At 69.5% G+C, this 115,343-nt stretch carries 85 protein-coding genes and 5 pseudogenes (2 of these 90 only partly in view); 56 read left to right on the top strand and 34 right to left on the bottom strand.

Annotation, left to right across the window (positions count from 1 at the left end):
• Positions 1–363, bottom strand: partial view of a cupin domain-containing protein gene (locus K1J60_RS09305; RefSeq protein ID WP_220645782.1) — the 5' portion only. Its footprint begins 792 nt before the window's first position; the window shows 363 of its 1,155 coding nt (coding positions 1–363); the start codon lies at positions 361–363; its stop codon lies off the left edge, out of view.
• Between the two features lie 77 nt (positions 364–440).
• Here K1J60_RS09305 and K1J60_RS09300 point away from each other — a divergent pair, with 77 nt between their 5' ends.
• The 4 genes from K1J60_RS09300 (at position 441) to K1J60_RS09285 (ending at position 3,714) form a co-directional block, all read left to right on the top strand.
• Entirely contained in the window at positions 441–1,223 is a 783-nt protein-coding gene (locus tag K1J60_RS09300) for an IclR family transcriptional regulator (protein ID WP_220645781.1), read from the top strand.
• 493 nt (positions 1,224–1,716) lie between these two features.
• Complete coding sequence (locus tag K1J60_RS09295; RefSeq protein WP_259407644.1) at positions 1,717–2,271, top strand: hypothetical protein; 555 nt, start codon at positions 1,717–1,719, stop codon at positions 2,269–2,271.
• A 235-nt stretch (positions 2,272–2,506) separates the two neighbouring features.
• Positions 2,507–3,421, top strand: a complete 915-nt coding sequence (locus K1J60_RS09290) for a HipA family kinase (RefSeq protein ID WP_220645779.1) — start codon at positions 2,507–2,509, stop codon at positions 3,419–3,421.
• Positions 3,418–3,714 carry a SelT/SelW/SelH family protein gene (locus K1J60_RS09285; RefSeq protein ID WP_220645778.1) on the top strand — a complete coding sequence of 99 codons (297 nt, stop codon included), beginning with the start codon at positions 3,418–3,420 and terminating at the stop codon, positions 3,712–3,714. The genes K1J60_RS09290 and K1J60_RS09285 overlap by 4 nt, the downstream gene beginning before the upstream one ends.
• Positions 3,715–3,724: 10 nt before the next feature.
• Here the strand turns inward: K1J60_RS09285 and aceB are convergent, their stop codons facing one another.
• Together aceB and K1J60_RS09275 are read right to left on the bottom strand one after the other, a co-directional pair.
• A complete protein-coding gene (aceB, locus tag K1J60_RS09280; RefSeq protein WP_220645777.1) occupies positions 3,725–5,359 on the bottom strand; it encodes a malate synthase A in 1,635 nt (544 codons plus the stop codon).
• A gap of 187 nt (positions 5,360–5,546) precedes the next feature.
• Complete coding sequence (locus K1J60_RS09275) at positions 5,547–6,188, bottom strand: nucleotidyltransferase family protein (protein ID WP_259407643.1); 642 nt, start codon at positions 6,186–6,188, stop codon at positions 5,547–5,549.
• Positions 6,189–6,425: 237 nt separating this feature from the next.
• Here K1J60_RS09275 and K1J60_RS09270 point away from each other — a divergent pair, with 237 nt between their 5' ends.
• Positions 6,426–6,740: a DUF5955 family protein gene (locus tag K1J60_RS09270; protein ID WP_045556476.1), complete on the top strand. Its 315-nt coding sequence runs from the start codon at positions 6,426–6,428 to the stop codon at positions 6,738–6,740.
• 156 nt (positions 6,741–6,896) lie between these two features.
• Here the strand turns inward: K1J60_RS09270 and K1J60_RS09265 are convergent, their stop codons facing one another.
• Entirely contained in the window at positions 6,897–7,700 is an 804-nt protein-coding gene (locus tag K1J60_RS09265) for an IclR family transcriptional regulator (RefSeq protein ID WP_220645775.1), read from the bottom strand.
• A 273-nt stretch (positions 7,701–7,973) separates the two neighbouring features.
• On the opposite strand from K1J60_RS09265, the gene allB reads away from it, so the two are divergent.
• Positions 7,974–9,311 (top strand): allantoinase AllB, encoded by a 1,338-nt coding sequence (allB, locus tag K1J60_RS09260; protein ID WP_220645774.1) that lies wholly within the window; start codon positions 7,974–7,976, stop codon positions 9,309–9,311.
• Positions 9,312–9,361: 50 nt separating this feature from the next.
• Positions 9,362–10,519: an allantoicase gene (gene alc / locus K1J60_RS09255; protein ID WP_220645773.1), complete on the top strand. Its 1,158-nt coding sequence runs from the start codon at positions 9,362–9,364 to the stop codon at positions 10,517–10,519.
• 262 nt (positions 10,520–10,781) lie between these two features.
• On the opposite strand, the gene K1J60_RS09250 is transcribed toward alc, so the two are convergent.
• Positions 10,782–10,985 (bottom strand): hypothetical protein, encoded by a 204-nt coding sequence (locus K1J60_RS09250; protein WP_220645772.1) that lies wholly within the window; start codon positions 10,983–10,985, stop codon positions 10,782–10,784.
• A 179-nt stretch (positions 10,986–11,164) separates the two neighbouring features.
• Here K1J60_RS09250 and K1J60_RS09245 point away from each other — a divergent pair, with 179 nt between their 5' ends.
• Together K1J60_RS09245 and K1J60_RS09240 are read left to right on the top strand one after the other, a co-directional pair.
• A complete protein-coding gene (locus tag K1J60_RS09245) occupies positions 11,165–12,418 on the top strand; it encodes a sensor histidine kinase (RefSeq protein WP_259407642.1) in 1,254 nt (417 codons plus the stop codon).
• 250 nt (positions 12,419–12,668) lie between these two features.
• Positions 12,669–13,514 (top strand): hypothetical protein, encoded by an 846-nt coding sequence (locus tag K1J60_RS09240; protein ID WP_220645770.1) that lies wholly within the window; start codon positions 12,669–12,671, stop codon positions 13,512–13,514.
• 19 nt (positions 13,515–13,533) lie between these two features.
• Here K1J60_RS09240 and K1J60_RS09235 read toward each other — a convergent pair whose 3' ends face one another.
• Entirely contained in the window at positions 13,534–14,562 is a 1,029-nt protein-coding gene (locus K1J60_RS09235) for an aldo/keto reductase (RefSeq protein ID WP_220645769.1), read from the bottom strand.
• Positions 14,563–14,685: 123 nt separating this feature from the next.
• On the opposite strand from K1J60_RS09235, the gene K1J60_RS09230 reads away from it, so the two are divergent.
• Entirely contained in the window at positions 14,686–15,360 is a 675-nt protein-coding gene (locus tag K1J60_RS09230; protein ID WP_220645768.1) for a response regulator, read from the top strand.
• 35 nt (positions 15,361–15,395) lie between these two features.
• Positions 15,396–16,586, top strand: coding sequence for a cytochrome P450 family protein (locus K1J60_RS09225; RefSeq protein WP_220645767.1), 1,191 nt, complete (start codon positions 15,396–15,398; stop codon positions 16,584–16,586).
• Between the two features lie 126 nt (positions 16,587–16,712).
• Here the strand turns inward: K1J60_RS09225 and K1J60_RS09220 are convergent, their stop codons facing one another.
• Positions 16,713–17,723: a Gfo/Idh/MocA family protein gene (locus K1J60_RS09220; RefSeq protein WP_220645766.1), complete on the bottom strand. Its 1,011-nt coding sequence runs from the start codon at positions 17,721–17,723 to the stop codon at positions 16,713–16,715.
• A gap of 129 nt (positions 17,724–17,852) precedes the next feature.
• Between K1J60_RS09220 and K1J60_RS09215 the strand changes: the two genes are divergently transcribed.
• The 11 genes and pseudogenes from K1J60_RS09215 (at position 17,853) to K1J60_RS09160 (ending at position 34,585) form a co-directional block, all read left to right on the top strand.
• A complete protein-coding gene (locus K1J60_RS09215) occupies positions 17,853–18,590 on the top strand; it encodes a GntR family transcriptional regulator (protein ID WP_220651379.1) in 738 nt (245 codons plus the stop codon).
• Positions 18,591–18,725: 135 nt separating this feature from the next.
• Positions 18,726–19,871: an ROK family glucokinase gene (locus K1J60_RS09210; protein WP_033529888.1), complete on the top strand. Its 1,146-nt coding sequence runs from the start codon at positions 18,726–18,728 to the stop codon at positions 19,869–19,871.
• Entirely contained in the window at positions 19,868–20,449 is a 582-nt protein-coding gene (locus K1J60_RS09205; protein ID WP_220645765.1) for a sugar kinase, read from the top strand. The genes K1J60_RS09210 and K1J60_RS09205 overlap by 4 nt, the downstream gene beginning before the upstream one ends.
• 159 nt (positions 20,450–20,608) lie before the next feature.
• Positions 20,609–23,446, top strand: coding sequence for a DEAD/DEAH box helicase (locus tag K1J60_RS09200; RefSeq protein WP_220651378.1), 2,838 nt, complete (start codon positions 20,609–20,611; stop codon positions 23,444–23,446).
• Between the two features lie 755 nt (positions 23,447–24,201).
• On the top strand, positions 24,202–26,166 hold the full coding sequence (locus K1J60_RS09195) for an SWIM zinc finger family protein (protein WP_259407640.1): 1,965 nt from the start codon (positions 24,202–24,204) through the stop codon (positions 26,164–26,166).
• An 807-nt stretch (positions 26,167–26,973) separates the two neighbouring features.
• Entirely contained in the window at positions 26,974–28,266 is a 1,293-nt protein-coding gene (locus K1J60_RS09190; protein WP_220645764.1) for a hypothetical protein, read from the top strand.
• The gene (locus tag K1J60_RS09185) at positions 28,263–29,666 is read left to right on the top strand and encodes an argonaute/piwi family protein (protein ID WP_220645763.1); all 1,404 of its coding nucleotides are present in this window, start codon (positions 28,263–28,265) and stop codon (positions 29,664–29,666) included. Before K1J60_RS09190 ends, K1J60_RS09185 begins: the two co-directional genes overlap by 4 nt.
• Before the next feature lie 1,046 nt (positions 29,667–30,712).
• Positions 30,713–31,600: a DUF5655 domain-containing protein gene (locus K1J60_RS09175; RefSeq protein ID WP_259407639.1), complete on the top strand. Its 888-nt coding sequence runs from the start codon at positions 30,713–30,715 to the stop codon at positions 31,598–31,600.
• 494 nt (positions 31,601–32,094) lie between these two features.
• A pseudogene (locus K1J60_RS09170) lies at positions 32,095–32,714 on the top strand (bifunctional 4-hydroxy-2-oxoglutarate aldolase/2-dehydro-3-deoxy-phosphogluconate aldolase).
• 32 nt (positions 32,715–32,746) lie between these two features.
• Positions 32,747–33,667, top strand: coding sequence for a sugar kinase (locus K1J60_RS09165; RefSeq protein ID WP_259408248.1), 921 nt, complete (start codon positions 32,747–32,749; stop codon positions 33,665–33,667).
• 15 nt (positions 33,668–33,682) lie between these two features.
• Complete coding sequence (locus K1J60_RS09160; RefSeq protein ID WP_220645761.1) at positions 33,683–34,585, top strand: SMP-30/gluconolactonase/LRE family protein; 903 nt, start codon at positions 33,683–33,685, stop codon at positions 34,583–34,585.
• A 169-nt stretch (positions 34,586–34,754) separates the two neighbouring features.
• Here the strand turns inward: K1J60_RS09160 and K1J60_RS09155 are convergent, their stop codons facing one another.
• Positions 34,755–37,043 (bottom strand): ATP-binding protein, encoded by a 2,289-nt coding sequence (locus K1J60_RS09155; protein WP_259407638.1) that lies wholly within the window; start codon positions 37,041–37,043, stop codon positions 34,755–34,757.
• A 758-nt stretch (positions 37,044–37,801) separates the two neighbouring features.
• On the opposite strand from K1J60_RS09155, the gene K1J60_RS09150 reads away from it, so the two are divergent.
• Entirely contained in the window at positions 37,802–40,078 is a 2,277-nt protein-coding gene (locus K1J60_RS09150) for an ATP-binding protein (RefSeq protein ID WP_259407637.1), read from the top strand.
• Between the two features lie 380 nt (positions 40,079–40,458).
• A complete protein-coding gene (locus tag K1J60_RS09145) occupies positions 40,459–42,384 on the top strand; it encodes a pectinesterase family protein (protein WP_220645760.1) in 1,926 nt (641 codons plus the stop codon).
• A gap of 161 nt (positions 42,385–42,545) precedes the next feature.
• Here the strand turns inward: K1J60_RS09145 and K1J60_RS09140 are convergent.
• Positions 42,546–43,918: pseudogene (locus K1J60_RS09140) on the bottom strand (IS1380 family transposase).
• 1,537 nt (positions 43,919–45,455) lie between these two features.
• On the opposite strand from K1J60_RS09140, the gene K1J60_RS09135 reads away from it, so the two are divergent.
• The 6 genes and pseudogenes from K1J60_RS09135 to K1J60_RS09110 form a co-directional block, all read left to right on the top strand.
• Positions 45,456–46,421, top strand: a complete 966-nt coding sequence (locus K1J60_RS09135; protein WP_220645759.1) for a zinc-binding dehydrogenase — start codon at positions 45,456–45,458, stop codon at positions 46,419–46,421.
• Positions 46,422–46,557: 136 nt separating this feature from the next.
• Positions 46,558–46,752, top strand: a pseudogene (locus K1J60_RS47105) (hypothetical protein); the annotation flags it as partial.
• A 396-nt stretch (positions 46,753–47,148) separates the two neighbouring features.
• A complete protein-coding gene (locus K1J60_RS09125) occupies positions 47,149–47,739 on the top strand; it encodes a TetR/AcrR family transcriptional regulator (RefSeq protein ID WP_220645758.1) in 591 nt (196 codons plus the stop codon).
• 386 nt (positions 47,740–48,125) lie between these two features.
• On the top strand, positions 48,126–48,281 hold the full coding sequence (locus K1J60_RS09120; protein WP_220645757.1) for a hypothetical protein: 156 nt from the start codon (positions 48,126–48,128) through the stop codon (positions 48,279–48,281).
• Positions 48,282–48,480: 199 nt separating this feature from the next.
• Positions 48,481–49,209: a carboxylesterase family protein gene (locus K1J60_RS09115; protein WP_259407636.1), complete on the top strand. Its 729-nt coding sequence runs from the start codon at positions 48,481–48,483 to the stop codon at positions 49,207–49,209.
• 65 nt (positions 49,210–49,274) lie between these two features.
• Positions 49,275–49,803: pseudogene (locus K1J60_RS09110) on the top strand (cation transporter); the annotation flags it as partial.
• A gap of 91 nt (positions 49,804–49,894) precedes the next feature.
• Here K1J60_RS09110 and K1J60_RS09105 read toward each other — a convergent pair.
• Positions 49,895–50,971, bottom strand: coding sequence for a helix-turn-helix domain-containing protein (locus K1J60_RS09105; RefSeq protein WP_220645756.1), 1,077 nt, complete (start codon positions 50,969–50,971; stop codon positions 49,895–49,897).
• A 132-nt stretch (positions 50,972–51,103) separates the two neighbouring features.
• Here K1J60_RS09105 and K1J60_RS09100 point away from each other — a divergent pair, with 132 nt between their 5' ends.
• The gene (locus K1J60_RS09100; RefSeq protein ID WP_220645755.1) at positions 51,104–52,075 is read left to right on the top strand and encodes an alpha/beta hydrolase; all 972 of its coding nucleotides are present in this window, start codon (positions 51,104–51,106) and stop codon (positions 52,073–52,075) included.
• A 121-nt stretch (positions 52,076–52,196) separates the two neighbouring features.
• Positions 52,197–52,658 (top strand): nuclear transport factor 2 family protein, encoded by a 462-nt coding sequence (locus K1J60_RS09095; protein ID WP_220645754.1) that lies wholly within the window; start codon positions 52,197–52,199, stop codon positions 52,656–52,658.
• Positions 52,659–53,302: 644 nt separating this feature from the next.
• Here the strand turns inward: K1J60_RS09095 and K1J60_RS09090 are convergent.
• The 8 genes from K1J60_RS09090 to K1J60_RS09055 all read right to left on the bottom strand — a co-directional run bounded on the left by K1J60_RS09090 (position 53,303) and on the right by K1J60_RS09055 (position 62,480).
• A complete protein-coding gene (locus K1J60_RS09090) occupies positions 53,303–55,450 on the bottom strand; it encodes an alpha-galactosidase (RefSeq protein WP_259407635.1) in 2,148 nt (715 codons plus the stop codon).
• A 446-nt stretch (positions 55,451–55,896) separates the two neighbouring features.
• On the bottom strand, positions 55,897–56,847 hold the full coding sequence (locus K1J60_RS09085) for an alpha/beta hydrolase (protein ID WP_220645753.1): 951 nt from the start codon (positions 56,845–56,847) through the stop codon (positions 55,897–55,899).
• A gap of 146 nt (positions 56,848–56,993) precedes the next feature.
• Positions 56,994–57,761: a glucose 1-dehydrogenase gene (locus K1J60_RS09080; RefSeq protein WP_220645752.1), complete on the bottom strand. Its 768-nt coding sequence runs from the start codon at positions 57,759–57,761 to the stop codon at positions 56,994–56,996.
• Between the two features lie 232 nt (positions 57,762–57,993).
• Positions 57,994–58,761: an SDR family oxidoreductase gene (locus K1J60_RS09075; RefSeq protein ID WP_220645751.1), complete on the bottom strand. Its 768-nt coding sequence runs from the start codon at positions 58,759–58,761 to the stop codon at positions 57,994–57,996.
• A 62-nt stretch (positions 58,762–58,823) separates the two neighbouring features.
• Positions 58,824–60,080, bottom strand: a complete 1,257-nt coding sequence (locus K1J60_RS09070) for an MFS transporter (RefSeq protein ID WP_220645750.1) — start codon at positions 60,078–60,080, stop codon at positions 58,824–58,826.
• Positions 60,081–60,162: 82 nt separating this feature from the next.
• Positions 60,163–60,702, bottom strand: a complete 540-nt coding sequence (locus K1J60_RS09065) for a cyclophilin-like fold protein (RefSeq protein ID WP_220645749.1) — start codon at positions 60,700–60,702, stop codon at positions 60,163–60,165.
• 19 nt (positions 60,703–60,721) lie between these two features.
• Positions 60,722–61,387 (bottom strand): SDR family NAD(P)-dependent oxidoreductase, encoded by a 666-nt coding sequence (locus tag K1J60_RS09060; protein WP_220645748.1) that lies wholly within the window; start codon positions 61,385–61,387, stop codon positions 60,722–60,724.
• Positions 61,388–61,463: 76 nt separating this feature from the next.
• Positions 61,464–62,480, bottom strand: a complete 1,017-nt coding sequence (locus K1J60_RS09055) for a zinc-dependent alcohol dehydrogenase family protein (protein WP_220645747.1) — start codon at positions 62,478–62,480, stop codon at positions 61,464–61,466.
• A gap of 171 nt (positions 62,481–62,651) precedes the next feature.
• Between K1J60_RS09055 and K1J60_RS09050 the strand changes: the two genes are divergently transcribed.
• Both K1J60_RS09050 and K1J60_RS09045 read left to right on the top strand, forming a co-directional pair.
• A complete protein-coding gene (locus tag K1J60_RS09050; protein WP_220645746.1) occupies positions 62,652–63,536 on the top strand; it encodes a helix-turn-helix domain-containing protein in 885 nt (294 codons plus the stop codon).
• The gene (locus K1J60_RS09045) at positions 63,533–64,402 is read left to right on the top strand and encodes a helix-turn-helix domain-containing protein (protein ID WP_220645745.1); all 870 of its coding nucleotides are present in this window, start codon (positions 63,533–63,535) and stop codon (positions 64,400–64,402) included. The genes K1J60_RS09050 and K1J60_RS09045 overlap by 4 nt, the downstream gene beginning before the upstream one ends.
• An 804-nt stretch (positions 64,403–65,206) precedes the next feature.
• Here K1J60_RS09045 and K1J60_RS09040 read toward each other — a convergent pair.
• Positions 65,207–66,844, bottom strand: coding sequence for a carboxylesterase/lipase family protein (locus tag K1J60_RS09040; protein WP_220645744.1), 1,638 nt, complete (start codon positions 66,842–66,844; stop codon positions 65,207–65,209).
• A 1,038-nt stretch (positions 66,845–67,882) separates the two neighbouring features.
• On the opposite strand from K1J60_RS09040, the gene K1J60_RS09035 reads away from it, so the two are divergent.
• Positions 67,883–68,191 (top strand): hypothetical protein, encoded by a 309-nt coding sequence (locus tag K1J60_RS09035; protein ID WP_220645743.1) that lies wholly within the window; start codon positions 67,883–67,885, stop codon positions 68,189–68,191.
• Here K1J60_RS09035 and K1J60_RS09030 read toward each other — a convergent pair.
• From K1J60_RS09030 to K1J60_RS09015, 4 genes are all read right to left on the bottom strand, one after another.
• Entirely contained in the window at positions 68,164–69,303 is a 1,140-nt protein-coding gene (locus K1J60_RS09030; RefSeq protein ID WP_220645742.1) for an XdhC family protein, read from the bottom strand. The genes K1J60_RS09035 and K1J60_RS09030 overlap by 28 nt on opposite strands.
• Before the next feature lie 180 nt (positions 69,304–69,483).
• Complete coding sequence (locus K1J60_RS09025; RefSeq protein WP_220645741.1) at positions 69,484–71,679, bottom strand: xanthine dehydrogenase family protein molybdopterin-binding subunit; 2,196 nt, start codon at positions 71,677–71,679, stop codon at positions 69,484–69,486.
• Complete coding sequence (locus K1J60_RS09020; protein ID WP_220645740.1) at positions 71,676–72,656, bottom strand: FAD binding domain-containing protein; 981 nt, start codon at positions 72,654–72,656, stop codon at positions 71,676–71,678. The genes K1J60_RS09025 and K1J60_RS09020 overlap by 4 nt, the downstream gene beginning before the upstream one ends.
• A gap of 13 nt (positions 72,657–72,669) precedes the next feature.
• The gene (locus K1J60_RS09015) at positions 72,670–73,317 is read right to left on the bottom strand and encodes a (2Fe-2S)-binding protein (RefSeq protein ID WP_220645739.1); all 648 of its coding nucleotides are present in this window, start codon (positions 73,315–73,317) and stop codon (positions 72,670–72,672) included.
• Between the two features lie 690 nt (positions 73,318–74,007).
• Here K1J60_RS09015 and K1J60_RS09010 point away from each other — a divergent pair.
• Positions 74,008–75,036, top strand: a complete 1,029-nt coding sequence (locus K1J60_RS09010) for an LLM class F420-dependent oxidoreductase (protein ID WP_220645738.1) — start codon at positions 74,008–74,010, stop codon at positions 75,034–75,036.
• 373 nt (positions 75,037–75,409) lie between these two features.
• On the opposite strand, the gene K1J60_RS09005 is transcribed toward K1J60_RS09010, so the two are convergent.
• The gene (locus K1J60_RS09005) at positions 75,410–76,240 is read right to left on the bottom strand and encodes an alpha/beta fold hydrolase (protein ID WP_220645737.1); all 831 of its coding nucleotides are present in this window, start codon (positions 76,238–76,240) and stop codon (positions 75,410–75,412) included.
• A gap of 810 nt (positions 76,241–77,050) precedes the next feature.
• Here K1J60_RS09005 and K1J60_RS09000 point away from each other — a divergent pair.
• Complete coding sequence (locus K1J60_RS09000; RefSeq protein WP_220645736.1) at positions 77,051–79,564, top strand: alpha-L-rhamnosidase-related protein; 2,514 nt, start codon at positions 77,051–77,053, stop codon at positions 79,562–79,564.
• A 438-nt stretch (positions 79,565–80,002) separates the two neighbouring features.
• Here K1J60_RS09000 and K1J60_RS08995 read toward each other — a convergent pair whose 3' ends face one another.
• The 6 genes and pseudogenes from K1J60_RS08995 to K1J60_RS08975 all read right to left on the bottom strand — a co-directional run bounded on the left by K1J60_RS08995 (position 80,003) and on the right by K1J60_RS08975 (position 87,467).
• Positions 80,003–81,475, bottom strand: coding sequence for an aldehyde dehydrogenase (locus K1J60_RS08995; RefSeq protein WP_220645735.1), 1,473 nt, complete (start codon positions 81,473–81,475; stop codon positions 80,003–80,005).
• Positions 81,476–81,977: 502 nt separating this feature from the next.
• Positions 81,978–82,171, bottom strand: a pseudogene (locus tag K1J60_RS45720) (IS5/IS1182 family transposase); the annotation flags it as partial.
• A 211-nt stretch (positions 82,172–82,382) separates the two neighbouring features.
• Entirely contained in the window at positions 82,383–83,255 is an 873-nt protein-coding gene (locus K1J60_RS08990; protein ID WP_220645734.1) for an aldo/keto reductase, read from the bottom strand.
• Between the two features lie 99 nt (positions 83,256–83,354).
• On the bottom strand, positions 83,355–84,125 hold the full coding sequence (istB, locus tag K1J60_RS08985; protein ID WP_220645733.1) for an IS21-like element helper ATPase IstB: 771 nt from the start codon (positions 84,123–84,125) through the stop codon (positions 83,355–83,357).
• Positions 84,122–85,540 carry an IS21 family transposase gene (istA, locus tag K1J60_RS08980; protein WP_220645732.1) on the bottom strand — a complete coding sequence of 473 codons (1,419 nt, stop codon included), beginning with the start codon at positions 85,538–85,540 and terminating at the stop codon, positions 84,122–84,124. The genes istB and istA overlap by 4 nt, the downstream gene beginning before the upstream one ends.
• Before the next feature lie 445 nt (positions 85,541–85,985).
• Positions 85,986–87,467: a 3-hydroxyacyl-CoA dehydrogenase gene (locus tag K1J60_RS08975; RefSeq protein ID WP_220645731.1), complete on the bottom strand. Its 1,482-nt coding sequence runs from the start codon at positions 87,465–87,467 to the stop codon at positions 85,986–85,988.
• 190 nt (positions 87,468–87,657) lie between these two features.
• Here K1J60_RS08975 and K1J60_RS08970 point away from each other — a divergent pair, with 190 nt between their 5' ends.
• From K1J60_RS08970 to K1J60_RS08935, 8 genes are all read left to right on the top strand, one after another.
• Positions 87,658–88,434 carry an enoyl-CoA hydratase-related protein gene (locus K1J60_RS08970; protein ID WP_220645730.1) on the top strand — a complete coding sequence of 259 codons (777 nt, stop codon included), beginning with the start codon at positions 87,658–87,660 and terminating at the stop codon, positions 88,432–88,434.
• A complete protein-coding gene (locus K1J60_RS08965; protein ID WP_220645729.1) occupies positions 88,431–89,390 on the top strand; it encodes an acyl-CoA dehydrogenase family protein in 960 nt (319 codons plus the stop codon). The genes K1J60_RS08970 and K1J60_RS08965 overlap by 4 nt, the downstream gene beginning before the upstream one ends.
• Before the next feature lie 52 nt (positions 89,391–89,442).
• The gene (locus K1J60_RS08960; protein ID WP_220645728.1) at positions 89,443–90,645 is read left to right on the top strand and encodes a CaiB/BaiF CoA transferase family protein; all 1,203 of its coding nucleotides are present in this window, start codon (positions 89,443–89,445) and stop codon (positions 90,643–90,645) included.
• Positions 90,633–91,409 carry an enoyl-CoA hydratase/isomerase family protein gene (locus K1J60_RS08955; RefSeq protein WP_220645727.1) on the top strand — a complete coding sequence of 259 codons (777 nt, stop codon included), beginning with the start codon at positions 90,633–90,635 and terminating at the stop codon, positions 91,407–91,409. Before K1J60_RS08960 ends, K1J60_RS08955 begins: the two co-directional genes overlap by 13 nt.
• Positions 91,410–91,423: 14 nt before the next feature.
• The gene (locus K1J60_RS08950; protein WP_259408247.1) at positions 91,424–92,581 is read left to right on the top strand and encodes an acyl-CoA dehydrogenase family protein; all 1,158 of its coding nucleotides are present in this window, start codon (positions 91,424–91,426) and stop codon (positions 92,579–92,581) included.
• 58 nt (positions 92,582–92,639) lie between these two features.
• A complete protein-coding gene (locus tag K1J60_RS08945) occupies positions 92,640–94,103 on the top strand; it encodes an aldehyde dehydrogenase (RefSeq protein ID WP_220645725.1) in 1,464 nt (487 codons plus the stop codon).
• 117 nt (positions 94,104–94,220) lie between these two features.
• Entirely contained in the window at positions 94,221–95,414 is a 1,194-nt protein-coding gene (locus K1J60_RS08940; RefSeq protein ID WP_220645724.1) for an acyl-CoA dehydrogenase family protein, read from the top strand.
• A gap of 196 nt (positions 95,415–95,610) precedes the next feature.
• Positions 95,611–96,351, top strand: a complete 741-nt coding sequence (locus K1J60_RS08935) for a FadR/GntR family transcriptional regulator (protein ID WP_220645723.1) — start codon at positions 95,611–95,613, stop codon at positions 96,349–96,351.
• A 119-nt stretch (positions 96,352–96,470) separates the two neighbouring features.
• On the opposite strand, the gene K1J60_RS08930 is transcribed toward K1J60_RS08935, so the two are convergent.
• Together K1J60_RS08930 and K1J60_RS08925 are read right to left on the bottom strand one after the other, a co-directional pair.
• On the bottom strand, positions 96,471–97,340 hold the full coding sequence (locus tag K1J60_RS08930; RefSeq protein WP_220645722.1) for an NAD(P)-dependent oxidoreductase: 870 nt from the start codon (positions 97,338–97,340) through the stop codon (positions 96,471–96,473).
• Positions 97,341–97,450: 110 nt separating this feature from the next.
• Entirely contained in the window at positions 97,451–98,935 is a 1,485-nt protein-coding gene (locus tag K1J60_RS08925; RefSeq protein WP_220645721.1) for an aldehyde dehydrogenase, read from the bottom strand.
• A 543-nt stretch (positions 98,936–99,478) separates the two neighbouring features.
• Between K1J60_RS08925 and K1J60_RS08920 the strand changes: the two genes are divergently transcribed.
• A complete protein-coding gene (locus tag K1J60_RS08920) occupies positions 99,479–101,902 on the top strand; it encodes a SpoIIE family protein phosphatase (protein WP_259407634.1) in 2,424 nt (807 codons plus the stop codon).
• A gap of 127 nt (positions 101,903–102,029) precedes the next feature.
• On the opposite strand, the gene K1J60_RS08915 is transcribed toward K1J60_RS08920, so the two are convergent.
• Positions 102,030–103,067 (bottom strand): zinc-dependent alcohol dehydrogenase family protein, encoded by a 1,038-nt coding sequence (locus K1J60_RS08915; protein WP_220651369.1) that lies wholly within the window; start codon positions 103,065–103,067, stop codon positions 102,030–102,032.
• A gap of 582 nt (positions 103,068–103,649) precedes the next feature.
• Here K1J60_RS08915 and K1J60_RS08910 point away from each other — a divergent pair.
• The 10 genes from K1J60_RS08910 (at position 103,650) to K1J60_RS08865 (ending at position 112,933) form a co-directional block, all read left to right on the top strand.
• Entirely contained in the window at positions 103,650–104,393 is a 744-nt protein-coding gene (locus tag K1J60_RS08910) for an SDR family NAD(P)-dependent oxidoreductase (protein ID WP_220645720.1), read from the top strand.
• Positions 104,394–104,417: 24 nt separating this feature from the next.
• On the top strand, positions 104,418–105,632 hold the full coding sequence (locus tag K1J60_RS08905; protein WP_220645719.1) for an acetyl-CoA C-acetyltransferase: 1,215 nt from the start codon (positions 104,418–104,420) through the stop codon (positions 105,630–105,632).
• Positions 105,629–106,591: an NAD-dependent epimerase/dehydratase family protein gene (locus tag K1J60_RS08900; RefSeq protein ID WP_220645718.1), complete on the top strand. Its 963-nt coding sequence runs from the start codon at positions 105,629–105,631 to the stop codon at positions 106,589–106,591. Before K1J60_RS08905 ends, K1J60_RS08900 begins: the two co-directional genes overlap by 4 nt.
• Positions 106,592–106,621: 30 nt before the next feature.
• Positions 106,622–107,461, top strand: a complete 840-nt coding sequence (locus tag K1J60_RS08895; protein WP_220645717.1) for an aspartate/glutamate racemase family protein — start codon at positions 106,622–106,624, stop codon at positions 107,459–107,461.
• Positions 107,458–107,817 carry a carboxymuconolactone decarboxylase family protein gene (locus K1J60_RS08890; protein WP_220645716.1) on the top strand — a complete coding sequence of 120 codons (360 nt, stop codon included), beginning with the start codon at positions 107,458–107,460 and terminating at the stop codon, positions 107,815–107,817. The genes K1J60_RS08895 and K1J60_RS08890 overlap by 4 nt, the downstream gene beginning before the upstream one ends.
• A gap of 68 nt (positions 107,818–107,885) precedes the next feature.
• Complete coding sequence (locus tag K1J60_RS08885; RefSeq protein WP_220645715.1) at positions 107,886–108,635, top strand: SDR family NAD(P)-dependent oxidoreductase; 750 nt, start codon at positions 107,886–107,888, stop codon at positions 108,633–108,635.
• A 73-nt stretch (positions 108,636–108,708) separates the two neighbouring features.
• Complete coding sequence (locus tag K1J60_RS08880; RefSeq protein ID WP_220645714.1) at positions 108,709–109,488, top strand: SDR family oxidoreductase; 780 nt, start codon at positions 108,709–108,711, stop codon at positions 109,486–109,488.
• A 4-nt stretch (positions 109,489–109,492) separates the two neighbouring features.
• Positions 109,493–111,112: a class I adenylate-forming enzyme family protein gene (locus K1J60_RS08875; RefSeq protein ID WP_220645713.1), complete on the top strand. Its 1,620-nt coding sequence runs from the start codon at positions 109,493–109,495 to the stop codon at positions 111,110–111,112.
• Complete coding sequence (locus tag K1J60_RS08870; protein ID WP_220645712.1) at positions 111,105–111,908, top strand: enoyl-CoA hydratase/isomerase family protein; 804 nt, start codon at positions 111,105–111,107, stop codon at positions 111,906–111,908. Before K1J60_RS08875 ends, K1J60_RS08870 begins: the two co-directional genes overlap by 8 nt.
• A 191-nt stretch (positions 111,909–112,099) precedes the next feature.
• Positions 112,100–112,933 (top strand): intradiol ring-cleavage dioxygenase, encoded by an 834-nt coding sequence (locus K1J60_RS08865; RefSeq protein WP_220645711.1) that lies wholly within the window; start codon positions 112,100–112,102, stop codon positions 112,931–112,933.
• 833 nt (positions 112,934–113,766) lie between these two features.
• Here K1J60_RS08865 and K1J60_RS08860 read toward each other — a convergent pair.
• A protein-coding gene (locus K1J60_RS08860) for a (Fe-S)-binding protein (RefSeq protein WP_220645710.1) crosses the window boundary here: on the bottom strand, positions 113,767–115,343 show its 3' portion. The gene runs 718 nt beyond the window's last position; only the last 1,577 of its 2,295 coding nucleotides appear in the window; its start codon lies beyond the right edge, outside the window; it ends in the stop codon at positions 113,767–113,769.

The raw sequence follows: 115,343 nt of genomic DNA, 5'->3' as shown, positions 1-115,343 counted from the left end.
CGCGTCCTCGCCCGGCATCAGGTACTGGATGGCGGCCCACAACGTCGAGGTGGCGTACGGTCTGCCGCCCAGGCTCGGGTTGGCGAGGGCTATCGCGCGCCGTTCGCCGCCCCGGCCGACCGGTACCAGGTCGCCGGAGCGGCCGGCCAGATCGAGCAGGGTGCTCCACTCCCACCGGTGGGGCCGAGCCCTGGAGCGCGGGTGCTCGGGCATCAGGTCCCCGATCCGGGTCCACAGCGGCACCAGCAGGGCCTTCTCGAAACCGCGGTAGAGGTCTTCGAGCGCGGGAGTCACCGACGGCTGGTCCGGCCCTTCCTCGGCGGTCAGTGAGACGGGGGAGACCCCGTCGCGGGGTTCGGTCATACGGAGACCGTGCTCCGCGCGACGCCTCCCGGAACAGTGGATTCTGTTCAGCAGAACAGCGTGGGAAGGTGGTCCGTATGGCCAAGTCGATGAAGAGCCCGCCGCCGTACGGAGTGACGAGCGTGGACCACGCCCTGCAACTGGCGGTCATTCTGCAGGTCGAAGGGCCCCTCACGGTCTCGGAGGCCGCCGGCCGGATCGGGGTGGCCCGCTCCAGCGCCCATCGTCTGCTGTCCACGCTCGTCTACCGCGACTTCGCGGTCCAGGACGAGGACCGCAGCTACCGGGTGGGCCCGGTCCTGGAGATCGCGGCCCAGTCGCACTCGAACGCCTCGGCCCTCCGGGCGGCGGCCCTCGGCCCCCTGCGCACCCTGGTCGACACCCTCGACGAGACCGCGAACCTGAGCATCCGCACCGGGCGCACCGCGAGGTTCATCGCCTCGGTCGAATGCTCACAGGCGCTGCGGGTGGGAAGCCGCGAAGGCATGGTGTTCCCCGCGCACCTGGTGACCGGGGGCCTGATCATGCTGGCGGCTCTCACCGACGAGGAACTGGACGCGCTGTACGCGAGCGCTCCCGCGCATCCGGCCGAGGAACGCCCCGACCCGGCCGAGCTGCGCGGCGAACTCCGCGCGGTCCGGCGCAGCGGCGTGGCCCTCAACCTGGAGCGCTCCGAACGCGGCCTGGTCGCGCTCGGCCGCGCCGTGACCGACGCCCACGGTGACACGGTCGCCGCGGTGTCGGTGTCCATGCCGAGCGTGCGCTACGAGCCCGAACGTGTGCGGGAGATCGTCGCGGCCCTGACCACCGCGGCGGAGAGCATCCGCGCCGCACTCCGATCCCCGACGCCTCCGGTGTGAGCCGCACCGGCCCGGCGGTGAGGGCGCCTGTGCCGAGGCCCTTTTCGTGCGACTGATTTCAGTCACACCTCTGTCGCCTGGCCGAATCCAGTGCCAAGCTGTGAGCCGGTGATCCCCACGCCCCCGTTGGGGATCACCACCCCTGGCCCCGCCTGCGCCTTTCCGCCTGGGCGGGGCCGCGCCGTCCCTCCCGGCCCTCCCCACGGGAGGGCCGACGGCTGCGCGGATGCCGACGTCGCCGTCCGAAGGTCCGGTCGCCGCCGCGACCGGCCTTGTGGCGGGCATCACATCGCCACCTTCGTCTGCCCGATTCGCCCGTGTGTCGACCTTTCACCCCCGCTCGCAGAACGGGCAGAGCGGTAAATCCACGGGCAACATTTCCGTGCGGTTCGCTTGCTCGGGCTGCCGCGCATGATTGGTTTCCTCTCTGTCGGCGCAGCCACTTGAGAAGGAGCGCCAGTCAGAGAAAACGGGGAAAAAAATGAATACGGCCATGAAGCGAGCCCTCGGCTCGACGGCGACGAGCGCCGCGCTTGTCATCGGCAGTCTCGCCATGATTCCGGCGATGTCCACTCCCGCCGCTGCGGCCTGTCAGCCCTCCACCTGCTACAAGGTGGTGAAGTACGGCTCGCCCACCTACAAGGCGACGGGCCCCACGAGCAGCAAGTACAACAGCAGCTCCGCCAAGGCCGCTCTGTCGATCTCGGTGACCAGGAGCACCACGCGCTCGTCGACCCGGAAGGCCGAGGCCGACGGCAGCGTGAGCTGGGGCATCGCCAAGGTCGAGGCCAAGACCGGCTACGAGGTGACGAAGAGCGTCACCAAGGGCGTCAAGGTGACCAACAAGATGGTCGTCGACCCCAAGAAGCGCGGGTACACGCGACCCATGGTCGAATACCGCAAGTTCCTCATCGAGAAGTGGCGTGAGGGCGGCGACGGCAAGCAGTACTTCGTCGGGAACGTGGGGACACTGACCGGAATCACTTCCTCGATGCACTGGGTGGAATGCCAGACCAAGAGCGAGAACGGCTGCACGCCGAAGCCGTGATTGTTCCGCGCGTCGAAGTCTGAATGATTCCGGTGCGTCCATACCGGAATTAATGCCGGGCGGGCGGCGGCATTTCTTGCCGCTCGCCCGGAACGAACGTCGGCAAAAAAATGGGGAGCGGCGCGGAGATTCCGTTACCATGTCCACTTCGTGCCGGAGGCCGGAAGAAGCAGGGCCGCGCCGGGAGGGAGCGTGCCGTGGAAGACGACGCAACTGAGCTGTGGGGCCCTGGAAGATGTTGAGAGAGGTCACCGCGACCCGCTATGTCGCCCCCCTGCGGGCCGGCGGCTCTGTCCCCGGTGTCGTCGAGGCCGATGACCTGGGCACCTACGTCGTCAAGTTCACCGGCTCGGCGCAGGGCCGCAAGGCGTTGGTCGCCGAGGTGATCGTCGGGGAGCTGGCGCGGGCGCTCGGCCTGCGCTTCCCGGAGCTGGTCCTCGCGCACTTCGACCCGGCGATCGCCGAAAGCGAGCCGCACCAGGAGGTGCGGGAACTGCACGCCGCGAGCGCCGGCCTCAACCTCGGCATGGACTATCTGCCGGGCGCCGCCGACTTCACCCCGGACGTCGCGAACGAGTTCCCCGTCGACCCGCTCGAAGCCGGGCGGATCATCTGGCTCGACGCCCTCACGGTCAACGTCGACCGCACCGTGCACAGTTCGAACCTCATGATCTGGCCCACGTTCGGCATCGCGCCCCCGCGCCTCTGGCTGATCGACCACGGCGCGGCCCTCGTCTTCCACCACCGATGGGACGCCTCGGACCCGACGAAGGCGTACGACTTCCGTCACCACGCCCTCGGCCACTACGCCCCCGACGTGCGCGCGGCCGATGCCGAGCTCGCGCCGAAGGTGACCGAGGACCTGCTGCGGCGGATCGTCGCGGAGGTCCCGGACGGCTGGCTGCCCGTCGAGGACGGCTTCACCTCGCCCGACGAGGTCCGCGACGCCTATGTGCGCTACCTCCACGCGCGCGTGCGCGCCTCCGCCGCCTGGCTCCCCACCGACTTCCCCACCCGGGAGGAACTCGCCGCCGAGGAGGTCCTCCGCGCGGCGAAGACACAACGAGGCCGACCGAACTGGCTGAAACGGGTCCCCGACCTGCACGGCAAACCGGCGGCGGAACAGGATTGGTCGGTGCACCTGGGATGACGCAGACACAGCGTGTCGAGATCGAGTACTGCACCCAGTGCCGTTGGCTGCCCCGTGCCGCGTGGCTGGCCCAGGAGCTGCTGACGACCTTCGAGACCGAACTGACCGAGCTGTCCCTCAAACCCGGCAAGGGTGGCGTCTTCGTCGTCCGCGTCAACGACGAGGTCGTCTGGGACCGCCGTGACCAGGGCTTTCCCGAGCCCACCGCCGTCAAGCAGGCCGTACGCGACCGAGTGGCCCCGGGACGGTCCCTGGGCCACTCGGACAGCTCGCACAAGGCGGGGCCGGAGTAGGCCGGCCGGGTCAGCCCTTGAGCTGCTCGTACGCCGGCAGGGTGAGGAAGTCGACGTAGTCCTCGTCGAGGGCGACCTCCAACAGGAGGTCGTGGGCCTGCTGCCAGTGACCGGCGGCGAAAGCCTCCTCGCCCAACTCCGCCCGCAGGTTGGCGAGTTCCTGGGCGGCGACCTCGCGGGCCAGCTCCGGGGTCGCCTTCACCGTGTCTCCGTCGTGCTCGAACTCGACACCCGCGTTGATCCACTGCCAGATCTGGGAGCGGGAGATCTCGGCGGTGGCCGCGTCCTCCATCAGGTTGAAGATGGCGACGGCGCCGAGACCCCGCAGCCAGGCCTCGATGTAACGGATGCCGACCTGGACGGCGTTGACGAGTCCGGCGTACGTCGGCCTGGCGTCGAGGGAGTCGACGGCGATCAGATCGGCGGCCTTGACGTCGACGTCCTCGCGGAGGCGGTCCTTCTGGTTCGGCTTGTCGCCGAGGACGGCGTCGAAGGAGGCCATGGCGATCGGGACCAGGTCGGGGTGGGCCACCCAGGAGCCGTCGAAGCCGTCGTTCGCCTCGCGGTCCTTGTCGGCCTTGACCTTCTCGAACGCGACCTTGTTGACTTCCTCGTCGCGCCGTGACGGGATGAACGCGGCCATGCCGCCGATCGCGTGCGCGCCGCGCTTGTGGCAGGTGCGGACGAGGAGTTCGGTGTACGCCCGCATGAACGGGGCGGTCATCGTCACCGCGTTGCGGTCCGGGAGGACGAACTTGGCCCCGCCGTCACGGAAGTTCTTCACGATGGAGAAGAGATAGTCCCAGCGGCCCGCGTTCAGCCCCGACGCGTGGTCGCGGAGTTCGTAGAGGATCTCCTCCATCTCGTACGCGGCCGTGATCGTCTCGATGAGGACGGTGGCGCGGACGGTGCCCTGCGGGATGCCGACGTGGTCCTGCGCGAAGACGAACACCTCGTTCCAGAGGCGGGCCTCCAGGTGCGACTCCGTCTTCGGGAGGTAGAAGTACGGGCCCTTGCCGAGGTCCAGCAGCCGCTGGGCGTTGTGGAAGAAGTACAGGCCGAAGTCGACCAGCGCGCCGGGCACCGCGGTGCCGTCGGCGTCCACGAGATGGCGCTCGTCGAGGTGCCAGCCGCGCGGGCGCATGACGACCGTCGCCAGCTCCTCGTTCGGGCGCAGCGCGTAGGACTTGCCGGTGCGCTCGTCGGTGAAGTCGATGTTCCGCGTGTAGGCGTCGGCCATGTTCACCTGGCCGAGGACCACGTTCTCCCAGGTGGGCGCCGAGGCGTCCTCGAAGTCCGCGAGCCAGATCCTCGCCCCCGAGTTCAGCGCGTTGATCGTCATCTTGCGGTCGGTGGGGCCGGTGATCTCGACACGGCGGTCGTCCAGGGCGGCCGGGGAGGGGGCCACCTTCCAGGAGTCGTCGGCGCGGATCGCGGCGGTCTCCGGGAGGAAGTCGAGCGTGGAGGTACGGGCGATCTCGGCGCGCCGCTCCGCGCGGCGGGCCAGCAGCTCGTCACGCCGGGGGGTGAACCGGCGGTGCAGCTCCGCCACGAAGGCGAGGGCCGCGGGGGTGAGGACCTCGTCCTGACGGGGCAGGGGCTCGGCGTCGACGATGGCCAGCGGGGACGGCGCTGGTGCGGACATGAGCTGTCACTTCCTTCAGCGGGCGTGGCACCGGGTGTCAGTCGACCCGGGTCGGGCTGTGGTCGCCCCTGGATGAGTAGGGCGCTTCTGGGCAGTGGATACTAGTTTCCTCATGGTGGAAGTTCAATGTTTTGTTGATGTCGAGATTCTCCGCATCGAGGCAGGGTGGCGCTGAGTGTCACCCCGTTCACTCAAGGTGGACCAGGTCGGCCTCGGTGTCGATGTCGTAGGGCCGCGCCACGTCCCCGCACTCGACGAGCGTGATCGTGTCGTCGTGCGCCCGCAGATAGGCGCGCGCGCCTCGGTCGCCGGTGGCGGTCGCGGCGATGCCGGGCCAGTGGTCGGCGCCGAACAGGACGGGATGGCCCCGCACACCGTCGTACGCGGCCGCCGCGAGCGATCCGGTCGATCGGTGGGCGGCGAGGACCCGGGCCACCGCCTCCGGCCCGATGCCCGGCTGGTCCACCAGCGACACCAGGGCGGCTTTCGCGCCCGTCCCCGTCAGTGAGTCCAGTCCGGCCCGCAGCGACGAGCCCATGCCCTCGGCCCAGTCCGGGTTGTCGACCAGGACGCAGTCGGCCAGTTCGGCGCGGGCGCGTACGGTCGCGGACTCGGCGCCGAGGACCACGTGGATCCGCGTGCAGCCGGCCGCCCGCAGTACGCCGACCGCGTGTTCGACCAGGGGGCGGCCGCGGTGGCTGAGCAGGGCTTTGGGGCGGCCGCCGAGGCGCCGTCCGCCGCCGGCGGCCAGCAGCAGTCCTGCGACCTCGCTCGCGTCGGGCGGATGGGCCGCGTCAGGCGTCTTCTTCCGGGGCTGGTGGTGCGTCATGTCCCCCTGCATACCCGACCGGGCGGGGTGTCCCGTGCAGCCCCACGGGCCGGGTGACGTCTTTGCGATGCCCGGGGACTGAATTTCGGTCCCCGTGGTGGCGCTCGCCACACTGATTGGCGTTTACTGGCCCGCGCCACCCCACGGCGCCCGACCGACGCCATGGGGTGGACGGCCGTGCCCGGGGCGCGCGGCCACGACTCGTGCACAAGGGCGTGGGCGAGGGGGGAGAGGGCTGTGTTGCGGAGCTTGGGGCAGAGGCCAGTGACCGGCAGTGACGAGGATCCGAGAGTGGCGGAGCTGAGCTCGGCCGTGTCCCGGCTGCGTCGTGAACTGGCCGCGCATCCCGCGGAGTTCCCCGACCGGGGCATAGCGGAGGACGAGCTGGCCGCGCTCGCGGCGATGGCCGTCACCGGGATGCCGGAGGTGCCGCGGTTGCGGCGGTCGCTGTTGCTGATCGCGGGTTCGATCGGGTCCGTGAGCGCGCTGGCGAAAGGGCTGGCGGACGTCCGTACGGCGGTCGAATTGTTCGGGGAGCCCCCGAGGCGCTGAAGGAATCGGCCGACCCGCGGGTGTGATTCACCCGAGGTGATTCGCCGGGGGTGGTTCATCGGTCGTCCATGGGGTCGCGACCCCGAGAGGCGCGACCCCGTGAATTCCGCCTTGCGTCGCCCCGAGTTCCCCGATTTCGCGCGTTCGTCCGGTGCGTCAGCCGCCCGTGCCCGAACTCGCGAGGGCCTCCGACAGTTCCACCGCCACCTGCTGCAGCACCGGCACGATCCGCTCGGTCGCCGCCTCGGTGACGCGCCCGGCCGGGCCGGAGATCGAAATGGCCGCGGCGGTGGGGGAGTTGGGGACGGAGACGGCGAGGCAGCGGACGCCGATCTCCTGCTCGTTGTCGTCGACGGCGTACCCGAGGCGGCGGACGTCCGCCAGGGCGCTCAGGAAGCCCTCGGGTGTGGTGATCGTCTTGTCCGTGGCGGCCGGCATGCCCGTACGGGCCAGCAGCGCGCGCACCTCGTCGGCCGGGAAGTCGGCGAGGAGCGCCTTGCCGACGCCGGTGGAGTGGGGGAGTACGCGGCGGCCCACCTCGGTGAACATCCGCATCGAGTGCTTGGACGGCACCTGGGCGACGTAGACGATCTCGTCGCCGTCCAGCAGGGCCATGTTCGCCGTCTCGCCGGTCTCCTCGACGAGCCGCGCGAGGTACGGTCGCGCCCAGGTGCCGAGCAGTCGGGACGCGGACTCGCCGAGGCGGATCAGGCGCGGGCCGAGGGCGTAGCGCCGGTTGGACTGCTGGCGTACGTAGCCGCAGACGACCAGCGTCCGCATCAGCCGGTGGATGGTCGGCAGGGGCAGTCCGCTGCTCACGGACAGCTCGCTGAGGCCCACCTCGCCGCCGGCGTCCGCCATCCGCTCCAGCAGGTCGAAGGCGCGCTCGAGGGACTGGACACCACCGGAGGACGACTTGGCGGAGTCGGTCGTGTGGGCGCTGGCGCTGGACGTCGGCACGGGCGCGGTCCTTTCGAGATGGCGGGCGAGGTCGCAGCCTACCGGGCGGTTCGTTGACTACTCGCTCGTACGTCACTAAGTTCTGCTGATCGGAATAATAATTCCGTCTTATGGAAACATCCAGTATGGGCGCACCGGAGGCAGAGTGGAGGGTGTGCTCTTGACGGAGCGGTAGGAGGGGTGAAAACTCCTTCAACAGAACGTTGAATTCCGTTACGTGGAAGTAAATACCGTTACGCGGAAGTGAAGAGCGGTACGGCGAGAGGGGTCCCGGTGTCCGAGGCTGAACTGGTGTTGCGCTCGACGCGCGTCATCACCCCCGACGGATCGCGCCCCGCCGCGGTCGCCGTCGCCGACGGCAGGATCACGGCCGTACTCCCGTACGACGCCGCCGTACCGTCCGGCGCGCGTCTGGAGGACCTCGGCGACGACGTCCTGCTGCCCGGCCTCGTCGACACCCACGTCCACGTGAACGACCCCGGGCGCACCCACTGGGAGGGCTTCTGGACCGCCACCCGCGCGGCGGCGGCCGGAGGCATCACCACCCTCGTCGACATGCCCCTCAACTCCCTCCCGCCGACCACCACGGTCGACCACCTCCGCACGAAGCGCGAGGTCGCAGCCGACAAGGCCCACGTCGACGTCGGGTTCTGGGGCGGCGCCCTGCCCGACAACGTCAAGGACCTGCGGCCGCTGCACGACAGCGGGGTCTTCGGCTTCAAGGCGTTCCTGTCGCCGTCCGGTGTCGACGAGTTCCCGCACCTCGACCAGGACGGCCTCGCCCGCTCCCTCGCCGAGATCGCGGGCTTCGGCGGACTGCTGATCGTGCACGCCGAGGACCCCCACCACCTCGACGCGGCTCCCCAGCGGGGCGGCCCCAGGTACGCCGACTTCCTCGCCTCCCGCCCGCGTGACGCCGAGGACACCGCCATCGCGGCCCTCGTGGCCCAGGCCCGGCGGCTCGACGCGCGTGTCCACGTGCTCCACCTCTCCTCCAGCGACGCCCTCCCACTGATCGCCGAGGCCAAGCGGGAGGGCGTGCGGATCACCGTCGAGACCTGCCCGCACTACCTCACCCTCACCGCCGAGGAAGTCCCGGACGGGGCGAGCGAGTTCAAGTGCTGCCCGCCCATCCGGGAGTCCGCCAACCAGGACCTCCTGTGGCAGGCCCTCGCGGACGGCACGATCGACTGTGTGGTCACCGACCACTCCCCTTCGACCGCCGACCTCAAGACCGACGACTTCGCCACCGCCTGGGGCGGCATCTCCGGCCTGCAACTGAGCCTCGCGGCCGTCTGGACGGAGGCCCGCAGGCGCGGCCACGGCCTGGAGGACGTGGTCCGCTGGATGTCCACCCGCACGGCGGCCCTCGTCGGGCTGGACCGGAAGGGGGCCATCGAGCCGGGCCGCGACGCCGACTTCGCCGTCCTCGCCCCCGACGAGACCTTCACCGTCGACCCGGCCGCACTCCAGCACCGCAACCACGTCACCGCGTACGCGGGGAAGACCCTGTACGGCGTGGTCCGGTCCACCTGGCTGCGCGGCCGACGCATCGTCGCGGACGGCGAGTTCACCGCACCGAAGGGACAACTCCTCACCCGCATCCCCTGATCACCGCGCACCCGCGGCGGCCCGACAACCGAAAGGCAGACCTGATCATCGTGACGGCGCAGCACCACTTCCCGCCCGCCCGCTTCACCGGCGACGCGAAGCCCTACGTCGGCGGCGACCCGTACGCGGACTACCGCACCGCCGACTTCCCCTTCACCCAGTACGCCGACCTCGCCGACCGCAGGCTCGGCGCCGGTGTGATCGCCGCCAACGACGAGTTCTTCGCCCACCGTGAGAATTTGCTGGTGCCCGAGCGCGCCGAGTTCGACCCCGAGCACTTCGGGCACAAGGGCAAGGTCATGGACGGCTGGGAGACACGCCGCCGCCGGGGTGCCTCGGCCGACCACCCCTGGCCGACGGCCGAGGACCACGACTGGGCGCTGATCCGCCTCGGCGCGCCCGGCGTGATCCGGGGGATCGTCGTCGACACGGCCCACTTCCGCGGCAACTACCCGCAGGCGGTGTCCGTCGAGGGCGCCTGCGTGGCCGGTTCCCCGTCGCCGGAGGACCTGCTCGCCGACGACGTGAAGTGGACGACGCTCGTCCCGCGCACCCCGGTCGGCGGCCACGCCGCCAACGGCTTCGCCGTCTCCGTCGAGCAGCGCTTCACCCACCTCCGCCTGAACCAGCACCCCGACGGCGGTGTCGCCCGCCTCCGGGTGCACGGCGAGGTCGTGCCGGACCCGGCCTGGCTCGCCGCTCTCGGCACCTTCGACGTGGTCGCCCTGGAGAACGGCGGCCGGGCCGAGGACGCCTCCAACCTCTTCTACTCGCCGGCCACCAACACCATCCAGCCCGGCCGCGCCCGGGTGATGCACGAGTGCTGGGAGACACGGCGCCGCCGCGACCAGGGCAACGACTGGATCCGCTACCGCCTCGCCGCCCAGTGCGAGATCCGCGCCCTGGAGATCGACACGGCGTACCTCAAGGGCAACGCGGCCGGCTGGGCCACGGTCTCGGTGAAGGACGCGAAGGACGGAGGGGACGGAGGGGACGGAGAGGACGGCGGGTGGACGGAAGTCCTCCCCCGCACCCGCCTCCAGCCCGACACCAACCACCGCTTCGTCCTCACGGCCCCGGTCGTGGCCACCCACGCGCGCGTCGACATCTACCCCGACGGCGGCATCTCCCGCCTCCGCCTCTTCGGCTCCCTGACGGAACAGGGCAGCCTCGACTTGTCGACCCGCCACCAGGAACTGGGCGGCTAGCCAGGGTTCTCCAGAGGCGCGGGGAACCGCGCGAGAGGCCCCGACGCTCCGTCAGGTACGTATCCACGCGAGCCACCCCCTCACCCCCCGGACAACCGCCGGGCCTGAGGGGCGCCCCTCAGGGCGGAGAAGAAGCTGAAGAAGGCCCAGCGCGAGCTGTCCCGCAAACGGAAGGATCCAGGAACCGGGCCAAGGCCCGCCGCAAGGTCGCCCGCGCGCACGCCGAGGCGGGTGCCGGCCGTTCTGGACGCTCCCGGGACGGTCAGCCGGACCTACGGCTCTCCGCCGCCGCGAACAGGGCGATCGCCAGCACGATCAGCGCGATGCTCACATAGATCTCGTAGCCGTCCAGGGCGCTCCACCGCTGCGTCACCCCCCACTTCAGCTTGCCGGTGAGTTCGTACACCAGACCGCCGGTGCCCTGCACCAGGGCGATGAACCCGAGAAACTCCAACAGTTGCTTCATGGTGAGGATCCTCGCCGGGTGGTCCTCCCGCGTTCATCGGCCGCGGGGCGAGGGCCGTGCGACGGGAGTACCGATCCGTCGCGCGGCGGGCAGCCGAAGGTCGACGGCGCCACGACTTTGGTCGCGATCCCCGCCGGAGGGGAGGTGGCGGCGGCCGGCTCTGCATAGATTTGTCGACCGTGAGTGCTGACAAGCAGGTACCGGAGCCCCCGACCTTCCCGGGGCGGAGCTGGCTCCTGCCGTCGGCCCTCCTCGACTCCGACGACGCCCCAGGCAATGGCCGCCCCGGACGGCCGCCCCGGCGCACCGCACGGGACTGGGCCGTCGACTTCACCTGCTTCCTGCTGGCCGTGTTCATCGGCCTCCTGGGCGTGGACACCGTCAGGAACGAGCCCGACCTGCCGCAGTCCCTCGCCGTCGTCGACCAGGTGCTGGGCGCGCTCGCCTGCGCCGCCGTCTGGCTGCGCAGACGCCGGCCGGTCGGCCTCGCCGTGGCGATGGTCCCCGTCTGCTTCGTGTCGACCACCGCGGGCGGCGCCGGCCTGGTCGCCTTCTTCACCCTCACCGTGCACCGGCCCTTCCGCTACGTGGCCTGGATCGGCGGCGCGTCCCTCCTGCTGACCCCACTGTTCTTCTGGCTGCGCCCCGACCCCGACATCGCCTACCCCTGGGCGCTCTTCGCCGCCGTGCTCCTCACCGCCGCGACCGTCGGCTGGGGCATGTTCGTGCGCTCCAAACGGCAGCTCATGCTGAGCTTCCGCGACCGCGCCCGACGCGCCGAGACCGAGGCGGCACTCCGCGCCGAACAGGCGCAACGGCTCGCCCGGGAGGCCATCGCGCGCGAGATGCACGACGTCCTGGCGCATCGCCTGACGCTGCTGAGCGTGCACGCGGGCGCACTGGAGTTCCGGCCCGACGCACCACGGGCCGAGATCGTCCGCGCGGCGGGCGTCATCCGGGAGAGCGCCCACGAGGCGCTGCAGGACCTGCGGGAGATCATCGGGGTACTCCGGGCGGGCGAGCCCGAGGACGCGGGGCGCCCCCAGCCGACCCTGGCGGCGCTCGACACCCTCGTCTCCGAGTGCCGGGAGGCCGGGATGAAGGTCGTCCTCGACCAGCACGTCACCGACCGCGCCGCCGTCCCCACCTCCGTCGGCCGCACCACCTACCGCATCGCCCAGGAGTGCCTGACCAACGCTCGCAAGCACGCCCCCGGCGCCGAGGTCACCGTCACCGTCACGGGCGCCCCGGGCGACGGACTCACCGTCTGCGTACGCAATCCCGCGCCCCCGGGAGAGGTCCCGCCGGTACCCGGCTCCGGCCAGGGCCTCATCGGCCTCACCGAACGCGCCGCGCTGGCCGGGGGCCGCCTGGACCACGGCTCCGAGGAGGGCGGCGGGTTCGCGGTGCGGGCCTGGCTGCCCTGGGACTGACCCCGGGCACCGTCTTCGACCGGAACACCGTTATCGGCGTGCGCCACGCCATCTCGTCCCCCATGATGGCCAGTTGAAGCACGCCTGGTGCGTCTCGGGAGGGGACAGCGCAGTGAGTTTCGGGGGACGCGATCCGTATCAGCCACCCTGGCCGCCCCCGGACGGAGGACCGTACCCGCCGCCTCCCCCTCACGTCCCGCCGTATTCCCCCTACGGGCCACCGCCCCCCTATGTCCCGCCGCCCACCCTCGTGCGGCGGATGCGGGAGGACGAATGGCCGCCGCTCAGGGAGTTCCTCAGCGGGCTCCGGCTGCACGGCTGCCTCTGGGCGATGGCCGCGATGTGCGCGTGGCCGATGGTGGTCGGTCTGCTCGTGGGCTACCCACTGGCCCGCTCGGCCCGCCGCCCGGCCCGGCGGATCTTCCCCTCCCGCTCCCGCCACCGCCCCCTGGACGACGACGTGACGCGGGTACAGCGCAGGCGCGCCTGGACGGCCACCCTCATGTCGGTGCTGATCCTGGCGGTGTACGGCAAGCCCGAGGACGTCGACCAGGCGCAGCAGCAGTTCATGATGCGGCTGACCGTCACCCCCTGGCTGCTGCTCCTGAGCGCGCCGGTGGTCGTCGCGGCCCTGTTCCGCTGGTCGTCGCCGGACGCGCGCCGGGCCATGCGCGCCCCCCTGCGCACCTCCGGGAAATCGGCCCTGTGGTACGTCGGCGCCTTCACGGCGGTCCCGCTCCTCGGCGGGGCGGTCTACTACACACGCACCCATCTGGAGAGGGACATGAGCCTGTGGGCGCCCCTCGCCCTGCTCGTCCCCCTGCTCTGGGTGCTGCTCTTCATCGTCTTCGCCACCGGGCCCGCCGTACGCAGCGCCTTCAACACCGTCGATGTGCACCCCGCGCTCCCCGCGCTGCTCACCGGCGCCCTGGTGTGGGAGTTCTCCGCCATCAACCTGGCCGTCGGCGGACTGCCGCCCGGCCCGCCCCTGGTCCAGTTCGCCGCCCTCATCGGCGGACCGGCCTCGGTGACAGCCGTCGCCTGGTGGGAGATACGCCGGCTGCGCGTCCGCCACGGCGTACGACTGCGCGCCTGACGGACGGCCCCGGCCCGGGTCAGGCCGTCCGCGGCACCACGCGCTGCCCCACCGACCCGTACACCCACGCCGACGCCTCGTCGATGAAGTCCCCGGGGAAGCCCAGGCGGAAGTCGGTGGTCTCCTCCAGCCGGACCAGGATCTCCTCCGGGAGGACCAGCCGGGCGGCGCCCAGGTTGTCCATCAGCTGTTCGACGCGGCGGGCGCCCAGCACGGGGTGCACGGCGGGGGAGTGGGCCATGGTCCAGGCGATCGCCACCTGGGCCGGGGTGGCGCCGAGTTCGTCCGCGGCGCTCTGCACGGCCTCCGCCACCGCGCGCTCGCGCGCGCCGATCGCCTCCGCGGACAGCCGGGTCGCGGTGCCCGGCGCCACCCCGCCCGGGCGGGTGTACTTGCCCGACAGCACGCCGTTCTGCAGCGGGCTCCACGCCGCGACCGACATGCCGAACGCCTCCGCCATCGGCAGCAGCTCCCGCTCGATGTCCCGGTTGAGCAGGCTGTACGGCACCTGCAGCGCCGACAGCGGCGACCAACCGCGCCATTCGGCCAGGGTGTTGGCGCGCGCCACCACCCACGCCGGGGCGTCCGAGATGCCGACGTACAGCACCTTCCCGGACCGTACGGCGTCGTCGAGGGCGCGCATCGTCTCCTCGACCGGGGTGTTGCGGTCCCAGATGTGCACCCAGTAGAGGTCGATGTAGTCCGTCCCGAGGCGCCGCAGACTCGTCTCCAGCGACAGCGCGAGGTTCTTGCGGTGGTTGCCCGCGGCGTTGGGGTCGGCACCGTCCCGGGACACGGTGTACTTGGTGGACAGCACGAACCGGTCGCGCCGCCCCTTGAGCAGCTCGCCGACGATCCGTTCGCTCTCCCCGCCCCGGTAGTTGACCGCCGTGTCGATCACATTGCCGCCGGCCTCCGCGTACACGTCGAGGATCCGCGCGCACTCCTGCGCGGGCGCCCCCACCCCGCCCTGCTCCCCGAACGTCATGGCGCCCAGGAACAGCTCGGAGACACGCAGCCCCGTGCGGCCCAGGAGTCGGTAACGCACCCGAAACCTCCGTCAGTTGAATGCCGTACCGGCCGACACTAACGGGTCGGCCGCGGCGCCGCGGCGGTCCGGGCGAAGCGCCCTACGGTAGTGCTCCATGACCGACATCCGAACGGTGGGCCGATGACCGCGATCCGACTGCTCCTCGTCGACGACGATCCCCTCGTGCGCAGAGGCCTCTCGCTCATGCTGGGCGGCGCCGACGACATCGAGATCGTGGGCGAGGGCGCCGACGGCCACGAGGTGGAGGCCCTCGTCGACCGTACGCGCCCCGACGTCGTCCTCATGGACATCCGGATGCCGACCGTCGACGGTCTCGCCGCCACCGAGCGGCTCCGCGCCCGCCCGGAGGCGCCCGAGGTCGTCGTCCTCACCACCTTCCACGCCGACGACCAGGTGCTGCGGGCCCTACGGGCCGGCGCGGCCGGCTTCGTCCTGAAGGACACCTCGCCCGCCGAGATCGTCGAGGCGGTACGGCGGGTCGCGGCCGGTGACCCCGTGCTCTCGCCCGCCGTCACCCGCCGGCTCATGGCGCACGCCGCGGGCAGCACCGCCGACACCCGCCGCGCCACCGCCCGTTCCCGGGTCGCCGCCCTCAACGACCGGGAACGCGAGGTTGCCGTCGCCGTCGGCCGCGGCGCCTCCAACGCCGAGATCGCCGCCGAACTCTTCATGAGTGTCGCCACCGTCAAGACCCATGTCTCCCGCGTCCTCGCCAGGCTCGACCTCAACAACCGTGTGCAGATAGCCCTGTTGACCTACGACGCGGGGTTGCTGGAGGACGACGGGCACGCGTGAGCGACTCGGGGCGTTGGACGGGTGAAGGGGGAGTCATGGGGCATGAGCATGTGATCGATCTCGGGGAGTACGGACCGGGGTTCACCGAGAACCCCCATCCCGTCTACGCCGAACTGCGGGCGCGCGGCCCCGTCCACCGGGTCCGGCTGCCCCAGCACGACGCGCACCACGAGGTCTGGCTCGTCGTCGGACACGAGGAGGCGAGGGCGGCGCTCGCCGACCCCCGGCTGTCGAAGGACGGCTCGAAGGTCGGGGTGACCTTCCTCGACGAGGAGCTGATCGGCAAGTATCTGCTGGCCGCCGACCCGCCCCGGCACACCCGGTTGCGGGGACTGATCACCCGGGAGTTCACCGGGCGCCGGGTCGAGCGGCTGCGGCCGAGGATCCAGGAGATCACCGACTCGCTGCTGGACGAGATGGTGCCGCGCGGCCGCGCCGACCTGGTCGAAACGTTCGCGTACCCGCTGCCCCTCACCGTCATCTGCGAACTGCTCGGCGTGCCCGAGCTCGACCGGGCGGCCTTCCGCAAGCTGTCGACGGAGGCGGTGGCACCCACCAGCGGGGAGAGCGAGCATGAGACCTTCGTCCAACTCGCCGCCTACCTGGAGGAGTTGGTCGAGGACAAGCGATGCTCGCCGCCCGCCGACGACCTGCTGAGCGCGCTGATCCGGACGACCGACGAGGACGGCGACCGCCTGTCACCCGCCGAGCTGCGCGGCATGGCCTACATCCTGCTGATCGCCGGCCACGAGACCACCGTCAACCTCATCACCGGCGCCGTCCACGCGCTGCTCACCCATCCCGGGCAACTCGCCGAGGTGCGGGCCGACATGAGCCTCGTGGACGCGGTCGTGGAGGAGACCCTGCGGCACGAGGGCCCGGTGGAGAACGCGACGTTCCGTTTCGCCGCCGAGGCGCTGGAGATAGGCGGCACGGTCATCCCGGCGGGCGACTCGGTGCTGATCGGCCTGTCCGCCGCCGACCGCGACGGTGCCCGCTATCCCGACCCCGACCGCTTCGACATCCACCGTGACACCCGCGGCCACCTCGCCTTCGGCCATGGCATCCACTTCTGCCTGGGTGCGCCCCTAGCGCGTCTGGAGGCCGGTGTAGCCCTCCGGGCCCTGCTGCGGCGCTGCCCGGATCTCGCGTTGGACGGTCCGCCGGGGGAGTGGCTGCCGGGCATGCTGATACGAGGGGTGCGGAGCCTGCCGCTGCGGTGGTGAGGCGTTTTCCCGCCCCGCCGCCCCTGTGCGGCCGAGTGGGGCTTCTCGCGCGGTTCCCCGCGCCCCGGAAGGGGCCTTCGGCCCTTCCGTGAGAACCCCACCGGACCCGCAGCCGCGACTGAACGCCTACTCCCGGCCGCCCGGGATCTCTCCCAGGTTGACCGGACGGTGCTCCAGCCGGGACAGCTCGCACGCCTCGGCCACGCGCAGCGCCTGCAGAGCCTCACGGCCGTCGCACGGGTTCGCCCGCTCCCCGCGCACCACCTCGACGAACGCGGCGATCTCGGCCTCGTACGCGGCGGCGAACCGCTCCAGGAAGCCGGTCCACGGCTTGTCCGCCGGCGGCGGCCCGCTCGGCTCCGTGGACGCGAGCGGCGTACGGTCGTCCAGGCCGACCACCACCGTGTCCAGCTCCCCGGCCAGCTCCAGCCGTACGTCGTACCCGGCGCCGTTCACCCGCGCCGCGGTGGCCGTCACGAGCGTGCCGTCCTCCAGGGTGAGCAGCGCCGCCGCCGTGTCGAAATCGTGCGCCTCCCGGAACATCGGATGCCCGGCGTCCGACCCGGTGGCGTACACGGAGGCGACCTCGCGCCCGGTCACCCACCGCACGATGTCGAAGTCGTGGATCAGGGTGTCCCGGTAGATGCCTCCCGAGATCGGCAGGTACCCGGCGGGCGGCGGCGTCTGATCGGCCGTCAGCGCCCGTACGGTGTGCAGCCGCCCGAGCCGGCCCGCCCGGACCGCCTCCCGCGCCCTGACATAGCCCGAGTCGAAACGCCGCTGGAAACCCATCTGCAGCACCGTCCCGGCCGCGTCGACCTCGGTCAGCGCGCTTAACGTGCCCGGCAGGTCCACCGCGACGGGTTTCTCGCAGAACACCGGCAGACCCGAGCGTGCTGCCCGACCGATCAGTTCGCCGTGGGCGGACGTCGCGGCCGTTATCACCACGGCGTCCACACCCCAGGTGAAGATCTCGTCCACGCCCGGCGCCGCCGTCTCGCCGAGGCGATCCGCGAGGTCATGGGCCCGAGCCGGGTCGACGTCGGTGATGATCAGAGAGCCGACATCACGGTGGCGGCTGAGGGTGGTCGCGTGGAACGTCCCGATACGACCCGCCCCGATGAGTCCGATGCGCATGGGAAACAAAGTGGGGGCGTACCTGCCGCCGTGTCAATGGTTTGTCCGGACAACCGAACTACGCGGCTTCCCGTCTCCCAGCACCGGGGCTACGCTCGGCCCGTGCCGAAACCAGAAGTGGATCCGACCGTGTCGCTCCAGCTCAGCGTCGACCGCAGCAGCCCGGTCCCGCTCTACTTCCAGCTGTCCCAGCAGCTGGAGGCCGCGATCGAGCACGGCGAGCTGACCCCGGGCAGTCTGCTGGGCAACGAGATCGAGCTGGCCGCCCGCCTGGGCCTGTCCCGCCCGACCGTCCGCCAGGCGATCCAGTCCCTGGTCGACAAGGGCCTGCTCGTACGCCGCCGCGGCGTGGGCACCCAGGTCGTCCACAGCCAGGTCAAACGCCCCCTGGAACTCAGCAGCCTCTACGACGACCTGGAGGCCGCCGGCCAGCGCCCGGCCACCCGCGTCCTGGTCAACGCCACCGTCACCGCCTCCGCCGAGGTCGCCGCCGCCCTGGCCGTCGCCGAGGGCAGCGAAGTCCACCGCATCGAGCGACTCCGTCTGGCCCATGGGGAACCCATGGCCTACCTCTGCAACTACCTCCCCACCGACCTGCTCGACCTCGACTCCCCGCAACTCGAAGCCACCGGCCTCTACCGCCTCATGCGGACCGCCGGCATCACCCTCCACAGCGCCCGCCAGACCATCGGCGCGAGAACGGCGACCCCGGACGAGGCCGACCGCCTGGGAGAACCGGAGAACGCCCCGCTGCTCACCATGCAGCGCACCACCTTCGACGACACGGGCAGAGCGGTCGAGTACGGCACCCACATCTACCGGGCCTCGCGCTACTCGTTCGACTTCCAGCTCCTGGTCCGCTCATAGAAAGAGGGCACCCCCGCTTTCGAGGGGCGCGGGGAGCCGCGCGAGAAGCCCCACCGGACCCGCGCCCGAAAAACAACCCATGGCACCCCCGCCCCCACGGCGCACCGAGCGGAGCGCTAGGGCAGAATCGGCCCGATGAGCACTTACCGCGACTTCACCCACCGCGGCTCCGCGCGGGCCACCGTCCTGCGGACCGTGGGAACGCGCGAGCGCCGCTCCCATCTGACGGCGCCCCGCGTCCCCACCGTCGGCATCGACATCGGCGGCACGAAGGTGATGGCGGGCGTCGTGGACGCCGACGGCAACATCCTGGAGAAGCTCCGCACCGAGACCCCGGACAAGTCGAAGAGCCCCCAGGTCGTCGAGGACACCATCACGGAACTGGTCCTGGACCTGTCGGACCGGCACGATGTGCACGCCGTCGGCATCGGTGCCGCCGGCTGGGTGGACGCGGAGCGCAACCGCGTGCTGTTCGCGCCGCACCTGTCCTGGCGCAACGAACCCCTGCGCGACCGTCTCGCCGGCCGGCTCGCGGTGCCCGTCCTGGTCGACAACGACGCCAACGCCGCCGCCTGGGCCGAGTGGCGCTTCGGCGCCGGCCGTGACGAGGACCACCTGGTCATGATCACGCTCGGTACCGGCATCGGCGGGGCGATCCTGGAGGACGGCCAGGTCAAGCGCGGCAAGTTCGGCGTCGCGGGCGAGTTCGGCCATATGCAGGTCGTGCCCGGCGGCCACCGCTGCCCGTGCGGCAACCGCGGCTGCTGGGAGCAGTACAGCTCGGGGAACGCCCTGGTCAGAGAGGCCCGCGAACTCGCGGCGGCCGACTCCCCGGTGGCGTACGGGATCATCGAGCACGTCAAGGGCAACATCGCCGACATCACCGGGCCGATGATCACCGAGCTGGCCCGCGAGGGCGACGCGATGTGCATCGAGCTGCTCCAGGACATCGGCCAGTGGCTCGGCGTCGGCATCGCCAACCTGGCCGCCGCCCTCGACCCGTCCTGCTTCGTGATCGGCGGCGGCGTCTCGGCCGCCGACGACCTGCTGATCGGCCCCGCCCGGGACGCCTTCCGCCGCCACCTCACCGGCCGCGGCTACCGCCCCGAGGCCCGCATCGCGCGCGCCCAGCTCGGGCCCGAGGCCGGCATGGTGGGCGCCGCCGACCTCGCCAGACTCGTCGCCCGCCGCTTCCGCCGCGCCAACCGGCGCCGGGTCGAGCGGTACGAGCGCTACGCGCGGTACGTGGAGGCCCGTCGCACCACCCAGGACACCGCGTGACCGCCGCGGTGCCCCACCAGGGCTCCTCCCCGGAGGAACCGGGGCTGCCCGCCGAGGACCGCCGCCACATGATCCGCCGCCGGGCGATCACCCTGGCGATCATCGTGCTGCTCATCGGCGTTCCGGCCGGCTATCTGGTGATCTCCGCCAACCAGAGCCGCGACAGCGGCAAGGACAAGGAGAAGAAGTACTCGGCGACCGGCCTCACCGCCCACTGGCCCTCCCGGGTGCAGCAACGCCTCTACCAGGTGCCGATCCCGCCGTACTCCAAGCACGTCGCGTACTACGAGACGAACAACTGGAAGACCAGCCGCCTCTACGTGCAGTTCTACACGAGCAACGAGGGCCTGGAGAGCTTCCTCAACCAGATCGGCGCCGGCACCGGCGACCTGGTCGAGGACCGGGCCGCGATCAACTCCCGCGACCGGGGGATCGTCGGCTGGGACTTCACCGGCCCCGGCCCCTGGTACGGCCTCGTCAACGACCAGAAGAACCCCGCGCCCACCCACGACATCGTCGTGAACCGGTCCAACCCGGACCATCCGATGGTGTACGTGGTGTCGCGAACCGTGCCCTGACCTGCCCGGACACCGACGTGGACGGACCTTCGCCCGCTCGCCGCGGCCGATTGTCAGACCCCGCCCGTAGAGTCGGAGACAGCTGATCGAGTCGAAGGCGGCGATCGGAGCCGGACCGGAGACGGCTCATCCGACGGGGGACGGGAGGTGACCGGACGCATGTGGGACATGGCTGTTCCCGAGACGGACACGGACGTCCCCGCGCGGACGTCCGTCCCCGTCCGGCTGGCCGCCGTCTTCCTTCCCGCCCCGCTGCCCCGGCACAGCAGGTTCGCGTTCTGGGACCCGGCGGGCGCGGAGCCGCCGCCGGGCACCGCCGAGGACCTCACCGTCGTACGACCCCACGGCTCCGGCGCCCGCAGGGGCACCGTCCCCGCCCTGTGCCTGCCGGTCGGCGAGGCCCTTCCCCTGCTCACCCGGGCCCGCCGCGACCCCGCCGCCCACCCCGCCACGGCCTGCTGGGGCGCGGCCGCGCTGCACGCGTTGCGGCTGATCGCCCGGGGGCGGCTGCTGCCCGGACTGACCGCCGACGGGTACGACGCGTGGCGGGCGGGACCCCTGGATCCGGACGACATCGCCCACCTCAGAGCCGTCGCCGCGGCCCTGCCGTACGAGGGCCACGCCGTGCCGCTGCCCGGCAAGGGACCGCTCCGGCTGCCCGAGCCGGAAGCCCTGATGCGGTCCTTCCTGGACGCGGTCGCCGACACGCTCCCGCGCGGCCCGGCGGCGCCGTACGTCTCCGGGAAACCGTTCGCGGCGCACGCCGGACAGCGGCTGCCCCACGCGCGTGACTGGGCCGCCGAGGTCGCCGCGGGCATGGACGCGGGCGTACGGATCTCCCTGCGCCTGGACCTGTCGGCGTACGACCTCTTCGACGACGCCGAACGGGCCCCGCGGGCGGGCGCGGCCGTCGTCCAGGTGCACAGCCTCGCCGACCCCACCCTCGTCGTCGACGCGGCGGCGCTGTGGGCGGGCGACGCGGACGCGGCCTTCGGGCCCCGCGCGCGCGTGGACGCCGCCCTCGCCGTACGCCGCGCCGCCCGTGTCTGGCCGCCCCTGGACCGCCTCTCCGAACAGGACGTCCCCGATGTCCTCGCCCTCTCCGAGGACGAACTGTCCGACCTGCTGGGTGTCGCCGCGACCCGGCTCGGCGCGGCCGGCGTCGCGGTGCACTGGCCCCGGGACCTGGCCCACGACCTCAGCGTCCGCGCCGAGGTGCGCCCCGCGCCCGGCTCCGCCACGGACGGCACCGGCTTCTTCGAGAGCGAGGAACTGCTGCGGTTCCGCTGGCAGTTGGCGCTCGGCGGCGACCCGCTCACCGAGACCGAGATGGACAGCCTCGCCGAGGCCCACCGTCCGATCGTCCGCCTGCGCGACCAGTGGGTCCTCGTCGACCCGGCCCTCGTCCGCAAGGCCCGCAAACGCGAACTGGGCCTCCTCGACCCGGTGGACGCCCTGTCCGTGGCCCTCACCGGGCAGGCGGAGGTCGACGGCGAGACGGTGGAAGCGGTGCCGGTCGGGGCACTGGCGGCTCTCCGCGACCGCCTGACGGCCGGTCTCGGCCCGGTCGAGCCGCCGCCGGGCCTCTCGGCCACCCTCCGCGACTACCAACTCCGGGGCCTGGCCTGGCTGGACCTCATGACCTCCCTCGGCCTCGGCGGCTGCCTCGCCGACGACATGGGCCTCGGCAAGACGATCACGGTCATCGCCCTGCATCTGCGCCGGGCCCGCACCGAACCCACGCTGGTCGTCTGCCCAGCCTCCCTGCTGGGCAACTGGCAGCGGGAGATCACCCGGTTCGCCCCCGGCGTCCCCGTCCGCCGCTTCCACGGCACCGACCGCTCCCTGGACGACCTCGACGGCGGCTTCGTCCTCACCACCTACGGCACCATGCGCTCCGCCGCCCCGCACCTGGCCGCCCAGCACTGGGGCATGGTCGTCGCCGACGAGGCCCAGCACGTCAAGAACCCCTACTCGGCGACCGCGAAGGCCCTGCGCACGATCCCGACGCCCGCGCGCGTGGCCCTCACCGGCACCCCCGTCGAGAACAACCTGTCCGAACTCTGGGCGCTCCTCGACTGGACGACCCCCGGGCTCCTCGGCCCGCTCAAGTCCTTCCGGGCCCGGCACGCCCGCGCCGTGGAGAACGGCGAGGACCAGGAGGCGGTCACCCGTCTCGCCCGTCTGGTCCGCCCCTTCCTCCTCCGCCGCAAGAAGTCGGACCCGGGCATCGTGCCCGAACTCCCGCCCAAGACCGAGACGGACCACCCCGTCCCCCTCACCCGCGAGCAGGCCGCCCTGTACGAGGCCGTCGTGCGCGAGTCGCTGCTCGCCATCGAGACGGCGGAGGGCATCGCCCGCCGGGGCCTCGTCCTGAAGCTCCTCGGCGCCCTGAAGCAGATCTGCGACCACCCGGCGCTCTACCTCAAGGAGGAGGCGGGCCAGTCCGCCGCGGACCGACTCGCCGCCCGCTCCGGCAAACTGGCCCTGCTGGACGAACTGTTGGACACGCTGCTCGCCGAGGACGGCTCGGCGCTGGTCTTCACCCAGTACGTCGGCATGGCCCGGCTGATCACCGCCCATCTCGCCGCTCGCGCGGTCCCGGTCGAACTGCTCCACGGCGGCACGCCGATCAAGGACCGCGAACACATGGTGGACCGCTTCCAGAGCGGAGCGACACCTGTCCTGGTCCTGTCCCTCAAGGCCGCCGGAACCGGTCTGAACCTCACCCGCGCGGGCCATGTCGTCCACTTCGATCGCTGGTGGAACCCCGCCGTCGAGGAGCAGGCCACCGACCGCGCCTACCGCATCGGCCAGACCCAGCCCGTCCAGGTCCACCGTCTGATCACCGAGGGCACCATCGAGGACCGCATCGCCGAGATGCTGGAAGCCAAGCGCGCCCTCTCCGACGCCATCCTCGGCTCCGGCGAGGCGGCCCTGACGGAGCTGACCGACCGAGAACTGACCGACCTGGTGTCGCTGCGGAGGTCGTCGTGAGCGGGGGAACGGGGATGCCGGGCGGTGCGGGGGCGCCGGGAGATGAGCGGGGGCCGGGCGGTGCGCCGGGCCGGGCGGGGGAGAGCGCGTGGAGCGGGGACGAGGCTGCGGAGCGGGCGCCTGAAGGCCGGGGCGCCGAGAGGGAAGAGAACCCTCCGGCGGAGACCGATGGGGCACCGGCGGCCGACGAGGTGAACCCGGGAGGTCCGACGGGGGAGGGTGGGCAGGCTTCCGGCCTCGGGCCCCGGCCCGCCGACGCGGCTCGCCGGGCGTTGCGGGCGGCACGGGAACGGGACGGGCAGGGGACGGAGCCCGGTGACCGCCGGGGCTCGGGCTCCGCTTCGGGTACCGGCGTGGCCGGACCGAAGGGGGCGGGCGACGCCCGGGCGGCGCGGTCCGCCGCCGCCCGGCCTGGTGACGTGGCCCGGGAGGCCTTGCGGAGGGCTGTGGAGGCTCCTGCCGCCGTTGAGGGGGAGAGTGGCGGTCCGTCCGGCGCCGCCCCCGACTCGGCAAGCGTCACTGCCGTACACCCCGGTTCGGCGGACACGCCGAGCGCCGGCACAGGTGCGGCAAGTGCTCCCGGCGCGCGCCCACGTGCGGCCGGCGCGTCGGATGCTCGCTCCGGTGGGGCGATCAGGTCCAGCGCGCGCCTGCGTGGGGCCGACGCGTCGGACGCCGGCCTCGGTGAGGACGCAGGCCGTGCCGGTGAGACGGGCAAGGCCGGCGGGCGGCCCGGTGACGTCGCCCGGGAAGCGTTGCGGGCCGCACGTGACGCCGAGCGGGCCCGGGCCGAGGCTGAGGGCGTTCGTGCCGGGGGCACGGGCAAGGGCGGTCGGGCCGCGCGGCAGGGCGGGCTGCCGTCGGCCAGGCTGCGGGCGGACCGGGAGACGTCCCCGAGCTCCGGCGGTGACGGGAGCGGCGAGGCAACGGGACGCAGGGCTCGGTGGGATGCCCCGCGCGGCCGGGCATCCGGAGAAGCCCACGAGGAGCGCGGCTCAGGAGGCACCCCCGCAGGCCGGGCCCTGCGTGACCGTACGCGCGACCTACGCGAACTGCTCGCCGGTGCCTTCGAGTTGCCCTCCGAGGACCCAGACCCCGGCGAGACCGCAGCCGTGGAGCAGCACACGGGCACCGACACCGGGCAGGACGGCGGCGCCGAGCCGTCGCCGCCGCACGAGAGCACACCCGGCGACAGCGCGTCGCGAGCCCCGGCCGCTCCTCACCCGGCTTCCGGCCCCGAAGAATCCGGCCCCGAAGAATCCGGCTCCGACGTATTCGGCTCCGACGTATTCGGCCCCGGCCTACCTGGCCCCGGCCTCGACCTACCCCGCCCCGGCTCCGACCTCCCCGGCACCCCGCTCCGAGCCCCCGCCTCCCCCGCGGCTGCCCTCCCCGACGCCCCCACCACCTCCCGCGTCCCCCGCACCATGGCCGCGCCCTCCCGGGACGGTGAACTGCGGCGCACCTTCCGTCCGTTCCCGCCCCGGACCTCCCCCGGCGAGGCGTTCGCGGAGAGCTGGTGGGGCAACGCCTGGGTGACGGCGCTGGAGGAGGGCGCGCTGGACGCGGCGCGGCTGGCGCGCGGCCGGGCGTACGCCGACAGGGGGAACGTCGACGCGATCACCGTCACCCCGGGGCTGGTGCTGGCGTATGTGCACGGCAGCAGGCCCCGACCGTACCGGGTGCAACTCCGGCTGCGGACGCTGGACGACGCCGAATGGGACCGCTTCCTGGACGCGGCCGCGGAACAGCCGGGCCACATCGTCGCGTTGCTGGACAAGGAACTGCCCCACACCCTGGCCGGGCCAGGACCCCGTCCGGGAGCCGGACCCGGAGGCCGGGGCGTGCGCCTGCTGCCCGGTGCGGGCGAGCTCGAACCCCGGTGCAGCTGCCCCGACTTCGGGCACCCCTGCAAGCACGCGGCGGCGCTCTGCTACCAGACGGCGCGGCTGCTGGACCAGGACCCGTTCGTCCTGTTGCTGCTGCGGGGCCGGGGCGAGCGGGAGTTGCTGGACGCGCTGTCACGGCGGAACGCGGCCCGTGCGGCGCGCGCCGCGCAGGAGCAGGAGCCCGCTCCGCTTCCGGGCGTGCGGGCCCGTGACGCCCTCGCCCCGCGCGCCCTCCCGCCGCTGCCCGCCCCGGCACCCCCGCCCCCGCACCCGGAACAGCCACCGGTCTACCCGGGCGCGCCCGGCGGCCCCGACCCGTTCGCGTTGGACCAGTTGGCCACCGACGCGGCGGCCCGCGCGCACGCCTTGCTCACCACGGGACGCGACCCGGTGGCCGAACTGACGCTGTGGCAGGACGCGGTGCGACTCGCCGCCGCACGCCCCGGCTCCGGCCTCACCGCCACCACCCGCGCCCTGTACTCCTCGCTGGCCGCCGCCACCGGTCGCACCCCGGCCGACCTGGCCCGCGCGGTCGCCGCCTGGCGTCAGGGGGGCCTCGCAGGGCTGGCCGTCCTGGAGGAGCCCTGGGACCCGCCGGCCGGCCGCTTCGACCGCGCCCGCCCCCTGCTGCTCGCCGCGGACCTCCCGGCCTTCCGCCCCTGGCGCAACCACCTCACCCACCCCCACGGCCACATGCAACTCCGCCTCGGCCAGGACGGCCTCTGGTACGCGTACGAGTCCGAACCGGGCCGCGACGACTGGTGGCCCCGAGGCACCCCGGACCTCGACCCGGTCGGAGCCCTGACCGGCCTGGGCGCCACCGAGGACTGAGCGGATAGAAGTCGCTGAGCCTGACGATCGCATGTACCGCGGGGGTGTGGTTGTCGCTGCTGATCACAATGTCGGCGAAACTCGGGGGCTCCGGGTTGTCGGTGGGGACGACGTTCATCCCTGTGTCGAGGTTGGGTGTGACGCGGCCGTTGGCCGAGGTCTCGGCGAGGTCGCGCAGCTGGTCGAGCATGGTCAGTGCCGGAGAACTCATATGTGGATCCCCGAGGGTTCCGGCAGCCGGACGTGCCGCGCCGAGAGGGCCGGGAGCCGCCGGGATCCCCGGGCTGTGTGAGATTTCGTGATACGTGAGAGGGTCTGAGGCGTGAGTGAGACACCGTCGAACACCCTGCAATATCGCTTTGACGGGCCGGAAGAGGCTCCCGTCCTGATCCTGGCTCCCTCTCTGGGCACCACCTGGCACAGGTTGTAGAGACCGTCCAGAGGTGTCCAGCTAATCCAGGACGGGCGCGTAACGCCAGGTCAAAGCCTCACAGTCCGGGGGAGTCCGCACGGTTGGTGAGGCCGGTGTGATAGCGCGTGAGACGAGGAGCCCCGCCGGGATGCTCCGGCGGGGCTCCTGTGCGCAGCGGGCTACGACGGGGTGCAGCAACCCCTTGCAGTCCGGCTCTCCGCTCTTGAGTCCGCGGAGCAAGAAGGCGGTGACGATACGCGTGCTACGGCCGACGCGTAGCACGCGGCACGGAAACCCCTCGCAACGGACCAGGAATGTGCGTGGTGGTCGGGCCAGCATGGGGCCGGTCTGGAGCTGCTCCGGATGATGTCAGTGCCCCGTCCTAGGGTTGGCTCATGGCATCAAGCAGCCGCAAGGAGATCCCGGCGCCGGTCACCAACCGGTTGTTCGCGCTGTCGGGGAACCAGTGTGCGTTCCCGGCGTGTTCGAGCCCCGTGACGTATCAGGAGGCTTCTGGGGAGAAGCCTGTGACGCTGGCGCAACGTGCGCATCTGGTCGGTGTCGGGAGGCAAGGGCCGCGATCGAGAGAGGCTCCGCTGTCGGATGCTCCGGATGCGGTGGAGAACCTCACCCTCTTCTGCGGAAACCATCACGCGATCGTGGACGGGAACCCTCGAATCTACTCGGTCGAGGTCCTCGCCAAATACAAGGCGGACCACGAAGAGAGGATGGCGGCCAAGGATCTTCGCGTGCCGCCCGCGCCCTTCGAGACCGATTCGGTGGATGTGTCGCTGCTGCCCGTATCGGAACTGCCGGGATCGGTCTGGAGGGCGGAGTCGCTGTTCAGAACATCCATGGAAATCATCGAACGGCTGCCCCGGCCGATGCGTGGTCAGGTCCTTCCCTTCGTGCTGGCCAATGGCCAGGTGTGGGCATTTCATGATCTGGCCGACACCCGAGGGCCGTTCAAACAGGTCGTGGAACCTGAGAGCGCCCAATGTTTGGACGCGGCCGAGCTGCTGGATTCGCATGACCGGAACATCTATGTGTGGTTGTTGAACTCGGCGCTTCGTGTTGCCCTGCGAAAGCGCGGCATACAGTACGACCGCGATCATGGCCGCTACTACTTTCTGGCGGACCATGAGACGGTCACGCGGCGAGTGGAGGCCAAGACCAAGACGGGTAGGAACCAGTCCGCCAAGAAGGTTGTCCGTCAGGAAGGCGAGCTTGTCGGGAATCCGCGTGACGTGTGGTGGCATCTCGCGGCACAGCTTCGCTTCGAGGAATTCGCCACGGGGATGTGGGGGCTGACCATCCGGCCGGAGTTCCATCTCACGAAGAACGGGAAAGTGCCGCTGGATCCGCGCCGGGTGGGGCGCAAGGTGACGAAGCGCAAATCGCGCATGTACAACGAGGGCTACTTCGATGCCGTCCACTTCTTCCGGTATTTCCTTCTCGACGGCCGCGCGCGGGTCGTCTTCGAAGTCGGCCGGCAAAGAATCGCGATCGACGGCGACTTCCCGCAAGTCGATGCCAAGTGGCCGCTGATCGACGACAACCGCTTCAATCCCGTCACCATGCTCGACAGCGGAGACGAAGACGATGTCATCGACGCGCTTGCCAGTTCGTGGGACATCGACGACGCGGAGTGGGACTGGGGCGCCGAACACAAGGAGGACGACCGATGAGCCTCGCGCTCAAATCGCTGAACCTGGGCGTCGAGTGGATCGGCGAGCCAGCCCTCGCCTTCGCCGGCAACCTGACGCACATCGACCCCAAGGTTGGCATTCCTGCGGCGGGCCCCTGGTCACGTGACCAGCCGAACCACCCCGCGGCTGTGACTGCCGGATTCATCGGCACAGCCGAATCCATCGCGAAGGCCCGAGCGTGGCTTTCACGGGCGGCTGAGGGCGTCGACGGCGACGACGAGCACCACCCCTTCTGCGGCTTCCAACCGGACGGCCCCTTCGCCTCCCGGCTGCGCACTGACGGCCCCGAAGCCAAGATCACTGCTGCCGAGATCCGCGCTGTGACCGCGGACCGGCTCAGAAGGCTCGACGGCTTCAACCAGCTCCTTGACGTCATCGACGACTGCCTGCACAGGCTGGCGGGGCTCGATGCTCCTCCATCGGTCGTGTTCATCACGCTTCCGTCCGAGATCACCAAGCGGTACTGGGCCGTTCACCAGCGCAACCGCGGGGTGGAGACCGTATGGAACCTACGTGCCGGAATCAAGGCCCGGGCGATGCAGCGGGGGCTGCGCACGCAGTTGCTCCAGCAGGAGACCGTGGAGTCCGACCTGGACGCGCACACTTCCGATCTCGAGCATCCTGCCGACCTCGCGTGGAACCTGTTCACCGCGATCTACTTCAAGGCGGGCGGATTTCCCTGGACCCCGGTCGGGCTGGCCGAGGGGACGTGCCACCTTGGGGTCACGTTCTACCGTCCGCATGGCGAGAGATCCACAATGCGCACGAGCGTTGCCCAAGCGTTCGCCGAAAACGGAGAGGCGTTCGTGCTGCGGGGCAGCCCGTTCGAATGGAAGGGCAAGTGGCCGCACCTGCCGGCGGAAGAGGCGTCCCGGCTGATCTCAGATGTCATCGGCCGATACAAGCAGACGATGGGGCGCACTCCCCGGCGCATCGTGATCCATAAGCAATCACGCTTCTTCCCCGACGAACGCGAGGGCTTCGAGGACGCACTCAGCAACTACGAGTACGACCTCGTGTCCCTGGCCCCCTCCACCGGCGTACGCGTGATGCGCCACGGCGAATACCCTCCGCCCCGCGGCACTTGCGTCAGCCTCGGCGACCGTCGCTACCTCTACACGACCGGGTACGTGCCGTCGCTCGGCCGCTACCCACACGGGCATGTTCCGGCACCGGTCCAGATCACTGACCATGTTGGCGACTCTAGCGCCCGGGACCTGCTGCGCGAGGTCCTGCTGTTGACGAAAATGAACTGGAACTCCGCCCGTTTCGCCGAGCGGCTGCCGGTCACGGTGCGGTTCGCCGGCGAAGTCGGCGCCATCCTTCGCGACCTCCCCGACACCTATGAACCCGAAGCCCGGTACGCCTTCTACATGTAGATGCGGATCCCTGTGACCGTGGCTGCCGGGCACGCCGTTGGAGAAACCACTTTTGCGGTCCTCGACCTGACGGACCTCATGGACAACGTCGTCAACAGCGCGCGTGGGACTGGTCAAACCGGACCCGCGCATCTACCGACTGGCGGCTGGAGGGGTGGGCGTGGCAGTTCACCGAGGTTCGGCAGGCCACCGTACTGATCCGCACGGATGTCTGCCTCGCCGTGATGTCGTCCGGTGCCGAGCGCTGCGCTCAGCCGGGACGTGACCTGTGCCGTCGCGGCCCTCGTGGCACGACGTGGTTCGCCTTCATACAGGCCCCCGCTATAGGGGCTTCCGTGAGACGACGAGCCCCGCCGGGGAGCCACCTGCTCCGGCGGGGCTTTGCGAGCTGCGGTGCTACGAGGGCGTGCAGCGTGCGGCGGGGGCACCGTTGTACTCCGGCTCTCCGCTTTCGAGCACGCGAAGCAAGGAGGCGGTGACGACACGTGTGCTACGGCCGACGCGTAGCACACGGCACGGGAACTCCCCACGACGAGCCAGGTCGTAGCCCTTCGCCCGTGAGAACCCGAACGCCCTGGAAGCCTCCTCCACGCTCCCCGTTCCCTGCCAAGTCGCGCGGATGTGAGTAGGGCTGTACTGGGCCCCTTCCAATTCGTTGGTCTGCCCCTGCATATCGGATTCTCCAGTTCTATATGACGGCGCTGCTTATGCGCAGTCGGTGGTATTTGAAACTGCCGCGAAAATGTGGCTCTGATGCGTGTGGCGGGTTGGTGGGCTGCACAGCGGTACGGACATTGGTCAAAACAGCAAGTGACGTGAGTGATGTGACCCCGCATCGCGCACTGAGGTTGATATCGATGTGCAAGCCAGCGACGGAAAGTCAGTCCCGCGGTCCCGCGCATGTCCCGCCACTCGGAAATGTCCTACGGATCTGCCTCGTTTGAAGTGTCCCGGGGATGCCTGGGACCAGGCTGTGGAATAGCCGGAAATAAACTCGTCAGCCCTTGTTGTTGACCGTTCGCCACACTGGCTGCACGGGAGGGACAGTGCCGGACCTGAAGCTCTACAAAATGAAAGGCGGCGTGACGGAGGTCATGCCTCGCCTTGCTGATGCCGAGGCGGATGTGCAGAGTCTCGTCGAGGCCAACATGGAGGCACTGCTCGATGTCCGCTTCCTGGCGACCGAGTACAGCACCGGTCCGGTCCACGGCGGCCGGATCGACTCGCTGGGGATCGACGAGAACGGGGCACCGGTGATCGTTGAGTACAAGCGCGGCACCGACGCAGGGGTGATCCATCAGGGGCTCTACTATTTGAGCTGGCTGATGGACCACCGGAGCGAGTACCAGCACTTGGTTCGCGACCGGCTCGGGGTCGCGGCCGCGGCCCAGGTGCTGTGGAGAGCGCCCAGGCTGATCTGCGTGGCTGGCGACTTCACCCGTTACGACGTGCACGCCGTACGCGAGCACCGGCGCAGCATCGACCTGGTCCGCTACCGCTTTTTCGGCACTGAGTACTTTGGCCTTGAGACCGTGGCCTCCGTCACCGGACGCGCGGCTGCCTCCAGGACGGCCCGTCGACGGGCGTCCGCAGTGCCGAGTGCCCGAAGGCGAGACGGCGCGATGACGGACATGGCCGCGGCGGTCGACGAGATCCTGCTCGGCCTCGGGGACGGCATCACCCGGGTCCCGCGCCAGACCTACTGTGCCTACCAGCGGCTGCGGAATTTCGCCTGCGTCTGTCCGCCGCAGAAGTCCAAGCTGCTCGTCTATCTCAAGGCGGATCCGAAGGGGGTCGACCTCGTTCCCGGGTTCACCCGCGACGTGACGCGGCTCGGCCACCACGGCACGGGCGACCTTGAGGTGCAGTTGCGTACGGAGCGGGACCTGGAGCGCGCCCAGGACCTGTTCCGCCTCAGCTACGCCGCGGCGTAGCGGCTTCTCCTCCAAGTGGTTGGTCCGGCGGAGCGTGTGGTTGTGGGTTGTCGTCGTGGCGCTGCCTCTCGACGTGGTGGTCAGGACGTGGCGGTGGACTATCAATGGTGCGGATGATCCCCGGTTTGGCTAACCGGGGATCGGGTGCTACACGCGGTCGTCGACGCCGCTTACCCGCGAGGCGGACAGGCGTCGGTGACCTCCATCGACAGTTCCAGCTGGGCGAAGCGGATCAGGGACTCCAGCCGTCAGGTGGTGCGGGCCTCGGCGAGTCCCTTGAGGTCCACGTTTTTGTCTTCCTGCTATGCAGGACTGGCGTTGCCGCGCATGGCGATGTCGAAGGACCGGTTGGTCGTCAGGCCGGCGCGGTGCAATGTCTGGCGGATGCCAGCGACCTCCGCGGGGGTTAGCGTGTGGTCGTCCGGGTTGGGAGAGATCCCGTCGCAGCCAGCGGCACGGCTGATCATCCGCGGGTTGTCTGGCCGAGCGGGCCGCTGAACCTGGTGGAATCGCTCGGCGCCCACCGCCTGTTGGCGATCGTCCGCGGCAAGGATCCCGCTGCGGCCCTGAGCACCGTACGGACCCTCTCGGGGGAGGGCATCGCGGCCGTCGAGGTCTCGCTGACCACCGCCGACGCCCGACCGTGATCCGGCAGGCGCGAACCGAACTCGGCTCCGACGCGCTGCTCGGCGCCGGCACCGTGCGCTTGGCCGAGGACGCCGCCCGCGCCGTCGACGCGGGCGCCTCCTTCCTCGTCACCCCGGCCCTGGTCGAGGGACTGGAGCCCTGCGGCGTACCCGTGCTGATGGGAGCCCTGACACCGACCGAGATCGAAGCCGCCCTCGCGCGCGGCGCCGACGCGATCAAGCTCTTTCCCGGCTCCCTCGGCGGTCCCGGCTATCTGAAGGCTCTGCGCGACCCGTTCCCCGAGGTGCCCTTCGTGCCCGTCGGCGGAGTGGACGCGCAGGCCGCCCGTGACTACCTCGACCGGGGCGCTCTCGCCGTCGGCGTCGGCTCACCGCTCGTCGGGGACGCGGCCGACGGCGGCGACCTGGAGCAACTGCGCGCCCGCGCGGCCGAGTTCCGCAAGACGGTTGCGGGGGAGAGGCCGTGACATCACCGGAAGTGGTGACCTTCGGCGAGACGATGGCGGCGCTCCGGGCCCACGGCGCGCTGCGGCTGGGCGGCAGCCTCGGCCTGTCCGTAGCCGGAGCCGAGTCGAATGTCGCGATCGGCCTCGCCCGGCTCGGCCACCGGGTGCGCTGGGCCGGCCGCGTCGGTGCGGACGAACTCGGCGCGCTGGTCCTGCGCACGCTGCGGGCCGAGGGTGTCGACACCGACTTCGCGGTCACCGACGACACCAGCCGGCCCACCGGGCTGCTGCTGACCGAACCTCGTCTGGGAACGCTGACCCGAGTCAGTTACTACCGGGAGGGTTCCGCGGGTTCGGCAGTCGCACCGGACGACGTACTGCTCGCGTTGGCCTCCGGGGCCCGCGTGCTGCATCTGACCGGCATCACGCCGGCGCTCGGTCCGTCGGCGGCCGAGGCGGTCCTGGCCGCCGCCAGGGCCGCCCGCGAGAGCGGTGTCACCGTATGTCTCGACGTCAACCACCGCTCCCGGCTGTGGACGTCAGAGCGCGCCCGCACCGCACTGCGACCGGTCCTGGACCATACGGACCTGCTCATCGCCTCCGAGGACGAGCTGCCGTTGGTGCACGAAGCGCCCGGTGCGGGCGAGTCCGAGGCCGTGCACGGCGTGCTGGCGGCAGGCGTCTCCGAGGTGATCGTCAAGCGGGGCGCCCACGGTGCGACGGTCTTCACCGCCGACGGCGCAACCGACCGTGCCGCGCGAGAGGTTGACGCCGTCGACCTGGTCGGCGCGGGCGACGCCTTCGTGGCCGGATACCTCTCCGGACTCCTGGACGGCGCGGACATCCCCGGCCGGCTGCACCGGGCGGTCACCACCGCGGCCTTCGCCGTCGCCACCCGGGGTGACTGGGAGGGCCTGCCGACGCGGGACGAACTCGGCCTGTTCGACGAGCCCGACGGCACGACCATTCGCTGACCCGGAGAACTGATCATGATATCTGCATCAGCGCCGACGGCGGTCGTCGTGGACGGCGCGTACGAACTCGCCGAGGGCGGCCGCTGGGTCGACGGCCGGTACGTGTACGTCGACCTCCTCAGCGGCCGGCTCTTCGAACTCCCCGACGGCACCGAGCCGGCGACGCCGCGCCAACTGGCCCGACTGGACGTGCCGTTGGGCGCCGTCGCGCCGGTGGGGGACCGGCCCGGGGCGTGGATCGCCGCCGCGGGCACCGGCATCGCGCTGCTCACCGCCGACGGCGCACTGCAATGGCTGGACCGCCCCGAGGACCGCACCCCGCTCCCCAGCCGTATGAACGACGGCGTCGCGGACCCCGCCGGCCGCTTCTGGGCCGGCAGCATGGCCTACGACGGCACCCCCGGCGCGGGCTCGCTCTACCGAACGGACCCCGACGGCACGGTGGTGCGCGCCCTCGACGGCCTGACCATCGCCAACGGCTCGGCCTTCACCGCCGACGGCACGACCATGTACCTCGCCGACACGGCGGTCGGCACCATCCTGCGCTGCCGGATCACTCCGCTCTCGGGCGACCTCGCCGGCAGTCCGGAGACCTTCGCCCGACTGCGTGCCGGCGAAGGCAGCCCCGACGGAATGACCGTCGACGACGAGGGCTGTCTCTGGGTGGCGATGTGGGGCGTCGGCGCGGTCCGCCGGTACCACCCGGACGACCGTCTGCTCCACACCCTGACCGTGCCCGCCCCTCACCCCACCTCGGTGTGTCTGCACCCTGGTGACAACCGGCTGTTCGTCACCACGGCCCGGTACGGGGTGAAGAACCCGACCGCGGCCTCGGGCGCGGTGCTGAGCGTTCCCGTACCGGTCGCAGGAACGGCGGCCTGCTCCTGGCGCCGACCGTGTCCGGCCACCACCGCTTGACCGCCCGGATGCACCGATGAGCGGCTCCTGGCACAGCGCAAGTGACCAGGCTGCACACCCGGGGCGACGGCAGCATGCGGGAAAGCGGCTGGCGCCGGGTGAGGCGCGCGGGCAGCGAACACTTGGCGCTGGCGGGGCCGGGCTTCGCCGTAGTGGATGGAGGTCCTGCCTACGAGGCGGACGAGTGGTTGCCTGTCCACCAGGCGGCGATCTGGGCCCGGGATCCGAAGGCGAGCTTGGCCAGGATGTTCTTGATGTGGAACTCCGCCGTGCGTGGAGAGAGTGCGAGTGCGGAGGCGATCTGCTGGTTGCTCTTGCCCTGTGCCACCAGAGCGGCCACTTGGTTCTCTCGGTGGGTCAACGGGTTGGTGGCCGTGTCGGGGGCGGTGTCGACGCCGGTCCCGGTGTCGTCGGACCCCAGTCCGTAGTCGATCGCCTGGGCCGGGGTGCTGTGGCGTGCGCCTTCGTCGAACGCGGCCCCGTAGGCTTGCGGCCCCAGGGCCCGTACAACCGCTTTCTCGCATTCCCTGCGACTCCGGGCTGCATAGGGGTTGACGGCGGCGATCTCGGTTCCCAGTTCGCGCAACACGGCGGTTGCGGCCCCGAGCAACCGGGCCGCCCGATTGTGGTGTCCACCGTCGGCACTGAGGCACGCGAGCAGTTCCAGCTCCTGTGCCGTGCCCAAGTAGTCGTGGAAGCCTCGACCCGTGTCGAGGCTCGACCGGGCGAACCTCGTGCCGGCCTCCAGGTCACCCCGTACCCAGGCGTCCCAGCCCAGCAACCACAGCGCGTACCCACGGCCCATCAGGTCGCCGTGGGCTTCCGCGGCGGCGAGTGTTTCCTGGCAGGTCTGCGTGGCGCGAGGATCTCGCAGGAGGATGCGGAGGAGGCCCAGCACCAATAGCGCATATATCTCCCCGGGCCCGTCTTGCAGAGCTCTTTGAGCAGGCAGCGCAGCCTCGGCCAGGGCCCTGGCCTCCGCCCAGCGTTCCTGCCTTGTCGCCAGAGAGGCGCGCAGTGTTTCCGCCCAGGCCTTCACCGACGGCAGGCCCAGATCGTCCCCCAGCTTCTCTGCCTCGGTGAGCCACCGTTCGGTGACGGCGTGATCGCCTTGGCAAAGTGCTACCCAGGCGCCGCAAATCAAGCCGTCGGCTCGGGCCGGGGTCGGCTCGGGCGCGGCGGTGAGTGCGTGCTCCAGCTGACGGCGTCCCTCACCCAGCAATCCGCCCAGGACCCAGTGGAAGCGCAGCGCGGCGGCCAGTGCCAACGTGGCCCGCGGGTCGGCACGGTACCTCAGCGCGGACCGAAGGTTACCGTGTTCCGCCCGCAGCCGGGCCATGTTCTCCGCCTGCCGCGGCCCGCACCAGTCGCCGTCGATGTGCTGAGCGAGGGCGAGAAAGAAGTCGCGGTGCCGTCGGCGCAGCAGCTGCTCTTCCCCGGACTCGGCCAGACGTTCCCGCCCGTACTCGCGTATGGCCTCCAGGAGTTGGTAGCGGGCATGGCGCCCTTGCTTGTCCGTGGCGAGCACGATCGACTGGTTGACCAACCGGTCCAGCAGGTCCATCACGTCGCTCGGGGCCATACCATCACCGGAGCACACGCCCTCGGCCGCGTCGAGGCTGAAACTGCCGGAGAACACCGACAGCCGGTGCCACAGCAGTTGTTCGGCCGGGCCACACAGTTCGTAGCTGTAGTCGATCATGGCCCTCAGGCTGCGCTGGCGCGGCGGCCCCAGCCGGTTGCCGCTCGTGAGCAAGCCGAACCGGTCCTCCAGCCGGTCGGCCACCTGCTCCACGGTGAGTGTCCGCAGCCGTGCCGCTGCCAGCTCGATGGCCAGCGGAAGCCCGTCCAGCTCCCGGCAGAGCCGGGCGCAAGCCGACCAATTCCTGTCGGTGACCTGGAACTTCGGCCCCACGGCTGCGGCGCGATCCCGCAACAGATCCACCGCATCGGTCTGCGGCAACGGGTGAACCGTGACCAGACGCTCGGCCGGGATGGCCAGCATGTGGCGGCTCGTCGCCAGAATGCGCAGTCCGGGAGCGCTCGACAGCAGCGACTGCACGAGGCCGGCGCAGGCGTCGATCACGTGCTCACAGTTGTCCAGCACAAGCAGCACCTGGCGACCGGAAAGATAGCTCGACAGATGATCGGCGACAGGCCTGATACCCAGATCCAGGCCCCCGAGCGCCATCGCGACCGTGCCCGCAACCTCCGAGGGGTCCGGTACCGAGGCCAGGTCGGCCAGCCACACCCCGTCAGCGAATCCCGTTCGGGCGGCGAACGCGGCCTCCAGGGCCAACCGGGTCTTGCCCACGCCTCCGACACCGGTGAGTGTGACCAGCCTCGCCTCGCTGAGGAGCCGCCGGATCTCGGCGACCTCGCGCCGCCGACCCACGAATGTGGTGAGGGCCCCTGGCAGGTTGCCCTGAACTGTACTGAGATCGGTTGGGCCAGCCACTTCCTCGCACTCCGTTCTCGTCTCCGCGTGACCGCATCGCGTGCGTCCCTGGCGGCAGCACGACGGTCTGACAGGCCCCTCGGTCACCATGTCCGCGCCCGTGACACCGCTCGAAGCGCGGCGCGGAACCGCAAAAAGGCTGATGAACAACACGACCATTTTATGCCGTCGGCGCATTCGCCGGAGGGCCCGGCAACAGGCACGGAAGGCAGGATGGCAGCCACATGTACCTACGCGGACACGCATCGTGTTCGCCCGGGAAACGTCCGATGCCTATGGAGAGCGACGGCGTGCCCGAGAACACAACTCCAGGGTCTGTCCAGAACGGCGATTCAGGAGCCGGGCAGGGTTGCCGGGACGACGCCATATCCGACGGAGTCCGAGTTTCGCTCGGTACGGACGGCGCCCAAGGCTGCAGGAGGCTGGTCCGTGAGCCGGAGGAAGGCTTCTCGCTCGCGGGACCAGGGACTGAGAAGCACGCTTCCAGCTGGATGCGAGACCTCAGTCACAGCCGGGACCAGGGCCTATGGGCCCATGGATACTGTTCAGTGACATAAGGGCGACTGCGTCCCTGTCGTTGCTCCGAATGCCGTACCCCCGACATGCGCTGATGACAGCTGTATGCCGGTCGCGGGGGTGGTGCGGTGGTTGGGGTACGGCGACAGGACCGCGCCCCGACCGCCGCAACGAAGCGTGCTGCCACCGCGGACAGGCGTCCTTGTCCGCGACGACTGCGAGCCGTTGAAGGCGAGAAGCACGTGACCATCCAGACATCCAAGGTGGGGAATCTGCCTGCGGCGCTGACCACGTTCGTGGGCAGGGGCCGGGACCTTGCCGAAGTGCACCGACATGTGGGGACGACGCGGATGCTGACGCTCACAGGCGTGGGCGGGGTGGGCAAGACACGGCTGGCGATGGAGGTGGCCGCCGCGTCGGCGACGGACTTCGCGGACGGCGTGTGGCTGGTGGATCTGGCACCGGTGCGGGACCCGTCACTGACGACGAACGCCGTGGGCGCCGCGCTGGGGGTGTCAGACCTGGGCACCCGGCCGGTCATCGACCAACTCGCCGTCTTTCTGGCCCACCGTGCTCCGCTGATCGTCCTCGACAACTGCGAGCACCTCGTCGACGCCTGTGCCGAGCTGGCGCAGGCGCTGCTGTCGGCCTCCCCTGACCTGCGTGTGTTGGCGACGAGTCGCCGGGCGCTGGGAATCTACGGCGAGCAGGTCTTCGCCGTTTCTCCGCTGGCGCCGGATGACGCGGTGGAACTCCTGCGGGACCGGGCCGCCGCCGTGTGCCCGGAGTTCCAGGTGACCGACGGCAACCGCGCTGACGTCTTCCGGCTGTGCGAGGGCCTGGACGGGCTGCCGCTGGCCATTGAGCTGGCCGCGTCCCGGCTACGGACTCTGACCGTCCACGAGGCGACGACCCGGCTGGAGAACCGCTTCGGGCTGCTCGCGAGTCGCAGCCGGGTCGCCCGGCCGCACCAGCGGACGCTACGCGCGCTGATCGACTGGAGCCACGAGCTGTGCACCCCCGCCGAGCGGCTGCTGTGGAACCGGCTGTCCGTCTTCGCCGACGACTTCGACCTGGACGCGGCCGAGGGTGTGTGTGCGGGTGACGGCCTCGGCCGCGACGAGATACTCGATCTCCTCGACCGGCTGGTCGTGCAGTCCGTCGTCCTGCCCTGCGAGCGCGACGGTCTGCCGCGCTACCGGCTGCTGGCGACCATTCGCCAGTACGGGAGGGAGCGGCTCGCCGAGTCCGACGAGGAAGGGCTGATACGGCAACGGCACCATGCCTTCTACCTTGACCTCGCCGAGCGTACCGCCGACGGCTGGCACGGCTCCGGCCAACTGAAAAGCCTGGCCCTGCTGCGTGCCGAGCACGCCAATCTGCGCGCGGCACTGGACCAGGGCGCCGACCCGCAGGCCACCCTGGCGCTGGCCGCAGCACTGCGCCTGCACTGGTGCGAGGGCGGATTCCTCGGTGAGGGACGCCGTCGGCTCGACCACGCACTCGCCGCCGCGCCCGAACCCAGCCCCGCCCGGGCCAGGGCGCTGTGGGTCGCCGCCTGGGTGGCGGTGCTGCAGCGCGATCACGCTGCGGCCTACCAGCGGTTGGACGAGGCCGCGGAGCTGGGCGAGCGGCTGGACGAACGGGTGGTGCGCGCCCACGTCCACGGACTGCGGGGCACATTGGCCTTGTTCGGCGGCCGGCTGGAGGAAGCCGTGGTCCTACTGGAGGAAGCGGCGGCCGCTCACCTAAGGACAGGCGAGGTCATCGGGGCGGTCTACGCGCTGATTCAGCTGGCCACCGCCCAGTCGCACCTCGGGGATCCGCGCACCACCGAGACCTGCCGGCAGGCCGTCGCCCTCGCCGAAGCGCACGGTGAGCGGCTGGCCCACGCGCACGCGCTGTGGACGCTCGGATACGACGCCTGGATACGCGGCGACCACAAGGAGGCCAAGGCTCTGCTGCGCACCGCACTGGCGAAGGAGCAGGGCTTCAACGACTACCTCAGAGTGGCGTTGATGCTGGAGCAGCTCGCCTGGACAACCGCCGCGCACGGCGATCGGGAGGAAGCGGCGCGCCTACTGGGTGCCGCGCGCGTCCTGTGGCGGGACACCGGCACCCCCATCTCGACCTTCGGCCCGCACATGGCCGAGCAGCACGCCCGGTGCGAGGAAGCCGTCGTACGTGCTCTGGGTCCGGCGGCGTACGAGAAGGCCCTCGCGGAAGGCGGGCGCCACCGCGGCCCCGACGACGCCATCGCCCACGCCCTGCGCCCCGAGCCCGAGCCGACCAACCCGGCCCCCGCAGTGAGCCCGCTGACCCCCCGGGAGCGGGAAGTGGCCGCGCTGGTGGCCAAGGGCATGAGCAACCGCCAGATCGCCTCCGTCCTCCGACGCTCCCCGCGCACGGTCGACGGCCACGTCGAGAACATGCTGGCCAAGCTCGGCTTCGGCTCCCGCGCCCGGATCGCGTCCTGGTGGACAGCGAACCAGGCGTCGACCCGTAGGACAACCTCGTAGAAATACCCGGACCCGGGGTCGGGGCCCGCCTCGTGGAAGTACCCATGGCCACGGGGCAGCCCCCGCAGCGAACCTTGCTGCATGACGCACGACAAGGGGATGTCCTCCGCCGTCGCGGGCCTCGAAGCCACGATCAGGAGTGCACCCCCACCTGCCGCACGCCGACGGCAGCCGGCGACCGGAACCTGACGGAACGAGCCCGACCGATGTCGGCCGCCGTCTCCATGCCCGGTCACGTACGGCAGCCGAAAGCGTCAGTCGGCCAAGGCTCGCCAGCAGTGCGTGGGTGACCGAACCGGCATGTAGGCCGGCGTCAAGATCGATATCCGCCGCACATCGCAGTCCATGCCATGGGGCGCTCAGAACAACAAGGAGCTCAAGTGACGACCGAGCAGCAGGGTCAACTCGCCCGCAGGTCATTTCTCGCCAGTGCCATCGCTGTGGCGGCCGGCACCATGCTGGCCGGCGGCGCGGTAGTCGCCGCCGCCCCTCGCGCCAGCGCCGCGACCGGTGCGCACGTCACCTGGCGCATCAGCAGTGAGCCGTCTGAAGCGAAGGACGGCTATGCCGGCCTCATCAACGGCATCAGGGCAGCGATCAGAAGCGGCAGGATCCCCGTCGACGGCGCTGCCCCGGTCGACGTCACCGCCCTCGGCGCGACCGGTGAGCACATCCGGGTCGACCTGCACGCCGAGGACAGGTCCGAGTTCATCCGGGTGTTCATGCGCCGGTCGGACTCCTACGTCGTGGGCTGGTTCCAGGGCGTCGAGACCGGAGGCGGCGACGTGACGTGGGGCGACTTCTTCACACTGGAGCCCGGACTGCGGAACGGCCAGGCAGACATACCCCTGGGCCGGCCCGCCGGAACCATCGACCGTAACGACCCGGGCAGCCAGACGAACACCCGGTACCAGGACCTCGCCGGATACGACGCTCTGGCACGACAGGGTGCCAGCCGCGACGGCATGCAACTGTCCCCTGCCAGCTTTAACACAGCCGTCCTGCGGCTCCAGGACGGCGCCAACGTCGCTGCCAGGGAGGGAGCGCAGGCTATCCTCCAGATCATCGTGGGGCTCGCCGAAGCCTCCCGGTTCCGACAGCAAGCGCTTGACACCGTGCGGCGGTTCGCCAGTGGCGTGGCGTACGGCCTCACTGTGGCGGACATCGCGTTCCACAACAACTGGGGCAGACTCAGCACGGCGTTCCTGACGGCCTTCATCGGGGGCGCCACCGTCTTCGCCGCCCCCGTTGAGGTCGCCGGCATCGTCATCGGAACCCTGGCTGTCGCATCGCGTTACCTCTTGATGGCCCACCATTCGAACATCAACACCAGAGGCAAGCACATCGAGGACGGTCTCCTGTACGTCTCACAGGATGGCATCGGCGACCATTCCACTGTGCAGGCCGCGATCGACGCTGTGCCCGCCGACGGCACGCCGCACACCATCCTCATCGACAAGGGCGTCTACCACGAGGTCATCAGTGTCCCGAAGAACAAGCCATGGCTGACGCTTCAGGGCGTCGCCAGCCTCCCCCTGTACGTCGTCATCCACAACACCCGATGCCACGGGATGATCGACCCCGCGACCGGAGCGAAATTCGGCACGCAGGGCAGCGCCGTGGCCACCTTCAGGGCGCCCAACCTCACGGTCAGGAACATCACGATCAGCAACACGTTCGAGCGTGACGCCCACCCGGAGATCAGCCCGTTCGAGACCCAGGCCGTCGCGGTCGCCGCCATGGGGGACCGGCAGGTATTCGACAACGTCTCGATGCTGAGCCATCAGGACACCCTGCTCGTGAAGTCGGAGACACCCACCACCCAGGCCCGGCAGTACTTCCACCAGTGCTTCATCCGGGGCGATGTGGACTTCATCTTCGGTAACGCCACCGCAGTGATCCACCGATCCAACATCCAGGTCCTTGCATGGCCCGGCGGCACAGTACTGGCGCCGAACACCGACAAGAGCAAGAAGTACGGCATCCTCATCGCCGACAGCTCCATCAACTCCACGGCGTCGGCAAGGACGACGTACCTCGGCCGGCCGTGGCACAACGGGCCGGACGCCTGGCCCCAGGCGGTGGTCCGTGACACGCAGGTGGCCTCGGTGGTGACCGAGACCCATCCCTGGACCGACATGATGCCCGATTACTCCTGGTCGCAGGCCCGGTTCAAGGAGTACCGCAACTCCGGTCCCGGAGCCGGCGTCGGCTCCAACGCACCGCAAATGACCGACCTCGAGGCCCGCGAGTACACGCCCCAGCGGTACCTCTTCGGCACCGACGCCTGGAACCCGGTCCTCTAGCCTCGATCTTTCGTGACGGTCTGCCGACGTAGTCGGCGGACCGTTTCGCGTTCCGTGGCTATTGGCGGGCAGGCCGGTGGCCCGACTGACGTGTCGGGTGGGCGCGGAGTTCCACTGCTCCGGAGACGTGGTGCTGCTCGCAGGGACGGAAAAACTACTGGTCAGACTGGGTTGGGTAGATGGTCGAGCTGTCCGAGGGCGGTGGTGACGACATGGGTCCAGGGCCAGTGGTGAGCGAGGCGGAGGATCCGGCGGCGGCCGGTGGTGACGAGCTGGCCGGCCGGGCTGAACAGGCGGAGCCGCAGGCGGCGGGGCTCCCAGAGCCGGGCCTGGTCGTTCAGTGCAAGCATCGGCATCCAGGCCAGCAGGTCGAGTGCGATCTGGACGATCTCCAGCCAGACCCTGTTCTGCGCGGTGTCGTGCAGGGGCAGGTTCCGCAGGCCGGTCGCGCGGGCAGCCCGGACGCGATCCTCGGCCCGTGCCCGCAGGCGGTGGCGGAGTTCGAGCTCTGCGATGGGGCGGCCGGTGGTGTTGGTGGCGAAGCACGTGATCCGCATGCCGTCGGCATCCGCGATCCTCAACTGGGCGCCGGGGTGCGGTCGTTCCTTCCGGACGATCAGCCGCATGCCCTTCGGCCAGCCGTCGAGCATGCCGCCGGTGAGTTCGGCGACCCAGGCCCCGTCGCGGATCTCCCCACGGGGCTCGACGGCCGGTGTCCATGCGGTGAGCGGCACCGTGAGTACGGCCTGGTGAATTGCGTCGGTGATGGTCATGCCGACCGAATACGACAGCCACCGTCCGCGTTTCGCGAGCCAGGCCACGAACTCGTGGGTGCCACCCGCGGAGTCGGTGCGGATCAGCGTCCGGCGCCCGCGCCGATAGGACTTGGGCAGCTGGGCCAGGGCCAGCTGGGTGGCCGTGATGTGATCGGCGGCGGTGTTGCTGCCGACGTTTCCGGGCCTGAGCAGACCGGCCACCGGCTCGCCGGACCCGCCCGTCCCGTGGTCGACGAAGCCCAGCAGCGGGTGATGGCCGAAGGTCTTCTTCCAGGTCGCAGTCGCGTCCTCCTTGTCGGAGCGCGCGATCACCAAAACGCCGTCCAGGTCCACGGTCACACAACCGGTTGCATCAGGCGCCGACGTGCCGGCCAACTTCCATACATGTTCGCGTACTTGAGAGCGGGCACTGCGAATCGCGTTCAGGGCGCGTTGGCCGCCCGCCGCGAGTGTGTCGACCAGCCGGGAGACTGTCGGGTCCGAGGCCACCGGCCCGAACCCGGCCGGCTCGGCCCGCAGCATGCCGACGTCGGCCAGGCAGTCACCACCGAGGGCGACCGCGAGCGCCACATCCAGCAGGATCTTGCCGGGATCGTGCACCGCCCGCAGCTTGCGCCAGGGCGCCAGAGCCGCAGATATCGCGGTATCCAGGCCCGTCTTGCGGACCGTTTCCACCAGCAGGCCCCGGCCTGCGAGACCACTCCACGACCGCTGCCCTCGACGCGGACACGCGGGTACGACCCGATACGCTTCTTCACCTGAGAAGTGCGTCTTTCCACGGCACGATCTGGACCCTCGACAAGTCCTATCGTTCCAGGTCAGGAGCACTTCTCGCGTTCGTGATCAAGACTCGGACAGGCCGCCTCGTGAAAGCCCGAGGCTAGTGAACATTCTTTGGGCGGATGCCGCCTGACGGCTCGGCGTAGACGCCTGGCCTGCGGAAACGGTGATCGACGCTCTGCACCGACAGTCGGACGCAGTTGACGAATGCGGGCTAGCTAAAGACTTCGCTTCGGAGGGTCATCGGTGGCCACAGCCCGCCGTACGTATTCCGTGCGGTGCCCAGATGCCGTGCGATCACTTTGAACGACATGCCCTGCGCGCGGTGGAGCCACCGGGCACGCAGCGCTGGCCGCACCACCTCTCGGCACGTTAGAGGTGCGGTTTTCTGTGATGAGATTTGCGGCCCAAGGGCGTGCAGATCTTTAGCTTGTGGCTTTTTGCTCGGTGGTTCGCTTCTGGCGTGAGCGGATTGGAAGGGCAGCACGACGGTGTACCTCCTGTGGTCCGTGTTGGCCTGGTCGGGCCTGTGTGCTTCGGGGCTGGACCGAGTACGAATGTATCTGGTACGAATGTATCGGGTACGCCGTACTCGAATCGACATAGCGCTCTCCTGGCCCGAAAGGCGCGCGATGCCCCGGACTCTGACCATCCCCACCTCCGTGGGCAGTTTCGATGCGATCGCCGCGGGTCCTGCGGCTGGCCGGTCCTGCCATGTCGCCGCGCTTGGCAAGCGGGGGCTTCGTGCCGTCGTGCCTGACCTGCGGAGCTACTCCGCCGGGGTGGGGCCGCAGGAGCCCTCCGCCTAAGCGGGTGAGCGAGCTGACGTCGGATGTGTTGGCCACAGCCGACAGGCTCGGGTGGGACGGCTTCGACCTCGTCGGGGACGACTGGGGTGGTGCCGACGCCTGGTGGACGACCCCTCTGCACCCGCAACGTCAGCGCAGCGATGACTGGCGCGACCCTGGCACGGAAAGCTGGCTCCTGGCGAAGGAAGCCGAGATGCTGCGGGGTGTCCGTATGAGGGGAAGATCCCTGCGAGCCATACCGAGGAGTACGGGTTGCGTCTACCCGGGCCCGGTGCGCAGAGCCCCAACTACTACCCCGCCGACCGGCCGGACTGGGAGGTCGCCGAGATCGAGGGCGTCACGCACTGGATCTTCGGAGAGTTACCCGAGGCCCCACCCTCACTCCTTCTGGACCACCTCGATGCGCGGCAGCCACCGGCAGACAGCCGCACCGTGCTCACCACGCGCGACACCGCGGCGCCGTTCAGGCAGCGGCAGCCAATGGCCGCGTCCGGCACCTGGCGATCCGGGCCGTTGGTGCGGCCCCGGCAACCGGCCGGAGCGAACCGTCCTCGTGGGACGAGGTGTCCGAGTCCACAGACGGTGGCCGTGCTCGATACGGCCGACGAGGCAATGTCGTCCGCCGACCGCACAACACTCACACCCACACGAATATGAAAGGAGGACGGGGCAACGGACCCGCGAGGACGCCGTGCTCCGACCGCCCATGCGAACCATCTGGTTGACCGAATTCGGAGATCCGTCAGTGCTGGTGGCCGGTGAGGCCCCTGATCCGAAGCCCGGCCAGGGACAGGTCTTGGTCGACGTCGAAGCTGTGAACGTGGTGTTCATCGAAACCCAGATCCGGGCCGGACGCCCTCCCCTCCCCATGCAGTCGCCCACCCCGCCCTACGTGCCCGGCACCGGCATCGGCGGCGTGATCACAGCGGTCGGCCCGCACACCGACCCGGGCCTGCTCGGTCGGCGAGTGATCGGCCATACCAACGGCACGGGGGGCTACGCGGAGAAGGCGGTGGTCGCCGCTCACCAAACGATCCCGATCCCGGCGGAGCTGTCCACCGCCGATGCGGTGGCGTTGCTCACCGACGGCTCGGCCGCGCTGGCCATCTCCGGGCTGGGCGCTCCGAAGCCGGACGAGTGGGTACTGGTCGAGGCGGCGGCCGGCGGCCTGGGCGGACTGTTGGTGCAACTCGCTCTCACCGCCGGCGCGAAGGTGATCGGTGCCGTGGGCAGCGAGGCCAAGCTGCAGGCCGTGCGGGACGCGGGTGCGCAGGCGGTGACCTATGCGCGGCCCGACTGGACCGAGCGGGTCCGCACGCTGACGGGCGGCGTTGGCGTCGACGTGGTGTTCGACTGCGTGGGTGGCGAGACCGGCACAGCGGCGGCCTCGCTGGTTGATGCCGGCGGGCGATTCGTACTGACCGGTGCGGCCGGAGGCGTGTTCACCGACACTAGGGCGCTCGCTGCCCGGGGCGTCACCGTCATCGGCTTGCGGCAGCTGATGGGGGCGCTCGGGAACCAGCGCGAGCTGGCGGCCACCGCACTTGAGGAGGCCGTTGCCGGCCGGCTGCGGCCGGTGATCGGACGGACATTCCCGCTGGAGCGTGCGGCCGACGCCCATGCCGCCATGGAATCCAGGAGCACGATCGGTAAGACGCTCCTGCTCGTGTGAGGAGTCGGGGCCCCTGTCGGCAGTGCACGCGAACGCGTGCACTGCCGACGCCTATGTCCCTGATGGCCCGGTGACGGGCTTCGGCTGCGCCCGGTTCACGCAGAGAGGTGCAGTCGTGGGGTGACGGTTCTTCGACGCCCAGGTCAACGGTCGCACGGACTGCTACGGAGCTGGTTCGGTCGACGGCCGCCTCCACTTCACCCAGGAGGTCGTGGACGCGGTGGTTCAGCACACGGGGCTCACCGGGTGGGCATCAGCCTCTCGCCGCGCTCCACGAACGTCCGTGTCCAACCCAGCACTTCTCCACGGACGGCAAAGGGGAACGGCGTAAACAAGGGTTACGAGATCTTCGCCCGGATGTGGGACGGACCGTCCTGGGCGGCACGGCCCTGATCCTCCTCGGTGGGCAGACCCTCGAAACCGTCCCGCACCTGATCGACGAGGACACGATCACCTCGCAGACATCGGCCGGCCGTTCATCAGCAGCCCGGACCCGGCACAGCCCCTGCGCGACTGCATCCCCTGAGGGAACCGGACCCCGACAACGTCGACGACGGCGACACCCATGGTTGCACCGACAACCTGAGCGCGGGGCGAGGTCACTGCCGCGGACGGACGGTGGATGCTGTGCCCTGTCGGTCCTCGCCCGAACCCCTGGGGCTGCACGAATGGGGCTTGCCCGCTTTCGATACGTTGGTCCAGCAGAAGCAGAGGCGAGGAGCACAGGGTGCGTGAGGAACGACTGACGGCGCGTGGTGCGGCACGACGCGCCCTGCTGCTAGACACCGCGATCGAACTTGTTGCCGACGCGGGGGCGGGGGCCCTGACCCACCGGGCCGTGGCGACGCGCGCCCAGGTGTCCCTGGCGTCGGTGAGCTATCACTTCTCGTCCATCGACGACCTTCGCACGGCGATGTTCGAGCACGCGCAGCAAACCGTCGCATCCCAGGTGGCCAAAGTCGGCGTGCAGAGCGAGAGCGCTCCCGAGTCGTTTGCCCAGTTCGCGGCGGACCTCGTGGTGGCGCTGCTGACCGAGCACCGCGCGGCGACGATCGCGATGCAGGAAATGGTGACCGCCGCGGCCCACGACAGCGCGCTGCGGCCCACGTTCCACCGCTTCCACGAAGAGCTGGGGGAGCTGTTGGCATCCTGCATCGGTGACCGTGACACGGGCCTCACCGCCGCGTCCACCATCCAGGGGCTCCTTCAGACCGCCCTGACCTATCCCGAGCTGGACATGGAGCGTTGCCACCGGTCCACGGCCGACTTCATCAGCCGTCTGCGCACGGACCGTCAGGCGGCCGACGACTGCCGATGAGGACGCCGGCAACCCACACAGGCCCGGTGCTGATGATCACCACACAGCACGTCGGCCTCATGGGCACCGACATATCCCGCCACGTGTCACGACAAGGGGCGCCCCGGCCGTACCCTCCGCCGCCTCGACAAGCTGCGGGCCGACCTCCGCGTGGTCGAGTGTGGCAGCGTGGCGAGTCCGCCAAGGGGTACTCCTGCAAGCCCGACGACCCCGAGCTGAAGATCCGGCACTAGGAGCTGACCGAGGAGATCGAGCACTGGGAGACGGTCGTCAAGGACGCCGAGGCAAAGCGCTTCAAGGTCTGATCGAAGGCCGGCTTCAAGCGCGGAGACTTCGTACGCTACCGCGGCACTTGGTACCAGGTCCTGCGCGTCAGCCCGGAGTCCTTGACCATCTCGCACATCCACAACGGCATCGGACAGGACGTCGTCCGCGCCACGGACAACCGGCGTGACGGCTGGACATGGACCGCTGCGTACGACGACGTATCGGGGTGCATGAGCGCCGACGGGATGCAGCAGAAGGCCCTGGACGCCGCGTAACGCCGCGCCTGCCCCGGCGGCCGCGCGCCGGGACGGGCCTTCTCGCACCATGCTGGGGGACAACCGCGGCACCGCCCATTACGCCAACCGCGACTACGGCGACCCGCGCCGGGTCATGCACCGCATCACCCTGCGCGGCGACGAAGTACGAGCGCGGCTCGCCCCAGCGGACCTGCGAGACAGTACCCGAGATTAGGGGATGCTGGACATTCTCGCCGCGCTGCGCTGGACCAGGGAGAACATCGAGAACTTCGGCGGCGACCCCGACAACATCATGGTCTGGGGCGAGAGCGGCGGCGGTGCCAAGACCGCGGCCGTCTACACCATGCCGGCCGCCGTGCCGCTGTTCCACAAGGCGTCGATCGAGAGCGCCGCGCCCCTGCGCTTCCCGACCCGTGACGGTGCCACCGCCCGGGCCAGGCGCACGCTGGAGCTGCTGGGGCTGACGACGGCGGACATACCCCGGCTGCATGACATCCCGGCCGCCAGGCTGCTGGAGATCCAGCAGTCGGAGGCCGCGAACGGCGCCCCGCCGTGGGGCGACCCCGGCCCGCTCCCCGGCTTCGGCGCCTTCGTCGACGGGACCGTCATCCCGCGGCACCCCTTCGCCGACGGCGCCGCGCCCTTCTCGGCCGACAAGCCGCTGATGTGCGGCACGTGCCGGGACGAGACGGTGTTCTTCAGCCTGTTCGGGCCGCCCGACGTCTTCCGGATCGACGAGGCCGGACTGCGCGGCAGGCTGAGCGGCACGTACCAGGGAGCCGAACTCGACCGGATCGCCCACACGGGCCGCCCCACGGCGGCGGGCGTGCCGAGATGGCCCGCCTACACCCTGACCGACCGTGCCACGATGTGGCTCGACGCCAGGTGCCGGATCGTCAACGACCCGGACAGGAACGAAAGACTGTTCTGGGAGGACCATGCCTGAGCTTGGTGTCCAACGTCGCAGGTCACTCGGCCCGCTGAGATCCCCGGGAACCGGGAGCGCGTGACGCGGCCGTCGTCTGGCAGTTCTCTGCGGCCGACCATGCCGTACGCGAGGCGCGAGCTGCGCACCCTGCGGGGCATCGTCGTATCGTTCCTCGCGCTCGCTGCGTACTTCATCGTCGACGCCGTACGCGCCCTCACCGGAACCGGCGAGGCCGAGCGGTCGATCCCCGGCATCGTCATCGCCGCCCTGGCGCTGGCGGTCATGCCGTTCCTGGTCCGCCGCCCAGCGCCGCGTCGGCCGCGAGCTGGGCTCCGCCTCCGCGGTCACCCACTCCAAGCAGACCTGCTGCGCACGTAACTGTCCGCCGTGCTCCTGCTCGTCCTGGTCCTCAACGCCATCCTCGGCTAGTCCTGGGCCGACCCCGTCGCCGCCCTCGTCATCGCCGCCATCGCGGTCGAGGAAGGTCGCGACGTCTGGCAGGGCAAGGGCTGCTGCGCGGCCCCGGCAGCCGCAGCTGTCCCGTCGGCCGACACCGAGGCGGTCGCCTGCGGCTGCGACCGCTGCAATGACAGTAAACGTCCACCAGCGTGAAGCGGGCCCCGGCATTACGCCGGGGCCCGCTTCGCGTTCAAGATCACGCGCTTTGCGCTCATGGCTGCTCCGTAGGCCCGAAGCCGGAGTGCTATTCGGTGCTGTCGCGCAGGTGCCGCAGGACGATGGCGAGTTCGAGCCGCAGTCGGCCGGCGGGGGTGGCGAAGGCGAAGCCGAGCCGGGACTCGGCGTGGGCGAGCCGGGCAGCGACCGTGCTGTGGTGCCGGTAGACCGCGGCGGCGGCCTTGCGGGCCGAGCCGGTGCTGCAGAAGGCGGTGAGTGCGGCGAGGGTGTCCGCGCCGTGCGGCTCGGAGGCGAGTCGGTCCAGCGCGGTGACATCGGCCACCTGGGCGATGTCCTCGGTCCTCATGCGGGCGGCGAGCGCGGCCATCGCGCCGAGTTCGTCCGCGTAAAAGACCGCGGGGTAGGGCGCGGTGAGGGCGGTGAAGCGGAGCGCGGTGCGGGCTTGCTGCCAGGAGTCGGCAGCCTGGATGACGGGCAGCGCGGGGCCGACGCCGATCCTGATGTCACGGGGCGCCGAGTCGGGCAGAGCCGGGGGAGCCTCGGGCGTCAGGACGGCGTGCACCGGGCCCAGTGATGCGCAGTGGACACCGGGGCTGATCTCACGCAGTGCGGCCACAAGGGCCTTGACGCGGGCGGGCTCGGCGGCCACGGCGAGCACCCGCAGCCGGGTGGTCGGCTCGAAGTGCAGCAGGCGTACGGCTCGGGAGCGCTCGGCCTCCCCCGCGGCCGCCGACAGCACGAGTTCCACCAGGGCTGTGTCGCCCAGTTCGGGCATCGGGCCGCGGCTGTGGTCCAGGAGCGGGGCGGCGGCGATCGCGAACCGCTCCAGCACGAGTTCATCCAGGGGCAGCGGCGTGCCCGCGCGTTCCAGCCACACCTGTCCGCTGGGCGCAAGCGGGCGACTCGCGGCGGTCGGCGGCGCGTCGCCTGCGGTGACCTGCCCGCCAGCGGGGTCGGCCCGCAGACAGACGCCCAGCATGGAGTCCATGGCGCCGGCCGGGCACTCGGCGAGCTTCGCGGTCTCCTTCACCAGGGTGCTCAGGCTCGCCCGGCTCGAGATCAGCTGGTCGAAGAAGCCGATCACCCGGACTGCGTTCTCCGCGTCGGCGTCCAGCGCGGACAGCCGCAACAGCAGTCCCTTCATGACCGAAACGCTACGCCATCCGCCACCTGTCGGAATCCTCAAGCCCGATCCGCGCCAGGCGGCGGTAGGGAAAACCCCGGTGATCCGCGCAGGCTGGAATGCACAAGCCCAGTCAACGCCGTGAGGTGCCACATGCCGTACGCATTCGACCCGGAGATCGCCCCGTGGGTGGCCATGCTGCCGGAGTTCCCCTTCACGGACCTCGAGGGGGCCCGGCGGAGAGAGGCGGAGATGGTGGCGCAGCTTCCCGCCTACGAACCGTCCGTCCCGGTCCAGATCACCGACACCACCGTGGCCGGTGAGCAGGACGGGCCGGCGGTGCCGGTGCGGATCTACACACCGGAAGGCCGCGACGGCGACCTGCCAGGGCTGCTCTACATCCACGGGGGTGGGTTCGTGGCCGGAAGCATCGACGTGTCTCATGCGGATGCGACCCGTATCGCGGCCGAGGTGGGCGCGGTGGTTGTCGCGGTGGACTACCGGTTGGCGCCGGAACATCCCTTCCCGGCCGGACTGGAGGACTGCTACGCCGCCCTGACCTGGACCGCGGACCATGCCACCGAGCTGGGCATCGACCGGGACCGGCTGGGTGCCGCGGGGGAGAGCGCCGGCGCCGGCCTGACCGCGGCCGTCACGCTGCTGGCCCGTGACCGCGGCGGCCCGGCGCTGCGCTTCCAGTTCCTGGCCGTCCCGGACCTGGACGACCGCCTGGAGACCCCTTCGATGCGCGCATTCATCGATACCCCGGTGTGGCACCGGCCCAATGCGGAGCTCAGCTGGGACTACTACCTCGGTGGCCAGGGCATCCGCGGCGGCGACGGCGTCTCGGCGTACGCGGCCCCGGCCCGCGCCGAGGATCTCTCCGGCCTGCCGCCCGCCTATGTCTCCGTCAGCGAGTTCGACCCGCTGCGCGACGAAGGACTGAACTACGCCCACCGGCTGATCCAGGCAGGCGTCCCGACCGAGTTGCACTTCTTCCCCGGAACGTTCCACGGCTCGATGACCCTGGTCCCGGACGCCGAGGTGAGCCGGCGAATGCTCGCGGAGCAGTTCGACGCGCTCCGGCGCGGACTCGGAGCAGGGCACGGGCCGGTGGCGCAGTGAGCCCCAGCACTCCGTGAAGCCGCAGGTCAAGGGCCTGAAGTGCCCGAATGTCCGGCATTTGCGGACCCCTGGCGGACCGGCTCAGCACACCCAGAGACACCAAGAGACAAGGAAAACGATCATGACCGACCTCCAGACCCTCCTGGACGAGCGAGAGATCACCCAGACGCTCTCCCGCCTGACGCGGATCCTGGACAAGCGCGACTGGGACTCCCTCGACACCGTGTTCGCCGAGGACCTCACCTTCAACTACGGCCTGGGAGAACGCGCCGGCACCAAGGAGCTGCGGGAAAATCTCAGCGGCTTCCTGGCCAACTGCGGACCGACCATGCATCTCCTCGGAAGCCCGCTCGTCGAGGCCGACGGTGACACGGCCCGGACGGAGGTGTACGGACTGGCACGTCACCAGGGGGCCGGGGAGCGCGGTCACCTGTACTTCGACACCGCCGGCGTGTGGATCGACCAGTGGGAGCGCCGTGCCGACGGCTGGCGCATCGTGCGGCGTGACATTGCGCCGCTTGTCATGCAGGGTGACCCGGCCGCGCTCGGCTCGGATGCCCTGCCCGAGACGGTGTCCAAGTAGCAGGAAACCTCCACCCGGCAACGTCCTCCGACTGCAGCGGGCGAGGATTCGCGCCTTCGTGATCCGTGCCGATGCTCTGCGGCAGACCGGCAGCGACAGCTTGGCGATGGTCATGCCTTCGGCGCGGGGCTGATCCGGGCAGGTGTACCGACCGAGCTGTACTTCTTTCCCGGAACCTTCCATGGCTTGAGGATCGTGACCAGGGATGTCGAAGTGAGCTGACAGATACTCGCGGAACAGTGCGATGTGCTCCTGCGCGGACTGCGGGCAGACAGAAATCGAAGACGTCGTGACGAGTAGTGGTTGCTCTGTCCGCATCGAGCCCCGGGCGCTAGCCCAGGGGCAGGCGTCAGCCGGCTGAGGGCGCTTCCGGGGGTGCGGCCCAGGAGGACAGCAGGCGCAGTCTTTCCTCGGATGAGGTGAGCCCGTCGGTGCAGACGGTGAGGGCGAGGCCGGGAGCAAACGATCATCTCCAGGCCCTCCCAGATGAGGCTAATGCCAGTGCCAGAAGGGTCCCGGCCGCGCAGCGGCCGGGACCCTTCCCCTCATTCGGTGCAGTTCGAGTTGTACTTCGCCCCTGGAGTGATTCCGGCTGAGCTACTCACCGGCGGGCAGCCCCGTTGCTTCGAGCCGGTGGCGGCGGCTCAGCGGCTTGTGAGGTGGAGCAGGATGAGCTGTTCGGGGTGGAGGGTGGGGATCTGGATGCCGACGTGTTCGAGGACGTTGCCGGACAGGGTGATGCCGTCCTTGGTGCACCAGGCGGGGGTTCCGCGTTCCATGCCGGGGGCGTGGTCGGCCGGGGGCAGCGGGCGCACGCGGTAGGTGGTGTTCGGGTCGAGGCCGGGCAGCCGTAGCGTGCCGGAGTGGGCGGCGACGGGGGTGGCCACGGAGGCGAGGGCGAAGACGGCTTCGGTCCGGTCGTTCGAGATGACGCCGTGGGCCCACAGGGCCGGGTCGGCATGGTCGATACGGACGACGCGGCCGGTGTGCAGCAGGTCGCGGAGCTGCTTGTGGAGGGAGACCCAGCGGGTGAGTTCGGCGCGTTCGCTCTCGCTGGCGCGGGTGAGGTCCCATTCGATGCCGAGGTGGCCGAAGAGCGCGGTGCCGGCCCGGAAGGCGAGGTCGTGGGTGCGGCCGGTGGTGTGGGAGCGGGCGGTGCCGATGTGGGAGCCGACGAGTTCGGGCGGCAGGAGCAGACCGGTCCAGCGGTTGATCGACTGGCGTTCCAGGGCGTCGTTGCAGTCGCTGGCCCAGATGCGGTCGGTGTGTTCGAGGACGGCGAGGTCGACGCGTCCGCCGCCGCTGGAGCAGGATTCGATCTCCAGGCCCGGGTGGCGTGCGCGCAGTTCGTCGAGCAGGGCGTAGAGGGCGAGGGTCTGGGCGTGGACGGCGGGTTCACCGCCCGGTGAGTGGCCGGCGTCGACGAGTTCGCGGTTGTGGTCCCACTTGAGGTAGGCGATGTCGTACTCGGTGAGCAGGGCGTCGAGCCGCTCAAGGATGTACGCGTACGCCTCGGGGTGGGTGAGGTCCAGGACCTGCTGGAAGCGGCGGTCGGCGGGGGTACGGCCGCCGGTGGCCAGGATCCATTCGGGGTGGGCGCGGGCCAGGTCGGAGTCGGGGTTGACCATCTCCGGTTCGACCCACAGGCCGAACTCCATCCCGAGCGCGCGGACATGGTCGATGAGCGGGCCCAGGCCATTGGGCCAGACGGTCTCGTCGACGTACCAGTCGCCGAGCCCGGCCCGGTCGTCGCGGCGGTGGCGGAACCAGCCGTCGTCCAGGACGAAGCGTTCCACGCCGACCTGCGCGCCGAGGTCGGCGAGGTGGGTGAGCTTGTCGAGATTATGGTCGAAGTAGACGGCTTCCCAGGTGTTGAGCACCACCGGTCGGGGCCGGTGCGGGTGGCCGGGCCGGGCGCGCAGGTGGTCGTGGAAGCGCGCGGACAGTCCGTCCAGGCCCTTTGCGCTGTGGGAGCCGTAGAGCCACGGCCCGGTGTACTCCTCGCCGGGGCCGAGAACCACCTCGCCCGGAAGCAGCAGCTCACCGGCGGCGAGGGCCGGGCGGCCGGCGGGCAGCCGCTCGGCCAGGATCCGGTGGTTGCCGCTCCAGGCGATGTGCAGGCCCCACACCTCACCGTGGCCGAAGCCGAAGCCCGGCGTGCCGGCCGTCAGGACCAGGGCGGCGTCGGGGCCGGTGCGCCCGCTGCGGGTCTCGCGCAGCCAGGTGCCCGCGTTGAACGGGTGGCGCTGCGGGGAGCGTTCGCGGCACCAGCGGCCAGTGAGGTCGAGCAGTTCGGTGGCGGAGTCGGGCACCGGCAGCGCGAGCATCAATCCGTCGAGCGTGTACGGCCGTACCGTGTCGTCGTTGCGTACGGCGGCCCGCATTCGCACCAGCCCGGCAGGGGTGAGCCCGGCTTCCAGGACGAGACCGAGCTGGGCGGTGCGGTCGGCGGCCCGGATCCGTACCGAGAGGCCGTCGGCCTCCACCGAGTCGAGGGTGAACAGGGGTGACCAGTCGGCGCCCTGGCGGTGCCCGGTGAGGCCGGGCTGTCCGGGCCATCCGGTGCCGTGCTCGGGCAGCAGCGCGACCCGCGGTACGACATCGTCGAACCCTGGCATGTTCGGCATGGTGGCGGCATCGGCCAGTTGCGAGAGCTCGTCCTGGGTGAGGTTGCCGAGATCGGCGCCCCAGTGGAGCACGGTGGGCAGGCCGGTGCCTCTCAGGTCGAGCACCAGGCTCACGCCTGCTGCCTGGAGATGGATGAGTCTTTCGACTGCGGTAGGGGTCGTCACGGACGGACTCTCTTTCGGCATCTCAACGGGGGTTTCAGTTCGTGCGGATCCGCCGCCGCTCCCGGTCTCGGTCACCGAGTGATAAGCGGTCGTAGCCGTCGAGTCGGGTGGCAGACATCGCCGGGCAGCACGGTCAGCGGTACGAGGGTGAGTGCGGCCGTGACTTTGCCGACAGCGTGGGCCCGGCCTCCGGGTGGGAGGTGCGACAGCGGCTCCGGGGTGTCGGTATTTTTCGGCGACGCCACACTGCGGCGGACCCTCGGAGGGCGAAGTCTTCGATCTCCGAGGGGTGTGGTGTTGGTGGAGTTCCTGTCGGAGGTACAACCGACCCCTTCTTGCCGCCCGCCGGACCTGCTAGTGATCCTGGCAGCCTTCGCCGCGCGGGTGAGGTGCTGGGCTGCCAGCGGTGCTGGGCCCCGAACGCCCGCTGGGCCGGTGTCCGGTGATCAGGCGAGATTCTTGGTGAAGAACTCTTCCAGCTCCTCGAAGGGAATCAGGTCGGTTCGGTCGTAGAGGTCGATGTGTCGCGCCCCGGGAACCACCACCAGCTTCTTGGGACCGGTCGCCTGCTCGTGGACGGTGTCGCTGAAGTAGCGGGAATGAGCGTGCTCACCGGTGATGAGGAGGATCGGTCGCGGGGCGATGTCCGGAAGGTGGCGCAGCGCGCCGTAGTTGATGTGGGACATTCCACTCGTGATGGTGAACCCGCCGATCGAGCGAGGATGCCGACCACGATCGGTGACGTAGAACTCGAAGAACTCGCTGGTGACCGGGTCCAGGCCGTCCGGGATCTCGGTGGGGAAGGTCGGCGTGAGCGCTGGCTCACCCGCGTCGACGTCCGTCCAGCGCTGCTCCGCGAGCTTGTTCAGCCCTGTCTGGCGTTCCTCGTCGCTCATGGTGTCCTGCCACCCCCCGCGCGTGAGGCCGCTGATGTCGTACATGGCTGCCGTCGCCACGGCCTTGATCCGCTGGTCGACCTGGGCGGCGTTCAGCGCGAACCCTCCACTGCCGCAGATGCCGATCGCGCCGATCCTGTCGCGGCCCACGTAGGGCAGGGTGCCGAGGAAGTCCACGCCGGCGCTGAAGTCCTCGGCGAAGATCTCCGGCGAGGCGATGTGCCGGGGCTCACCGCTGCTCTCGCCGTTGTAGGACGGGTCGAACCCGAGGGCGACGAATCCGCGCTTGGCCAGTTCCTGGGCGTACACCCCGGGCCCCTGCTCCTTGACGCCACCGTACGGTGGGCCGATGACGATCGCCGGGTGCTTCTGCGACTCGTCGAAGTCCTTCGGCCGATAGAGGTCGGCCGCGATGGTGATCCCGTACCTGTTCTTGTACGTCACCGACGTGCGCGTGACGTTCTTGTCGAGATCGAAGATATAGCCGTCCGACAGTGACATTTCTTGTCCTTCTTTCCACGGGTTTATCTGAGCGGGCGTTGTTCCGGTCGTTGAACGACGGGGCTCAGCGGGCTGCGTGTTGGGCGCGCGATGTACGTCCAGGACGTTCTTCGTCAGCCACTGCTTGAGCCGTTCGTGGTTCGTCCTCAGCGAGCGACGTAGCCGCCGTCGACGGGCAGGGCGACGCCGACGACGAAGCCCGCTCCGGGGCTGCACAGCCACAGGACGGCCTGGGCGATCTCCTCGGCGGTACCGAGGCGGTTGATGGGCTGGTTGGCCTCGGCTTCGGCGCGGTCGAGTTCTCCCTTGGTGATCATGTCGCTGACCATGGGCGTGTTGATGGTGCCGGGGCAGACGGCGTTGATGCGGATGCCGCGCGGGGCGTACTCCAAGGCCGCGCTGGTGGTCAGGCCGATCACGCCGTGCTTGGAGGCGTGGTAGGAGGCGCGTCCGGGTAGGCCGACCAGGCCGCCGAGCGAGGAGCAGTTGACGATGGCGCCGCTGCCCTGGGCGCGCATGTGCCGCAGTTCGTGCTTCATGCAGGCCCATACGCCGCGGAGGTTGATGGCGTTGACGCGGTCGAAGCGTTCGGCGGCTTCCTCGGCGGCGTCGCTGGGCGGGATCTGGATGCCGGCGTTGTTGTAGGCCATGTCGAGGCGGCCGAAGGTCTCGACGGTGCGGTCGACGGCGGAGGCGACCTGGTCCTCGTCGCTGACGTCGCAGGTGAGGGCGAGGGCTTGGTGGCCGGCGGCGGTGAGTTCCTTGACGGCTGCGTTCAGGGCCGCTTCGTCGATGTCCGTGAGTGCGACGGCGGCACCGGCCTCGGCGAAGGCCCGGGCGGCTGCCAGACCCATGCCGGAGCCTGCGCCGGTGACGAACGCGACCTGGCCGGTGAAGTCGTAGGTGGGGTTCATGTCGAGCTCTCCCGTCGTGCGTTGTTCGGTGGTCCGGGTCTTGTCAGTTGGCTTGGCCCGAGGGCTGAGGGGTTGCTCTGTGCGCCGGTCTGTGTCGGTGGCCGTGCGCGGAGGATGCGGCCTGCGCGGGGACGGCGCCTGCGCGGGCTCGTCTCGCGTCTGGAGCGGGCGGCGGGCGCTGGGCCACGATCCGCCCCCTTCTGGCGCGCGGGAGGCCGGGGCAGCACCACCTTCAGACGGTCTGGCCGCCGTCGACGACCAGTGCGTGGCCGATGGCGAAGGAGGCGGCGTCCGAGCAGAGCCAGAGCACGGCGGCGGCGATCTCCTCCGGTGTGCCCAGGCGTCCGATCGGCTCGTCGGCTATGAGGGCCTCGCGGCCTCCGGGGGTGCTCTCGGCGAAGCGTTCGATCATCTCGGTGTCGATGATGCCGGGGCAGATGGCGTTGATGCGGATGCCCGACGCCGCGTAGTCGAGGGCAGCCGAGCGGGTCAGGCCGATGACCCCGTGCTTGGCCGCGGTGTAGGCCGCCGAGCCCTTGAAGCCCTTGACGCCTGCGCCCGAGGAGGCGTTGACGATGGCGCCGGTCTGCTGCTGTTGCATCAAACGGATCTGGTGCTTCATGCAGAGGAACGTGCCGGTGAGACTGACGCCGAGGACGCGGTCCCATTCGTCCTTGGTGACGTCGACGGCGGGTTTCACCGGCTGCTCGATCCCGGCGCTGTTGAAGGCGGCATCGAGGCGGCCGAATGCCCGGACGGTCTCGTCCAGGGCGGACTTCACTGCGGTCTCGTCGGTGACGTCACAGGTCAGGTCCAGGGCCTGTCCGCCCTCTTCCGTGATGAGCCGTGCGGTCTCCGTGAGCCCCTTCGAGGACCGATCGGCGAGTGCGACGCGGGCGCCCGCGCGGGCGAAGGCGAGGGCGGTGGCGCGGCCTATGCCGGATGCGGCTCCGGTCACGAAGGCCACCTTGCCGGTGAAGGCGGGGTCGTTGGCGCTCACGGTGGATCCTCTCGTTCGGTGGCGGAAATGTCGCGGCGGCGCGTGGCGGATGCCGACCGGACTCAGCGGCGCGCCGGTGCCTGCGCGGGTACGTCATCCAGCGCGTGGGCCGGGGCAGTGCGCTGGGCCACGATGCGGCTCCTGGTGGAGGTGCCGCGGACGGCGAGGGCGATGAGCGGGAGCAGGGTGAGGGTGGCGATGACGGTGCCCACCAGAGGCGGGCCGGTCAGGCCGAGGGAGGAGTCCAGGGCGGTACCGGCGATCCACGATCCGCCGGCCACACCGATGTTGAAAGCGGAGGTGGTCAGCGCGGAGGTGAGGGTGGGGGCGTCCCCGGCGAACCGCATGGCGAGCGCCGTGACGACGGGGTTCACCGCGAAACCGGTCAGGCCCATGAGGAAGACGAGAGCGATGGCCGTGACCGCGTTGGTGGACAGCGGGATCATCAGGAACAGGACCAGCGCGGTGGCCGCGGCGGCGGTGATGGTGGTGCCCATCGGACGACGCTCGCCCAGACGGCCACCGGTGGTGGTGCCGCCCAGGGCGCCGACACCGAAGGCGATGAGCACGAACGGGACGGCGCCCGCAGGGATCCCGGCACGGTCGGTCAGCAGCGGGGTGACATAGCTGTAGGTCGCCAGGACACCGCCCATGATGAACACGGCCGCGCTCAGCGCCAGCCACAGCCGTCCCTGGCGCAGGGCCCCGAACTCGGCGCGCAGCGAGACGGTCGCGCGCTGTTCCTGGGTGGGGATGAAGCGGCCGATGAAGACGGCGGCGAGCGCGGAGAGGGCGGCCAGGGCCCAGAACGGGCCGCGCCAGCCGACGAACTGGCCGGCGAACGAGCCGATGGGCACGCCTACGACGTTGGCGAGGGTCAGGCCGCCGATCATGACCCCTGTCGCGCGGGTGGCCTTCTGCGGGCCTGCGGCGGTGGTGGCGACGACGAAACCGACGGACCAGAACGCTCCGGTGGCCAGCGCCGTGATGACGCGGGCGGCGAGGACGACAGTGAAGGAGGTGGTGAGGGCCGCCGCCACGTGACCGAGGCTGAAGACGGACAAGGCGAGGATCAGCGTCTGGCGCTGCGGCAGGCGCAGGGTCGCCAGAGCCATGGTCGGCGCTCCGATGATCATGCCGACGGCGAAAGCGGTGATCAGCAGTCCGGCCTGGGAGGTGCTCACACCGAGTCCGGTGGACAGTTCGGGCAGCAGTCCGGCGATGACGAACTCAGTGGTGCCCATCAGGAACGTACCTGCGGCCAGCACCCAGACGACGAACGGGAGCTTGCCGGGGGTGGCCCCGGATGTGGAAGGCATACGTGCGGTCTCTCCTAAGTGGGATGACGGAAGAAATGCAGGCCAGGATGGGGGACGGGGCGGGCGGCGGCTGCCGGAGGGGTCAGGAGGCGGCTTCGATGGTGATGCGGTCGGCCGTGCCGAGTCGGTCGGCGTCGGCGTCGACGTGGCCGAGGATGAGCAGGTCGGCGGAGGCGGAGTCGCCGTCGCGGTAATAGAGAGCCAGGTTGCCCCAGGGCGCGTAGTAGGCCAGGTCACCGGCCCGGGGCACGGCTGGGTCCGGAGCTCCGGAGGTGGTCAGCCTGCGCGGCAGGTCCGCGATCCGCTCCGTCTGGTGGAAGTCCTCCAGATCCAGGGTGAGCGGGAGCAGGTCGGCGAAGTCGCGGGCGGCAGGACTGTCGTTCAGGGTGGCGTCGACGGGCCGGCCGTCGATGGTGACCCGGATGGCCATGGCGGTGTTCCTTTCGGCTGATGCACTGGGTGCGGCGGATGTCGATGCCTCCTGCCGCCCCGAGGACGCCGGGGAGGAGGACGCGGAGGACGGCGTGACTTCTGACGAGTCGCTGGTGCAGGCGGTCACGGCCAGCAGGAGAGCGGCTGCCGGGACGGCGCGGACCAGGGCCCGGCGGGCGGCGGAGTTCATGGGAGGGGCTCCGGAGGCTTTAGTCGGGCAGGGGCTCGGAGTAGTGGCGGAAGCCGTCGCGCTTGGCGTGGATGTCGTACAGGCGCTGGGCCAAGGCGTCGGGGCTGCTGTGTTCGGCGTCGGGCCGGATGGCGCCGGGGACGATCAGCTGTGCGGCGTGGATGTTCTCGTGGGCGAGGGTGTCGTGGAGCATGCGGGCGTAGGCGCTCTCGGCGGCGAACGCGATGGAGGTGCCGGCGACGTTCGGGTTGGGGCGTACGGCGCTGGAGCCGTTGACGAACAGGAGGGTGCCCCGGCCGAGGTCGCGCATGCCGGGCAGGACGGCGTTCACCGCGGTGACGGGGCCTTTGACGGAGAAGGCGAGGGGGGCGTCGAGGTCGTCGGCGCTGGTGTCCAGGACCGGCTTCATGAAGTCGGCGCGGGGCACGGGGCTGTACTGGAGGATCTCGACGGGCCCCAGCGCGGCTCCGGCCGCGTACAGGGCCGCGGTCAGGGACTCGATGTCAAGCACGTCGGCGGCGAAGCCGCGGGCATCGATGCCGTCGCTGGCCAGCTCGGTCGTGAGGCCGTCCAGGTTCTCGGCGTTGCGGGAGATGAGGGCGACGGTGTGCCCGGCTGCTGCGAAGCGGCGGGCGGATGCGAGCCCGAGGCCGGGTCCGGCGCCGATCAGGGCGAATGTGGTCAAGGTAAGTCCCTTTCCAGGAGGGGGCCGCCCGGGGCCGGGCAGGGGATGCCCGGCCCCGCGATGGACGGTTTACGGGTCAGGGCTTCAAAAGCGCCTTGATGGCGCGGCGTTCGTCCATGGCCCGGTAGCCCTCGGCGACCTGGTCCAGGGGCAGAGTGAGGTCGAAGACCTTGCCCGGGTTGATCCGGCCGGACAGGACCCGGTCGATCAGGTCGGGCAGGTAGCGGCGCACGGGGGCGGGGCCGCCGCGCAGGCCGACCTGGGAGAAGAACAGCTCCTGGCCCTCGACCGAGACCTCGTGCGGGACGCCGACGAAGCCGACGTTGCCGCCGGGGCGGGCGGAGTGCAGGGCCTGGCGCATGGACTCGGCCGTGCCGACGCACTCCAGGACGGAGTCGGCGCCGATACCACCGGTGAGGTCCTTGACGCGGGCGATGCCTTCGTCGCCGCGTTCGCTGATGATGTCGGTGGCGCCGAACTCCAGGGCCAGCTTCTGCCGGGACTCGTGGCGGCTCATCGCGATGATCCGCTCGGCGCCCAGTTCCTTGGCGGCGATGACGCCGCACAGGCCGACCGCGCCGTCACCGACGACGACGGCCGTGGAGCCAGGCCTCACCTCGGCCGCGAGGGCGGCGTACCAGCCGGTGCCCATCACGTCGGAGACGGCGAGCAGGCTGGGCACGAGCTCGCCGGACGGGTGCTCGTCGGTGGCGACCAGGGTGCCGTGGGCGTTGGGGATGCGGACGTAGTCGGCCTGGCAGGTGCCCATGAACTCGCGGTTCAGACAGCTGGACTGCCAGCCGTTACGGCAGTTGGCGCAGGTGTTGTCCGAGGTGGCGAAGGAGCCGACCACGAACTGCCCCGGCTTGACGTTGGAGACCTCGCTGCCGACCTCCTCCACGATGCCGACGTACTCGTGCCCCATCGGATGGGGCTCGTCCACCGGCTCCACGCCGCGGTAGGGCCACAGGTCCGAGCCGCACACGCAGGTGGCGACCGTGCGGATGATCGCGTCGGTCGGTCGGCTGATCTTCGGGTCGTCCAGGGTCTCGAAGCGCACGTCGCCGGGGGCGTGAATGACTGCTCCGCGCATGATGGGGTGCTTCCTTCTACGAGGGTCTGGAACCGCAACCGGGAAATTGCACCGGCTGCTCGAAATCCAGCCTCACACGCGAGGGCGGGCGCGAAAAGCGGAGGAATCTATCCCGGGAGAGGAACATCCAGGGAGGAAATTCTCCCCCCTTCCCCAGGTGCGATCGATGTAATGCTGGGAAGCATGACCAGCAACGTCCCCCTGAACGAACTGGGAGAATTCCTCAAGAAGCGCCGCTCACAGCTGAGCCCGCGCACGGTCGGGCTTCCGTCGACAAGCCGGCTGCGCCGGGTGGACGGGCTGCGCCGCGAGGAGGTTGCCCAACTCGCCTCGATCAGCACCGACTACTACACCCGGCTCGAGCAGGGCCGCATGCAGGCGTCCGCTCCCGTGCTGGACACTCTCGCGCGGGTGCTCCATCTGGATGACGACGAGCGGGGCTATCTGTTCCAGCTCGCGGGCAAGACCACCGTCCGCACTCGGCGCCGCGGCGTGCAGAAGGTACAGCCACAGCTGCAGCGGGTACTGGAGGACCTCACCTCCGTCCCGGCCATGATCCAGGGGCGTCGCGGTGACATCCTGGCGTGGAACGTGCTGGCGGCCGCGCTGGTCACCGATTTCTCCCGCATTCCGGAGAAGCACCGCAACTATCCCCGGCTCCTGTTCATCGACCCGGCGATGCGCGGCCTCTACGCCGACTGGGAGACGGCTGCGCAGGTCACCGTCGCGCAGCTGCGGATGGAGGCGGCGAAGTATCCGGAGGATCCCCGTCTGATTGCGCTGGTCGGTGAACTGTCCATGCGCGACAAGCAGTTCGCCCAGTGGTGGGGCGACCACCGCGTCGCCGCCCGCACCGTCGGCACCAAGACCCTGATCCATCCGGTCGTGGGCGAGGTCACCCTCGACTGCGACACCCTCACCGCCAACACCGACCCCGACCAGTACATGACGGTCTGGACCGCCGCCCCGGGATCCCCCGCGCACGACAGGCTGCGCATCCTCGCCTCCTGGGCCGCCGACCAGAACCTGCCGGCCTCGTCAGGATGGGAAGCATGACCAGCAACGTTCCTCTCAATGAGCTCGGCGAATTCCTCAAGAAGCGTCGCTCCGAGCTGAGCCCGCGCACGGTCGGGCTGCCGGAGACCGGCGGGCCCCGTCGGGTGAACGGGCTGCGCCGCGAGGAGGTCGCCCAGCTCGCCTCGATCAGCACGGACTACTACACGCGTCTTGAGCAGGGGCGAATGCAGGCGTCCGCTCCCGTGCTGGACACTCTCGCGCGGGTGCTCCATCTGGATGACGACGAGCGGGGCTATCTGTTCCAGCTCGCGGGCAAGACCACCGTCCGCACCCGGCGCCACGGCAGGCAGAAGGTACAGCCTCAGCTGCAACGCGTGCTGGATGACCTCACCGCCACCCCGGCCATTGTGCAGGGGCGGCGCGGTGACATCCTGGCGTGGAACGCGCTGGCGGCCGCGCTGGTCACCGACTTCTCCCGCATCCCGGAGAAGCACCGCAACTACCCGCGGCTCATCTTCACCGATCCGGCGATGCGCAGCCTGTACGCCGATTGGGAGGGCTCGGCACGGATCGCCGTGGCGCAGGTGCGGATGGAGTCGGCGCAGTATCCCGAGGATCCCCGGCTGATCGAGCTGGTCGGTGAACTGTCCACACGGGACAAGCAGTTCGCCCAGTGGTGGGGCGACCACCGCGTCGCCGCCCGCACCGTCGGCACCAAGACCCTCCATCACCCCGTGGTGGGTGAGTTGGTCCTGGACTGGGACACCCTCACCGCCAACACCGACCCCGACCAGCACCTCACCGTCTGGACCGCCGCCCCCGGGTCCCCCACCCACGAGCGGCTGCGCATCCTCGCTTCCTGGGCTGCCGACCAGAACATGTCGCCCTCTTCTTCCCTCCGCTGAACGATGCCTACGGCAGCCGAGGACTGCTCGCTCGGGGAGCACCGGAACCTCCTTCGACACCGCTTGTCGGGCCGAACAGCCGGACGACGTGGAGATTCACTGTGGCAATACGTGCGCCGCTGTCCTGGGGGGACCATCCCAGGTGGTGGCGATGTGCCGACGCCCGCGGCGACCCCGCCGGGGGGTACCTCATGCAGAGCCGTCGGCCCGTGAGCGTGGTCTGCTGCTCGTCCGTGAGCGAGCAGCAGACCAGCCGATGTTCGGAGCGCTCTCGCTGGGTCCGACCGCCTGGTCTGCGGCTGCTCGTGGCCGAGGCGCGGAGGCCGGTGCTTCGGAATGGGTGGCGTGCATCAGCGCGAGTGCGGTCAGCGGTATGAGGGTGACGGCGGCCGCCACCGTGCCGATCAGCGGGGGGCCGGCTTGTGCAGAGAACAGTCAACAACAGCAGGGTCAGGGCGGTTGTGGCGGCGGCTGTGAGGAGTGTGGCCAGGGGGCGGCGGTCGCCCAGGCGTCCGCCGACCGTGGTGCCCAGAAGGGCGCCCAGGCCGTAGCCGGTCAGGACCATGGGCACGGCCCCAGCGGAGATGCCGGACCGTTCAGTGAGCAGGGGAGGGACTCGACCCGCAGCGGGACAGCACGCACAATGCCTCGCCTGCAGGCACATCGACGAGGAGTTCATGCTCAGCGGCCGTTCATTCGTGCTTCGTTGCTCGACATCTCGAAGCGGGAAGAACGGCCGCATCACGCCCCCGGTCATCGGGAGTCTCAGCAGGTTGAGCGACTTGCGACGTCAGCCGCCCAAGCTCAGTCGCGGTTCTCCCAGAACAGTCTTTCGTTCCTGTCCGGGTCGTTGACGATCCGGCACCTGGCGTCGAGCCACATCGTGGCACGGTCGGTCAGGGTGTAGGCGGGCCATCTCGGCACGCCCGCCGCCGTGGGGCGGCCCGTGTGGGCGAAGCCCGCCCACAGTTCACTCATCTGCCGTGCGGTCGCCAGCCGTTCCGGCGACTGATCCTTGTTGAAGATCGAGTCGAGGTTCTTGTCGGTGTTGGCGAATTTGAGGTTGATGTCCGACGCGTGCGGTGAGCCGATGGGGAAATCGGTGCCGGGCACCAGGGTCGGGCTCGGGTAGGCGAGCTGGTACATGAACACGGGCGCGGCGTGCTGTGCCCGTTTGGCCTCCGCGATCTTGATCGCGTCGCGCCAGATGGGCGAGGTGGTGATCGCGAAGTAGAGCTGTGCCGGTGTCGCGTTCGACCGTGACGCCCGGAAGGTACGGATGATCTCGTCGAGTTCGGCGCCCTGATACGTGCCACTCAGCCTGCCGCGCAGTCCGGCCTCGTCGATCCGGAAGATGTCGGGCGGCCCGAACAGGCTGAAGAACACCGTCTCGTCCCGGCACGTGCCGCACATCAGCGGCTTGTCGGCCGAGAAGGGCGCGGCGCCGTCGGCGAAGGGGTGCCGCGGGATGACGGTCCCGTCGACGAAGGCGCCGAAGCCGGGGAGCGGGCCGGGGTCGCCCCACGGCGGGGCGCCGTTCGCGGCCTCCGACTGCTGGATCTCCAGCAGCCTGGCGGCCGGGATGTCATGCAGCCGGGGTATGTCCGCCGTCGTCAGCCCCAGCAGCTCCAGCGTGCGCCTGGCCCGGGCGGTGGCACCGTCACGGGTCGGGAAGCGCAGGGGCGCGGCGCTCTCGATCGACGCCTTGTGGAACAGCGGCACGGCGGCCGGCATGGTGTAGACGGCCGCGGTCTTGGCGCCGCCGCCGCTCTCGCCCCAGACCATGATGTTGTCGGGGTCGCCGCCGAAGTTCTCGATGTTCTCCCTGGTCCAGCGCAGCGCAGCGAGAATGTCCAGCATCCCCTGGTTGGCCGCGTAGTCGCCGTCGGCGAGATCACCCAGGAACAGATAGCCCAGCAGGCCCAGCCGGTGGTTGGACTCGACCACCACCACGTCGTAGAGCTGTGCCAGGTGGGTGCCGTCCTGCCCGGTGGCGGAGCCGGAGCCGATCATGTAGCCGCCGCCGTGGTTGTAGAACATCACCGGCCGCCGCCTGCCGTCGGCAGCGGGAGTCCAGATGTTGAGGTAGAGGCAGTCCTCGGAGGGAGCCGGCATGCGGCCGTTGCCGGCTGGACCCATCTCACCCCCCGGCACCTGGAACGCCGGGTGGGGAAAGCTCACCGCGTCGCGTACACCGGACCACCTCGTGGGCGGCTTCGGGGCCTTGAACCGGAGTTCACCGAGCGGCGGCGTGGCGTAGGGCACGCCGAGAAACTTGGCGATGCCCTCCTCGCATTTCCCGCGCACCCTGCCGTAACGGGTTGCCGCCACGACCGTGCTCCTGGCGGTCCACGCATGTGCCGGGAAGGGCATGCTCATCGCGGCAACCACGGACAGCGAACTGCCGATCATCGCCCTGCGGTTCATTTCCGAGCCCACCATCAGACCTCCTTCATCGGAGAGCGCAGTCGATCGCGCTCCGGACGCTTCCCTGAACGTGTCTTGTAACGTTTCAATCCGCGGTCCTGGCTTGCCGTTTGACCTCACCTCTCACTTGATGTGCCGATCTGCGGTTCTTCCCGCGACGACGAAGGCGGCCGTTTTACGCACTTCGAGATGGTGAGCAACGAAGCGCGATGGAACGACTGTTGCGTATGAGTCTCCTCGGCACTGGGTCCGCAGGCGAGGGGTTCGAAGCATTGTCCGCTTTCGGATCGGGTTCCGCGGGTGCTTTCACACCCGCAGGGAATGCACGATTCGAGCTCACGAACGCGGCTCTGTGGGCGGCCGGGCCGGTGAAAACTCCGGTCGAGCGGCGGACGGGCGCCGACGCCGTCACGGGCCCCGTATGCGGCGTCGGACCGATGCTGGGCAAAGCCCGGCACGGCTGCGTCGCGCTCTGGCCGTCCTGCCGCTGCCGAAGACCTTCGACGGGTGCATCGTGCTGGCCGCGGAGGTGGGCAACCAGCTCCAGGACAAACGGCGTCGCCCTGGTCGACGGCACCGGCCGGCTCGTCGCGAAGCGGCACACCACCGACGACGCGGCTGGCTACGAGATTCGACTGGACCTGTTCGCCGAGCACGGCGACAGCGAGGAGACCCAAGTCCCGATCGCGATCGAGACCTTCCCCTGCCTATTGGTCGCTGTACTGCGCGCGGGCAATCGGAAAGTGTTCGAGATCAACCTGATGGCCGCCGCCGCTACTGTGACCGGCACTCCGTCTCCCGCGAGAAATCCGCCCCAGACGACGCCTTGGTTCTGGCGAACATCCTGCGCACTGGCATGCACGCCGCCGTCCGTTGCCGCGGGACAGCGAGCTGGTGCGCCGTCTCCGTACCGGCCCGCCCAACCGGACACCATGACACCACATGGGCCGGCTGTAGATCGCCCACCAACTCCGTCCTTGGCTGGGCGAGTACTACCCGGCCGCCCTGGAGCCTTGGAAGAACGGTCTGTGTTGCCCCGAGGCGCACGAACTTTTGCGTCTGGCACCCACACCGACCCAGGCTGCGCTGCTGCTCCGCACCCCACTTCAGGCAGCGCTCAAGCACGTCGGCCGCAAGCGCGGCATCAATGCCTACGTCGAATGGCTCCGCGAGGTCTTCCGCGCCGACTGGGCCTACCAGCCACCCCTGGTCGAGCACGCCCTCGGAAAGCAGGTGCTGACCCTCCGGGTCCAGCGTGCGTCCCGGGCCGTGCCCTCCACGGGCCCTACGCCGTCGTGGGGCGCCCCGTCGGCCAGGATCTACCGCGTCCTTCCTCAGCCGACTGCGACCGGACTCCCCTGAGGAAGCGGCCGGTGGATCGGACCGGTGACCTGTGCCAGGGGCAGGCCCGTGCCCTGGCCTGAGTGGGCGATGATCTCCGAGACGATGGAGATCGCTGTCTCCTCGGGGGTGCGGGCGCCGAGGTCGAGGCCGATCGGTGAGCGCAGCCGGGCGAGCTGTTCCTCGGTCACGCCGGCCTCGCGCAAGAGGCGCAGGCGTTCGTGATGGGTGCGTCGGGAGCCCATGGCGCCGACGTAGCTGACGGGCAGGTCGAGGGCCAGGCGCAGCAGGGGGATGTCGAACTTGGCGTCGTGGGTGAGGACGCAGATCGCGGTGCGTGCGTCCACCTCGGTGCGTTGCAGGTAGCGGTGGGGCCAGTCGACCACGACCTCGTCGGCGTGCGGGAAGCGCGCCTCAGTGGCGAAGACGGGGCGGGCGTCGCACACGGTGACCCGGTAGCCCAAGAATGCCCCGGCCTGGCTGAGGGCGGCGGCGAAGTCCACAGTGCCGAAGATCAGCAGGCGCGGCCGGGACGCGTTGACATGGACGAGGACGGTCAGTGGTTCAGGGCAGCCGTCCCCGTTGCTGCCGACCGTGACACGGGCGGTGCGTCCGGCTCGCAGCAGAGCCCTGGCTTCGTCCGCCACCAGTCGGTCCGCCGGCCCGTCGTCCAGGGTGCCGTAGGTGACGCTGCCGCCGACGAGGACGCTCAGGGTCGAGCCGAGGAGGTTGCGGGGGCCGTCCACGATCTGCGCCACAGCGGTGGGCCGGCCCCGGACGACGTCGGCGAGGGCTGCGCCGATGTGCTGCTGGGCCGAAGGATCGATGCGTTGGACGAGGACGTCGAGTTCGCCGCCGCAGGTCAGGCCGACGGCGAAGGCGTCGTCGTCGGAGTAGCCGAACCAGGCGCGCTGGGGGGCGCCCCGGTCGCGGAGCACCTGTCGGCACAATTCGTAGACCGCGCCCTCGACGCATCCGCCGGAGATGCTCCCGACGGCGTTGCCGTCCTCGTCCACCGCGACCGAGGTGCCGGCGGGCAGGGGTGCGCTGCCGGTGACGTCGACGACGGTGGCAAGGGCGAAGGGGCGGGCTTCGCGGCACCAGCGGTGCAGTGTGTCCGCGATGTTCAGCATGAACGGGTCCTTCGTGGAGGGGGGTGGCGTGGGTGGGGCCGCCGCCGCGCCGCCGGGGAGCGTGGCTCCACGCGGCGGCGGCCCTGGGAGGTCCGGCAGTCGGACGGGGGGACTGGCTGCCGGACGAGAGGGGAGTGCCTTGGTCCTCCGGCCGCTCCTCATTGGCCCGAGGCACTCGGATCAGAGCAACGCCTCGGCGGTGATGGGAAGTTCGCGAACGCGGCGGCCGGTGGCATTGAAGACCGCGTTGCCGATCGCGGCCGCCACACCCACCTGGACGACCTCGCCGAGGCCCTTGACGCCGAGTGCGTTGCCGTCGTTGTCCTCGCCGTCCAGGTAGATCGCCTTGACCTCGGGGACGTCGGCGTTGACGGGGACGAGGTAGTCGGCCAGGTTGGCGTTCACGATCCGGCCGTCGCGGTGGTCGGTGACCGTGTGCTCCAGCAGGGCCGCGCCGATTCCGCCCACGATGCCGCCGAACGCCTGGCTCTCGGCGAGCTTGGGGCTGATGATCCGTCCCGCGTCGTACACCCCGAGCATCCGCCGCACCCGCACCAGACCGAGGGTCGCGTCGACGGCGACCTCGGCGAAGGTGGCGTTGTAGGCGTGGTAGGAGCGCCGTGCCGGTTGCGGAGGCCCGGTGTAGGAGCCGTCCGCTTGGAGGTGGGTGCGGTCGTTGCGGGCCAGCAGACTCCGGTACGTCTCGCCGCGCGTCGGGTTGCTCCGCACGTGCAGTCGGCCGCCGCGGACCACGACATCGTCGGCGTCCACCCCGTACAGCGGCGACTCGCGGTCCTCGACGGCCAGCTTGATTGCCTGCTGCCGGACCTTGTCACAGGCGTCGACGACGGCGGAGCCGACGCTGGCCATGGTCGCCGAGCCGCCGTGGGGACCCGTCGGCGGATAGAGGGAGTCGCCGAGCCGGAAGGTGACCGTGCGCATGGTCAGCCCGAGTGCGTCGGCCGCGACCTGGGTCTGCGCCGTATAGGTGCCCGGCCCCATGTCACTGGTGGCCGACTCGACCACGGCGGTGCCGTCGGCATCGAGGCGGGCCCGGGCCTCCGCGGGGAAACGCCCGGGGTCGTAGACACCGGCGGCCATACCCAGTCCGATCAGCCAGTCCCCCTCACGCCGTGAGCGGGGCCTGGGGTTACGGCGGTTCCAGCCGAACTCGCGGGCGCCGACGGTATAGCACTCACGCAGCCGACGGGTGGAGAACGGCAGGTTGTTCGCCTCGTCCTCGCTGGGTTCGTTGCGCCGACGCAGCTCGATCGGGTCGACGCCCAGCTCGTGGGCGAGCTCGTCCATCGCCGACTCGATGGCGAACGACGCCGTGGCGAGACCGGGGCCGCGCATCCAGATCGGGGTGTTCACGTCCAGGGGAACCTGCCGGTACGCCTGGCTGACGTTGGGCATGCTGTACATCATCTGCCCCGCCGCCATGACGGCCTCGGTGAACGTCTCGTACGACGACGTCTCGGCGTCGATGTCGTGGATGGCGGCGGTCAGCCGGCCGCGCCGGTCGCTGCCGAGGCGCAGCCGGTACTCGTACAACGGCCGGAAGCCGGTGCCGAAGTACATCTGCTTGCGGCTCAGCACCAGCTTCACCGGACGTTCCGTCACCCGGGCGGCCAGGGCGGCGACGACCGTGTGCGGCCAGCAGCGCAGCCCGCTGCCGAAACCGCCGCCGACGAACGGGTTGATGACCCGCACCGACTTTGCGGGCAGGTCGAACACGGCGGCAAGCTCGTCGTGTGTACCGACGACCCACTGCGTCTTGTCCCATACGGTGAGCTTGTCGCCGTCCCAGCGGGCGATGGTGGCGTGCGGTTCCATCGGATTGTGATGGTTGCGCGCCAGCCGGTACGTCAGGTCCAGCCGTACGGGAGCGTTGCGAAGTCCGGCTTCCGCGTCGCCGCGCGCGTAGTTCGTCGGCTTGTCCGGCTCGGCCTCGTGCAGGTCGGTGGAGGACTGTTCGGCGTCGTACTCGACCTTCACCAGACTCGCGCCGTGCTGCGCGGCCTCCAACGTTGTGGCCACCACGACGGCGACCGGCTGTCCGTGGAAGACGACCCGGTCGTCCTGGAACACCCGCAACCTGCGCCCAGGGGGGTTGTTGGACCCGGCGTTGTCTCGGTACGGCAGCTTCGGAGCGTTGCCGTGGTGGATCACCCGCAGCACACCCCGGTGCTTCTCGGCGGCGGCGGTGTCGATGGACCTGATCCGACCACGTCCGATGCTCGCGTCCACGACGACCGCGTGTACGGCCCCGTCGACGTCGTGTTCGGCGGCGTACTTCGCTTTGCCCGTGACCTTCAGCCGGCCGTCCACCCGGGACAGCGGCGCGCCCACGGCTGCCTGCGGCTGGGGGCTCACTTCGTACCTCCTACGATGCGCAGCTGGCGCTCCACGGTCCGCTGGAGCAGCTCGACCTTGAACCGGTTGTGCGTGAGAGGGCGGGCACCGTCCGACGCCTTCTGGGCAGCGGCTGCCCACAATGCCTCTGAGGGGCGCTCCCCGACGAGGTGTTCCTCGACCGCGGGCAGCTTCCACGGCACGGTGCCGACCCCGCCGACGGCCACCTTCGCTTCCCGGATGGCCCCGCCGCGCACGTGCAGCGCGACGGCGGCCGACGTCAGGGCGAACTCGTAGGACTGCCGGTCACGGACCTTCAGGTAACCGGACTTCAGCGGTCGCGGAAGAGCCGGTATCTCCACCCCTGTGATCAACTCGCCTCTCCGCAGCGCCTGTTCACGTTGTGGGGTGCTCCCGGGTTTGAGCAGAAAGTCGTTGAAGGGCACACTGCGCTCCCCGTCCGGGCCCAGCAGGCGCACGGTCGCCTCGAGTGCCGCGAACGCCACGGCGACGTCGGAGGGGTGGGTCGCGACGCAGGAGTCGGAGGTACCCAGGATCGCGTGCGTACGGTTGACGCCCTCCAGCGCGGCGCACCCGGAGCCGGGGTCGCGCCGGTTGCAGTCGGCGGTCACGTCACGGAAGTAGGTGCAGCGGGTGCGCTGCATGATGTTGCCGCCGATGGTGGCCATGTTCCGCAGCTGGGCCGAGGCGCTCAGCTCCAACGCCTCGGAGACGACCGGGAACAGGGTGCGCACCTTGCGGTGAGCGGCGGCTTCGGCCATGGTCACCAGCGCGCCGATGCGCAGGCCGCCGCGCTCGGTGACGGTGACCTCGTCCAGTGGGAGACCGGAGATGTCGACCAAGGCATCGGGGTGCTCGACGGTCTCCCGCATCAGGTCGACCAGAGTGGTGCCCCCGGCGATGTAACGGCCACCGCGGCGGCCCGCGTTGAGGGCCTCCCGGGTGTCGGAGGCTTTGGTGTACGTAAAGGGATGCATGGTGGGCCGCTCCTTACTTCCGGCCCGCGGTCTGCTCGACCGCGCGCACGATCTTCACGTAGCAACCGCAGCGGCAGATGTTGCCGCTCATCCACTCCCGGATCTCCTCCGACGAGCCGGTGTGGCCTTCCTCGATACAGCCGACACCGGACATGATCTGACCCGGCGTGCAGTAACCGCACTGGAAGGCGTCCTGCTCGATGAACGCTTTCTGCAACGGGTGGAGTTCGTCGCCCTCGGCCAGCCCTTCGATGGTCGTGACCTCGGCGCCCTCCAGACGCACGGCCAGCGTTAGACAGGAGTTGACCCGGCGCCCGTCGACCAGCACCGTGCACGCACCACAGGCTCCGGCGTTGCAGCCCTTCTTCGAACCGGTCAGATCGAAGTGCTCACGCAGCAGGTCCAGCAGCGAAGTTCGGTTGTCGACCGTCACGGTCCGGCGCTTGCCGTTGACCGTCAGGGAAACCTGGCTGGAGGGCGGCGCCCCTGCGGCGTTCGCCTCGTGAGAGTCGGCGAGGATCGTCCCGCCGATCACACCGCCCGCGACGACGGCACCACCCACCGCGGTGGTGGCGATGAAGGTGCGCCGGCTGGGGGCTGGAGAGGACTCGCCGGCTTCCGTGGGGGGTGGAGCGGCAGACTCGGGGAGTTCAGTGGGCATGGGGGGTACGCCTTTGCATAGCGGACAGATCATGCCGAGCGCAGCGGCACGGCAGGAGGCGGGACCGCCGTCGCCGCAGGACCTGGACAATCGTGCGGATCACAACCGCGGTCCCGTCACGTTGGGAGTCTGGCATCACCAGTGGCACCGGTGGCAGGGAGACTTTTCTCCCCCTTTGCTTTTTTCACCTAAGGCTGAGGCGTGGTGTAAAGGGCTGCGGTGGGGGCGTGTTGGGGCACGGGCGACGGTGCTTCCCCGTCTACATCTGACGTGCTCGCATCACATGATGAGGCGTCCGTCGCGGAGGTCCGAGACGGCCTGTCTCAGGCGCGGACGCGGTAGTGACTCTGTAGGCGTTCGATGCCTTGGTCGGCTGCGATGGTGTCGCCGGAGATCTTCACGCTCTGTGCGTCCATAGGCGACGATGCCCACTTCTATGGCCTGCGCAGGGCCCGGGTCGACACGGAAGCCCCGGCGACTGAACGGCGTCGGTGGCCTGCACCATAGGGAACGCACCGTTGGTCACCGATGTCGATCAAGTGAGACAAACAAGCAGGCGTGCTTGATTTTTATCCACTTGACTGTCACGCTCGCACCACAGTGGCCGGGGACCGATGGCCAGCCCTACCGAATCAGCTTCCGCCTTGCGTAGGCCGGTGTTCCCGGGAGCGGACGCGGAGAGGAAAGCCCATGGAACTCGCCACCACCCTTGAGTACGCCGAGAACAACCCCCTCAAAGCTGTCGAGGAGGTTGTGCGGTTGGAGAAGGCCGGGCTCGACGCCGTCTGGGTGGCTGAGGCGTACGGTTTCGATTCCCCGACCCTCATGGGCTATCTCGCGGCCCGCACCGAGCGCGTGACAATCGGTTCGTACATCATCAACATCTACTCGCGGACGCCTGCGCTGATCGCCCAGACCGCCGCCGGACTCGACGTGCTCTCCCAGGGCCGTGCGCTCCTCGGGCTCGGCGCGTCCGGCCCGCAGGTCGTCGAGGGCTGGCACGGCCGGCCGTACGACAAGCCGCTCGGCCGCACCCGCGAGACCGTCGAACTGTGCCGCCGGATCTGGCGACGCGAGGTGATCGACCACCATGGCATCGTCGACATGCCGCTGCCGCCCGAGAAGGGCGGCACGCTCGGCAAGCCCCTGAAGTTCCTCAACCACCCGGTACGCAGCGAGATACCGATCCATGTCGCGGCCCTCGGCCCGGCCAACGTCCGGATGACCGCGGAGATCGCCGACGGCTGGCTGCCGCATCTCTTCATCCCCGAGAAGGCCGGACAGATCTGGGGCGGCGCACTCGCCGAGGGACTGGCACGCCGGCCCGCGGAACGGGGGAATCTCCAGATCGCCGCGGGCAGCCTCCTCGCAGTCGGCCAGGACGCGGCAGCCGCCCGCGACCTGCTCCGTCCGATGATCGCCCTCTACCTCGGCGGCATGGGCGCCAAGGGCAAGAACTTCTACAACGACCTGGCCCGCGCCTACGGGTACGAGGAAGCCGCCGAGAAGATCCAGGACCTCTACCTCTCCGGGAAGAAGAAGGAGGCGGAAGCGGCTGTTCCCGACGAACTGACCGAGCTTGTGTCGCTGTGCGGCCCCGAGGGATACGTACGCGAACGCATCGAGGCGTTCCGCGCCGCCGGCGTCACCCAGCTGAACGTCCGGATGATCGACCCAGACCCCGCCCGCCTCGTCGAAAAGGTCAAGGGCTGGCTCTGACAGACCGCTCAGTTCTCCCTCGGAGAGCTGAGCGATCTCGCTGGGCAACTCACAAGGCTGCCCCGCCAGTCAGCAACGCCGCGTCGAACGCGTCCCAGCGCCTTTCTCTTCGTCGGCTCCGCGCGTCGGGAGCCCCACACTCCCACCAGTCAGACGCAGCTCCGCTGCCTCGCACCGTCCGGCTGAGCGGCAATGCGGGCCGATCGACGAAGCAACCGGGCCGCGATGATGAAGGCCCGCCAAGCAGTGCGGCAGAGGCCTGCTTGTGCGGATCGGAGCGGCGGGCACGGGAAACGGAGCGTCAGCCATCGTGCCGGTTCCCGACCCTCTGCAGCGTGGCGGTTTCGCGTGGGACGGAGGCCGAGGACCGCTGCTATCGCCCGTCGAGGTGGTCCAGAAGGAGTGAGGTGAGGACCTCGGGGATCTCTTCGGGGATCCAGTGAGTGGCGTCCTCGATCTTCCGGAACGAGTAGGCGCGGCTCACCCAACTGCCTGTCGCGAACGCGGCGGTGGAGCCGATGGCGACGTCCCCGGTGCTCCAGACATACAGCGTCGGCACCTCGACCTTTCCGACTTCCTGGTCCGGCCGGTCGGCGCGGTAGTAGTTGAGCGCCGCGCTCAGGGCGCCGGGCTCGGAGAGGCGCCGCACGTACTCCTCGACATGGTCGGCAGGGATCTTCCCCTGGAACATGCGTCGTAGCATTTCGGCATCGTTCGCCAGGAACCGGTTCTCCGTGCCAGGGTCGCGCCAGTCCTGTTGGTACAGAGACCGCCTCCGCTGCTCCTCATCAGTGCGCTTCGCCTCCTCCCAGGCGGTGGGGTGCGGCGTCGACACGGCCGTCAGGGTCCGCAGGCGTTCTGGGTGCCTCGCGGCCGTCCACCACGCGACGGCCCCGCCCCAGTCATGCCCGACGAGGTCGAAGCGGTCCCATCCGAGCTCGTCGGCGATCGCGAGTACGTCCCCGACGAGTTCGCTCACACCGTAGGCGGCCGGCTCCTGAGGCCGAACCCTGGCGGAGTACCCACGTGTGTCGGGCGCGACGGCGCGAAAGCCCCTGGCGCCCAGCGCCTCGACCTGGTGCTCCCAAGAGATGGCCGCCTGAGGAAACCCGTGCAGCAGGAGCACCGGCCTGCCGTCCGCGGGACCCGCGGTGATCGCGTCGAAACTACCGACAGGGGTGGGGATGGTGAGACGTATGGGCATTGGTGGGGCGCCCTTTCGGATGAGGGATCCGGCCGCTTGTGCTTGCCGAGGGGGCTGCGGTGGCGTTGAGGCCCACAGAGTAGAAGATGTCGTTCGCGACCGGATCCGATCCTCTTGGCGAACCGGCCGATGAGCGGCGGACGTCGCCGTTCCGCGTGGCTGCCGCCTCGCCTTCGCAGGCGCGATCGCCGGATCGGTTGACGTAAGTACAGCTGCGCAATAGTTTGACAAATAACATCTGGTTGATCGCCCGCTACTGCTGTTCTGATCTTGAGTGAAACGTTTCAAAGAGTCGCACGCTCAGGGGTCGAACAGTTCACCGCTCATAGCTGTTGCGGCGGCGGATTTAGTCAAGGCAGTCCGCCCTGCTGTGAACACAGCAGAGGAAACATGCCAACGAGACGCGGGCGGCCGAGGTCCGTGGCCCGACTCCCTTCCTCTCTCCGCTGACGTCGTCTTATGCGCCTTCTCTCATAGAGCGTCAGCTCCCGCAACGCGAAAGGTCCCCAACATGCCTCGGCGCCCGGTGTCACGCGTCCCGGAGGCACCCATGGTCTCTCGCGAGAGGATCACGGCCGCTTCCTTCGAGCGCGATGGTACGGCCGTCACCTGCCAGGACTGCAAGTGCCCGCCCTGGCTGGCACGGGCCATACCTGGACGCCTACTCGATGCTCGCTCTCGGCGCGGAGCTGTCCCTGTTCAGAGCTACCTGCGCCTGAGTAGTGGAGGAGTGCTGTTGGACCAGGTCCGCCCGGCCCGGTCCAGGTCTTGATCCTGTCTATCCAGCAGTTTATGTAAGGAAGTGAACTGATGAGCATGGGTGACTTCCCTGGTGGGCGTTGGCACGGCCACTGGATCGCGGCCGAGCTGCCCGAGTTCGAGATCGACCCCACCAGCCTGGGCGGCGATCTGCCTCCGGCGCGCTTCTCGCGGGTCCAGTTCCGGCGGACCTTCGAAGTGGCGACCGACACGGGCGTCCCGGGCCGGGTACCGCTGAGGATCTCGGCGGACTCCCGGTATGTGCTGTGGGTCAACGGCGTAGAGGTCGGCCGAGGGCCGATCCGGTCCCAGCCGCGCCGACTGCGTTACGACGAGTACGACATCGCGGACCTGCTGCGAGTGGGCCGTAACGTGATCGCAGTGCTGGTCACGTACTACGGCCACGCCAACTCGTTCTGGCAGCCCGCCGCGTCCAGTGGCGTGATGGGACGCGACGTCCAACTCGTCCTCGAAGCCCGCCTGAGCCAGGGCGAGGGCGACTGGCTCGTCACCGACGCCGCCTGGCGCGCCAGTCGTTCCAAGGCATGGCGGGGCCTGGAGTCGGGCCAAGCACTGGACGGTGTGCCGATCGAGCTGCTGGACGCGCGCGAGCTGGACCCGGCATGGGTCGAAGTCGACTTCGACGACTCCGCGTGGACCGAGGCGACGGTGGTGAAGACCAGCCACGACGGGGGCTTGGCCGAGTCCCGTCCACCGGTCGACCCGTACGGCGCCATGCTGCCGCGTGGGATCGGCATGCTCGGCGGTGAACGAGTCGTCCCTGTGGCCGCCGCACTGCAGACAGCGCCGACGGGGGAGACGGCCGCGAAGGGCCTGCCGGACCATCCCGCGGAACGTCTGATCGACCGACTGCGCGCGGCCGGGCCGACGTCCGCGATCAGTCTGCCGATCACCGTCGCCCGGGATGCCGACACTTCGACGATCGTGACCGTCGACTTCGGCCGGATCGTCGCCGGGCACGTCGAACTGGACATCGATGCCCCGGCGGGGGTGCGGCTGGACCTGTGGTACCAGGAGTCCGCGGACTACGACCCTGCGGCCGGGCCGGTCGAGTCCGCGCCGCGCGCAAGTGCCAGCTACGTCACCCGCGGCCATTCAGACCGGTACAAGGCCGTCGACGTCAACGGCCTGCGCCGCATCTTCCTGCACATCCCGTCGGCGACCGAGGGCGACGCCAGGGAGGTCACCGTCCGGCAGATCGCGGTGAGCGAGTACCACTACCCGTTCACCGGGGATGCCTCGTTCTCCTCCGGCGACCCGGAGCTGGACCGGCTGTATCGGGCCGGCATCCGAACGACCGAGATGAACTCCTTCGACGCGTTCACCGACTGCCCGACCCGGGAGCAACGCGCCTGGGTCGGGGACGGCGTCGTGCACCAGATGGTGCATCTGGTCGCGAATGAGGACTGGCGGCTGGCCCGCAACTACGTCACCCTCGGCGCCTCGCCCCGGGCCGACGGGATGCTGCCGATGACAGTGGTGGGCGAGATCGAGCACCGGGGTGGATACGCCATCCCGGACTGGGCACTGCACTGGATCCACGGGGTGTGGAACCTCTTCCGCCACGACGGGGACCATGCCGCGACGTTGAGTTTGCTGCCGGTCGTGGAGCGGGTCCTGCGCTGGTACGAGCCGTACGTCGACGAGCACGGCACACTCAGCGACGTCCCGGAGTGGAACCTCATCGACTGGTCCAGTGTGTTCTCCAGCCACCGCTCCGCCCTCATCACCGGGCTGTGGGCTCGTGGCTTGGCCGAGTACGCCGAAATGGCCGACTGGCTCGGCAACGCCGCATCAGCGGACTGGGCACGGGCGCACTGGGAGCGGATCCGGCAGGGATTCGAGGACTTCTGGGACCCGGAACGGGGCAGCTACGTCGACCACATCGTCGCCGGCGAGCGAATGCCGGCGATGTCTCAGGCCGCCGGCGCCGTCGCGGTCGTCTCAGGCCTCGCTCCCCAGGAGCGGTGGTCCGGCATCGTCGATGTGGTCACCGACCCCGCGCGGGTGGTTGTACGGTCCTGGATCGGCGGGGCCGACGGTGGCTATGACATGGCCAAGATCGTCGAACAGTCTCTGGGCATTTACCGCATCGACTGGGACGCCGAGCACGAGATCGTGATGGCACAGCCGTTCTTCAGTTACGTCGTCCACGACGCGGTGGCCCGCGCCGGTCAGGCCGAACGACTTCCCGACCTGTTGCGCCGCTGGAGCGTATTTCTCCACGAGGGCTACGACACCTTCGGTGAGTGCTGGGGCTGGGGCACTCCGGTCCATGCCTGGAGCTCCACCCCGACCAAGGACCTCATCTGGTACGTCCTTGGCGTCACCCCCGCTGAACCTGGTTACGCCAGTGTGAAGGTCGCTCCCAGGCCCGGCGATATCGACCGCCTCTCCGGTGCTGTGCCCACCCCGCACGGATTGGTCCGCGTCAACGTCGACGCCGGGAAGGTCTCCGTCGACAGCCCGATTCCCGTGAAGTTCGTGGCTCTCGACGGGAGTCAGGCAACGGCTCCCGCAGGACATTCCAGTTTCGAACTCTGACGCTGGAAGATGTTGGTCACGTGAGCAGGGGTGCGTACCGGCCGGCCGGGTGGTCGTCGAGTGGCCGATTGACGTACCAGCCTCGAGTTCGCGACGGATCCGGCGGAATGGGTACAGCCCGATGTCGTGGTCGTGAACCGCGAGATAGCCGGTCCGCATGGTCCGGTGTCGGTACGGACGTACACGGCGCGGCGCGTCAGGTCGGCGGTGTCCTGTGGGTGCGTGGCGGACGCTTCCTCAGTGGATGCCTCCGCCACGCACATGGCACATGCTGCCGCGGACGAGCTGGCGGTTCGGGCCGACATTGGGTGGTTTCCATCGACTACACGTTGGCAAAAACGGCGGGCACTACTCCGTACCGCTAACGGCGGGCACTGCCCCGTACCATCCGTTCCCCTCGCGCGCCCCGTACCTGCGCCTGGGCCAGGCAGATGACGCTTACTGAAGTGAGTCGGCTACTTCCTTCGTGACACCGATGGATTTCGTCTCGACGAAGGCGTCAAGTCCTTCCGGACCGAACTCGCGTCCCAGGCCGCTGTGCTTGACGCCGCCCATGGGTGCTCGAAAACCAGCGGGGCTCCCGTTGAGCTCAACCGTCCCGGTATGGATGCGAGCCGCAACTCGCAGTCCGCGTTCGACGTCGGAGGAGAAGACCGATCCGTTCAGCCCGTACTGCGAGTCGTTGGCGATCGCGATGGCCTCGTCCTCGTCCTTGTACGGGATGACGGCGACGACAGGTCCGAAGATCTCTTTTTGGGCGATCCTGGCGTCGGGGCGCACACCGGTGAAGACAGTGGGTTCCACGAACCAACCTCGGTCCAGGCCGGCGGGGCGCCCGCCACCGCGGACGAGTCGTGCCCCCTCGGACTTCCCGGCTTCGATGTAGGCCTCGACCCTCGATCGTTGCCGCTCACTGACCAGGGGCCCGATGTGAGTCGCCTCGTCGTGCGGGTCACCTACCGGCATCGAGTCGACGAGTGCCTCAAGACGCTCGAGGAACTCCGGCAGACGGGACTCGGGCACCACGAGCCTGGTCTTCAGGCTGCAGACCTGGCCGCTGTTGCGGAACGCGCCGAGACGCAGTGACGACACCGCCGCATCGAGATCGGCGTCGTCGAGTACGACCGCCGCCGACTTCCCACCGAGCTCCAGGGTGACCCGGCGCAGGTCCCGCCCGCAGATCTCGGCGATCCGGCGTCCTGCGGCGCTCGAGCCGGTGAAGGTCACCTTGGAGACGTCCGGGTGCGAGATCAGGTACTCGCTGACCTCTCGGTCCGCCGGAACGACGTTGACGACGCCTGGAGGCAACCCGGCCTCGCCGAGCAGCCGCGCCACGAGGTACGCGTCGAGCGGAGTCTCCGGTGCGGGCTTGAGTACGACGGTGCACCCCGTGAGGAGCGCCGGCGTCAACTTCTGCATGGTGAGGGAGAGTGGCACGTTCCAAGGGACCACGGCCGCGACCACGCCGATGGGGTTCTTGGTGACGAGCGCCTGGCCGACCTTGGAGCGGCGGATCGTGCGGAAGGGGTACTCGGCGGCCGCGTCCAGGTAGGCCTCCAGGATCCCCACGGGATTGCTCACCTGGATCGCCCGTGACTGAGTGATCGGGCAGCCCATCTCGTCTGTGATCAGCTGGGCGAACTCGGCCGTGTGCGCGACCAGGAGGTCACGAAGCCTGGCCAGAATGCCGATGCGATCGTCCAGCGACATCGAGGGCCAGGGACCGGATTCATAGGCGCGGCGCGCGGCGCCGACGGCGCGATCGATGTCCTCGCGGGAACCGGCCGGCACCGAAGCGATGACCTCCTCGCTCCATGGCGAGACCACCTGAATTCGATCACGTGTGGCCGCCCGCAGCCATTCGCCGTCGATGAAGACCGTCTCGTAGCTTGCGAGTAGCCCGCTGGACATGACTTCTGCACTCCTTCGGTGGATTCGCGCGCGACAAGACTTCGGCTCACTGGACGTTAACTATCTCTATAATGTAAGTCAATATCATTACTTGCTAATACCCGGCTTTTGTCATGCTCCCCACCTTTGTCTGGTCGGCGCAGCGGGTGCTCAGCCTGAGCTTCGTGCCAGATGCCAGCGTCATGGCTCGCTCCAGGCAGCCGCAGGGTCAGGTCGATCGGCCGGGGTCGCTGCTCGCACGGCGCAACCGACGCAGATGAGGGACGCCATCCGGTCGACTGTTCTGAGTGCTTCGAGCGTCATCCAGCGGTTGCAGTGCTCGGCTGTGTCGGGCCCGTAGATGCAGCCGAAGCGAAAAGCCAGGTAGCCGAAATCCCTTGCGTGGGGGAACGGCGGCAGACCGCCTCGCACGCGAGTCACGCCGCGGCGTACATGGATGTGTGCGAGCAGGCCGTTTTCGGCGACGCGGAACGCGTAGGCGCGCCATGAAGTCGGTGAAGGCGGGCGCGTAGCTGGTCTGTCCGGCGGTGAGAACGAACGGGAGAGGCCAGCAGTGGGCATTGGCCGCAAGGTGGATCTTCGTGGTCGGACCACCGCGGGACCGGCCGATGGCGCGATCGTCGGGATCGTCTGCCGGGGCCCCTTTTTTGAGGCCCCCGCCGCATGCTCGTGGGCACGTACGATCGCCGAGTCCACCCGAGACGTCACAGTTGACGTCCCGTCGGCGTCGGCCTGTGCCGTCAGCGCGTTCCGGCTGAAACCTGCGTTGTCGAGTGGCTGCTACGAGCTCTCGGAAGTTGCCAGGCGCGCTGCCGCAACAGCTCACTGGTGGCTACGCAGCGGACGCTCTACGCCACGGGTCCAGACCGAAGGGCGCCTGGCCTCGGCACTCTTGGTGCCCTTCGGATCAGACTGCGTCGGTCAGGGACCGGAACTCGTCGTCGGTGAGTCGGACCAGCGCAGCGGCGGTGTTCTCCTCCAGATGCGCGACCTTGGAGGTGCCGGGGATCGGAAGCATCACCGGGGAGCGGCGCAGGAGCCAGGCGAGTGCGAGCTGCGAAGAACTCGCGCGATGCTGTTTGGAGGCGGCGTCCAGCGGGCCGCCCGGGCGGGCGAGTTCGCCGGTGGCGATCGGGAACCAGGGGATGAACGCGATGTTCTCGGCCTCGGCGTAGTTCAGCACGTCCTCGGCCGAGCGGTTCGCGAGGTTGTAGAGGTTCTGCACGGAGACGATCTCGGCGTAGGTGCGGGCCTCCTTCAGCTCCTGGACCGTCACCTCGGACACGCCGATGTGACGCAGCTTGCCCTCCTGCTGCAGCAGAGTCAGCTCACCGATCTGGTCGGCGAGCGGAACCGTGGGGTCGATGCGGTGCAGCTGGTACAGGTCGATGCGCTCGATCCCGAGATGGCGCAGGCTCAGCTCCACCCGCTCGCGCAGGTGCTCGGGGCGGCCGTTGGGACGCCAGTCGTCCGGGCCCGGGCGGAGGAGGCCCCCCTTGGTGGCGATGACCAGGTCATCGGCGTAGGGATGCAGAGCCCTGCGGATCAGCTGCTCGTTGACGAACGGCCCGTAGGCGTCGGCCGTGTCGATGAAGTTGACGCCCAGTTCCACGGCCCGGCGCAGGACCCGGACGGCCTCCTCAGGATCGCGCGGCTCGCCCCAGACACCCGGGCCTGTCAGCTGCATGGCGCCGTAACCAAGACGGTTCACGGTCAGGCCGCCACCCAGATCGAAGGTGCCCGAGGCGACGGCAGGGAGTTCGGTTGGCTGCGTGCTCATAACAGCGTCCTTGGAAGAGAGTCTGAAGGGGCAAAGAGGCGACGGTGTCGGCGTACGGACTTTTCTCCCCAGTTGCGTACGGACGAACGTCCCCAGCTGTCACGCCACGTCGTTCTCTCGCTCGATGGCCTTGAGGCGGTTCTTGAGCCGGTAGCTGGGGCCGTTGATGGAGATCACTTCGCAGTGGTGCAGGAGACGGTCGAGGATGGCGGTGGCGAGGACTTCGTCGCCGAAGACCTGGCCCCATTCGCTGAAGGTCTTGTTCGAGGTCAGGATGATGGAGCCCTTCTCGTAGCGCTTTGAGATGACCTGGAAGACCAGGTTCGCCTCGGCTCGTTCGAGGGGCTGGTAGCCGACCTCGTCCACCACCAGGACGCTGGGCCGCAGGTAGGTGCCGAGCTTGTTCGTCAGACGCCCGGCAGCCTCGGCGGTTTTGAGGTTGCGGACCATGTCGTCGAGGCTGGTGAAGTAGATCGAGTAGCCGGCCCGGCAGGCCGCGACCGCGAGAGCGACGGCGATGTGTGTCTTGCCGACCCCGGGCGGCCCGAGCAGAGCGGCGTTCGCCTTGCCGTCGACGAATGAGAGGGTGGCCAGGTCCTTGACCTTCCGCGGGTCGAGGTCGGGCTGGAACGAGAAGTCGTACTCGTCGAGCGTCTTGTGGTGGGGCAGCCGGGAGAGCCGCAGGCCCTGGCGGAAGCGGCGGTCGTCGCGGACGGCGAGTTCCTCGGACAGCACCAGGTCGAGGAAGTCGAGGTAGCCCATCTTGCCCTCGTCGGCCCGCCGGGTGTACTCGTTGATCGTTTCAACCAGGTGGGGCAGGCCGAGCTTTCCGGCCGTGCTGCGGATGCGGGTGGAGACCAGCTCGCTCAAGACGTTTCCCTCGTGCTCGGACGGGTGGTGAAGGGGCGGGTTCCGGTCAGCTCGTCATAGACCGACAGCGGACGGCGGCCGACCTCGATGCGGGTGGCCGCGGTGCGGTTCAACAGGGCCTGCAGAGGCCCTGTCTCCTCGCCCCGAGCAGGCTCACGGAGAGGCCGTGGCAGGACATCGCCGGTGGTGGTCCGGCGCCCCTTGCCGGTGGGCAGACCGTCCCAGTGGGCCTCCTCGACGACACGGGCCCCGCGGCCGACCGCCCGCAGATGGGTGGCCAGCAGCGTCTCGCCGTTGGCGTTCGCGATGGTGGAATGCAGCATGACCTGCGACTTCGTGGCCCGGATCTCCACCAGCTGACGCGGTCGGACTCTTCGTGCGGGCACCGAGTAGAGATTGCCGCCGAAGGCGACCAGACAGTCCTTGCCGACCGGCCGCAGATGCCGTTCGGCCACCAGATACGGAGTCTCCGGCAGCGGTTTGAGGGCCACGTGGTCGCGGGCGGCCCGCTCGCCGATGATCTGCTGGTGAGTCCTGTGGGCCTGAGCCCTGCGCCGCGGCACCCAGGCGGCGAAGGCGGCGTCCATCTCCTCGACGGAGGAGAAGGACCGGCCGGACAGGACGTGGTCACGGACGATGAGGACCTGTCGTTCGACGCGTCCCTTGCCGGTGGGCCGGTAAGCGGCCAGGACGTCGATATCGAAGTCGTAATGGCCGGCGAACCCGACCGCTTCCGGATGCAGCGGGACCGCCTCGCCCGGAGCGACGTGCCGGCGGACGACGGTCTTCGTGCGGTCGTAGACGATCGTCATCGGGACACCGCCGAAGTGGGCGAAGGCCCGGCGGTGGCAGTCGAAGAAGCTCTGCAGGTCCTGGCTGGTGGTGAAGCAGCAGAACGGGTCGCGCGAATACGACAGCGTCATGTGGAAGGAGTAGACCTTCGGGATTCCCATGTGGGCGAGGATCTTGCCCTCGTCGCCCCAGTCCACCTGGGCCTGGGCTCCGGGGATCACTTCGAAGCGGCGGTGCATGCCGGCGAGTTCCTTCGGCGTGATGCCGAGTTCCTCGGCGATGCGAGGCCGGGCTTCCTGAACGTAGAGCTTGACGCGCTGATAGTTGCCGGTGAACCCGTACTCCGCGGCCAGCCGCCCGTGGATCACCGCGGCCTTCATCAAGATCTCCGCCCGCAGCATCGAGTCCACCAACGGCGCGAACTCATCGATCACCCTCGCCTTCGACCGCCCGCTCGGCGACCGCCGCGGCGGGGTCGCCGGACCCGGCGCCGACAGATACTTACGCACCGTCTTCCGGTCCAGCCCGGTCTCCCGGGCCACCTCCGACAGGCTGATCGCCCCGGATTCCAACAGACTCCGAAAGCGCCGCAGTTCCAACCAACGCTGCGGATCCAAGACCACCGTCGACCGCCTTCCGCCGCCTCTCACCGACCAAGCAGCAGAGTGCCGAGCAGCAGGCCTCAACGCATCAACAACTGTCCCTTTTCATCCGTACGCGGGTGGGGACGTTCATGTGTACGCCGACAGACGGGGCTGGGCAGTCGTTGAAGAGGGAGGGGTGACTCGCTCAGCCCTGCCGCCTGCCGGAAGACGAGGCAACACCTTGTCGTGGTGTTCACCACCGACTGCCTCGTAGAGCTTCCACCATCGCACCGCCTGACAAAAGGGGACGATTTCTTCCCGGGAGGGAGCCGTCCTGAGGAGAAATCTGTCCCCCCTAAGTGCGTTTGCCCACTGTGAATACCTCACACGTAGAAGCTCGGGCCCCAGCGGGCTGGCGTGTGGTCATCGAGGCGGACCCGAAGGAGAGACAGCGCCCTGACCGCCGTCATCTTCGGTTGCCGACCTACGTCTCGAGCGCCGCGGAGCGCAGGGAGTTGCTGGCACGGTACCGGGGATCGTGGTAGGACGACCACAACGCGTCGAGCAGTTCGAGCACTCCGCGCGTCGACCATCGGGCGCTCCAGGCAAACGGGCCCATGGGGTAGTTGGTGCCCAGCCGCATAGCGGTGTCGATGTCGTCGGGGGTCGCGACCCCGTGGTAGGCCGTCTCCCACGCCTCATTCGCGATCATTGACAGAACTCGGGCCACCACGAGCCCCGGTACGTCGGCAACGGGGAAGGCGCGGATACGAGCACGATCCAGCAGGGCGACGACGGTGTCGGTGAGCGTGGCGTCGGTGGACGCGAGGGCGACGGCGGTGGCCGTCGTGGGGTCGAGGCAGCGGTCGACGAGCAGCACGGGCTCGCCCCGCAGCCTCGACTCCTCGCGTGCGCTGCGGCCCCCAGTGACCATGACCGAGCCCATTCCGACGAATTCGATGCGGGGAATGCCGGTCTCCGCCCGGGCGAAGTCCAGGCCGCTGCGGGTGAGCAAGGTCTCCAACTGCTCGTCCGAACCGTGCAGCACCACAGAGGTGGTGCGCGCCGCCGCTTCGGTTCTCAACTCTGCGGCGCGGGGGAGCGGGCGCTCGGAGCCCTCGCCGTACTCGTAGTAGCCATGACCGGTCTTGCGGCCGAGCCGTCCTGCGGCGATGAGCTCGCTCTGGATGAGCGAGGGGGCGAACCGCGGGTCGTAGTTGTAGGACGTCCAGACGGTCTGCGTGACAGCGAAGTTGACGTCGTTGCCGATCAGGTCCATCAGTTCGAACGGTCCCATGCGGAATCCGCCGGCCGCCCGCATGAGTTCGTCGATCGTCTCCGCCGTGGCGGCGCGTTCCTCGACGAGTCTGAGTGACTCCCCGTAGAAGGCCCGGGCGACCCGGTTGACGATGAAACCGGGGACCGACCGCACCTGGGCTACCGACTTGCCCCAGCGCACGGCCAGGTCGGCGATGGTGTCGGCGATGTCGTCGGAGGTTTGCAAGCCCCGGACGACCTCGACGAGCTTCATGACGGGGACGGGGTTGAAGAAGTGCATGCCGACCACGCGTGAGGGATCTGGCGTGCCTGCGGCGATGGCGGTGATCGAGAGCGACGAGGTGTTCGTCGCGAGGATGCACGTCGGTCCGAAGTGTTCCGCGGCACGTCGCAGGACCTCCTGCTTGACGTCCAGGCGCTCGAGGATGGCTTCGATGACGATCGTCCGTGTGTCCGGCGGCGCTTGGGTGAGGTCGGTGAGCGTCAGCAGTCGTGCTTCGACCTGGGCCGATGCCGCCGGGTTCTTCCGGCCGAGGCGGGCGGCGATCTCGGATCTGGCCGAGTCCAGTTGCCTCTTGTCCGGGTCGACCAGGTGTACCGGGTGACCGGAGGCCAGGGCTACCTGCGCGATCCCCCGGCCCATCGTGCCCGCTCCGATCACGCAGATGGGTGCCAGTGGCTGTGACATCAGCGTCTCCTCGACGTCATCGGTGAATCGTCCTGTGTGGACGAACTCCAAGATCCTTGACAAGCCTCCTAGACACAGTATCGTAATGTCAAACTTTTTCACCTGTATAAGAAACAGGTCAGAGTGTGAGGTGCGGGCTCGCGCAGCCGAGGCCCGAACGGGCCGACTCGTCGAATCAGGAGCTGAGTGCATGAGCTACGAGGACGTCACTGTCGCCGTCGATGACGGCGTCGCGGTGATCACGATCAACCGGCCCGACCGGGCCAACAAGCTGAGGTTCGAAACGGCCCGTGAGCTGCTCGCGGCGCTACAGAATGTGCGGCAGACCCGCGAGATCGACGTGGCGGTCCTCACCGGTGCCGGCGACAAGTTCTTCTGCATCGGGGGAGAGCATGACGAGCTCTCCTCGCTCGACTACTCCAGCGTGATGCCCGTCATCGATCTCTATGAGTTCATCGACGCGATGCCCAAGCCGGTGATCGCGGCGGTCAACGGCTACGCCGTCGGCGGAGGGAACGTGCTTCAGGTCGTGTGCGACCTCTCGATCGCCGCCGAGCACGCCGTGTTCCGTCAGGTGGGCCCGATGGTCGGCAGCTTCGACGCCGGCTACGGCACCTGGTACCTGGAGGAGACCATCGGCCGTCGGCGGGCGAAGGAGATGTGGTACCTGAACCGCAAGTACTCCGCTCAGGAAGCCCTGGACATGGGCCTGGTCAACGAAGTGGTGACCGGTCGACCTGTCCTCGACAGAGCCGTCGAAGTCGCTCAGGACTTGCGCAAGCGCGGCCCGTTCGCGCTGGCCGCCCTCAAGACCGCCTTCTCCAGCCGCCACACCGGTGTCGCCGGGCAGGCGCGCCTCGCGCACGACCTGCTGCTCACCGCCTACCGCAGCACCGAGGAGGCGGCCGAGATGTCGGAGTCCTTCGAGGAGCGCCGCGACCCCCGTCGCGAGAGGTTCTACCGATGACCGGGCGCAATGTGGAACTCGACGACTTCGTCGATGTGCTGACGAAGCGTCTTGTGTCGGTGGAGTGGAGCGACGCCCACGCGATCCACTCCGCGCTGGTCGCGGCGGATGTCCTGGATCTGGCACAGGAGGCAGCCGAGCTCGAGGACGTCGTCGACTGGCTCGTCGCAGCCGTGCGCACGACCGCGCACTTCTCGCCCGCAGCCGCGTTCACCCTCGCGGGCCGGTTCGCCGCACAACGTGGTCTCGCCGCTTCGGAGACGGACACCCGCGACGTGCGGGATGTGACCTCTGCGGTCACCCATCCCACCGCGCGCAATCAGTGGACGGCCACTGTGCCGACCTTGTTCGCGCCCGCCGCGGTGGTGCTCCTGGACCGCTCCACGGAACGGGCCGTGCTGGCCCGCCGAGACGCACTGGTGCGGGAGGAGCCCGAGGGAACACGGCGCAGCGGACTGCTTGAAGCCGCCCTGCGGACGGTCCGGCTCGACGACACGGTCGTGACGCTGCCGGACACCGTCACGAGGCGCACCGCGCGCGACTGGGACCTGTTCACCTCCGCTGTGGGCCTCGGCCTCGCCGAGAAGGCGCTGCACACGGCCGAGACGTACGCCGGCGAGCGGCGCCAGTTCGGTGCGGCGATCGGCACCTTCGCCGGGCTGCGCGCGATCCTCGCCGAGATGCGGATCCGTGTCCGCACGGTGCACGCGATGCTCGACAGCGCTGCCGCCGGTGACCTCGACACGGCAGAGCTGCTGGCACAGGCGGGCAGGACCGCCGTCGACGTCTGCCTGGACGCGATCCAGGTGCACGGCGGCTACGGGTACATCGACGAATACCCCGTGGCCGGTCTGCTGCGCGACGCGGTGAGCCTCCGAGCCCGCGGCGGCGGCCGCCGGACCGTCCTGGCGCAGATCGCCTCTCGACGCCTCGGCAAGCCCGGGGGCGACACGTGACGGCCCTCGCGCATTCCACGTCCCTGAAGCACCACTCGAGGAAGGAGGCCTCATGAACGCGTCTTCCGGCCCGCTGCACGGGATCACCGTGGTCGACATCTCGTCGTCCTACGCGGCACCGACCACTTCCATGTATCTCGGCGACATGGGAGCGGAGATCATCAAGATCGAGCCCGTGCGCGGAGACGACGCCCGTGGATGGGGACCTCCCTTCCTCAACGGCGAAGCCGCGTGGTTCCTGTCGGTCAACCGCAACAAGAAGAGCCTGTGCCTGGACATACGTGGCGAGCAGGGCCGTGAGGTGCTCTTCCGGCTGCTGGAGACCGCGGACGTGTTCATCGAGAACCTGAATCCGGCCAAACTCGAGCGGCACGGCCTGGGTCTCGACGCACTGCGTGAACGCTTTCCCCGACTGGTGATCTGCGCGCTGTCGGGGTTCGGGATCGACGGCCCCGACGCCGCGCTCCCGGGCTACGACCTGATCGCTCAGGCCCGCTCCGGCATGATGAGCGTCACCGGTGACACCGGGGTACCGCAGCGCGTCAGTACCGCTCTGTCCGATGTCGCGGCCGGCACCGTCGCCGCGTACGCCATCGCGGCCGCGCTGGTCAGGCAGCAGAGGCACGGGGTCGGCGAGATCATCGACGTCGCCCTGCTCGAAGCCGACCTCGCCTTCATGTCACCTCGGATCGCCAGCTTCCTCGCGGGCGATCCGGAACCCCGCCCCTGCGGCGGCACCGACTCGGTGGTCGCGATCTACCAGACGTTCCGGACGAGCGATCGCCCCATCGTCGTCGCCGTGGGCAACGACAAGATCTGGCTCCACGCCTGCGCGGCACTGGGCCTGGACGAGTTGGCCCAGCGGCCCGACCTGGCCACCAACGCCGGACGCCGCGCGCGCCGGGACGAGGTCGTCGACGCCTTCCAGTCGGTTCTGTCCATGAGGACCTCGCAAGAGGCGCTCAAGGCGCTTCAGGATGTCGGCGTACCGTGTGCGCGGATCAACTCGCTGTCCGAAGTCGTCGACGACCCCCAGGTGGAGGCTCGCGAGGCGATCGTCAGCCAGGAGCATCCGCGTGCGGGCGTCTTCCGGGGCGTCGCGAGCCCGTGGCGTCTCGGTTCGCAGAGCAGCCGGGCGCCCCGCCTGCCGGCACCGCTCCGGGGAGAGCACGGACGCGACATCCTTACAAGTGCAGGATTCGACGACGAGCGGATCGCCGATCTCGCGGAGGCGGGTGTCGTATGGGTTCCCTGATCGCGGTGGACGACGACGGGCGGGTGCGGACGATCACCCTGAACCGCCCGGACCGGCTCAATGCCCTGAACACCTCCGTGCTGGACACGCTGGCCGAGGAGGTCCGGCGGGTCGCTGAGGAGAGCAGGGGCATCCGGTGCCTGGTCATCCGGGGGGCAGGTGACCGGGCGTTCAGCGCCGGCGCCGACCTTGAGGAGATCCGCGGCCTCGACGCCGACCAGGCGCATGCCTTCATCCGGCGGGGTCACCGTGCGATCACCGCCATCGAGCGCTCACCCGTTCCGGTGATCGCCGAGGTCGACGGCTTCGCCCTCGGCGGCGGATTCGAACTCATGCTGGCGTGCCATGTGGTGATCGCCTCGGACCGCAGTCAGTTCGGCCTCCCGGAGGCACGGATCGGCTGTATCCCGGGATTCGGGGGCACCCAGCGGCTGCCCAGAACCGTGGGCAAGGCGGCGGCCTTCCATCTGATGCTCACCGGCAGCCGGATCGACGCCGAGCGTGCCTGGCAGATCGGTCTGCTGTCGGTCCCGCCGGTTCCCACCGCCGAACTGCCCCGTGAGGTGGCGGAGACGGCGTTTCTGATCGCGTCCGGGAGCCGCACCGGTCTGGCCAACCTGCTCGAAGCCGCGCGGCAGAGCACGTCCGGCCCAGCCCTGGAACACGAGGCGGCACTCGCCGCCCTTTCGATCGCCTCCGTCGACGGCCAGGAGGGCATCACGTCCTTCGCCGAGCGACGCGAGCCCGTCTTCACCGAGGAGTGACGACATTGAACACTGTGCCTGAGCCCCCACCCTCGGCGGACCGCACCACCGTCCTCTCACTCCTCGACGGCGTCATCGCGCACACCGTGACCCCGGCCGCGGTGACCGTGGACCGGGACAGCTCCTTCCCTTCGGCGTCCATCCAGGCGCTCGCCCGGGCAGGTCTCGGCGGGCTTCTGATCCCGACCTCGCTCGGAGGAAGAGGCACGTCAACGGCGACGTACGCCGAGGCGCTGTCCCGGATCGCGGCCGCCTGCGGATCGACCTCGACGGTCTACATGACCCAGATGCACTGCGCTCACCCGATCCACCTCCAAGGGCGGCCCGACCAGCACGAGGCGTGGATTCCCGCGCTCTGCGAGGGCACGGCCATCGGAGCGATCGCCCTGACCGAGCCCGAGGCGGGATCCGACGTCGGGTCGATGCGCACGACGGCACGCCGTGACGGCGACTCCTATGTGATCAACGGCGAGAAGACGTTCATCTCCAACGGAGATGTCGCCGATGTCATCGTGCTGTTCGCGACGGTCGACCCGAGTCGCGGCAAAGACGGCATCACGGCCTTCCTCATCGACACGGAGTACGCGCGGGGTCTCGAGGCCGGCAAGCCGATGAAGAAGCTGGGCCAGAAGGGTGCCTCGACCGTCACGCTCGGATTCCAGGACTGCCGGATCCCTGTGGAAGCGCGCCTCGGCGCCGAGGGCGAGGGCTATCCCCTGCTGTTGCGGTCGGTCACGAAGTCGCGCATCAGCGCCGCAGCGCAGGGTGTGGGCTTCGCACAGGGTGCCTTCGACGCGACCGTGCGCTACTGCGCAGAGCGAGACCTCCTCTCTTCCCGCACCCGCGGTGCCCAGGACCTCCAGTTCGAACTGGCCCGCCTGCGGGCGGAGATCGCGGCCGGGCGGTCGATGCTGAGGGAGGTCTGCGATCTGGTCGACGCAAGCGACGAGGACCCCACGGCCGAGGTCGCCATGGTCAAGCTGCACTGCACGACCCTGGGCGTGCGCGTCGCCTCGGCCTGCGTCGAACTGCTCGGCGAGGACGGAGATCGCGACGACATCGGTGCGGAGCGCCGACTGCGCGACGGGAAGATCACGGAAATCTACGACGGGACCAATCAAGTCCAGAGCATGCTCGTCGCGCGGGACATCCGTCTCTCGATGATGCCGTGACCGAGCGCGTCGGCCGGCGCCGCCGACTGACACAGGTTTTGTCCACGAGGAGAGGTCCATGATGTGGGAGGGCCGTTACGACCGCCTGTTCATCGGAGGGCGGTGGATTCCGGCACACGGCGAGCACCTCAGGGTTGTGTCGCCGTTCACGGAAGAGGTCGTCGCCGAGGTTCCCTCGGCGTCGTTGAGCGACATCGACCGTGCCGTCGCCGCGGCACGTGAGGCGTTCGACAACGGGCCGTGGCCGCGTATGCCGCTGGAGGCGCGCATGGCGGTACTGCGGGAACTGCGGCGGCTGCTCGCCGAGCGGCAGGAACCGATCGCACAGCTCATCACTGACGAGATGGGCTGTCCCATCACGCAGTCCCGCGCCATCCAGGCCGCCAATCCGGTCCGGGTGATCGACGCGTGTCTCGATCTCGCGCCGGACTACCCGTTCCGGTCGATCCGCTCGGCAGAGACGGGCAGGGCACTCGTCACCCGGGAACCCGTCGGCGTTGTGGCCGCCGTCGTTCCTTGGAACGTGCCCATGAGCATCAGCATCCAGAAGGTCGTTCCGGCCGTGCTGGCGGGGTGCACGGTCGTTCTGAAGCCGGCTCCGCAGACGTCTCTCGACGCGTATCTCCTGGGCGAGCTGATCGAGCGGGCGGGGTTCCCGGAGGGCGTGGTCAACATCGTTCCGGCGGAGCGGGAGAGCAGCGAGCACCTCGTCACGCACCGGGGCGTCGACAAGGTGTCCTTCACCGGATCAACCGCCGCGGGCCGCCGGATCGCGGCGCTGTGCGGTCACGATCTGCGGCGCGTCACGCTGGAGCTGGGGGGAAAGTCGGCCGCTGTCGTTCTGGATGATGCCGACCTTGACCGGACCGTCGAGGCGATGCGTCTCGGGTCGTTCCGCAACAACGGTCAGGTGTGCACCCTGAAAACCAGGGTGCTGGTCTCTGAGGCGCGCCAGGCCGAGCTCGTCGAGCGGCTCCGCTCCCTGATCGACTCGATGCCCGTGGGCAGTCCGTACGACGAGGCCACAGAGATCGGGCCGCTGGTCTCCCAGCGGCAGCGCGAGACGGTGGAGCACTACATCGCCACCGGCCTCAAGGAGGGCGCGACCCTAGTCACAGGTGGCGGACGTCCGGGGGGTCTTGACCGCGGATGGTTCGTGGAGCCGACGCTCTTCACCGATGTGCGGCCGGATATGACGATCGCGCAGGAAGAGATCTTCGGGCCGGTCCTCGCCGTCACGACCTACCGGGACGAAGCCGAGGCGGTCGAGATCGCCAACAACTCCCCTTACGGTCTCAGCGGGGCAGTGTTCACCTCGGACCCCCGCCGAGGGCTGGAACTCGCGAGCCGGATCCGCACCGGTGTCGTGGAGCTGAATGGGCACCCGGTCGGGCTCAAGGCGCCGTTCGGTGGGTTCAAAGCCAGTGGCATCGGGCGCGAGTACGGCCCCGAGGGGCTGGACGCCTACACGGAGTTGAAGTCCATCGGACTGCCGCCGGACCTGGCGACATCGCTCGCGTGACCGACCGAGCAGAGTCCGGGACGACCCGCGCCCCGCACCCATCGCCCCTGCTGACCCACGGGTCGCGGTTGTCGGGACGACACCGTGGCCACTGGACTGAGAGGAACGGACCATCAGATGGATCGTCTTGCCCACACCGATGAACTGACCGAGGACCAGAGGGAGATCCTCAAGGTGGTCAGGCAGTTCGCCGAAGAGAAAATCCTGCCGGTCGCCACCGAACTCGAGCACAATGACGAGTACCCGACCGACATAGTCGAGGGACTGAAGGAGCTCGGTGTCTTCGGCCTGATGATCCCGCAGGAGTACGGCGGGCTGGGTGAGTCGCTCCTGACGTACGCGCTGTGCGTGGAAGAGATCGCGCGAGGCTGGATGAGTGTCTCAGGTGTCATCAATACCCACTTCATCGTCGCGTACATGCTGATGCAACACGGCACCGAGGAGCAGAAGCGGAAGTACCTCCCGCGGATGGCCACCGGCGAGGTCCGGGGCGCCTTCTCGATGTCGGAGCCAGGCCTCGGCTCCGACGTCTCGGCCGTGGCCACCAAGGCCGACAGGCTTCCCGACGGCTCCTACTCGATCACCGGCCAGAAGATGTGGCTGACCAACGGCGGTTCGTCGAACCTGGTCGCGGTTCTGACGAAAACCGATGAGGGCGCGGCCTCGGTCTACAAGAACATGACCACGTTCCTGGTCGAGAAGCAGCCTGGTTTCGGTGAGACCGCCCAGGGCGTCACCGTCCCGGGAAAGATCGACAAGATGGGCTACAAGGGCATCGACACCACCGAGATGATCTTTGACGCCCATCGGATCGGGGCCGACCAGATCCTCGGGGGAGAGCCCGGCCAGGGCTTCTACCAGATGATGGACGGTGTCGAGGTGGGCCGCGTGAACGTCGCCGCGCGCGCCTGCGGCATCGCAGTTCGTGCCTTCGAACTGGGCATCGCGTACGCGCAGCAGCGTGAGACGTTCGGCAAGCCGATCGCGCAGCACCAGGCGATCCTGTTCCGTCTGGCGGAGATGGCGACCAAGGTCGAGGCCGCCCACGCGATGATGGTTCGCGCGGCCCGCAAGAAGGACTCCGGCCGACGCAACGACGTCGAGGCCGGCATGGCCAAGATGCTCGCGAGCGAGTATTGCAAGGAAGTGGTCGAGGCGTCGTTCCGCATCCATGGCGGGTACGGCTATTCCAAGGAGTACGAGATCGAGCGGCTCTACCGCGAGGCGGCCTTCATGCTCATCGGTGAGGGTACGTCCGAGATTCAGAAGATGATCATCGGTCGCAGTCTGCTCAAGGAGTACGCGATGTGACGAGCCCGGGGAACAGCCGACGCAGGCCTCCTTGCCGGTGACCCGGCAGGGAGGCTGTCGGTCACCAGGTTGAAGCACGACATTTTTCAGTATGACAATTTACCGACCCTGGTCATATACTGCGGCTTTGGATCAGGCCTTGTGTACGTCCGAACGAGATGGTGTCGGGCAATGTCGACGGTTGGGGAGGCGTGGTATGGCTGAAACGGGGTCTGGGGCGGCGGAGAAGTTCCGGGCGCGACAGGTGACGCGGCCGCGTGATCAGGTGGAGCAGCAGATCAGGGAGGCGATCCTGGAGGGCCGTTTCGCCCAGGGGGAGAAGCTGCCACCGGAGACGGAGCTGGCCAAGCAGTTCGGGGTGAGCCGTCCCACCGTGCGGGAGGCGCTGGGTGCGCTGGTGAGCGGCGGTCTCATCCGGAAGATTCCGGGTATGGCCGGCGGGAGTTTCGTCAACACGGTCACTCCGGATTCGCTCAGCCGGATGCTGAGTGAGTCGGTGGACACCATTTTGCGCCTGGGTGCCTTGGACATGCTCGAACTGACCGATGTACGGCGGGTGTTGGAGGTCCCGGCCGCCCGCCTGGCCGCTCGGCATCGGAGCGAGGAGCATGTGAGCGAGCTGCGGTCGATCGTGGAGCGGCAGCGGACGACGACGATCGATGATCCGGAGATTCCAGGCTACGACCTGGCATTCCACACGACGATCGGGCAGGCGTCCGGCAACCGTCTGCTGGCGGCGTTCATCGCCGCGGTGCACGATGCCACGCATCCGGCGCAGTACCTGGACGTGACCGCGGAAGTCGGGAAGCGGACGGTGAAGCAGCACATGGTGATCCTCGCGGCGATCGAGACCGAGGACGAGGACGCGGCCGCCGAGGCGATGCAGTCGCACCTCGACTACGTCCTGCGGTATTCGACCGCCCAGCCCAAGGCGTAGCTGCACGCACGGCGACCTGAATGACTCGTCCGAGTCGGCGTGGCTCGTGCACAGAAGCCGGTGTTGATGACGTGTGCCCTCTCAGCTTGCAGGCTGAGAGGGCACACGTCATACGGGCATCAGTCGGCGTACCACTCCGCCATGAACTGACTCTGGTCCGCTTCGGGGCCGAAGCGGTCGATGGCCTCCATGGTGAACTCCTCGACGAGGTGCCCGATCGGGGTGGCGTGCCTGAGGCCTTCCGCCATCTCGTTGGCCAGGTGGAGGTCCTTGAGCATCAACTGGAGCGTGAAGCCTTGTGCCCTGTAGGAGCCGCCGCTGAGCAGTTGGGGGAACGTGTTCTCCGTCGTGTAGTTGCGGCTGCTCGACTTGTTGATGACCTCGACCACGGTGTCCTGGTCGATACCACACGCCTGTCCGAGACGAACGGCCTCGAGCGCGGCGAAACGGTTGCAGCTGTTGAGCAGGTTGTTCACGAGCTTCATCGCGTGTCCCGTGCCCGCGGGGCCGACGTGGAAGACCTCAGGGGTCACGGCCAGCAACAGGTCCCGGGCCTTGGCGAACGCCTGCTTGGAGCCTCCGACCATCAGGGTGGCCGTGCCGGCCCGGGCCCGTTTGACACCTCCGGCGATCGGCGCGTCGACGAAGTCGACGCCGAGTTCGGCGAGAGCGGGAACGATCTTCCTGTCCGTCGTGGGCGCGCCGGTGGTCGTGTCGATGACCAGAGTTCCCCGCGCGAAGTGCCGGGCGATTCCCTGGTCGCCCAGGAGCAGTTCGACCACGTCCGCCGGTCCCGGCAGCGAAAGGAAGACGTACGGGCAGTGCTTCGCTGTCTCGTCCGCCGACATGAAGGTGGCGCCCCGGCTCACGAGCTCGTCAGCAGCCTGCCTGTTCAGATCGCTCACGTACAGATCGTGATCCGCCACGAGACGGCTCGCGATGGCCGAACCCATGGCGCCGACGCCGATGAACCCCAGCTTCTCGGGCAATGCGGGTACCTCACTCACCTCACGGCCGACCCGGAGTCGACCCAACTCATGACCGTCGGTCGTGCTTGCGGGGAGGAACGGGCCGGGTTCCGGGCCGTTTCCCCCAGGGGTCAGGCACGCGGGTTGAAGGGGTCCTTGATGGTGTTGCCGGTGTCGATCCAGGCGGACTTGACCTCGGTGTACTCATTCACGGCATGGATGCCGTTCTCCCGGCCGATGCCGCTCTCCTTGAAGCCGCCGAACGGGGCGACGTAGTTGACCTTGCGGTAGTTGTTGATCCACACCGTGCCGGCGCGCAGGCGCCGGATCATCCGGTGCGCCAGCGCGATGTCCCGGGTCCAGACGCCCGCGGCCAGACCGAAACTGGTGTCGTTGGCGATGCGGACGGCGTCGTCCTCGTCACGGAACCGGATCAGTGAGGCCACCGGCCCGAACACTTCCTCCCGGGCGATGCGCATGTCGTTGGTGACCTCGGTGAACACCGTCGGCTCGACGAAGAGCCCCTTCTCCAGGGCGGGATCGTCCGGGCGCTTGCCTCCGGCGGCCAGCACCGCGCCCTCGGCCTTGGCGATGTCGATGTACCGCAGCACCTTGTCGTACTGTGCTCGGCAGGCGACCGTCCCCATTTCGCTCGCCGGGTCGCTCGGATCACCCAGCCGGATCTGCGAGGCCCGGGTGGCGAGCGCCTTGGCGAAGTCGTCGTAGATGTCGTCGTGGACCAGGACGCGGGATCCCGCCATGCAGGTCTGGCCGGTGGCCGCGAAAATTCCGGCCATCACACCGTTGACGGCGTTGTCCAGATCGGCGTCGGGAAAGACGATGTTCGGCGACTTGCCCCCCAGCTCGAGCGACACACGGGCCAGCCGAGCGGCCGCCTTGGCCGCGATCTGCTTGCCGACCGAGGTCGAACCGGTGAACGAGATCTTGTCCACGCCGGGGTGAGCCACCAGGGTGGCTCCGGTCTCCCCGGCCCCGGTCACCACGTTGACCACACCGTCGGGGAAGCCCGCTTCCTTGATCAGCCGTGCGAACACCAAGGTCGAGACCGGTGTCACCTCCGACGGCTTGACCACCACCGTGCATCCGGCCGCCAGCGCCGGCGCCAGCTTGGCCATCAACAGCATCAGCGGGCTGTTCCATGGCGTGATCAGAGCCACCACGCCGATCGGCTCACGCATCGTGAACGCCTGCATGTTCGGCACGCTCGTCGCCAGCGTCTCACCGATCGGGCTCTCGGCCACCCCGGCGAAGAAGTAGCAGTGGTTCGCGAGTGCCTTCGCCTGGTCGGCCACTTCGCGGATCAGCTTGCCGTTCTCGCGTACCTGCACCGTTGCCAATTCGGTGGCGCTCTGTGTGATCAGGTCGCCCAACCGGCGCAACAGGCCCGCACGCGCCAGGGGAGTCGAGCTCGACCACGGACCCTCCTCGAAGGCCCGCCGTGCCGCGGCCACCGCGGCATCCACGTCAGCGGTGGTCGCCGTCGGCACCTCCGCCCAGTCCTCACCGTTGAACGGACTGGTGCACCTGAACGTCGAGCCGTCGGCGCTCGCCCGCCACTGACCGTCGATCAGTATCGAGAAGCTCTCGATCGGCATCTAGGACCTTCCTTTCCTGGGTGTGCGCCATGCGGCGCCGAGGTGGGCAGCGGGAGTGGTCCTGCGCGTCAGGGCGCGGGGAGGAAGAAGCGGCCGTGAGCCGGCCGGACCAGCACGAGGGCGACTCGGCGAATGGCATGGACTGCTGCCCACCTCGCGAATCTAGCTTTGAGGCTTCAGTCGGTCAACTGTCAGACACTGGCAAGTGTGAAATCCTGGACTGCGGGCTGTAGTGATCGGGCGTCCGGGGCTTACGCGACCGACCGCCAGGGGTGAGTCTCGGATTCGCTGCGCGATCTGGCCGTTGAGGTAGGGGCGAGCCGAGAACGGCGCAGACGTTACGGGCGTCGTTCTCTTGCCGCACCCCTCTGCACCGAAAGTAACGGCGGGGTCGCCGACGGTGGCCGCGCGGGCCGAGACGACCTCCGCGAGTGCGGCCCCACCCAAGTCATTACCATGAGAGGCAACGGCATGGCCAGAAATGGGCTGATATGGATGGGTGTACCGACGGCTTCCCGGGGTCTCGGCGCAGGACTGGGAAATGTGCTGCAGGGGCTTGGTGCGGCTACTGCGGTCGTGGATGGGCAGGGCGGCATCTCTTTGTGGAGCCCGGAGGCGGAATCCCTCCTCGGCTATCGGGCAAGAGAGATCTGTGGAACGCCTGCGGTCAATCTGCTGATTACCCCGGCGGACCGTGAAGCCGCGCTCGCAGCCGACCGCCGATGGGGTGGAACCGGGCAGGGCTGGGACGGTGTGCTGGCCATGAGGCACCGAGACGGGCATGTGATCCGGGTCGCGCTGCGCGTGCGCCCCGTGCTGGGTGGTCAGGGGCAGGCCGGTTGGTCGGTCGGCGCCGCCGACGTGCGACAGGTGGAGCGGTCGGAGTTCGATCAGTCGATCCTCAAAGCGCTGTTCGAGCAGGCCCCGATCTCCATCACCGTTGTGGGCATCGATCTGAAATTTCGCGCGGTCAATGCCGTGGCCATGCGCGATCTGGGCCTGCCTGCCGAGCGGATTATCGGGCGCAGCAACTACGAGGTCGCACCGGAGATCGACTTCCGGACGGCCGAGGAGCGCCTGCGCCGGGTGCGGGACACCGGCGAACCGGAGATCGGTTTTCCGGTGCACGGTCGACTCCCGTCGGACCCGGAGCGGGAGGGCATGTGGTCCTCCTCATCGTTCCGGCTGACAGACTCGGCCGGACACGTCCTTGGTATGTGCCAGACGTTCGTCGACGTCACCGAAGGCTATCGGGCCCAGCAGCGGCTGGAACTGCTGACTGAGGCCGGGGCGAGGTTGGGCACCACGCTGGATGTGGAGCGCACCGCGCAGGAACTGGCGGACGTGGCCGTTCCCGGGCTGGCGGACTTCGCCGTCGTCGACCTATTGGAGGCCACGGTGCGCGGGGACGAACCGGCTCCCGTGCCGGTGGCCGCTCCGGCGCTGCTTCGCCGGTCGGGAGTCCGATCGGTGAGGCCGGGGAATCCGGAGGCCGCGTATGCCGTGAGCGAGAGAGTGACGTTTGCCCCGGCCACCCCTCAGGCTCGGTGCTTGGTGGGCGGGCGACCGGAGCTCATGCAGAAGCTGGATGACGGCGGGCAGTCGGCCTTCGATCCGCGCATCGCCGAGAAGATACGCGCGTCCGGCACCCGCTCGGCGATGGTGGTGCCACTGCGTGCGCGCGGGATCACGCTTGGTGTGGCTGTCTTCGCTCGCCACCGCGACTCCCCTCAGTACGACGAGGGGGCTTTGGCCCTGGCCGAGGACTTCTGTTCGCGTGCAGCGGTGTGTATCGACAACGCCCGCCGCTACACGCGCGAACACACCACCGCTCTCGCCCTGCAGCGCAGCCTGCTGCCGCGTGAACTGCCCGACTCTCCTGCGGTGGATACCGCCTATCGGTACTTGCCCGCCGCAGCCCACGCCAGTGCCGGCGGGGACTGGTTCGATGTCCTGCCACTGTCCGGTGCCCGAGTCGCACTGCTGGTCGGCGATGTCACCGGGCACGGCCTGCACGCGGCGGCCATCATGGGGCGACTGCGCACCGCTGTCCACACCCTGGCGGATCTCGACCTCGACCCCGACGAGGTCCTCGCCCACCTCGACGATCTCGTCGTCCGCCTGGCCGAGGAGGATCCTGACTGTCAGGGCGCCAGTTGTCTGTACGCCGTCTATGACCCGGTCTCCCGCTTGTGCACCTTCGCCCGCGCCGGTCACCCCCCGCCCGCCCTGGTGCGCCCCGACGGAACTGTGGAATTCCTCGACGCCACCCCGCCGGGCCCGCCGCTCGGGGTGGGCGGCCTGCCCTTCGAAACCGCCGAGTACCCACTCCCCGAGGGCAGCCTGCTCGCGCTGTACACGGACGGTCTGCTACAGGACCCTGGGCGGGACATCGACGTCGCGCTGGACCGGCTGGCCCGCGTGCTGGCCGGTCCTGGCCGACCGCTCGAGCAGCTGGGTGACGCGGTGATGTCCGCCCTCGTCGCCGAGGGCCGTTCCGACGACGTGGCCCTGCTCCTCGCCCGCACCCGCAGTTTGGCAGCGGACCGGGTCGCCTCCTTTCAGCTGCCGATCGACCCGGCCATGGTCGCCCAGGCCCGCACCCTCGCCACCCGCCAGCTCGCCGAATGGGGCCTGGAATCTCTCGCTTTCACCACGGAACTCATCGTCAGTGAGCTGGTCACCAACGCCATCAAACATGCACGTGGCCCCATCGCACTGCGCCTCATCCACACCCAGACGCTCATCTGCGAAGTCTCCGACAGCAGCCTCAGCGCCCCGCATCTACGCCATGCCCGGGCCACCGACGAGGGAGGTCGTGGCCTTTTCCTGGTCGCTCAGCTCGCCTCCCGCTGGGGCACCCGCTATACCCACGACGGCAAGACCATCTGGGCCGAACAGCCCCTGCCTCCTGCCGAGGCGGGGGGTGTGCCGATGGACGAAGCGGTCGACATCCGGACGGGCTGAACCGCGCGAACGCGGACGCGTTCAGCAGGGGGTCGACTTCGCCTTGGGCGTCGCGCACCTGCGGTATGGCGGGGCGCCGAAGGGCAGGCCCGGTACGGAAACCGAAGAATTCGGCTTTTCTGCACGGTCAGGGCTCGTCGAAGACGATGACGCCCTTGCCCGCGGACTGCTTGTCGAACTCTTCGTACGCTTCCACGACCTGGTCCAGGCGCCAGTGATGACTGAACAGCGCGTCGACCGGCAGCTCGTTGCGGGCGACGAATTCGGCACACTGCCGCTGCTGCACGATGGACATCGACCAGGACGTCATCAGGGTCATCTGGCTTCGGTGCATGTCGAGGACGTCGAAATGTACTTCGCCTCCCAGCCCGACGACGCACATCCGGCCCCAGGGCGCGAGTGACGCGAGACCGTCCCCGGCTGCCCGTGTGGCGCCCGAGGTCTCCAGAACGAGGGGAACACCCGCGCCGTCCGTCAAGTCGCGCAGCGCGGTCGTCGCTCGCACGGATGACGGATCGATCGTCGCGACGGCCCCGAACTCCTGGGCCTTGGCCAGCCTGGCCGGCTCTGGGTCGATCGCGATGACGCGCGCGCCCCGCGCGGTGGCGAGCAAAGTCGCCGAGAGCCCGACGGGCCCCTGTCCGAACACGGCGACCGTCGACCCGCCGACGTCGCCAAGACGATCGAGTCCGCCCCATGCGGTGCCGGTGCCGCACCCGATCGCGGCTCCCGCTGAGAAATTGAGCTTCTTGTCCAGTGGCACGAGCGTCACCGCGGGCACCCGCATGAACGGGGCGTGCGCGCCATGCTCGTGGGTGCCGAAGACGCGCGTGGGGGCCGTGGAGCACATCTGGGGCCAGCCTGAGCGGCAGTGGTCGCATCGTGTGCATCCGGCGTAATGGTGGACCATGACGCGGTTCCCGATCGCTGCCACCTCGTCGGGGACGCCCGGGCCCACGGTGTGTACCACGCCGGCCGGCTCGTGCCCGACCACCCGCTTACCCGAGGTCGTTACCTGACCTGGTCGGTCGCGGTAGGAGTGCAGGTCGCTGCCGCAAAGGCCGGACGCCCGGATGGCAACCACCACCTCGCCGGGTCCGGGCCGGGGGTCGGGAAAGTCCCGGAGTTCGACCCTGCGGTCGCCCAGGAAGACTGCCCCTTTCATATCGACTCCTGACGTCGGGTCACGCCGCCGGGCAAAGCGTCGGCGCGCGGATGGCCGGTGGACGGTTTGCTGCGGTCGCACAGGCGCCGCGCCAGGACACGCGTCTGTCCGGGGTGTCCTGGCGCGGGGCGATCTCGCGTTTCGGCCTCTCAGTGGAGCATGCACCTCACAGGCTTGCAATAGTTTGACTTTTTGTTTGATGTAGGGAGCCCTCTTCGGCGGCCTGGAGGGCCGATCCAAGGCGTGCCGGCTGCGGAACCCCAGGGTGGTGTGAGTGCGACGACGTGCCCGAAGCTCGCACTCGGAAGTGCGAGCGCGGACCGAGGGAGCCGCAGCGCGCGATCGCCGCCTCTCGGTTTCGATGGCCCCGGTTGCCGCTCGCGACTGGCGGAGCGAGGGTCACTGATAGGGCACTCCGCGCGCCTGGACCTCGCCTGTCGGCAGCTGGAACCCTTCGGTGCGGTCGGCTGGAGGAAGGCTGCCGAGTTCGATGCGGCGACCTGCTAAGACGCCGATGGGATTGGCTGTGGAGCCGCCCGCTTGCATCTTGACAGCGAGTTGAATGTCAGACATCTTGTGGGCATGTCCACACAGGTAGCCATCGTCACGGGCGCGGGCCGAGGCCTCGGCCGCGCCGTCGCCCACAGCCTGGCCCGCCGCAAGGTCGCCGTCGTCCTCGCCGGACGTACCCCCGAGCATCTGACGGAAGTCCGGGACGCCGTGCTCGATGAGGGCGGCACCGCGCTGGCCGTGACGACCGACGTCTCCGACGCCGCGTCGGTGCAGGCCCTCTTCGACGCCTGCCTGGAGGAGTACGGGCGTCTGGACGTCCTCGTCAACAACGCCGGCGTCACCGCGCAGGTGCAACTCGCCGACATGACCGAGGGCGACTGGGACCGTATCTTCGACATCAACGTCCGAGGCATGTTCCTGTGCAGTCGGGCGGCTGCCCGGCACTTCGCGTCGACGGGTTCCGGCCGGGCGATCAACGTCGCCTCGGTGTTCGGACTGCTCGGTCGGCCCGGGTTCACCGCCTACGGCGCGTCGAAGGGTGCCGTCATCAACTTCACCCGCGCCGCGGCTGCGGAGTGGGCGAAGTTCGGAGCGCAGGTGAACGCTGTGGCGCCGGGCTATTTCGCGACGGACATCAACGCCGAACTGCGAGACGACGAGGCCGCGGTGGCCAAGGTGGTACGGAGGATCCCCGCCCGGCGCATGGGGCGGCCGGAGGAACTCGCCGATCTCGTGGCCTACCTGTCTCTCGACGCCCCCGATTTCCTGACGGGGCAGACCATCGCCATCGACGGCGGAGAATCCAGCGTCTGACCACGTCTCAAAGGAGCCGTACTAATGTTCGAGGCCGTCATCTGTGAGCCTGTCCGTACCCCGGTCGGGCGCTATGGGGGCGTGTTCAGGGACGTACCGGTCACACACCTCGCCGCCACGGTGGTCAAGGGCCTCGTCGACCGCACCGGCGTCACCGCCGACGACATCGACGACGTGATCTTCGGCCAGGGCTACGCCAACGGAGAGGCGGCGGCCATCGGCCGGATCGCCGCCCTGGACGCGGGCCTGGACATCACCGTCCCGGGCCTGCAGATCGACAGGCGTTGCGGATCGGGGCTGCAGGCCGTGATCTACGCCTGTATGCAGGTGGCGACCGGTGGCTCGCAGCTGGTCCTCGCGGGCGGCGCGGAGAGCATGAGCCAGGCCGAGTACTACATGCCCGGTATGCGCTGGAACCAGGGGCGCCAGCCCCAGCTGCTCGACCGGCTCGCCCAGCCGCGTGGCAACTCGGGCGGCCGACGCTTCCCCGTGTCCGGCGGGATGATCGAAACCGCTGAGAACCTGCGCGCCGAGTACGGCATCAGCCGCACGGATCAGGACGAGTGGGCGGTCCGCTCGCACGCCCGCGCAGTCAGTGCGATGGAGCGCGGCCTCTTCGCCGACGAGACGATCCCGGTCGTGGTGCCCGCTCGCAAGGGAGACGACCTCACGGTCACCGCCGACGAACACCCCCGGCCGGGCACCACGGTCGAGTCGCTGGCCCGACTACGGCCGCTGCTCGAGGGCACCATCGACGGGGCGACCGTGACGGCGGGCAACTCCAGCGGCCAGAACGACGCGGCCGCCGTCGCCATCGTGACGACGCCGCAGCGCGCCGAGCAGCTCGGACTGCGTGCGTACGCCCGGCTGGTGAGCTGGTCGCTGGCCGGGGTGGAGCCGCACCGTATGGGCATAGGGCCCGTACCCGCGGCGCAGCGAGCCCTCGAACGAGCCGGGCTCCAGTGGTCCGATCTGGACTTGGTGGAACTCAACGAGGCCTTCGCCGCCCAGGTGCTCGCCTGCCTGCGCGAGTGGAAACTCGGCGATGGCGACCTGGAGCGGGTCAACGTCAACGGTTCGGGCATCTCCCTCGGCCACCCCATCGGCGCCACCGGCGGCCGGATCCTCGCGAACCTGCTGCGGGAACTCGACCGACGCGACGCGCGCTACGGAATGGAGACCATGTGCATCGGCGGCGGCCAGGGGATCGCGGCGATCTTCGAGCGGGTCGCGCGATGAGCCGGCGACGTGTCCTGGTGACCGGGGCCGCCGGATTCCTCGGCTCGCACGTGGTCGAGCAACTCAGCGCGGCCGGCCACTACGACGTGGTCGCCACGGATGTAGTGCACACCGAACGCGCTGAAGCCCTGGCCGCCCTCAAGCATGTCGAGTTCCTGCCCATGGACCTGCGCGACACCGCGGCACTCGACACGGCCGTCAGCGCGAGCGACACGGTCATCCACCTCGCAGCGGTCCGCACTCAGGCATCCTCGACGACACCGCGCGCCGCACACGACGTGAACGTGGGCGCGGCATACGACCTGGTGAGCCTGTCGGCCCAGCACGGTGTCGAGCGCCTGGTGCTCGGGTCGACCCACAGCGTCTACGGCCCCTTCGGCGACCCTGCCGCGCCGCCCTTCACCGAGGACCAGGCATCGATCCGTCGCGGCCTGAGCATGTACGCGGCGAGCAAACTGGCCGCGGAGGCTTTCGCGGAGGCCTTCGCCCAGGCCGGCGGCGCCCCGTACATCATCCTCCGATACGGCACGATCTATGGACCACGGGCCAACCGTGACTCCAATGCCGGCATCCTGATCGACATTCTCGACGCGCTCGACCGGGGTGAGCGACCGGTGGTGCCGTGGCAACGGGACGCCGTGCACGCCCTCGTCCACGTCGACGACGCGGCGCTGGCCACCCTCCGCGCGGTCGAGGCGGTCGGTGTCGAGCGCACGGCGGTCAACGTCGTCGGACCGCCGGTCACGGCGGAGCAGCTTTACACGGAGCTCGTGCGTATCCACGGCGGTGACCCGGGCGCCATCGAGTGGCGTGACGAGCGCACCAGGTATCAGTACGTCAGCGCCGAGAGGCTGGCCTCGGTGCTGGGCCTCACCGCGACGACCGACCTGCTCAGCGGCCTGCGGGAGTTCGTCGACTGGTACCGCGAAGACGCCAAGAGCGTCGACCAGGCCCAGTGACCGGAACCCAGAGATCGGAAGACGAACCCTGTGACCCGCATCCTGTATCTGAGTCTGTCCAACGCCACGTACTCCTCGAACTACTTCCCGTTCCTGCGCCGGTACATCGATGACTTCGTCTCCGAAGGCACCGAGGTCGAACTGAGGGGGGCCCGGGTCGGACGCATCGACAGCTTCCGGTTCTGGGAGGCCCTCGACTCCGTGTCGATCCTGGATTCCGTGCTGGACGCGGAGCAGTCAGGCTTCGACGCGGTCGCGATCGGCAACATCCTGGACCCCGCCCTGCGCGAGGCCCGCTCCATGGTCGACATCCCCGTGCTCGGCTACGGGGAGACCGCGATGCTGACCGCGTGCCTCATGGGCAGCAAGTTCGCCCTGGTCGGCGTCAACCCCTACTTCGGAGGACGCTTCGAGGAGAACGTCGCCAAGTACGAGCTGCGCGAACGACTGGCCGGCATCGAGTGCATGGACCTCACCCCGCACGAGCTGGACGCCTGCTTCTCCGACGACGAGGGCCGCAAGCGGGCCACCGACTCGTTCCTGGCGGCGGCCCGGGCGACCATGGCCCGCGGGGCCGAGGTCATCATCCCGGCGGGCGGCCGCATCACGGCGTTCCTCAACTCCGTCGGTCTGCGCGAGGTGGACGGCGCGCCCATCCTCGACGGCACGGCGACCCTGCTGGCCATGACCGAGTCGGCGGTACGGATCCGTGCCGCGGCGGGTTCCTTCGTCAGCCGACGACGCCTGTACGCCAAGGCCCCCATCGACGTGATCGGGGCGGCGGCGGCCGAATACGCCGAGAGCTACGGGCTGCCCGCGCTGGCCCGGCTCGCCGACCCCGCCACCCCAGCACCGAAGGAGAAGCAGTGAGCACGCCCAAGCCCCTCGGACCGCCGGTCTACCCCCTGAGCAAGCAGGACACCTTCGTGTCCAACCTCGACCGGCTGAGGGAGACCTCGAACCCTGTGGCGGACGCGTTCCGCGGCCTGCGCCACGCGGCCGACGCGCACGGCACCCTGGACGCGAAGCAGCGCGAACTCTGTCTGCTCACGGGCTTCGCCGTCACCCGCAACGAGGGCGGGTTCCGCGTCCACTGCACCCGCGCCAAGGACGCGGGCGCGACGCTGGAGGAGATCGAGCAGGTCGTCATCCTCATGCTCGGCACCTCCATGGGCTTGGTCCCCGTCGTCGAAGCGCTCAGCTGGGTGCACGACGAGCTGAAGTGACCAGAACCGTTGTCCCCACTTCCCGCAACGCCCCCTTCGGAAGGCCGAAGGCATCGACAGGAGGACACATGGCCGACGTCAATCAGCCGAAGAAGGCTCTCGTGGTCGGCGCCGGCTCCGGCATCGGACGCGCCACGGCCCTGCGCCTGGCGGACGCGGGCATCACCACCGCCGCGGCCGATCTGAATGCCGAGGCCGTCCAGACGCTGGCGAAGGAGCACCCGAACATCGTCGCCCTGGGTGACAGGCCGTGGGACGCGACTGACCCGGAAGCCTGCGACCGCATGCTCGAGGAAGCCGTCGATGCACTGGGACGCGTCGACCACGTGATCTCCACCGTGGGCTGGACGGCCATCACACCTTTTCTCGACGAGTCGCCCGAGTACTGGCGGCGGATCATCGACGTGAACCTGATGTCGAGCATCTACCTCTCGGCGGCGGCGGGAAGAGTGCTGCGCGAGCACGGCGGCAGCATCGTCCTCACCTCCTCCGAGGCGGGCACCGTGGGAACCTCGGGCGAAACCGTCTACTCCGCGGCCAAGGCGGGCGTCATCGCCCTGGTCAAGTCACTCGCCCGCGAATGGGCCCGCCACGGCATCAGGGTCAACGCGGTGGCCCCAGGTATCACCGCCACGCCACTGCTGGAGAGCCAGGGCGGGGACACACTGCTGTCGAAGATCGTGCGGGGGGTCCCGCTGCGCAGGGCGGGCGAGCCGGAGGAGATCGCCGCCGCCCTCACGTTCCTCGCGCTCGACGACGCGAGCTACATCACCGGCCAGACCCTGTGCGTGGGCGGCGGTCTGACCATGGGGTCGTAGACCCGGACACATATGACGAGTGCGGCGCGGCCGGCGGCGGCACGCACGGACAACTCCCGATGGTGAGGACAACATGGAACTCGACAGCAAGACGATCATCATCACGGGTGGCTCTCGTGGCATGGGACAGCGCCTCGCGCTCCGGCTCGGCGGCGAAGGCGCCAACGTCGTCGTCAACTACCGGCGCGACGCCGAGGCGGCGGAGCAGACCGTCGCCCGTATCGAGGAAGCCGGCGGCAGAGCCCTGGCGGTGCAGGCTGACATCTCGGAAACCGAAGCCGTCGAGGCGCTCGTGGAGACCGCGGCCGACCGATTCGGGAAGATCGACGTCATCGTCGCCAACGCGGCGGCCAGCGCGTTCAAGCCGCTGGCGCAGATCCACTCCCATCACGTAGCCAAGACGATGGGCATCACGGTCCAGGGCTTCCTCGATCTGGCGCGGGCCGGCGCCCAGCACATGCCGCCCGGCGGGAGGATCGTCGCCGTCTCGGGATGGGACAGCTTCCGCGTCCTCCCGGGCCACGGACTCCTCGGCGCGGCGAAGGCCGCCATGGAGACGATCGTGAAGTACTTCGCGATCGAACTGGGCAGCCGCGGCATCACCGCCGTCGGGGTCTGCCCGGGGCCCATCGACACCGATTCCTTCCGGTACTACGCCGGCGAGGCCTGGGAGGACTACGAGCGCCACTGGCTGGCCCAGACACCGTCCGGTGCCTACCCCACGCCGGAAGAGGTCGCCGAGGTCATGGCGTTTCTCTGTTCCCCGCGCAGCGCGGCCATCAACGGCCAGACGATCGTCGTCGACGGCGGGCTGTCCCTCGCCACGATGCCGATGTCCTTCGGACAGGGCTGAAGCCATGACTACCGCAATGAACGTCGCGACGCAGACGGTCGTCCAGCTCATGAGCCAGATCGAGCGTCGGCCCCGCCACTCCGTCGCGGTCGAGGGATCCGACGGCCGGCACCGGCTCACCGTCGCCGACCTGGCCGAGGCATCGAACCGGCTGGCCAACGCCTTCATCGGCCTCGGGCTGGCCCCGGGGGACCGGGTGGCCTACGTCGCGCAGAACCACGTCGAGTACGTGGTGCTCGAGTTCGCGCTGTTGAAGGCGGGACTGGTCAAGGTCCCGCTCAACCACCGTTTCACGCCGCACGAGCTCCGCCGGTGCATGGAACTCGCCGACGTCCGCCTTGTGGTCGCTGACGGTCCGGCTGCCGCCGCTGTCGACGAGGTCGTCGACGGCGACGAGCTCCTGAAGGTCGTCCTGGGCGAACGGCCGGGCTGGCGTTCGTTCGAAGCCCTGGTCGCCGCGGGCTCGCCACTGCGGCCACGGGTCCACGTGGGTCCCGACGACCTGTACCACATCAGGTTCAGCTCCGGTTCGACGGGACGGCCCAAGGGCATCGCGATATCGCACCGCGGGGCACGCGCGGCGATCCTCGGCAACACCTGGGTGATGAGCACGAGCGGACCGACACTCGCTCCCCGAACCCTGCAGGTGGCGCCCCTGGTGTACGCAGGCGGCTGGAGTGTTCTGCCCACGCTGCTGTGCGGGGGCACGAACGTGGTCCTCCCACGGTTCGACGCGGACGAGACACTCCGGGTGATCAAGGACGAGCGGATCGACTGGATGTTCGCCGTTCCCACCATGCTGCGCCGGATCAGCGCTTCCGACGAACTCCCGCTGCTGCGTGACGCGCAGCTCTCCTGCTTGATGCTGGCCGGTGAACCGGCCGCCCTGCCGGCGCTCGAGATCGTCAGCGAACATACGGACGCACTGCTCCAGTGCTGGGGACAGACCGAGGCACCCGCGTCCACCACCTTGCTCAGTCGGCAGGAGATGAGGACACCGACGCTGTGGCCCTCCATCGGCCGACCCGTTCCCGGAGTGGAGTTCTCCCTCCTCGTCGGCGGTGACGTACTCGACGAGGTACCGCCCGGCGTCCAAGGAGAGCTGGTGATCCGCACGCCGAGCGTCACCACGGCGCTTCTCGGCGCGGAGGCCGAGCACGCCGACCGCCTTCTTTCCGACGGTTGGTGGCGCACCTCGGACCTCGGCCACTTCGACGAGGAGGGCCGCGTCTTCATCGTCGGCCGCGCCAGCGAGACGATCATCACCGGTGGCACCAACATCCAGCCTGTCGAGATCGAACGCGCTTTTGAAGAGCATCCCGGAGTGCGTGAGGCCGTTGTGGTGGGTGTTCCCGACGAGCAGTGGGGCGAGACCCCGGCGGCGCTGATCCATGCGCCCGATCTCGACGCCGTCACGCCGGAGGAGCTCACCGACTGGGTGCGCGGCAAACTGGCCGGATTCAAGCGCCCCCGCCACGTCTACCTCTCGGCTGACCCTATTCCCAGGGCTTCCGGCGAGTCCAAGATCGCTCGCGGCGACATCAAGCGGATGCTCCGCGCGTGGGTGGCGGATCCCACCCACGTCCCTGCCAACGTGACAAAGGTGGTGGCCCCTCGTGGATGAGGTCGTGGTCGACGGTACGGACGTGATCGGTTCGGTACGGTTGAACCGCCCGGAGCGTGGCAACTCGGTGACGCCGGCCGTAGTTACGGAACTTGGTGACGCCGTCCAAAGGCTGTGCGACACGGACGGGGTCAACGCGATCGTGCTGACCGGAACGGGCTCGGTGTTCTGCGCCGGTGCCGACGTCCGGGAGATGTTCGACGTGTACCACGCCGACGGCGCCGACGGCCTGATGGACTACCTCGCCGACGTGTGGATGCCCGCCGTTCAACGCACCGTCCGCCTCATCTGGGGCGCCCCGAAGCCGATCGTCGCCGCCTTCAACGGCGCGGCCACGGCCGGGGGGCTCGACTTCGGCCTCGCCTGCGACGTGCGCGTGGCCGCGTCCACCGCGCGATTCGCCGAGAGCTACGTCAACCTCGGGATGGTCCCGGTGGCCGGCGGCGCCTACCTGCTTCCCCTGGTGGCGGGCCTGCCCGCCGCCACCGCTCTGCTGGCATCGGGCGCTTTCGTCGACGCCGACCGGGCTTTCGGCCTCGGCATCGTGAACGAGGTGTGCGAGCCCGACGAACTGGATGCCTGCGCACGGCGGTGGGCGTCGGAGATGGCTCACGGGCCCGTCGAGACCTTCGCGCAGGTCAAGGGCATCGCCCGCGGCGCGTCGACACCGGCCTTCGAGGCAGCCCTGCGCGACAGCCTCGCGGCGAACATCGAACTGATCGCGCGCCCCGAGGTCCGAGAACGCATCGTCGCCGTCATGGAGCGGTTCAGCTTTTCGAGCGCTCGGCGCGGCTGACGGCCTCGAACCGCAAGGCGGTGCGGCCACCAGCGGAGTGGTGACGTGATCGGGCAGCACCGAGAACGGCGCTCCGACTGGCCCGCTCCGCCGGCGGGTGAGGGCGCTGAAAGGCAATTGACAGCCGATCGCAGAGACCGACAGCTTGGAGACCTGGTGCCTACGGCAACCGGCTCATACTGTCAGTCGTCATGAACGTTCACCGCGAGGCAGAAGTGCACGAGCACGACCGGGGCCTCTCCTACGATCTCCCTCTTCTCGCCCGTCGCAGGATGGTACGGCTGTTGGCGGGGATGAGTCTGGTGCCGCTGGCGGGCTGCACCTCCGCGGAGGAGACCTCGGCGTCCTCGTCCCCGTCGTCGTCCTCCCCGTCGTCCGCGTCGTCGCCCGTTCAGTGCGAGACGATCCCCGAGGAGACCGAAGGCCCCTTCCCCGGCGACGGTTCCAACGGGGTGAACGTCCTGAGGGAGAGCGGTGTCGTTCGCAGCGACATCACGAAGAGCTTCGGCGACTCCGCGGGGGGCACCGCCGAGGGCGTGCCCATGACGCTCACGCTCACGGTGGTGGACGCCGCCTCCGGGTGCGGCACTCCCAAGAAGGGCGCGGCCGTCTACATCTGGCAATGCGACCGGGAGGGCAGGTACTCCCTGTACAACGACGGCGTGACGGACGAGAACTATCTGCGCGGCGTCCAGGAGGCGGACGACGAGGGACAGGTCACGTTCAAGAGCATCTTCCCCGGCTGCTATCCGGGCCGCTGGCCGCACGTCCACTTCGAGGTGTACGGCAGCCTGGCCGACGCCACGGCGGCCAGGTCCATCACGAACACCTCGCAGCTCGCGCTGCCGAAGGACGTGAGCGACAGGGTGTACGCCACCGACGGCTACGGCGAGAGCGTGAGGAATCTCAGTGAGCTTTCCCTGGAGTCGGACATGGTCTTCAGCGACGGCTACAACCAGCAGCTCGCGGCGGTCACCGGCAGCGTCGAGCGGGGGTACACCGCGACGCTGACGGTTCCCGTGTGACCTGCCGCTGACCGGCTCGGGGTTCGTTCCACGCGCTCCACATCCAGCATCTCCGTCTCCCGCCGCATCCCATCGCCAGGGGTGTCGAGAGAGTATCTGGCGTAGGCGAATTGTCGTTTGTCTACTGCTGGGTTGCTCGCCATGTGGGTTCTGCCTTTCTCGGGGCCGCGGGTTTCGTGCTATAGGGGCCCCGTGTTAGGCCACCTGAGGCGGACGACGGCCCTGTTGCCTCCAGTGACTGCGGCCGTCACTTGGGGAGGCCGATGAAGAGCGCTATCCCGAGCAGCACGGTGAAGACACCCTTGGCGCCCTGTTCGAAGATCCTGAGCCCAACATGCTCTGGCGCCGGTGCAGGAGTCCCTGGGTGAAGGCCGCGCTGGCCTTCTCCTGCAACTGGGGCCACCAGGGCGGCACCGCCCAACAGCGTGGCGACGGCGAGGAAGACACCAGGAACTCCCGGTGAGCCAGCGGGAACGGCGTTTGTGGGTGTATTTGCTTCTTGGATTCGCCGTATGGACTCGTTCACTGCAGCCCTCAGCGCAGCTTGCTGGGACGTTACTTAAACGTTAAAGCTTTCTCCAGGTCAAATATCCCAACCCGGGAGTAACTTTGGCTTGATTGGATGGTCGAGCATCAGCACCACGCGGGGCCGAAGGCGAGGGGTGGCCTCAGTCGCTCAGGTGGCCCGCGACGTCGGCGCCTCGTGAGCCGTGTGAGTGGGGTGCCGAGTTGGCCGTGCGCTGCACAAGCCTTGCGCCGCGCGGGCCGTGGCGCGACGACGCCCCCGGTCCGAGTGGACCGGGGGCGTCGTACCGACTGGACTCTGCGGAGGGCTATTTCACCGGCTGCGGCTCTGGCGCGCTCTCCGTGTCCGCGGTGCCCGCCGGGGGCTCGTTCTCGTTCTCGTCCTCGTCCGGGACCGGGGTCTTGACCGACTCCAGCAGCAGCTGGGCGACGTCGACGACGGTGATGGACTCCTTGGCCTTGCCGTCGTTCTTCTTGCCGTTCACGGAGTCCGTGAGCATGACGAGGCAGAACGGGCAGGCCGTGGACACGATGTCCGGGTTGAGGGAGAGGGCCTCGTCGACGCGCTCGTTGTTGATGCGCTTGCCGATGCGCTCCTCCATCCACATCCGCGCGCCGCCGGCGCCGCAGCAGAAGCCGCGTTCCTTGTGGCGGTGCATCTCCTGCTGGCGCAGGCCCGGGACGGCCGACATGATCTCGCGCGGGGGCGTGTAGATCTTGTTGTGGCGGCCCAGGTAGCAGGGGTCGTGGTAGGTGATCAGGCCCTCGACGGGGGTCACCGGGATCAGCTTGCCCTCGTCGATGAGGTGCTGGAGCAGCTGGGTGTGGTGGATGACCTCGTAGTCGCCGCCGAGCTGCGGGTACTCGTTGCCCAGGGTGTTGAGGCAGTGCGGGCAGGTGGCGACGATCTTCTTGGCCGACTTCGGCTTCTTCGTCGACTCGTCCTCGTCGTCCTCGCCGAAGGCCATGTTCAGCGCGGCGACGTTCTCCATGCCGAGCTCCTGGAACAGGGGCTCGTTGCCGAGGCGGCGGGCGGAGTCGCCGGTGCACTTCTCGTCGCCGCCCATGATGGCGAACTTGACGCCCGCCATGTGGAGCAGCTCCGCGAAGGCCTTGGTGGTCTTCTTGGCGCGGTCCTCCAGGGCGCCGGCGCAGCCGACCCAGTACAGGTACTCGACCTCGCTGAGGTCCTCGATGTCCTTGCCGACGACCGGGACCTCGAACTCGACCTCCTTGAGCCACTCCAGGCGCTGCTTCTTCGCCAGGCCCCAGGGGTTGCCCTTCTTCTCCAGGTTCTTGAGCATCGTGCCCGCCTCGGACGGGAACGCGGACTCGATCATCACCTGGTAGCGGCGCATGTCGACGATGTGGTCGACGTGCTCGATGTCGACCGGGCACTGCTCGACGCAGGCGCCGCAGGTGGTGCAGGACCACAGGACGTCCGGGTCGATGACGCCGTTCTCCTCGACGGTCCCGATCAGCGGGCGCTCGGCCTCCGCGAGGGCCGCCGCGGGGACGCCCGCCAGCTGCTCCTCGGAGGCCTTCTCCTCGCCCTCCGTCGTCTTGCCGCCACCGGCCAGCAGATACGGCGCCTTGGCGTGCGCGTGGTCGCGCAGCGACATGATCAGCAGCTTGGGGGAGAGCGGCTTGCCGGTGTTCCAGGCGGGGCACTGCGACTGACAGCGACCGCACTCGGTGCAGGTGGAGAAGTCGAGGATGCCCTTCCAGGAGAACTGCTCCACCTGGGAGACACCGAAGACGTCGTCGTCACCGGGGTCGGCGAAGTCGATCGGCTTGCCGCCCGACGTCATCGGCTGGAGGCCGCCGAGGGCGGTCGCGCCGTCCGCGTTGCGCTTGAACCAGATGTTCGGGAAGCCGAGGAAGC

The sequence above is a fragment of the Streptomyces akebiae genome (genome assembly GCF_019599145.1).
Classification (GTDB): domain Bacteria; phylum Actinomycetota; class Actinomycetes; order Streptomycetales; family Streptomycetaceae; genus Streptomyces; species Streptomyces akebiae.
The sequence above is the reverse complement of the archived record's forward strand: the minus strand, read 5'-3'. Positions and strand labels throughout refer to the sequence as shown.

What these genes read in the sequence shown, in the direction of transcription:
- K1J60_RS09300 (WP_220645781.1), top strand. Translation starts at nt 441, where the DNA reads ATGGCCAAGTCGATGAAGAGCCCGCCGCCGTACGGAGTGACGAGCGTG.
- K1J60_RS09295 (WP_259407644.1), top strand. Translation starts at nt 1,717, where the DNA reads ATGAAGCGAGCCCTCGGCTCGACGGCGACGAGCGCCGCGCTTGTCATC.
- K1J60_RS09290 (WP_220645779.1), top strand. Translation starts at nt 2,507, where the DNA reads ATGTTGAGAGAGGTCACCGCGACCCGCTATGTCGCCCCCCTGCGGGCC.
- K1J60_RS09285 (WP_220645778.1), top strand. Translation starts at nt 3,418, where the DNA reads ATGACGCAGACACAGCGTGTCGAGATCGAGTACTGCACCCAGTGCCGT.
- aceB (WP_220645777.1), bottom strand. Translation starts at nt 5,359, where the DNA reads ATGTCCGCACCAGCGCCGTCCCCGCTGGCCATCGTCGACGCCGAGCCC.
- K1J60_RS09275 (WP_259407643.1), bottom strand. Translation starts at nt 6,188, where the DNA reads ATGACGCACCACCAGCCCCGGAAGAAGACGCCTGACGCGGCCCATCCG.
- K1J60_RS09250 (WP_220645772.1), bottom strand. Translation starts at nt 10,985, where the DNA reads ATGAAGCAACTGTTGGAGTTTCTCGGGTTCATCGCCCTGGTGCAGGGC.
- K1J60_RS09230 (WP_220645768.1), top strand. Translation starts at nt 14,686, where the DNA reads ATGACCGCGATCCGACTGCTCCTCGTCGACGACGATCCCCTCGTGCGC.
- K1J60_RS09225 (WP_220645767.1), top strand. Translation starts at nt 15,396, where the DNA reads ATGGGGCATGAGCATGTGATCGATCTCGGGGAGTACGGACCGGGGTTC.
- K1J60_RS09220 (WP_220645766.1), bottom strand. Translation starts at nt 17,723, where the DNA reads ATGCGCATCGGACTCATCGGGGCGGGTCGTATCGGGACGTTCCACGCG.
- K1J60_RS09210 (WP_033529888.1), top strand. Translation starts at nt 18,726, where the DNA reads ATGAGCACTTACCGCGACTTCACCCACCGCGGCTCCGCGCGGGCCACC.
- K1J60_RS09200 (WP_220651378.1), top strand. Translation starts at nt 20,609, where the DNA reads ATGTGGGACATGGCTGTTCCCGAGACGGACACGGACGTCCCCGCGCGG.
- K1J60_RS09190 (WP_220645764.1), top strand. Translation starts at nt 26,974, where the DNA reads ATGGCATCAAGCAGCCGCAAGGAGATCCCGGCGCCGGTCACCAACCGG.
- K1J60_RS09185 (WP_220645763.1), top strand. Translation starts at nt 28,263, where the DNA reads ATGAGCCTCGCGCTCAAATCGCTGAACCTGGGCGTCGAGTGGATCGGC.
- K1J60_RS09165 (WP_259408248.1), top strand. Translation starts at nt 32,747, where the DNA reads ATGGCGGCGCTCCGGGCCCACGGCGCGCTGCGGCTGGGCGGCAGCCTC.
- K1J60_RS09160 (WP_220645761.1), top strand. Translation starts at nt 33,683, where the DNA reads ATGATATCTGCATCAGCGCCGACGGCGGTCGTCGTGGACGGCGCGTAC.
- K1J60_RS09135 (WP_220645759.1), top strand. Translation starts at nt 45,456, where the DNA reads ATGCGAACCATCTGGTTGACCGAATTCGGAGATCCGTCAGTGCTGGTG.
- K1J60_RS09115 (WP_259407636.1), top strand. Translation starts at nt 48,481, where the DNA reads ATGCTGGACATTCTCGCCGCGCTGCGCTGGACCAGGGAGAACATCGAG.
- K1J60_RS09105 (WP_220645756.1), bottom strand. Translation starts at nt 50,971, where the DNA reads ATGAAGGGACTGCTGTTGCGGCTGTCCGCGCTGGACGCCGACGCGGAG.
- K1J60_RS09100 (WP_220645755.1), top strand. Translation starts at nt 51,104, where the DNA reads ATGCCGTACGCATTCGACCCGGAGATCGCCCCGTGGGTGGCCATGCTG.
- K1J60_RS09095 (WP_220645754.1), top strand. Translation starts at nt 52,197, where the DNA reads ATGACCGACCTCCAGACCCTCCTGGACGAGCGAGAGATCACCCAGACG.
- K1J60_RS09085 (WP_220645753.1), bottom strand. Translation starts at nt 56,847, where the DNA reads ATGTCACTGTCGGACGGCTATATCTTCGATCTCGACAAGAACGTCACG.
- K1J60_RS09080 (WP_220645752.1), bottom strand. Translation starts at nt 57,761, where the DNA reads ATGAACCCCACCTACGACTTCACCGGCCAGGTCGCGTTCGTCACCGGC.
- K1J60_RS09070 (WP_220645750.1), bottom strand. Translation starts at nt 60,080, where the DNA reads ATGCCTTCCACATCCGGGGCCACCCCCGGCAAGCTCCCGTTCGTCGTC.
- K1J60_RS09065 (WP_220645749.1), bottom strand. Translation starts at nt 60,702, where the DNA reads ATGAACTCCGCCGCCCGCCGGGCCCTGGTCCGCGCCGTCCCGGCAGCC.
- K1J60_RS09055 (WP_220645747.1), bottom strand. Translation starts at nt 62,480, where the DNA reads ATGCGCGGAGCAGTCATTCACGCCCCCGGCGACGTGCGCTTCGAGACC.
- K1J60_RS09050 (WP_220645746.1), top strand. Translation starts at nt 62,652, where the DNA reads ATGCTGGGAAGCATGACCAGCAACGTCCCCCTGAACGAACTGGGAGAA.
- K1J60_RS09045 (WP_220645745.1), top strand. Translation starts at nt 63,533, where the DNA reads ATGACCAGCAACGTTCCTCTCAATGAGCTCGGCGAATTCCTCAAGAAG.
- K1J60_RS09040 (WP_220645744.1), bottom strand. Translation starts at nt 66,844, where the DNA reads ATGGTGGGCTCGGAAATGAACCGCAGGGCGATGATCGGCAGTTCGCTG.
- K1J60_RS09030 (WP_220645742.1), bottom strand. Translation starts at nt 69,303, where the DNA reads ATGCTGAACATCGCGGACACACTGCACCGCTGGTGCCGCGAAGCCCGC.
- K1J60_RS09020 (WP_220645740.1), bottom strand. Translation starts at nt 72,656, where the DNA reads ATGCATCCCTTTACGTACACCAAAGCCTCCGACACCCGGGAGGCCCTC.
- K1J60_RS09015 (WP_220645739.1), bottom strand. Translation starts at nt 73,317, where the DNA reads ATGCCCACTGAACTCCCCGAGTCTGCCGCTCCACCCCCCACGGAAGCC.
- K1J60_RS09010 (WP_220645738.1), top strand. Translation starts at nt 74,008, where the DNA reads ATGGAACTCGCCACCACCCTTGAGTACGCCGAGAACAACCCCCTCAAA.
- K1J60_RS09005 (WP_220645737.1), bottom strand. Translation starts at nt 76,240, where the DNA reads ATGCCCATACGTCTCACCATCCCCACCCCTGTCGGTAGTTTCGACGCG.
- K1J60_RS09000 (WP_220645736.1), top strand. Translation starts at nt 77,051, where the DNA reads ATGAGCATGGGTGACTTCCCTGGTGGGCGTTGGCACGGCCACTGGATC.
- K1J60_RS08995 (WP_220645735.1), bottom strand. Translation starts at nt 81,475, where the DNA reads ATGTCCAGCGGGCTACTCGCAAGCTACGAGACGGTCTTCATCGACGGC.
- K1J60_RS08990 (WP_220645734.1), bottom strand. Translation starts at nt 83,255, where the DNA reads ATGAGCACGCAGCCAACCGAACTCCCTGCCGTCGCCTCGGGCACCTTC.
- K1J60_RS08975 (WP_220645731.1), bottom strand. Translation starts at nt 87,467, where the DNA reads ATGTCACAGCCACTGGCACCCATCTGCGTGATCGGAGCGGGCACGATG.
- K1J60_RS08970 (WP_220645730.1), top strand. Translation starts at nt 87,658, where the DNA reads ATGAGCTACGAGGACGTCACTGTCGCCGTCGATGACGGCGTCGCGGTG.
- K1J60_RS08965 (WP_220645729.1), top strand. Translation starts at nt 88,431, where the DNA reads ATGACCGGGCGCAATGTGGAACTCGACGACTTCGTCGATGTGCTGACG.
- K1J60_RS08960 (WP_220645728.1), top strand. Translation starts at nt 89,443, where the DNA reads ATGAACGCGTCTTCCGGCCCGCTGCACGGGATCACCGTGGTCGACATC.
- K1J60_RS08955 (WP_220645727.1), top strand. Translation starts at nt 90,633, where the DNA reads ATGGGTTCCCTGATCGCGGTGGACGACGACGGGCGGGTGCGGACGATC.
- K1J60_RS08945 (WP_220645725.1), top strand. Translation starts at nt 92,640, where the DNA reads ATGATGTGGGAGGGCCGTTACGACCGCCTGTTCATCGGAGGGCGGTGG.
- K1J60_RS08940 (WP_220645724.1), top strand. Translation starts at nt 94,221, where the DNA reads ATGGATCGTCTTGCCCACACCGATGAACTGACCGAGGACCAGAGGGAG.
- K1J60_RS08935 (WP_220645723.1), top strand. Translation starts at nt 95,611, where the DNA reads ATGGCTGAAACGGGGTCTGGGGCGGCGGAGAAGTTCCGGGCGCGACAG.
- K1J60_RS08925 (WP_220645721.1), bottom strand. Translation starts at nt 98,935, where the DNA reads ATGCCGATCGAGAGCTTCTCGATACTGATCGACGGTCAGTGGCGGGCG.
- K1J60_RS08915 (WP_220651369.1), bottom strand. Translation starts at nt 103,067, where the DNA reads ATGAAAGGGGCAGTCTTCCTGGGCGACCGCAGGGTCGAACTCCGGGAC.
- K1J60_RS08910 (WP_220645720.1), top strand. Translation starts at nt 103,650, where the DNA reads ATGTCCACACAGGTAGCCATCGTCACGGGCGCGGGCCGAGGCCTCGGC.
- K1J60_RS08905 (WP_220645719.1), top strand. Translation starts at nt 104,418, where the DNA reads ATGTTCGAGGCCGTCATCTGTGAGCCTGTCCGTACCCCGGTCGGGCGC.
- K1J60_RS08900 (WP_220645718.1), top strand. Translation starts at nt 105,629, where the DNA reads ATGAGCCGGCGACGTGTCCTGGTGACCGGGGCCGCCGGATTCCTCGGC.
- K1J60_RS08885 (WP_220645715.1), top strand. Translation starts at nt 107,886, where the DNA reads ATGGCCGACGTCAATCAGCCGAAGAAGGCTCTCGTGGTCGGCGCCGGC.
- K1J60_RS08880 (WP_220645714.1), top strand. Translation starts at nt 108,709, where the DNA reads ATGGAACTCGACAGCAAGACGATCATCATCACGGGTGGCTCTCGTGGC.
- K1J60_RS08875 (WP_220645713.1), top strand. Translation starts at nt 109,493, where the DNA reads ATGACTACCGCAATGAACGTCGCGACGCAGACGGTCGTCCAGCTCATG.
- K1J60_RS08865 (WP_220645711.1), top strand. Translation starts at nt 112,100, where the DNA reads ATGAACGTTCACCGCGAGGCAGAAGTGCACGAGCACGACCGGGGCCTC.